Source organism: Lysinibacillus louembei (assembly GCF_033880585.1).
GTDB classification, from domain to species: Bacteria; Bacillota; Bacilli; order Bacillales_A; family Planococcaceae; genus Metasolibacillus; species Metasolibacillus louembei.
Window position 1 is genome coordinate 747,138 of record NZ_CP137624.1, and the last position, 102,863, is coordinate 850,000.

Here is a 102,863-nt window from a genome sequence, read left to right on the forward strand (position 1 = left end):
CAAGAGTTTCTGCATCTTTTTTATCTAGTGTTAGCAGCGTCATATCATTGACTAATGTTTGGACGCGCAAGTTTGGATAACGTACTTGGAATGCTGCCTTCATATCCTCTGACATGTTTTTCACACGTACCGTTGTCATAGCAGTTCCACTAAAGCCATTAACAACTTCATCGACATCAATTAGCTGACCATCCTTAAATAAAAAGATACGGTCTGCATATTTTTCTAAGTTATCGAGTAAATGTGAGGCAATGACGATAAGCTTACCTTCAGCCTTCTTCTCCATTAACACACCTGAAATAATTTCTACGTTAATCGGGTCAAGTCCGTTCATCACTTCATCCATTAACATAATTTCTGTGTTGGCAACAATTTGCATTGCAAAGCATAAACGTTGGCGCATCCCTAATGAGTATGTACCAGCTTTTTTATTGACATAATGCCCCATGTTCAAGGCTTCAATCGTTGTGTCAATGAGCTTTGGATCTGAATTCCACATTGTACAATAAATTTTTAAATGGTCACGACCGCTTAAATGATTGTACAAATCACTTTGATCAGGCATCATTGAAATCAATTGATGGATTTTCACTTCATTCGCTTTGCTTGAATAAGTTAAATTATTTTTAAAGACTACTTTCCCACTATTTGGTGTTGCATAATTCATCATCACATTCATCAATGTAGATTTTCCTGTTCCATTAGGTGCAACAAGACCAATTACTTCCCCTTGCTGAAAGGTATTGCTAATGTTATCTAATACCTTTTTCTCGCCAAAGCTTAGCTTAATATTTTGTAGTTCAATCAATTCCATTCCCCTCCTACTTCACCAATTTAAAACGTTTATTAAGTGAGATACATAGCGTAATGACTAGCATAACTACTATATAAATCGCTAACAGCCTCATTCCTAGCTGTGCTGACATTATTTCTGTGTCGTAATAGTAATTGCGTAATTTAGATACAATTTGTCCAATTTGCATATACGATGTTGGGTAATTTTCAATATGCCATAAGAAGCCAACACCTCGACTAAAGTAGAAATATTCCGCGAAAATAATCACAAGGCCAATTCCTAAATTAATTACTTCATTGCGCAGTACAACACTGAATAATAATACAAGCGTAATAATCGCCATAAACCATAGCAATAACAGCTGAATACATTGTCCTAAAAAGACTGCTAAAGATATTACTGTAAAGATGCCTTGTTGCTGTTGTTCTTTATAGTTAACAATGTATTGTGGCACCGGAATGTCGAGATAACCGAAGCCGAATTGCATACCTACAATTAAAAATCCAATAGCGAGTGGCACGAATAAAACAAGACTACCAACAAAGGCTACCAATCCTTTAATCAACAGCCTTTTCCAATCAGCAATTGGAAAGCCCTTTAACAGCGTTGGATGCAAGCGATCCTTTGTTACAATATCTACTGCTAACAGCAATGCACAAACAATCAAAACGATTGGTAGTACACCTTTCATTAAGCGTTCTACTGTTTGCCATGCTGTTCTTTGCTCAAATAAATTAATTGATAGCTCATACTCTGCTTGTGCAAACTCCTCGTAACGTTTAGCAGCTTCCAAATAAGCATAATAAGCATCGGCATCGGCATACTGGCTACCATATGTGTAGTAACGCGGATTATAGTAAAGATTGCCACTATGTTGTGTGTAGGCATTTGTAATATAATACCAGCTACTTGTTGCAGTAGCATATTTTTGTAAATCGCCACTTTCCAAGCTCTCTAAACGATCGGCATCCAATGGATTAATATCATTGAACATTTGTAATGCCTCTCTCACAGCTGGATGCACAAATCGCAAGTCCTTCCCAGCCATATGATTAATAAACGTCTCTCTCGTTAAATAGCGTGCCTCAATTTCATCAACATCTACCTGCTCAATGGGATCATAGGCAGGTGCGATTTTAATTGCATAAAATAAAGCAGCGAATAATAACAATACGTAGATTGCGATATTTTTCTTATTCGTAAAAAACTGCACAAGCTCGAATTTAAAATATGCCCACATGATAACCCCTCCTATACTCTCGCTATTTTCCCTGTTGAAAAGAATGTTTTAATAACAAACATCATCAATGCAATGCAAACAAGCAAGATGATCAAACCTATTGTCATCGTCACATCTACAGGCTTTGCAAGCTCTAAAGGGTAACCACTCAAAATCTTGTTAAAATTCAAAAAATTAAACGGATTATACGGCATAAAGCTAATCATCGATGGGAATACTTCTGGTAAAAAGAATAAAATACTTTGTACGAACAGTGTTAAATACATATTTTTCAAGACAACATTTAAAATAATAGATAAGAGCATTGCAAAAATAGCCACTACAATCATGTAGCCAATGCTAATAATCACATAATGAATTATTGAATAAATCGCAGGTTCACCTACATAAACCGCAATTGGATAGCTTGCGTCTCCCGCTCCATTTATAAATAGTAACGGCGTTGCACAAGCAATAATGACCACAATAAATGCTAATATGTATAAGAAATAAGTTACACATTTTGTAAATATGTATTGGTCAAAGCGAATTGGATAGCCTTTAATCATACTTGAATGCTCGAAATCATCTAACAAAATAGAGCTTGTATAAAAGCTAATGAAAATATACCAGCCAGCTCCCACAATACTAAAGAAAAACAGTAAAAACGGGAAAAATTGTAGCGGATTTTGCACTACAGACTGCTCCGATTTTAGCAAATGTGTAAAATACATATGATTTAATGTATTTTTTATACGTGATGGCATGAGTGAAGCTACTTTATCATATTCCTCATAGTCATATGCCTTGGCACGCAATTCAGCGATTTCGATTGAAGTTTCATAATACATTTTGCTCTTCTGCATTTTTAACGCAGCAATTTGTAAGGCGACAGCAATTTTTTGCTTGTTTAAATTTTTATATAAATCGCTTCCATCCCCATCCTCTGAGGCATCTACTACTTGAAACTTCGTCAATGCTGCCTGTGCAGAATAAAAATCCCCTGTTTTTTCTACGATTTGGTTACCAGCTGATTGCGACTTAATATAAAACATCATCCCTACTGTAATAAGCGCAACAATAAGCAATAAAAACAAATTTTTTCGATTAGTTAACTCAATTTTGAGCCCCACTTTTAATGCACGAATCATTTTATCCCTCCCGCGAACTATTATACAGTAAAATTGGATGCATATGGGATGTATTTTCAACGTAAAAAGGCTGCACCTTTACAATAGGTACAGCCTTCATTTTTAAAATGGGAAAAGCAATGGAATAGCAATCATCATGACAATAAACATAATAATTTGTAACGGTACACCTACTCGCACGAAGTCCATAAACTTGTAGCCACCCGCCGTTAACACAAGCGAGTTTGTTGGTGACGCAATAGGTGTAGCAAATGCCATCCCCGCTGCTGCCGCTACAGCAATCATAAATGTATACGGGTTTGCCTCCATCGTCATCGCCGCCGTCATCGCAATCGGCGCAAATAATACAGCCGTTGCCGTATTGCTGACAAATTGACCAAAAACAACCGTCAATAAATAAATACCGATTAAGACACCATATGGTCCATATTCTCCGAGCACACGAATGATTGCATCAGAAATGATAACCATCCCACCCGTTTTTTGTAGCGCCGTCGCCATTGGCAGCATTGCGGCTACAAGTACAATGCTCTCAAAATTCATTTTGCCATACGCATCATCCATATTACGCAAGCAGCCTGTAATAATCATTAAAATCGCACCGATTAAAACCGAAATAACAGCATCGAACACTTCAAACACCATCAAACCGACCATTAATGCCATAATTGCCCCAGCAATCGGTGCTTTCCCTGTAGCAGCTGCTACACCCGCATGCTCACGCGGCTGCCCAATCACGACAACATCCTGTGTTTCACGCGATAATAAATCGATTTCCTCCCATGTTCCTTGTACTAAAATGGCATCCCCAAAGCGTAGCTTTTGCTCTGCCATATCCTGCAATATATAATCCCCTTTACGGTTGATACCGATAATATTTAAATTATATTTTTTACGAAAGCCCATTTTGCTGACTGTTTCACCAATTAAACTTGATTGTGGTGTTAATAACACTTCTGCAACGCCAATCTTTTTTGAGATTAGCTCCTCAACATGCTCATCTGTCGTATAGTCAATCGTTAATCCATAATCAGCTGCGAAACGCTCTACATCCTCCTGCGCCCCTTGCACATAAAGGGCGTCATTTGGACGAATAACACTTGTCGGTCCTGCCATTTCTTGATATGTCACTGGCAGCAAATTAATCCCTTCTGTTGCACGACGTTGAATTTTCATAATGAAAATATGATAGCTTGCAGGTAGCTTCAACTCCGCCAGTCCCTGTCCAACAATGGAAGAAGCCTCGGGCACATTTACACAAAATAGCTTATCGTGCAAATCATATTCCTGCACGATTTTTTTTGGTGATAGCTTATAGCCTGCATTCGTTTGTAATCGCTTTTTATCATTTGGCAGCAGCTTATTGCGAATCAATACTAAATAAATAATTGCCGTAATCGTTGCAATAATACCGATTGGTGTAATCGTAAAGAAGCCTAGCTTGGCAAAGCCATTTTCAACTAAAATTTGCGAAACAATTAAATTTGGTGGTGAAGCAATCAATGTCATAAGCCCTGACATACTCGCTATATAAGACAACGGCATTAAAAACTTCGAGGGGCTCGCTTGTATACTCATGGCAATGCTGACAACAATCGGTAGCATTAATGCGACTGTGCCCGTATTGCTCATAAATGCACCAACTGTTGCCACAATGACTAAAAGCAATATAAATAATTTGCGCTCGCTATTTCCCGACCATTTTAATAGTAAATTTCCTGCCATTCCTGCAAGCCCTGTGCGCAAAATTCCTGCACCTACGACAAACAATCCCGCAATCATAATAACAACCGAATTCGAAAAGCCTGCAAGTGCCTCAGAGGGTGTTAAAATGCCACAGACAACAAAAGTAAGCAATGCTAGCATGGCAACTAAATCCGCTCGAAAGCGATTCGTAACAAATAAAACAATTGTCGTAATTAAAATAATAAAGGTTAATGTTAATTGCATACACTGCGACTCCTTCGCGCTATAATTACCTTCTATTCTATAAGAAACCGATGAAAAGGTCGCCTATAGTTGTAATATGCCTTTAAAATGTCATATATTTTTTCAATTAGTATAAATCATTTTCAATCATATCGCTTTCTCTACATATTTAAGATGTGGATATATAGGATTTTGTATCCATTACGTCTTGGTATAATTGCGTCGGGATTCAGTTAATGTTTGGACACCTACTGTAATGAAGGGCAATCTAAGTATTCATCCCCCCTTATAGAGGGGACGTTTTATAGTGAATCATGATAAAACGCCTTAAATAATAGAATTTTCTGAACGTACGATAAATTACTTAAATAGAATCATTATAATTTAGTAGCAATTATGATGTAGTTTTGGTATAGTTATAGACGAAAGGTTTTTAAAATATATTTAGGAGGTCTATTCACTATGACAATGGATAAACAACGCCGATTTACAACAGCTGGTGGTGCACCAGTAGTAAGCAACCATGACTCAATGTCTGCTGGGACACGTGGTCCACTATTATTACAAGACGTTTGGTTAATCGAAAAACTAGCAAACTTTAATCGTGAATTAATTCCTGAGCGCCGCATGCATGCAAAAGGCTCTGGTGCATTCGGAACATTTACTGTAACTCACGATATTACTAAATATACAAAAGCAAAAATCTTCTCTGAGATTGGAAAGAAAACAGAAATGTTCGCACGTTTCTCAACAGTAGCTGGTGAGCGTGGAGCAGCAGACGCTGAGCGCGATATTCGCGGCTTCGCTTTAAAATTTTATACAGAGGAAGGAAACTGGGATTTAGTTGGTAACAATACACCTGTATTCTTCTTCCGTGATCCGTTACACTTTACAGATTTAAATCATGTTGTAAAACGTGACCCACGTACAAATATGCACAATGCAAATTCAAACTGGGATTTCTGGACTTCATTACCTGAAGCATTACATCAAGTGACAATTGTTATGTCTGATCGCGGTATTCCTAAAGGCTACCGCCATATGCACGGCTTCGGCTCTCACACATATGCAATGATTAATGCAGATAATGAGCGCGTATGGGTAAAATTCCACTTCCGCACAGAGCAAGGCATTGAAAACTTAACAGGTGCACAAGCCTCTGAAATTATTGGTAATGACCGCGAATCTTCACAACGTGACCTATACGAGGCAATCGAGCGTGGAGAGTTCCCTAAATGGAAAATGTACATTCAAGTAATGACAGAAAAAGAAGCACGTAAATTACCATACAACCCATTCGATTTAACAAAGGTTTGGTATAAAGGTGACTTCCCATTAATCCCTGTTGGTGAATTCGAATTAAACCGCAACCCTGACAACTACTTTGCAGAAGTAGAGCAAGCGGCATTCGCACCATCAAACATTGTTCCAGGTCTAAGCTTCTCACCAGACAGAATGCTACAAGCGCGTATTTTTGCATATGCAGATGCACAGCGCTACCGTCTAGGTGTAAACCATTATCAGCTACCTGTTAACGCACCAAAATGCCCATTCCGCACATTCCATCGTGATGGCGCAATGCGCTTTGATGGCAATTTAGGCTCAACATTAAGCTACGAGCCTAACAGCTACGGTGAGTGGGAGCACAATACAGAGCTAGCAGAGCCACATTTAGCGCTTGAAGGTGGTGCAGGAATTCACGACTTCCGTGAAGATGACAACCTTTACTTCGAGCAACCTGGTAAGCTATTCCGCCTAATGTCGGCTGAACAGCAACAGCGTTTATTTGAAACAACGGCTGCTGAAATGGCACCTGTTGAAGAATTCATTAAACGTCGCCATATTTTACACTGCTACTTAGCTGACCCAGCATATGGTGAAGGTGTAGCAAAAGCGATGGGCTTAACGTTAGATGGCATGGACTTAACAAATCCATATACAAAAAAATAGTCACAATGAAAAGCTGCCGAAAAGAGTAAACAAGCCTCTTTTCTGGCAGCTTTTGCTGTAATTACTTTTTTATTAATTATTGGCGGTGTTGTTTTGTTCAACTTCTCGAACAAGCCTAAAAGCCATCATGAAGCTTCATGATGGCCTTTTCATTATCCAAATAATATTTGCGACATATAGATGACAACTGTCACTGTTAAACAGCTAACAATAGTTGAAAATAACACCGTCTGCGCCGCTGTATCTGACTCCACATCATATTCGAGTGCCAAGCTTGAGCTATTGCGTGATGTCGGGAAAGCACTTGCAATTAAGAGCGACTGTGCTACAACACCATCCAACCCTAAAGCAAATATAACGAGCAATGCAAGGGCAGGACCTACAATTAAACGAGTAAAGCAGCTAATAAAAATAACTTTGTTAAACATTGCACGCATTTCGATTTGGGAAATTTGCGCACCTAGTGTAATTAAGGCAACTGCAACAAAGCCCTCCGCCACATAGTTTAATGGGATATACAACGGTTGCGGAATTGGTATATGCAGCATATTTAATAAAATCCCTAAAATTAATGCATAAATAATCGGCATTTTAAAGAAGTCCTTCAAAATTTCCTTGCCTGATTTCGCTGTTGAAATTAAATTATACAAGCCATATGTATAGGTCGTAACATTTTGGAAAATAACCATAATCACTTGAATTGCTACGCCGATTGGCTGTGTTGCAAAAATCATTTGTGCTACAGGTATACCATAGTTACCAGAGTTAATGAGGACAACGCTATTTTTAAAAACAGCTGCCTCCTGCTTAGGTAAACGTAGCAGTTTCGCAATCAGATGGCTTAGCAGCATTTGCGAGCCAATAAAAAACAGTATGAACAGTGCGACTTGCCCAATTAAACTAAGTTGAACAGCCGTTTCATACAAATTTAGCAGCACTGCTGCTGGCATAAAGCAATATGTAATAAGCTGTGACATCGCCTTTAAATTAAAGGAAAACTTCTTTTGCAGTATTCCCCCAATGAACAGCAAGACTAAAATAGGTGTAACAATATTGAAAAAAATCATTGATAAATAGTGCATCCATCTCTCTCCTTCTTCTCCATTACACCTCGGTATAATTTTTTCAAGCATAGCTGAAAAAAAGGCGTTGAAAAGGATTTCCCTTTCCCAACACCTCCCTTTCTAAAGTAGCCCAGCTAGCTCCATCGTGATATATAATATTCTCGCCATTTCAGAGCGTGTTAAAGTGGCATTTGGACGAAATTCGCCATTTACGCTCGGTGTAAAAATATCCAATGTATCCATTAATGCGATGCTCTTTTGCTCTACCTCTGTTAGCATATAGACATCTTTATAATGCAAATTCCCTGCTTTAGATATTTGGTATACATCTACCCCTAAATAATCTAAATAGCGATCTAAAATAACTGCTGCTTGTTGGCGCGTCATTTGTCCATTCGCATTATAATAAACTCTCCCCGAGCCTGGCATAATACCTTTTTCATGTAATGCCTGTACTTCTTTTACATAGGCTTTGCCACGTACATCATTAAATGGTGTTGGGCTTGAAGAGGATAAATTAGCTGCTCTCGCTAGCATTACTGCAAAATCTGCACGTGTTACAGATTTCGTTGGTAAATAGCTGCTGCCAGAAGCTCCTGTTAAAATGCCTCTTTTCCCTAGCTCATTAATATAAAAGGCATTTGGATCACTAGCAATATCAGAATAATTTGCCTCAGAGTCAATTGCTGAAGCAACAAAATCTCCAGGCGTTTTCGTTTTCACAACAAAGGCATCATTTTTAATTGTTAGCGGTACACGAGTTCGCTTTAATTTACCCTCTGTTTGATAAATAATTGCATTTGTAGATGCCTTTAACTCCTTTTTCGGAATCGTGATTTCTAAATAATCTCTAAAGGTAATATCATTCCCACGCGATTTTACGGACAGATGGAATTTATCATTTTCAATTGTCAGCGCCACAGCTACTGTGCCACTATATCCCTTTAAATCAGTAATAGGTAATTTAACATTCACACCGTTCGATGCTGTAATCGTAATTGGCTCCTGCTGATAATAAATAATATCAGATGGAATATAGGCAAATAATTCATCACCACTTCGCACAAATTGCAAATCCGTACTACCAGGTACTATCGTTCCAAATTCATTATCTGGAATATATTTTAACGACACTGGGTCACTTGTACCCTGCGAGTCGACAATCCCTGTTAAATCCTCCTGCTTTGTATTCGGATGTGTAGGCTGCTTCGGTGGACCTGATGGGTTTTTGCCATACGCCTGTTCTAGTCTTTCTAGCTTCGATAATGTCGTCACATACTGCTTCGCCTCGTAAGAAAGGCGATTATAATAGGAACGGGCATTTGCTAACACTGTACCAGAGGACTGTCGCGTTACATTTGCCATATATCGGTCAAAGGCTGCAGCACTCGCCTTTGCCGCTGCGATAGCAGCCTCCTCCTTTGCAATTTCCTGTAATAGCTTTATTAAATAATTATAGCTTGAATTCGATACGCGATTTTTCGCTGCAACAGATAAGTTATCATAGGCACTTTTGGCTGCAAACACTTCCTCTTTTGAAGAGCTATATGTTAAGCGATTAATCATTGCCTCAACAGCCCAAGCATCTTCCTTCGCCTTTTTCTCCGCTTGCTCCTGCTCCCTTTGTATGCGCGCTTCTGCCGCTATTAATATATTAAACACTGCTGGTGTAATAAGTTTCTGCGCTTCTGCTGACAGTGCATTGTAAGCTTGACGTACCTCTCTTACTTGCTGCTCTGTAGAGCTACTTGTTAATGCTTTTATTTTTGTCTCTACTGCGGCAGCTGCTTGTTTTTCTGCATCCGACGCATCAGCAGCATAGCTAACAGGAGCTGCAACTAAAGATACCGAGGCAGATAATAGCAATGCTTGTGCAAACCGATTGTTTTTCATTTTTTCCCCTCCGAGCTACAATATATCTTAATTACAATTATAAACAAAAATACTAAAAAGACATAGGACAAATTCCATCTTGAAATTTTTCACAATATCCGTCTACACTATAAGTAAGAATTTTTTGGAAGGAGGAATTTTCTTGCTTCGATCTATTTTTAACATTTTTGTCGTTATCTCATGCTTTTTTATGTTAACGACTTTACATGCAGAGGCGGCAGGCTTTAAAGATGTATCAAAAGACCATTTCGCTTATAAAGCGGTGCTTTGGGCACAAAAATACGAGATTATTAATGGCTATAGTGATGGCACATTTAAGCCAAACGAAGTCATTACAGAGCAGCAATTCGCTAAACTGTTAACGAACTATTTTGAGCTAGATGTCGCAGAGGACGAGCTAAAAAAGCAAACAGCTCAAGAAAACTGGTCTGATGTATTTTACGACTCATTAGCAAGCTATGGTGTGCCATTAAATGGCTATTTGCATAATGGGGTTCGTTCTCAGCCTGTTAAGCGCGGTGTCGTCGCACAAGCAATTGCCCACTTAGCAGATGGCAAGCATAACTTAAATGGCTCCATTGAATTTTTGCTTGAGCATGCAATCTCAACAGGACAAAATCCAAAATACGAAAACAGCGATTTACAAAAATTTTTCGGTACAAAGAATAATATGACACGTGCTCAAGTAGTTACACTACTTTATCGTATGGATTCGATGGATTTCTACTATATCTCTGATGATGCAGAGACGATTCACGAAAATGCCAATAATCTTTCATTGAATGAACGAGCAGTACAAGCAAAAAAACAGCTAGATAGCTCCCTTCAGCAAGGACCTTCAAGCAATAATATTTGGCAAGGCAACTATAGTTATATTTATCAATGGGGCAAAGGGGCATATGAGCGTAACGCACGCTATGTAACTATTTCCAATGCAACAAGTAAGGACTTTTATGTCAAGCTTTCCGCCTACGATGGCAAATATGAAGGAACAACAGAGGGCTATGCCGTTATCACCTCTGCTAAAAAAGCAATTATGCAGGAATCTGTTAAAGGAAACCGCTGTATTATCGAGTTTGAGCATTTAAACAATGCGATAAAAGTGACAGAAATCGATTGTGGTGCAGAACGCACAAATGGCACAAATTTCTCTGGCACATTGCGGAAGCAATAATTTAAGTGCATGGAATCAAGCTTTCGACTTGATTTCATGTGCTTTATATTTTTTATAGGAATTCCTCCTCCTTGCATACTTCTCGCTCTTTAATTCAATATATAATTAACACATTTTGAAATGAGGTACAGCATTTGATTAGCACTTATACAGGCCCTATTTTTGTCGCAGCCTTAGCTTTCGTTATGCTAGCTTTTGTCATTTGGATTCCTTGGCTTATTTACACATATCGAAAATATGGCTTTTTATCAATTTCCAAAACGATTATTGTCTTTAGCTTTATATTTTACTTTTTAGCAGCGCTTTTTTTAGTATTACTACCATTGCCTGAAACAACAAATACATGTGCAATGCAAAAGCCAGACACACAATTTTTCAACTTGCGCCCATTTCAATTTGTTCAGGATATTGTATATGAAACCGATATTGCTTTGAAAAGCCCTTCAACATGGGTAGCAATTATTAAGCAGCCTCCCTTTTATCAAGCATTTTTTAACTTTTTGCTGCTAATGCCCTTCGGCGTTTATTTACGTTATTTCTTCAAGGAGCGCAAATATTGGAAGCGTGCCTTTTTATTAGGACTTGGCCTAACGTTATTTTATGAAATCACACAAGTAACAGGTATTTATGGAATATACAACTGCCCATACCGCATTTTCGATGTCGATGACTTGCTGCTTAATAGCACAGGCTCATTGCTCGGCTTTTTCATCGCCCCTGTCATTTGGGCGTTATTCCCGAGGCATACAGATGTAGTAAAGCATGGACAAGAGATGCTTGCACAAAATGCTATAACACCGCTACAAATACTTTTAGCCGTCATCGTTGACTTAGCACTTATTTCAATAAGCAATATGGCGCTAAGCTTTATAGCAATTCCACAATTTTTTATCCAAACAGCGCTTTATGTAATAATCTTTGCAATTATTCCTTTGTTATTACGCGGGGAAACATTGGGCATGAAGCTGTTAAAAATTCGATTAGTCGATGAAAGGAAAGAAGGTTTTTCTGCTATCGGCATTATGCGCCGATTCGCTGCAATTTACAGTACTTATTTAGTGTTCAAAGGCTTAAGCATTGTTAGTCATATTGAGCTAAATATGGACTCACCGTTTTATATTTATCAAGTATTCATCTCACTCGGCTCCTTCGTAGTATCAGTTATACTTGTGCTGATTTTAGGCATCCATGTACTTCGCTTCTTCCTAGCTAGAGGGAAAAGTCGATTGTACTTTGATATAGTAGGAAAATGTGTTGTGAAAAGGAAGTAATAAACATATGAGGCATGTCTAAAAAGTAATTTTTTTCAGACACGCCTCTGCTTTTAATTTGATTATCTTGTCATTATTCAAAAGGGATTTCTTGTACTTCACCTTTATAAGTTAAGCAATTTTTTCATCCTCAAATACACAGGTGTATCTATCATAATGTTTTTGTAGGATATCGTTTTATAATTATTTTGCTCATAAACTTCTACAATTTCTTTCGCTAGCTTTAGTTCCTCTTCTGACAATGAAAAAGCATTTGCGATAATTTCTAATTGCTTCGGATGGATGGCTAGCTTGCCATAATAGCCAATTTTTTTAGCAAACTCGCTTTCTTGCTGTAAGACATCTAATTTATCAATAAAAATGCATGGTGCATCTAAAGGTGGCTGTTTATTGAAGCGCCTTGATAATAACGCCATTTGAATACGCATGTCATTTAACAATGGATTATTTATTAAATTTTCTCCTGATATATTGAATTCATTCGCCATATCTATTGCCCCAAAGGCAATTCGTTCAACCGAGGTTTCCTGCAATATTTCTTGTAAATGATAGTAGCCCTGAACGGTTTCAATTAACGGAATAATATTTGGAGCTACGGATTGCTTTACTAATAAATTTTCAATTATTTTTACTTGCTTTGCGTCCTCACATTTTGAGAGAATAATCCCTTTAAATAACTCGATGCTTATTTTATTTAAATCATCCTCATATAAAAGACTATCAATTGAATTGATTCTTAAATAAATATCTTTTGAGGTAGGATGATTCGTCATAAAATCTTGCACGTTTTTCCTCGTTTCAGATTTTTCAGCAAGAGGTACAGCATCTTCTAAATCAATAATAAAATAGTCAGCCTGTAGCTGCGCATCAATTTTTTTTAATGCCCTCGCATTGTTTCCAGGGATAAATAACCAACTAGTGATTATCATACACCTCCGTTCGATAACGCTCTTTAATTTCTGCTGTGTGCTGCCCCAAGCTCGGAATATCACCCCATGCTGTGACAATATTATTAAAGTTCATTGGCGATTTTAACATTTGAATTGCCCCTACCTCTGAAGGAACAGGTGCCCATCTATTATAAAATGCAAGCTGCGGATGATTAATTAAACCTTTTACGCTATTAAAGTTAGCATTCGCTATGCGGTAGTCCTCAAGTAATTTTTCTAAGTCTGCCTTTTGATAATCGCGTGTAATTTCTTCAATAATTCCCTTTAATTCCTCTTTATTCATTACACGATCTGAATTTGTTGCGAACTTTGAATGATTAATTAAGCTCTTATCCTTTAAAATTTCTTCACAAAAGATTTTCCACTCATCATTGTTTTGAATTGCAATAAACAGCTTTTCTTTATTCTGTACTGTGAAAGGACCGTATGGATAAATTGTGGCATGGTCAACGCCGCTTCGCTTCGGCTCTTCCCCACTATACGTATAATAGATTGGGAAGCTCATCCATTCTGCAATTGCTTCTAGCATTGAAATTTCTATAATCGTGCCCTGCCCTGTGTTACCACGATTAATAATTGCTGCTAAAATGGAAGTAAAAGCGTACATACCACTAGCAATATCAACAATGGCAATGCCTGTTTTCGCTGGTGCATCAGGTGTGCCTGTTATATTTAACACACCTGCCTCTGATTGTACGAGAAGATCATACGCTTTTTTATGACTGTATGGACCATCCTTGCCATAGCCTGAAATGCTACAAATGATTAAATGAGGATATTTTTCATGCAAACTTTGCACATTTAATCCTAAGCGATCTAAAGCACCAGGACCTAAATTATTTAGTAACACATCGGAATCCTTTAAAATGGCATGTAACAATTGGATATTCTTTTTATCCTTTAAATCTAATTCAACTGATTTCTTTCCACGGTTGAGCCAAACAAAATTGCTGGACATACCGTTTGCAGCCTTGTCATAATGTCTAGCAAAATCACCTGTATTCGGCTTTTCAATTTTAATAATTTCTGCCCCAAGATCTGCTAATTGTCTGCTTGCAAATGGGGCTGCTACAGCATGCTCCAGTGATACAACTTTTATGTTTTGTAAAGGCATAATGAGCGAACCCTCCTTAATCTAAAATAACGAGTGGCTTAATCTCTTTAAATGCTTTCATATTTTTTAACGCTTCATTAATATCCTTCAATGGATATTCGTTTGTAATCAGCTTTTCAAATGGGACTTCATGCTGATACTTTTCAACAAAGCAAAGCGCCTGATAATAATGACTTATATCACCAGAATATGAGCCGATTAATGTTAAATTTTTTGCTGTAATCAATGAAGGCATAATTTCTACTTTACCAGACCCTAGCTGTCCAACAATTACGTACTTTCCATTTTTACGAATATACTGTAGCCCTTCCTCAACCGCTCCTGGGAATCCAGAGTATTCCATTACAATATCTGCACCTAGATGATTTGTTACTTCATTAATTTTAGCTTGACGCTCTTCAGTTGTTCGCACTTCAGCAATGTCAATAATATAGTCAGCACCCATATCTTTCGCTAGCTCTAAGCGCTCTTTAGGCCCTCCGATAGCAATGACATTTTTAGCCCCTGCTTTTTTAGCAACACAAATTGCTAGCAAGCCTAAAGGGCCTGTCCCTTGAATCACGATATTGTCCTCTGAGCTTATTTTCCCTAATTGGTTGAAGCTGTTCATAACAGAGCGAAATGCACAGCTACACAAGCTAGCTAACTTTGAGCTCACAGTTGCCGGAACCTTCACACGCCCAGAATTCGGTAAAATATAACCATACTCACTAAAGCCACCCATTAAATACGGGTATTTTTCCATTGTTTCATACATATATTGGCGGCGATGTGTACAAAGCGTTGGCTTTTTTTCAACCGTACAATAATAACAGGTACCACAATCTCCATGCGCCCAAATTACTCGATCTCCAACCTTCAGTTCATTGCCGAGAGAGTCTACCTCAACTCCAGCACCTAATTTAATAATTTCGCCAACCATTTCATGACCAAGAATGACAGGTAGATCTACCTTTAAATTCAATTCACCTTGCCATAAATGAACATCTGTACCACAGATTGATGAAATTTTATTTTTTACTAGTATTGCGTTTTCTTCAATTTTTTCTGGAATTGGTACATCCTCAATTTGAAGGTCTTCTCCAAATTTTCTTAATACCGCCGCCTTTGAATATTTAGGAATCATTTTCTACACCATCCTACTCTGCTATATCTACCATTATTGTTTTTATTTCAATATACTCATGAATTGCTTCTGTGCCATTTTCGCGTCCAATTCCACTCATCTTATAGCCACCATAAGGTACACTCCAATGAATCTTTCTATAATTATTAATCCATACTGTGCCGCTTTGTAGCTGGTCTGCCACACGATGGGCCCTCGAAATGTTTGTAGACCATAGACCAGCCGTTAAGCCATACTTTGTTTCGTTTGCCATCTCTACCACTTGTTCTTCTGTTTCAAATGGTAAAACGGCTAAGATGGGCCCAAACACTTCTTCTTGACATAAATACGAATCATTTTGCACATTTGTGACAATCGTTGGTGAGAAGTAATAGCCATCCTCATTCCCATCAATCGTTAATCGTTGTCCACCAAATTCAATTTTTCCGCCATCCTGCTTTGTTTTCTCAACAAAATCATGTAATTTTTCCAGCTGCAGCTTATTCGCAATTGGGCCCATTTTAGCATTTTCATCAAACGGATTTGCTACTGTTAGCTGCTTGGTTTTTTCGATAATTTTCTTAAGGCATTCCTCATAAATTGAAGCTTCAATAAACACTCTGGAGCCCGCTGCACATGTTTGACCTGCATTAATAAAAATCCCTCTCACAGCTGCGTTAGTTGCCTTTTCAATATCAGCATCCGCAAAAATAATATGCGGTGCTTTTCCACCTAATTCAAAAGTGACCTTTTTCAATGTATCGCTCGCCTGCTTCGAAATATGGATTGCAGTATTTGTCGAGCCAGTAAAGGCAACTTTATCAATCTCTTGATGTGAGGAAAGTGTTTTTGCTACCTCAATATCTCCCGTTACGATATTGACAACACCAGGTGGGAATCCCGCTTCTACAATTAAATGAGCAAATAATAATGCAGAGGCTGATGTGTCAATTGCTGGCTTTAAAACAACCGTATTGCGTGCAGCTAATGCTGGTCCAATTTTCCAAGCTAACATGAGCAAAGGAGAATTCCATGGCACAATCGCACCGATTACCCCAATTGGCTCTTTCTTGATATAACTAAAGACGTTTTTACTCACTTCCACATACTCGCCACGCAGTTGCCCTGCAATTCCTGCGTAATAGTACAGCCATTCAGCTACCATCGGTATTTCATTATTCACTAGCTCGCTATATAGCTTGCCGTTACCCATGCATTCAATTTTAGATAGCTCTTCCTTATTTTCTAGAACAAGATCTCCTAGCTTTCTTAGTAGTCGACTTACCTCTACTAATTCGGTATTTTTCCATTGAGGAAAGGCTGTACGTGCAGCTTTAATCGCACGCTCTGTTTCTTGCTCTGAAGCATACGGAATTTCTGCCCATTCCTCACCGTTCATTGGACTAATAATTTTTTTATAATTTGCTGTTACTACAAACTCATTATTAACAAATATACCTGCGTATTTTTTCATATTAATCCTCCTAACTTAGTCAAATGCCATTTCAAAAACAGTTAACAAATCTTTCTCATCCATCTGTCTAGGGTTAATATTCATCAGCCTTGTAATGCCCATTGTCTCCTTTGCCATTGCAGGTAAATCTTCTCGTACTATACCTAGCTGCTGTAATTTTGTTGGTAGATTGATTTGCTCTAACAACTCGATAAAATAATCGAATATTTCGCTATTTTTATCTAAACCTTTAGATTCTTTAACACAAATTCTGTGTAGTTCCATAAATTTACTCAGATTTGAGGAAAAATTATATTTAATTGCATATGGCAGCATCAAACCAGTTATTTCTCCATGTGGTGAGGGGGCACGACCTGCAATTGCATAAGCAGCAGCATGTGCCATCGATGTTCCTGCATTTGAAAAGGCTAGACCAGCTAATAAACTCCCTAAAAGCATTTGATGACGTGCTTCATAATTTTGCCCATTAGTCACAGCCTCAACTAAATTCTCTGTAATTAATCGGATTGCTTTCTCTGCAAACATATTTGACATCATTGTAGCTCCTCTAAAGTCCGCTACATAATCCTCAGGGAAGCTTGAAAAATCTTTAGCAGTGAATGCTTCAACTGCGTGAACTAATGCGTCAATACCAGAGCAAGCTGTTACTCTTGGTGGCATTCCCATCGTTAATAATGGATCTAAAATAGCAAATTGCGGCTTAATCTTTTCACTCGATATACCCACCTTAAGATGCTTATCAATATCATTTACCACTGCCACACCAGTAACCTCAGATCCTGTTCCAGATGTCGTTGGAATCGCAATAATTGGTGTAACCTCAAAATCAATTGGATTGTTATAAAAATAAGCTAGAGGCTGCTTTGTTTTCAGCATAAACGAAACCATCTTTGCTAAATCAATACAGCTACCTCCACCTAAGCCAATAACTACATAAACCTCTTTATCAAGATATTGCGCCAATACCTCCTCGACATCTGAATTCGTTGGCTCTGGCTTCGCTTCATCATAGACTTCATAAGGTATCGCATAGCGTGTAAGCTTTTCTTCCAGCTTTTGAAGGATACCTGAGGCTTTAATACCTTGATCCGTTATAATAAGCGTCTTCTTTTGCTCATATTTTTGATAAATACGCTCTAATTCATTCAATGACTCCTTGCCGAAGAAAATATTCCCCGGAAACTTATATTGCCAATAAGCTTTCATTTATGCACCTTCTCTATTTATTTTATAAGAACCATGTTGTTAAAAATGGCACATATGCCACGATGAATAAAACGACTACTGAAATCAATAAAAATTTCCATGTGTTTGGAATCATTTCCATGACAGAGCAGTTATTTACTTTTGCTGAAACAAAGACGTTTGCTGCTAATGGTGGTGTTAACAAGCCAATTTCAATTGTCGTAACTAAAATAATGCCAAAGTGAATTGGATTAATATCAAATGTGATGGCTGCCGGCGCTAGTAGCACAGCCATTAATAAGACAGCTGCATTCGTTTCCATAAACATACCTACAACAAATAAAATAATAATCATAATGAATATAAACACATATTTATTGTCTGTAATATTAATTGCAACCTCTGTAATCATTTGTGGGATTTGCTCTAACGTAATCATATAATTGAACAAATTACTAAAAGCGATAATACCCAAAATGGCCGCTGAAGAAATTGCTGCTAATTTAAACGGCTGGAAGATTTTTTTGATTGCTAGCTTTTTCGTCACAATCGCTAAAACTAATCCGTATAAGCAGGCCACTGCCGCTGCCTCTGTTGGTGTAAAAATACCGCTGTAAATACCGCCTAATACGATAAACGGCATAAATAATGCAGGAATTGATTTCACGAATGTTTTTCCTAAAGATTCTGTATTTTCCATTTTTGCAGCATCCGAGGATACAATACTATTGTTCGGGTTATATACTTGTTTCAATAAGATTTTATGAAGTATTAAATATGCGATAACAAAGCAAACCCCTGGTACAATTGAAGCGATAAATAAATCAGCAATTGACACCCCTACTGTAGCGCCGTATAAAATTAATGGTATTGAAGGCGGAATAAAAACACCTAATAGACCAGCAGCTGCAATAAGCGAAGCTGTATAACCTTTGTCATAGCCTCTTTCCACCATCTTTTGCCCAATAGAGCTACCAATTGCCGAGACAGTCGCAACGGAAGAGCCAGTAATTGCTCCTAAAAAGGCACTTGCTAAAACAGTTACATAGCCTAAGCTTCCATATACCTTTTTCAACAGCTTTTCCGATAAGTCGATTAATTGTGAAATGATGCTACCCTGTGACATAATTTGACCAGCTAAAATAAATAGTGGTATCGCTAATAAAGCAAAGGAAGAAACTGCTTGATTTGATAACGATGCAAAGGAGGCAGATGGTATGTTAAATATTTCTCCACCTACAAGCGCACTCAAGGCAAAAGTCAGCCCAATCGGCACACCTATCATCAGTAAAAATAACAATACTAGTACAATTAACGCCATTAAGCTTCCCTCCCTTTATTCAACGCTCTCAGCTGCACAATATCTTTAATAACATTGCTCACACTGTGAATTAGCATCAACAATATACCTAGAACAATCAATCCATATGGAATAGATAACGGTATTTCTACCTCTAACGTCTTTTCTCCACTCGCTACTACAAATTGCAAGAATGTCCATGAAATATTAATGAATAAAACTGCGAAAACAATAATAATTACATCAACAATTAAATGGAAGATTAATTGTACTTTTCGACTTTTAATCATCTGATTTAACTCAATTGCAATATAGTCTCTCGTATAAGTAATCGCACTTGCCCCAATAAATGTAATCACTGTCATACCGATTGCCGCATACTCAGGCATCCCTAATGAATGCCAACCTGCAAGCCTTCCCACAATCTGCAAAATAACAGCTAGCATGATAATAAGAAGGGCAATTGCAATGAATGCTTCTTGAATTTTATAAATGCGTTTTTCAATTTTAGCCCACATTTTGTACCTCCTCTAATAGCATTTTAAAACTGACGGTATGGACAGAAGCTAACCTGCTTTACCGTCAGCTCTTATTATTTATTGAATGCTTTGTACTTCATCCTTCAATTGTTGGATGCGCTCCGCTCCATAGATTGAAGCATAGTTATCCCATTGCTCAAGTCCAAACTCTTGGAACGCTTTAATTTGGTCAGTCGTTAATTCCGTCACCTCTACGCCTGCTTCTTCTAGCATCTTCACATATTCCTGTGATGCCTTACGATTATTTTCAATTTGCCATTCTTGTACTTCTTGTCCTACCTTTTCAAAAATTGCTTTTTGTTCATCTGTTAAGCCATCAAACTTGCTTGAATTAATGACAATAGAGCCTGAAGCATATACATGGTTTAATAATGTGTAGTATTGATTTACCTCTTGGAATTTGCTGTCTCCTGTTAGCAATAAGCCGTTATCTTGTCCGTCAACCGTTCCTTGCTGCAATGCTAAATATAATTCATTAAATGGCATAACCAATGCCTGTACATTAGCCTCCTCAAAGAATCCTTTAATGGCCTTTGAGCCAGGTACGCGTAATTTTAACCCTTTTAAATCTTCTATTTTTTCAACTTTATGAACTGAGTTTGAAACACCTCGGAACTCATTTTCAAAGAAACCTAAAGTTTTCATATTATGCTTTGCTAAAGTTTCCTTCATTAATGTTGGTATAATACCGTCACCATAATACAATTGATCTGCCTGTTCATTGCTTGTCACGATATAAGGTAGATAGTGAAAATCTAGTAGTGGATCTAGGCCTGAAAGAGAGCCTTGATTAATAAATGACATATCAAGTGTGCCTCGTGAAATATCCTGTGCCATTACTTCATCCCCGCCTAGCTGAGCAGCAGGAAACACTTTAATTTCAATTGCACCATTTGTTTCTTCTTTAATTTTATCTGCAAACATTTTAGCTGCCTGATCCTTCACACTATCAATAGGAAAAATATGACCTAAGCGTAATTGAGTTGTCTCTCCATTACTTGCATTTTCTCCTGTGCCTTTCGAATTACCACATGCCCCTAGAATTAAAGCGCTTACTACAAATAAAATAGATATAAATTTCCATTTTCTCAACATTCCATTACCCCTTTTCATTAATAATCTAAAACTACTAATTTTTCTTCTGACATCTCTTGTATTGCGTAGGCAGGTCCCTCTTTGCCAACACCGCTATTTTTTACTCCCCCATACGGCATTAAATCCTCCCTATAAGTAGAAACATTGTTGATTATTACACCTCCAAACTGTAATTTCTTCATTGAATACAAAATATTCCGAATATTCGAGGTAAACACACCTACTTGGAGACCCATCGTTGTATCATTAGCTCTTTCAATTACTTCATGGAATGAACTATATTTTTGAATAGTAATAACTGGTCCAAATATTTCTTCACATACAACCTTCATGGAATGATCGACATCTATTAATAGCGTTGGCTCCACAAAGCTTCCAGCTCGTTTTCCACCTGCCGCTACTTTCGCTCCTTGAGATTTTGCTTCCTCAATCCAGCTTTCTATTCGAATCGCTTCTCTTTCACTAATTACCGGCCCTATATCACCATCGGTATTGTCAATAGAGCAAAGCTGTAATTTTTGAATTTGCTGAACTGCCATTTCAACAAATTGCTCATAAATATTTTCATGTACATAAATTCTTTGCACGGAAATACATGCTTGTCCAGCGTTCGAAAAACCTCTTGTTACACATAAATTGACGGCCTTCTCCATATCCGCAACATCCTCATGTACAATATTTGGAGAATTATTGCCTAGCTCAAGCGTCACTTTTCGGATACCTGATTTACTTTTTATATACTGACCAACCTTTGGACTACCTGTAAACGTATACATTCCTACGTTTGGGTTTTCTAGTAAATGATCACCAATAACGGAGCCTCGCCCATTCACTAAATTAAACAACCCATCTGGCAAACCAGCCTCTTTAAAGATTTCCACTAGCTTACATGCAATAATCGGTGTCAATTCCGCTGGCTTTAATACAACCGCATTGCCTGCAGCAATTGCGGGTCCTATTTTATGAATAGTTAAATTAAAGGGAAAGTTAAATGGCGTAATCGCTACAATAACCCCTACTGGAACCCTCACTGTAAAAGCAATTTTCTCAGAGTCGTTAGGCAGTGCTACACCATGTCCCGCTAATTTTTTAGCTTCCTCTGCTGAGGCAATCAATGTTTGAATGCCTCGCTCAATTTCCATAAGTGCGTCCTTGCTAGATTTCCCAGCTTCACTAACTAATATATTCGCTAATTCTTTTTTTCTTTGCCCAATAATTTGAGCTGCATTATAAATAATTTCATAACGCTCAGTTGCTGTAAGCTCTATTTTTTCAAACGTTTGCTTTGCTACATCAATTACTTGCGTAACAGTCTGCTTGTCTGCCTCATGAATCATCGCATAGTTTTCATTTGTATATTTATTGATAACTGGAACTAATTCACCTGCGAGTAGCCACTGCCCATTAATAAAATGACCAAATGTCTCCATCTTATCTCTCCTCTCTCTTCTGCAAGAGCCTTAAATAACCTTGAGAAATATGACCTTTTATACAATCCAACGCCATTTCCATATCTCTAGTTTTTAAGCTTTCAATGAGTCCATCATGCTCAGAGGTTGCTTCCTTTTGATCAACCGAGCCTCTTTGATAATAAAACCTAGCAATATGCAAATGACAATATAGCCTTTCATAGCTCTCAATTAAAAATGGATTTTCCGAAGCATACATGATTTCAAGGTGAAACTGATTATCATAATTATTAAAGGCTAAAATGTTTGAATAATTATTGTTTAAATCAATTGATTTTGCGGATTCATTTAATTTCTCCAGCTTATCAATAAAGCTTAAATTATTATTTCTTATTACAATTTTTAATGCTTCCAATTCTAGCATTAATCTAAATTCAGCCATTTTTTTCATTGATATTTCATCGATAATATTACTCACTTGGTAGCCCTTATTTGGCACTAATAGCACTAATTTAGAATCCTGCAATCTTGAAAGCGCTTCCCTAACAGGGATTGTACTAACATTCATTTGCTTTGCCATTTGACTTAAATTTAACTTTTGTCCAGGCTCTAACTCCCAGCTAAAAATTTGCTCTTTAATAAGATTGTAAATTTGTTCAGATGTTTCACCATGCTCTTTTTCAAAAGCCATACTATCACCCCTCATAATAATATATTATTTTATGTTTTAGATTTGATTTGAATTAATAATAATATACAATTAATTCTTTTACAAGTCTAAATTTTCTGTTTTTTAACGTATTTTTCTGTTAATACGTCTTAATTACATATATTATCCTCTATTTATAAATAGAAAATAATATATTATTTAAGCTTATACGATTTGGAATAGGGATATTTTGTATATTTTTTACGAGGACTATCTGAAGGAAAAGCAAAATTAAGGCTGCCAGGAAAGCTTCCTGACAGCCTTATGAATGTACAAATATTAATATTTAAACTGCCCCATATACTCGCGTAATGCATCAGCCGTATTTTGTAAAACTTTCGCTGCTGCTGCTATTTCATGCATGGACGCTAAAGTTTGCTCTGTAGATGCTGCAACTTCCTCCGATGCTGCAGCATTCGACTTCGCATGATCAGATAGCTCAAGTGCTGTCGCTGACACTTCTTCAACTACCGCTGTAATTTCCTCAGAAGCTGCTGAAACACTTTCAATTTTTGGCGCAATATTTTGTAAGCTTTCTACAATGTTAATAAATTTCTCTTTTGTTTGCTCCGTTAATTGCAAGCCTTGCTCTACATCTGTTGTTGCTTTTTCCATCGCTTGGACAGATTGCGCCGTATCCTGCTGGATAGCTACAATTAGCTCTGAAATTTGGTTTGTTGATTGCAATGATTGCTCAGCTAGCTTACGCACTTCATCCGCAACAACTGCAAAGCCTTTACCATGCTCGCCCGCTCTTGCTGCTTCAATAGCTGCATTTAATGCTAATAAATTCGTTTGATCTGAAATCGCTGTAATGATTTCCAAAATCGAGCCGATTTCCTTTGTGCGCTCATATAATGAATTAATCGTTTTATCCGATTGCGCAACAGAGGTATGAATTGATTGCATCTGAATAGATGTATGCTGCACAGCTTGTCCACCTTCATCCGCTAGTTGCATCGCATAGCCGGATAAATCTGATACTTGCATTGTACTATCTGTTACTTCTACAATTCCTTTTGCTACTTCTTCAATCGAAATTGCATTTTGCTCAATGCCTTCTGTTTGCTTTTCTGTACTACTCGCTACTTCCTGCATCGCATCTGATACTTGCTCAGAGGCAGCAATGTTTTCACTTGTACTTATCGTTAAATTTTGTGCATACACTTGTACTTGCTCTGTGCTTTGCTCTACATGCTTTAATAGACGCTTTAAGCTAAGCTTCATCGATACGAAGGCTTCGGCAAGCTGCCCAATTTCATCCTTTGTATGAATATCGATAAATGTCGTTAAATCACCTTCACTAATTTTCACAGCATTCGCTTGTAGCTCTTTAATCGGACGAACGATAGAACGAATCATTAGTAGTACAAATGCACCACCTACAACAATAGCAATTGCCACAATAATGATAATGACCGTTAATGTTTTACCAGCTGATTGTGTCGCCTCTGCTGTAAACATTGTACCGAGCATTTTCCAGCCAGTTAATTCATTCGTTCCAAACAAAATATGGCGATCCTTTTCTTTAATAATGCCCGTATTTTGTGCATAAACATCTTCTATATAATTTCCCTCTGCCTGTGTACCACTTTCTTGATCTTGCTCAACAATGTATAGCTGCTGGCTATCCAATAAAGAAGCAAAGCCTGTTTCGCCAATTTTTATACTATTGGCAATATCCCCTAGCACCGCAATATTTAAATCTAATGCCATGACACCCGAGTTATCTGTCATTGCCTTCGACAGCGTAACGACAACATTTCCGCTTGATGCTGAAATATATGGCGGTGAAATTGCTACTTCATTCTTGTTATTCATTGCTGCCTCATACCAATCTCTCGTACGTGGATCATAGCCACTCGGCACTTCCTCAATCGGTGTAGCAATCATTTGCCCGTCCTCCGTACCAACATAAAGCAGCTCCGCCTCTGGATGCACATTCACATATTCATCCAACAGTGCTCTTAGCTCCTCGCGCTTCTCCTGTTGAAAGGAAGCCGCCTTCAACTTGTTCGCAAAATACTCAACATCATATATTTTTGGTGCAATCATATTCGTAATATTTGTATCCAGCATGCGCACACTTTCTTCAGCACTCGATTGCTGCTCTACTAAAATTTGCTGCTTCGCACTTTGATACGCCACCGCTCCAATAACAAATGATGGGATTAAAAGAATTAATAAAAATGAAAAAATTAGCTTTTTTCTAATGCTTACTCGCTTTAACATCGTAGCCTCTCCTTAAATTACACCCCATCGTATTAATGAAATCCCTCCCTGTACCTCCTAATTTTAGCATAATATATTTTCGAAAATAAGCATGGAATGAACGGGAAACATTAATGGGTGATTAACTGTATTACTTATTGTAGGGATTGGAATCAACAATCCTTTAAATAATTTACAAGATACTACTAATTATATGGTGATCAAAAAGAGGTATGTGCACTATATATTGCACAGATGATTGAGAGCCAGCTAATATACCAACGATGAAGAACTTTATATAAAGTAACAGGCACGATAACCTTATTTTGAGAGATTCTGAATCATTCCCATAGAAGTTACATGTGCGCTCCATATAAAGGGAACCCTAAAAAATTGTTCAAAAACTTTGCTATTTCATTCTCAACCAAAAAAATCGAATGCTGAAGAAGTTTTCTCTTCATAACGTTCAGTTTTTTGATTAGCTAAACTTCTTCTATCCTGAAAGTAGATTGCATAAGTAATCATCATTAATAAATAAAAATATGAATAAAATACACAAGTAGAAATGACAAAATAATCTCTCACTGTATAGGGCTTAGTTGAATGTCGAATGCACTTTTTATGTTAATTAAAACCAAGTGACTTTGAGATAATCACTTGGTTTCTTGTTTACTACTTATATTTATTGAGTTCGCTTACTTGGATCATATACTGTACCATAGATCTTATTCAAATTCCCATATTTATCCTCTAAAACAATCGTTATCCAATCCCCGTGCATACGAGGTCCAGGTGGTGGTGCATCCAAATCTTGCCCAAAGAATTTGTATGGGTGGGTTAGATTTATAGTTATACGCGCTGCTCCACTTTCTCCACTCGTTTCAACAACTCCTGTTCCTTTTGCCAATGAACTATCTGTGCCATTCACAACTGACTCAACCACTTGTGCTGCTGTTCTATCTATAATAGTTGTCTCATCTGTTCCCCATGCATCGGATAGATAGTAATATTTCAGTACTTCACCATTGTCATAGGATTGCTGAGCAGATGACAATAGAACGAATGTTGCTTCTACTTTTTTGTCATCTCCTAGAGTGTTCAAGTAACTAAGCTTCACTTCCTCTAGCATCGCATCCAACTTTCGGTAAGCATATTTACCTGTATTAACAAATTTATGCCCCTCATAACCTGAAATAATAAAGTCTCGTGAGCCATTTACTAGTTCATCTTTCATTGTTACAGTGATTGTTTTATTTACATCAGCAGGTAGTTTCGCCTTAATAACCAGTTGACTACTTTTAGTAGTATCTGAGCCCACTGTATATCTTACAGCTTCATATTTATTTGTTACATCTGCACCTGTACTATCTGTGATTGTTAGAATTTCTGGTAAATCTATAATGACTGTATCTCCTGTACTTACAAGATTCGATTTACCTTCCACATTTCGTCTAATCGCTTCACTAAATGTAATTGTAAACGTATCATCATGGTTACGGTAAATCAGACCTGAATAATATGTTGGCTTGAGTATCGGTTCTCCTGGCTTCGATTTCGAATCTTTTCCTACCGGTGAAGTCATACCTATCTCTGGTGCTTTGCCATCTGAGTAGAAATCTTGCCACATAAAGCCTGAGCTTGTACGGTCGTGGTCAGTATAATTACTATTTGCCTTATAAATTGTGAAATTCCCATACGTATCCTCTGCACCTACATATACGATATATTCTGTATGTGGTTTTAAGGTAATGTTTGCTTTCAATGCTCCGGAAAGTCCATTTCCTGTCTTCTCAACACTAGGTCTACGTTTCAATTCTGTTTCCAAACGTCTTTCATCTGCTGGAGCTGTTAATTTAGCATCTGGATTTTCAATTATATTCCCGTCTGTATCTTCAATTCTTTTTTCCACAAACCAGTAATGTAGTTTTACTGTTTCATTCGTTTCAAAGCTAAAGATTGCCTTGTTATCGACATTTTCCTCTGGCTTAATCTCTAAGTTACGGATTAAAGGTGCTTTAACATCTCCGAAAATTTCGCTAGGTCCCGCAATTTTAGAAAGCTCGCCACCACGGTCTCTTAATACCATATAAATAGAATAACTATTGAATGGGTTTAATTTATTTTGTTCAATAGAAATTGGTGGTAATTTTTGTGTTTTTGCTTCTAAATTCGCTGGGCCTGTACCTGTTAGAACATAAATATTCTCTCCACCTATTTGGAACTTACCAGAGCGATCTGTGCTACTACTTGCCCATTCATTGATAAAATCTCGCTCTGTAATATTATTATCTGTTAAATATTGTTGTAGTGTAACTATATCTCCACTAGTTGTCTTTACTGTATTTGGTAATATCATATAATAGTAAGAACCTGCTTTATTTGGCTTGAATTCCACCTCTGCTCGGCGGAAGCCATCAGATTCATCTGCTTTATTGATAACATTTTCTATAGTAATCGTCGGAGAAACCTTATCTTCATGCACATATTCTGCATAGTTACGAACAGTACTTCCTGGAGGTACGGTGTTATTATTTTCAAACGGCTTCCCTGCTAAATCTTTAACACCTGGTAGTACTGTTACACGTAGTGTATCGTTATTAACAAATCCCGTATCTGATGGAATTGTTAATAAAACCTTTGTACTACCTTCTTTATATACTACCTCAGAAGGTATAATCCCTTTATCATTCGGACCATTGACAATAACTGTACCTGTTAATAAATAGTTATTTTTATTATTTGCACTTTCAAAATCTAATTTTTCATTTACAGTTAATTCAAATTGCGTACTACTTATTCTTTCTAATCTCCCGTTAACAACAAATGGATTCTCATAATCAAGATCAGATGTCTCAACAGGATTTTTAGTCTTCTCTGCTGGATCCTCTGAAATATTACCTGATTTATCTTTCATTACAACATAAATATCATATGGTGTATTTGGTTCTAAATCTCCAACAATCACTTTAACTTTGTCTTTTGTATTAGCTTTGCCTGTGCCGCTAGGATTTGCCATAATATCTGCTGTTGTTGGATCAGGAGCTGTTGTAGCTCGGCGAATATAATAGTAGTAGTCCCCTGGCTCAGATGGTGTGAATTCAAATTCGATTCGCTGACCACCGTGCAAATCTTTTGCTGTTAGATCGCGCACTATTGGCGGCGTGCCATCCTTCGTCGTAAACTCATATTCTTCCTTCTCCGAAGCATTCCCTGCATTATCGACAACAACTAAATATAAAACATACTCTGTTTCTTCATCTAGGCCTGTAATTGTGAAAGATGTTGGTGTATTTGCTTTGACTGTACCGCGCTTTTCTGCATTTTGCTGTAAAATTTCACGTATCGTCGGTGCCTTCTTAGTTGCTTCTAATGCAACCCAATAATACGTTCCATCCTCATTCGACGTAAACGTAGCAGTTGCCGTAACACCCGCTGTATCTACCGAGGTGATTGTTGCAACTGGACGCGTTTCATCTGGGATCTCCTTGTCCTCTTCTTCACGGTCAATAGGCTTGCCATCAGGGTCTGTAATATTGCCCATTTTATCGTCATCGTTTTCGAAGTCATCGAAAATTTGGTTTGGCTTTTTGTCCTTTGGTAAAACAACGCGATCAATATAAACATGCTCACCTAAATCAATCCAGCCTGAGCTATTATCTACATATAAGAAGTCGATAAAGCTATCTGTATTAAGGTAGACGCTTTTCTCATTGTTTTTATAGATTGTTTCAATATTGTGCACACCGTAAAGGACTAAGTTGCGAGCTGTTTCGATATACATTGTTGTCATATCCGCATATATTTCTACTTGCTCTGTATCACGTGCAATCGTTACACGACTTAACGTATCGTCAGCTGATACAAATGTATAGTTACGTTCAATGAATAGATTTGATACATATGCATCCTCAAAGTCTACGTAACCGTCTGCTTTGCTCATACGTGCTGAGTAACGTGTATTTGGCTTAGCGTTTTTATCTGGTACAGGCTTTAATACTTCATTATCTTTTGGATTTAAATAGCCATCGTCATCTGGTACATTCGGCTGTGACCAATCGATAAAGCCTACACCTGAAATGCTTGCAACATTTAGGCTTTCGATGCGCTGTGTGTAATCAGCCAACGTTTTACGTGGCACCTCAGCAATCGTTGTGCGACCATTTAGCTTCATATTTTTCACACGTAAATAAGTACCGTTAATTGTTAAATTGCCATTAAAGTTTGCACCACCGCCATCTAATGCGATTAGACGGTTTGCTGTACCAGAGGCATTTAACGTTAGCTCACGAATGCCTGTTAATGTTTTTCCACTAAACGTTCCATCAATAACAGCACCCTTTAATGCGGCTGCATTTCCTTCATTAACAAAAGCCTTTAGTGACGAGCCAATTGTGTACTGGACACCGTTAATGTAAATGACATCCCCACGAATATCGCCCACTTTATAAGATGGATTACCTTTGTCTGCCTTTTCTGCGCGCCAAATAAATGTCGCTAGCTGTGCTCGCGTCACTGTGCCAAATGGCTCAAAAGTATTCGCAGTTGTACCCTTTGCGATATTTAAATTATATAAGGTTTGAATATATGCTTCATTTGCATTTTGACTTGTTACATCTTTAAAGTTGTGATTAATCTTTGATGCCACTTCGAGCTGGAAGCCAAGTGTAAGGGCTTTTGCAATTTGACCACGTGTAATTAATTCATTCGGCTTGAATGATTTATCATTAAAGCCATCAATTACGCCTTCATTGGCAATCGCTGCAATGTATGCATAGTACGGGTGCGATTGTGGTACATCCTTAAAGCCTGGATTTTGTTGACGTGCGACATTTAACCCCATTGCAATTGCAAGAATTTTTGCTGCCTCACCTCTAGTCACAGCCTCGCTTGGTCTGAACGTGCCATCGCTATAGCCGCTTATCACACCACGGTTCACTAAATCTAATACTGGTTTATAATAATCCGCATTGGGATTTAAATCTTTAAATACATATGCATTGGCTGCTGGTGGCAACGCAACAAGAATACCGCTAGATGCTAAAACTGTCGCAACTGCTGCTTTGCTTAATTTTTTATATTTATTTTTCATATGCCCCTCCTTATAATATAGAAAAAGAAATCTATAATATTATTATCGGCTATAAAAGTTATACATTCATAGAAGAACATAAAAAATGCAGCTGACTTTACATAATCACAAATCATTTGAATATTTTGTCGATAAATGATAGAATTTCTCTAAAAATAAAGTCCTTTCTACTCACATTTCCTTTTACTTTATCAATTACATATCTCAAATATAAAACTATCTTCTTATTGCATAAATAATCGGCACTTATATTCACACCTTTTCCACTATAGTAGAGACAAGCTTTTCATAGTAGTATTGTTGTTAAATAATGTGCTTTATGATGTGAATGTATTGTTTTACCCCTCTATCAATTTCTATAATTACCAGGAAATTTTTAAACAAGCAACTTTGTCAAATACACTTTCATTTTAAACTAGCATATTAATGATATTCACTCATTTGTAAGTTATTTAAAGAAAGGGGTTACTATACTATGTTTAAAAAATGGTTAGTCGCAATCGTTGTCGCTTGCTCTATCTTTACTATATCTTCCACAACTACCCATGTAGATGCTAGTACATCTACTTCACAGGTTACGAAAACAAAGGTGACCGCTGCTCAGCAAAAGGTATATAAAAAGTTCCACTCAGAATACGATATGATGTGGGAAATGGAGAAAAAGGATTACAAAAACTTTTATTTAGTTGGACGCAAAAATAATGAGGTCGTTGGTGGCTATGATACACGTAAAGGACAAAGCTTATTTGGCATTAAAATTGGCGATTCAAGCAGCACAGTCACAAAAAAATATGGCAAGCCCGTTGACAGCATTCTAAAAAACAACACAGCATACAAACAAAGTTATGTAGATGGCAATGGCAAAGTAACTTCTGGCACATATTTCATCGACGGTAAATATGTAACATTTTTCTATGATTTACATGCTAAAAACACAGTGCGCTCTATTTTATGGGTGACAGAGAAAACTGAGCTAACAAAGAAAGGCTTCTTTAGCGCTTCTTCCAATGATTTGCGCAACAGCTTCGAAGAATTAGCATTTCATTTAATGAATCAAGCGCGTGTAGCAAATGGCGTACCAGCGTTATTGTATGAATCACAATATAATTTTGTCGGTCGTCAGCATAGCCGAGATATGATTTACTATAATTTCTTTGACCATAAAGGCAAGGATGGTAAACAACCTTGGGATCGCATGAAGGCTGGCGGCATCAAATTTACAGCAAGTGGTGAAAACTTAGCTTATGGTCAATACAGTGCAATTCATGTACATGAAGCATTAATGAATTCCATCGGTCACCGTGAAAATATTTTACAAGCAAAATTCGCACATTCATTTATCGGTGTACAATTCTCAAACACAAATATTCCGTACTTTACAATCGGGTTTTATAAATAACAAAAAAAGTCCAAGCTACAGAATCACTTCAATTCTATAGCTTGGGCTTTTAAATATCTCTATTTAATGAGAGACGGTAGCCATGTAGATAGGGCTGGTACGAATGTAATAATTAAAATATCAACAATTAAAATCAAAATAAGTGGTATCGCAAAGCGTGCAATTCGCATAATTCCAACATTGGTCAGCTTCGCTACAACGAATAAGTCGATACCTACTGGCGGTGTTACTAATCCAATCGCTAAGTTACATACCATAATCATACCGAAATGGATTGGGTCAATTCCTAAATTGATAGCTGGTCCTAATAATAATGGAACGAAAATTAAAATTGCAGCTCCACCTTCTAAGAACATACCAATTAGAAGTAATAGAATGTTTACCATAATTAAGAATAGATATTTATTCGTTATAAACCCTGACATTGCGTCATAAATCATATCAGGTACACCGTTAATGCCAATAAAGAAGCCAAATGCGCCTGCTAAGCCAATTACTAGCATAATTACTGAGCTGTTAACAGCACTCTTTTTGAATACTTGTCCTAATTCAGCTATTGATAAATCTCGATAAATAAACATACTAACAACAAGCGAATAAACAACCGCTATTACAGATGCCTCAGTTGGTGTAAAGTAACCTGAGTAAATACCACCAAGTACAATTAAAGGCATTAAAATCGCTAAAATTGCTTCTTTAAATGCTTTCGCTATAGTTGGGAAATCTGCCTTATCATCACCAACATAGCCATTCTTTCGCGCAATAAATAAAGCGCTTACTAATAAGGAGAAAGTAATTAATAAACCAGGGAAAACACCTGCAATGAATAAATCACCAATTGATACTTCTGCGGCAACACCATATAAAATCATGGCGATACTTGGTGGCAAGATAATACCTAAAGCACCCGCCACAGCTTGATTGGCAGCAGCGTATTCGATTTTATAGCCTTTTGCAATCATCGCTGGAATTAAAATCGAACCAATCGCTGCTGTTGTTGCAGCTCCAGAACCTGAAATGGAAGCGAAGAACATTGTCGCTAAAATGGAAACCATCGCCAAACCGCCAGTAAAGTGACCTACCAATGATGTTGCAACGTTAACAAGTCGCTTTGACATACTTCCTGCACTCATAATATTACCCGCTAAAATAAAGAACGGAATTGCCATTAACGGGAATGAGTTTAACGCAACGAAAATTCTTTGTGGAATAATTTCCAGCGGTAATGTTGCATGCATCATAACACCAATTATCGTTGATAGACCAAGAGAGATGGCAATTGGTACACTTAAAAACATAAAGACAAATAATGAAACGAAAAATGCTATTAACATTTACTTCTCTCCCTTCCCAATCATTTCTTCAACAATACATGCCATAGAGTTAATTAATAGCAACACCCCACCTAAAGGCAATGATAAATAAATAACTTGCATAGAGACGCCTAATGATGGCGCTTTTTGATTGCTAAAGCTGTCTGCCATTGCGTAGCCATATTTAATTAAAATAACAAAAAATACAATAGAAACGAGATGAATCAAGATATACAATACCTTTTTTGGTTTACCAACTAAGCGCTCTAACAGCATCTCAACAGCAATTAGTTCATTGCTTCGAAGCGCTATAGAAGCACCAATAAAAATCATGAAAATCATTAAAAAGCGTGACAATTCTTCAGACCAAGCTAGTGAAGAGCCTGCAACGAAACGAGAAAATACATTCCAAAAGATAATAAATGTCATCGTCCCTAGCATCACCATTAGTACATAGCCCATCACTTTATTAATCATATCTACAATACGTACATATCCACGTAATACAGCTTTCAATATTATTTCACCTCTCATGATTGAATTAACTAAGTTACTGAATTAAGCTAAAACAGCACTTTGTACGGTATACATTCCTTACAAAGTGCTGTTTTCGCAATTAGAATGCAACTAGCAATACTTAATATGATGTATTTTGAATTTTTTCAATTAATTCTTCGCCAAGCTTAGGAGCCCATTTCTCATATACAGAAGTTACAGTTGCTTTAAATGATTCCTTGTCTGGCTCAGTAATTTGATTGCCATTTTCTAATAAAAATTCACGTGCTTCATTAATTTTGTCTTGGTTTGCTTGACGACCAAATTCAGCGGCTACTTTACCTGCTTCTATTACTGCCTCTTGCTGTTCAGGTGTTAGGCTATTAAATGTTTTTGTACTAATAGAAACTGTTGCAGCACTGAAACGATCTCCTAACTCTGCCACATAATCTTGTACTTCAAAAATCTTTGAAGATTGGATTGTTGCTAAAGAGTTTGAATGTCCGTCAATAACACCTTGCTGTAAGCCTGTAAATACTTCCGTCCAAGCCATTGGCGTTGGCTCTGCACCAAATGCCTTCCATGTGTCGATTTGAATTTCATTTTCTTGAACACGGATTTTCATTTTCTTTACATCTTCAACACTGTTAATTGCGTTGTTCGATGTTGTAGCAACAAAGCCATTTTCTAACCAGCCTAATGTTTTCACATTGCCTTCCGTTTCAAATTTGCTGCTCAAATCCTCACCAATCTCACCATCCAGCACGCTATATGCATGTTCACGGCTTTCAAAAATAAACGGTAAATCTAATACGTTAAATTCTTTTACCCAGTTCCCTACTGGTCCTACTGATTGGATTGCCATATCAGCTGAGCCCATACCCATTAACTCAAATACTTCGCGCTCTCCACCTAAAGAGTTGTTAGAGTGAATTTTTACTGTTACTTGATTGTCCGTTAATTTTTCAATTTCCTCTTTGAACTTTTTCGCTGTTAAACCAAATTTCGCATCTTCTGGTTCAGGAATACTTAAATCGAGCACAACCTGCTTGCCTGCACCATCTGCACCTTCCTTTTTATCAGAACCACAAGCAGCTAAAATTACTATTAATAGAGCCGACATCATAACCATTATTAGTTTTTTCATACGATAACCCCTTACCCTTTATTTTTTAGAATGAAATTAAGATTGTTTTAAATATGCAATTAAAGCATCTGTTACTTCTGTTGTTGTTGCAGAGCCTTTTAAATCTTTCGTTTTAATATTTGATTTCAATGTGTATTCAATAGCTGAGAGAAGCTTTTCACCTAATTGTTCATGCCCAAGGAAATCTAGCATTAATTTACCTGTCCAAATTTGCCCTAATGGGTTAGCTACACCTAAGCCAGCAATATCGGGTGCTGAGCCATGTACAGGCTCAAACATAGATGGGTATTCTCTTTCTACATTTAAGTTGGCAGCAGGTGCAATACCGATACTCCCCATAATCGCACCACCAATATCCGTTAAAATATCACCGAACAAATTGGATGCTACGACTACATCATATTCTGCAGGCTTCATAATCATATAAGCAGCCATTGCATCGATATGTGCGCTACTTTGCTGCAACTCATCGTATTTAGAGACTACGTCATGGAAAACATCATCCCAGAATGGCATGCTATGCGATAAGCCATTCGATTTTGTGACACTCGTTATTTTCTTTGAGCGCTTTGATGCTAATTCGCAAGCATAGGCGATAGCACGCTCAGTACCTTTGCGAGTAAATACCGCATTTTGAATCGCAATTTCATCACTTCCTGAATGCATGCGTCCACCGCTATCTGAATACTCGCCTTCCGAGTTTTCGCGAACAACAACAATATCGAAATTGCCAGGGTTTTTTAATGGTGATTCTAAGCCTTGTAATAATTTCGCAGGACGCACATTAATTTGTTGCTTCAGCCCTCTACGAATTTTTATTAATAAGCCCCATAATGAAATATGGTCTGGTACTAATTCTGGCAATCCTACAGCACCTAAGAAAATTTGGTCGTATTTTTTTAATATTTCTAGCCCATCCTCAGGCATCATTTCACCATGCTCTAAATAATAATCGCAGCCCCAAGGTAAAATATCCCACTCAAATTGGAAGCCCCCATCTAGCTGTGCTAATGCATCTAGTACACGCATCGCTTCTGGCACAACTTCTTTTCCAATACCATCACCTGGGATTGTTGCAATTCGATAAGTTTTCATTCAGTTATAGCCCCCTCTATTTATTTGGATAAACAATGACTTTAATCGAATCCAAATGCGTTTCCGTCGCCTTCTCATTGCCTCACTAATATCTTTTAACTCAAAAGTAGATGTAATGACTGTACCAATAACTTCTTTTAACTCTTTTAATATAGTAATTGCTAACGGGAATGTGTTCGCATAGCGGTACACGGTAATTAAATCTAATTCTCGTTGTAGCATTAATGTTAAATCGATTGGTACTTCCGCATCCTTAGGGAAGCCGATACTTACGAGTTTGCCACCCTTTTTTAATGCTTGAATACCGCTTTGAATTGCAGGTTTTGCACCAGACGTTTCAATAACAATATCGAAATAATCCTTTGGAATTTCCTCTGCAGGAATATGGACAGTATTTGTTGCACCTAATCCAACAGCGACTTGTAATTTATGTTCAACCATATCCGTAACAAAGATTTCACTCGCATTATAGAAGCGTGCTGCACAGGCGCACATTAACCCTACTGGTCCCATTCCAGTGATTAAAACACGCATCCCTGGGCGTAGATTTGCCCGTCTTAATGCATGGATTGCGACAGATAATGGCTCCGCCAATGTTGCTTCCTCAAATGTTAGTTCGTCTGGAATCGGGAATACGAAATCCTCAGGATGGCTAACATATTGACGTAATGCGCCTTTATGTGGTGGTGTTGATAAAAAGACAACTTTATCGCACAGATTATATTTGCCATTTCTACATTTTTCGCACTTACGGCATGGAACTCCTGGTTCAACTGTCACTCGATCACCAACAGCAAAATTTGTTACTTCTTCACCGATTTCAACAACTGTACCAGCAAATTCATGTCCTTGAATATGGGGATATTGTACGGTTCTTGCACCGATATGTCCGTGTTGATAATAGTGTATATCAGAGCCACAAATGCCTACAGCTTCTACTTTTACTAACACTTCGTTTGGCAGCACCTCAGGTATTGTGTCGTAATCTACTTCTACTTGTGAAAGCCCAATTAAACTTGCAACTTGCATTTTTTGATTTCGATCTACTGTCCTCACAATTTATCACTCCAAATTTGTTGATTCATCATATTGAATAAGCACCTTGCCACATTGCTTTTCCTCGCATAATTGGAATGCTTTTTGCCAATCATTTAAGTTCATCACATGTGTAATAATAGGCTTTAGATTGATTTGATTTTGATCATAAATTTTCATCACTCTTTCCCAAGTTGTTATAGAGTGTGCTAATGACCCATATACTTGCAATTGCTTGTATAAAATCGTATCGAAATCTAGGGTAAACGCTTTCCCAACAATCCCTACTTGAATATGCTGCCCTCGCTTTTTCACTTGCTCTAAACAGCTACTAATCGCCATAGGGGCTCCCGTACAATCAATCGTAATATCAACACCTTGATTGTTCGTCTCCTCAGCTACAATATTTGCTAAATTTTCCTGCTGCACATTAATTACCCGTGCAGCACCAAGCTCCTTAGCAATTTCTAAGCGTTGTGCATCAACATCTGTACCACTTACTAACACTTTACAACCTTTGATAGCTAATAACGACATGCAAATTAAACCAATTGGACCCGGACCAGACAATAAGACAATATCGCCACTTTTAATATCTGTTAGCTCCTCAATTGCTTGTACAGCACAAGCTAAAGGCTCTGCTAAAGCACCTTCTTGCAAGGATACGTGCTTAGGTAGTTTATAAACTGCATCTTCCTTAATAGAAAGATATTTTGTAAAACTACCATCTACTCCATGTCCCATTCCTCGGCGTGTCTCACAAAACATGTAATAGCCTGTTTTACAATGAATACATTTACCACAAGTACGCTCTGTTGAGCCAAGCACTGTGACACGATCTCCTATTTTTAAGTTTTGAACATCTTTTCCTGTTTCGACGATGACACCTGAGCATTCATGCCCAAGTATAACAGGTGGGTAGTTTTTAAATGTATCATGATAAATATGCAAATCTGTTCCGCAAATACCTGTATAAGCAATTTCGACTTTTACTTCATGTTCATGACAAGTCGGTTCTTCTACTGTTCCAACCTCGATATTGCCTACGCCGCCTTTCGTTTTTAACAGTGCTTGCATTTATAAATCCCCCTTATTCAATGCCTACAGAAATATATTTAACTTCTAAAAACTCCTCGATGCCCCATAATCCGCCTTCTCTACCTAGGCCGCTTTCTTTAAAACCACCAAATGGCGCTTGTGCTACAGATGGCAATCCATCATTTAAGCCGACAATGCCATATTCCAAGCCTTCGGAAATACGTACTGCCTCGGAAATTTTTTCAGAGAATACATAAGCAGCTAAACCAAATGGTGTATTATTTGCTCGTTGCAGTACTTCCTCTACCGTTTCAAATGTTGTAATCGGTGCTAGTGGACCAAATGTTTCCTCATACATGCATTCCATTTCGTCAGAAACATTGGAAATAACTGTTGGCTCTAGGAAATAGCCTGGACTATCTGTTAATTCTTTGCCCCCTGTCAAAATAACCGCACCTTTATCAACCGCATCCTGTAATTGCGCTTTTACTTTATTAACCGCATTTCCATCAATTAATGGTCCAATGACAACGCCCTCTTCAAGACCGTTTCCAATTTTTAATTTCCTTACTTCTTCTACGAAAATATTTGCGAACTCTTCCTCTACATCCTTATGCACATAAATGCGATTGGCACATACGCATGTTTGTCCTGCATTACGGAATTTCGATTTAATTAAATTTTCAGCCGCTAATTGTAAATTAGCATGTTTTGTAATAATGAATGGTGCATGTCCGCCAAGCTCTAATGAAATTTTCTTCACTGTTTGTGCAGCCTGTTCCATTAACTGCTTGCCGATTTCTGTAGAACCAGTAAACGTTACTTTGCGAATACGGCTATCATTCATCCATTCTTTGACGATAGCACCTGCGTTTCCTGTCACAATATTTAGTACACCTTTCGGAATGCCCGCTTCATGTGCTAGTTCAATTAATTTAATCGCAGTAAATGGCGTTTGCGATGCTGGTTTAATTACTGCTGTACAGCCTGCCGCAAGTGCTGGACCTACTTTACGTGTAATCATTGCAGCTGGGAAGTTCCAAGGCGTAATAGCTGCAATCACACCTACAGGCTGTTTAATAACGAGTAAGCGCTTAACCACACTTGACGAAGGAACAGTATGCCCATAAATTCGCTTGCCTTCCTCTGCATACCAAGAAATAAAGCTATTTGCATAATTTACTTCACCAATTGCCTCTGCTAACGGCTTACCTTGCTCTTCCGTCATAATTTTCCCGATTACCTCTTTATTGTCATCAATCAATTGATACCATTTTTGCAGTAGGTTTGAGCGTTCTTCAGCAGTTAATTTTGACCAAGCATCAAGCGCATTATACGCTGCATCAGCCGCTAATTTTGCTTCCTCACTACCGCCCTTTGGTACCGTGCCAATCACATTATTTGTTGCTGGATTTATTACTTCAATTTGCTCTTTTGTGTCAATTTGCTCGCCGTTAATAATCAAAAATTCTTTTTTGCCCAATGATTTCCACTCCTTTAAAATTCGATGTAAAGGTTTACATACGATTATATGGAGTGCTTATAAAAAAAGTCAATATTAAATTTAATCTAAAATAAAGTAATTTTCCCCTTTTTCCAAAAATTCAGAACTATTATCCTTAATATATGTATCTCGAAATCCTTTTATAAAATCTATTGCTAAAGAAAAAAATCATGGTATTCTAACTCAAAAGATATACTTTAATTTATTAGGCTCTTATCCATAATTTGGGTTTAAGATAATGATAATACGTCTTATTTTTACAAGGCTTAGCGCTAAAAATAACCGTGATTACTATATAGAAATGAGGTTTTACAGTATGAAAGTAAATATTTACGATGTCGCAAAGGCAGCAAATGTTTCCATCGCTACAGTATCAAAAGTCATTAATAATACTGGACGAATTGGTGATAAAACACGTAAAAAGGTTAATGATGTTATTAAAGAGCTAGACTATAAACCTAACTTGATGGCATCTGCCTTGATGGGCAAAAAAACATGTACAATTGGCTTTATTTTACCAGATTTAGCGAATCCATTCTTTTCTGAGCTAGCAAGATATGTTGAAGACATGGCTAGTAGCTTTAACTATAATGTTGTTATTTGCAGTACAGACTATATTACAGAGAAAGAGGAAATGTATGTATCTTTATTACTACAAAAAAATGTTGATGGTTTTATTTTAGCATCTGGCTTTGAAAGCTTTGAAGCGATAGAAAAAATACAGGCAATGAATATCCCTATTGTACTTGTTGCTAGAAATGCACCTGGTAAACAACTAAATCTTGTATCAATTAATGACTATGACGCCGGATTCCGTGCTACCTCTTACTTGATTGAACGAGGACACCAGCAAATAGCAATTATTGCACGTAATATTTGGAGTAACCGTGAACGCTATCGAGGCTATGCAGATGCAATGCGCAAAAATGGGCTTGTGCCTATGGATGAGTATTATTATGCAAAAGAATCAACAATTCAAGATGGCTTTAAAAGCCTACAGCAAATTATGAAGGTTTCCTCTATAAAGCCAACTGCATTTTTTGCATGCAATGATTTAATGGCAACAGGTGCTATTAAAGCTTGTAAAAAACTTAATCTAAATGTACCAGAGGATATTTCCATCATCGGCTTTGATAATAGTATTTTTGCACAAATTGTTGAGCCTGCTTTAACAACAGTTGAACAGCCACAGCGAGAAATTGCGACAGAGGCAGTTCAATTGCTTATGAATGCAATTAACGGCGATAACGCACATCAAACTATTACGTTGAAAACTAAAATTATTGAAAGGGAAACAGTAAAAAATCTAATTTTGTAGTTGAAAATTCTAAAAATTCATTTTATAATAACGTAAAATTAGGTTAAGCGCTTAACTTATCTTGAAGGAGGCGATTATTATTCGCGGAACTGCTATGGTTGTTCAATCAGGTGGCCCAACAGCCGTTATTAACAGCTCATTAGCTGGACTTGTTACCGCTATACGTAAAAAAGCTGATATTCCTGTTTATGGAGCAAAAGGCGGTCTTCAAGGCTTATTGCAAAACACCTTTGTTCGCCTTGATGCCCTTTCAGAGCAACAGCTTCATAACATTAAGTACACGCCAGGTGCAGTGCTTGGAACATGCCGATTAAAAGTAGACGAGCAACATTTAAAACAAATTATCAATGTATTTAAAGCTTTAAATGTCCGTTACTTTTTTTATATCGGTGGCAATGGCTCCATGCATGTTGCACATCAAATTAGCATATATGCTCGCAACAATAATTATGATTTGTATACGATTGGCATTCCGAAATCAATTGATAACGATTTACACTTGATTGATCATTCACCGGGTTATGCGAGTGCAGCGAAGTTTTTGATTTCTTGTACACGTGATATCACATTTGATATTGCTAGCTATGAGCTTCCTAAAAAAGTAACTATTTTAGAAACAATGGGACGCAACACAGGCTGGTTAGCTGCCGCTTGCTCATTGGCAGCAAACCCTCAGTCCAATTGCCAGCAGCTCATTTATATACCAGAAGTTCCGTTTAATATGGAGCAGTGCTTGGAAAATATCGAGAAAAATAAAAACAATGGTGCCCATACACTTCTTATTGTTTCTGAAGGTATTCGTGATAAAAACGAGAGATTAATCGGCTCAGATAATATCCTTTTTGATACGCTGAATAGACCGAAATTAGGTGGTGTATCTTACACGCTTAAACAACAAATTCATCAAAATCTCGGCATTTCAACTCGCTATATCGATACGAGCATTTGGCAAAGATGCTGCACGAGCTGTCTATCTATTGTCGATGTGGAAGAAGCGTATACTCTCGGTATGAACGCCTGGGAAGCTGTGCAGAATGGTAATAACAATGTCATGGTGACATTAATTCGCCAAGAAGGTACTAGTTATGCCCCTGTTTACGGCACAGTTTTCTTAAAAAATGTTGTAGATGTTGAAAAGCATTTCCCAATAGAATGGTACAACAGCACAATGAATACGATTCAAGGTGCATTTTCAAACTATTTAACTCCTCTTTTAGAGGAAGATGTCTCACCTGCTCAAGATTATTTCTTCGACAAGCTGGTGAATATATAATTTCCGACAATGGTTAAGCGCTTACTCATTTTGAATTTAAGGAGGAATTTTATGTCAGTCATTAACTTACTACAAGAAAAGGCTACAAATGCACGAAAAGATTTATTAAAGGTTGTACATCATGCAGGAGCTGGGCATATTGGAGGCCCGCTATCTGCCATCGATATATTAACAACGCTCTATTTCAACGAGATGAATGTTGACCCAAGCAATCCAAAGGATGCTGAGCGGGACCGCTTCATCCTATCAAAGGGACACTCTGCCATTGGTTTATATGCGGTTCTTGCTGAACGAGGATACTTACCAAACGAGGAACTGTTTACTTTTGATTCTTTAAACTCTCGATTACAAGGACACCCTGATATGAAGGCCCTCCCAGGCATTGAAATGTCTACAGGCTCTTTAGGTCAAGGGATTTCAGCAGCAGTTGGTATGGCTTTAGGAGCGAAATTACAAAATCAGGGCTTCCGCACATATTGCATGATTGGTGATGGGGAATCACAGGAAGGTCAAGTATGGGAAGCTGCTTTCATTGCACCAAAGTACAACCTTGATAACCTTGTTGTTATTGTAGATTACAATAAATTACAGCAATACGGCTGGCCTGGAACAGATACAGAGCGCTCTGCACCGAACGACCTTTTCGAGGAAAAATGGCTTGCCTTTGGCTGGCATGTTATTCGTATTGATGGGCATTCTTATGCTGATATTTTACAAGCATTTGAGGAAGCAAAATCAACGAAGGAGAAGCCTACAGTAATTATTGCAGATACGGTCAAAGGAAAAGGGATTAGCTTCATGGAGGGCAACTATTTATGGCACTCTAAAGTTCCATCGGATGAAGAACTAGCAAATGCACTAGCGGAATTAAATGCTGTAGGAGGATTATAAATGAAAATTTCTGAACTTAAAAAGGTGTCAATGCGCGATACATTTAGTACGGCTCTATTAGAAATCTCACAATCTGATGAAAAGGTATATGTATTAGATGGTGACTTAGCGACATCAACAAAAATCGATACGGTGGCAACAAAATTGCCAGAGAAGTTTTTGCAAATGGGCATCGCCGAGCAAAATATGTTAAGCGTTGCGGCTGGATTAGCCACAACTGGACTACAGCCATGGGTGGCTACATTTGCTGCCTTTATGTCAAAACGTGCCCTTGATCAAATTCAAGTTCAAATTGCACAACCAAATTTAGATGTGAAAATGATTGGTGCATATAGCGGCTTACTAACAGGGCTAACGGGGAAATCCCATCAAGCCTTAGAGGATATTGCTATTTTCAGAACGCTAGCGAATATGACTGTACTCGCTCCTGCTGATGCAGTAGAAACAGCAGCGATGATTAAATGGGCAAATGAATATAACGGACCTGTCTATATTCGTTTAGCACGTGACAACTACCCAGTTATTTTTGATGAGCAACATCAATTCGAAGTAGGCAAAGGCGTTCAATTACGTGAAGGTACAGATTTAACAATTATAGCAACAGGAACGCAAACAAGCCGTGCATTAGAAGCAGCAGAAATTTTAGCAGAACAAAATATTTCAGCGGCTGTCTTGCATTTACCTTCAATTAAGCCAATTGATCAAGAGGCTATTATTCAAGCTGCTGTACGTACTGGCGCAATCGTCACGGCAGAGGAGCATAGCATTTACGGTGGTTTAGGCAGCGCTGTAGCTGAAATTTTAGCAGCCAACGAACCTACTCCAATCGAATTTGTTGGTGTCAAAGACCGTAATTCTGAATCAGCAGATAATGATGAGCTATTAAATAAACATGAATTATTACCTATACATGTAGCTGAAGCTGCGAAGCGTGTGTTAGCACGCAAACGTTAATGAAAGGGGCTGTAGGACAAGGTTGGTATTACCTTGCCCTACAGCCCTATCCTATATAAAGAAGGAATTTCTTTAAATCTCAACTACATTATTAATAACTTGCAATATGCCCATCTGTGCGCGATTCTGTACCGCCCATCAGCACACCGTCTTCGTTACGCCAAATAATTTGCCCACGACCGAAGCCACCAGATTCGCTTATTTGGATATTGTGGCCTTTACGACGTAGCTCCTCAATTAAATATTGTGGGAAATGAGGCTCCACTAATATTGTCTTCTCACCTGTCCATTGCCATCTCGGCATATCGAGCGTTGCCTGTGGGTTTAAGTCGAAGTCCACTGTATGTGATACGACTTGCATATGCCCTTGTGGCTGCATATAACCACCCATTACTCCAAACGGTCCAACAGCGTTGCCATCCTTTGTTAAAAACCCTGGAATAATTGTATGATATGAGCGTTTACCACCTTTTAAGGCATTCGGTGCTTGTGCATCTAAAGAAAAATCATAGCCGCGATTTTGCAATGCGATGCCTGTATCAGGTACAACAACGCCAGAGCCAAAGCCCATATAATTACTTTGAATATACGATACCATATTGCCATCTTCATCCGCTGTCGCTAAATACACTGTTCCGCCTGATGGAATTTTCGTCGGCTGTGGATTCGCTGCATATGCTGTAATCTCTGATGCCTTGAATTTTGCATATTCCTCAGACAGTAAATAATCAACTGTCACAGGCATATCTGCTTGCTCTGTAATATATGCCTTGCCATCTGTAAATGCTGCCTTCATCGCCTCGATTTGTGCATGCAATGTATCAGCATCATGCCATTTCGGCTGTTCTAGCTGCTGATAAATATTAAGTGCCATCGTTGCAACAATCCCGTGACCATTCGGCGGAATTTCCCACACATCATAGCCTCTATAGTTAACAGAAACTGGCTCCACCCATTCTGGCTCGTAGCTTTCTAAATCTTCCTTCGTTAAAAAACCATTATGCTTCTTCATGAGAGCATCCATTTTATCAGCTAGCTCGCCCTCATAAAAGCTGCGTGCATCTGTTTCCCCAATTGAGCGTAGCGTGTCTGCATGCCCTTGCGATGACCAAATTTCACCGACCTTTGGCGCTCGTCCTTTTGGTGCAAATGTTGCAAACCATGCTTCAAATTCTTCAGACGTGCAAGATTCCTTAAACTTTGCATAAGCCCTTTCCCAATATTGACCTAAAATTGGTGATAACGGGAATCCTTTTTCTGCATATTCTATTGCTGGTGTTAATGTTTCAAGCAGCGATAGCTTGCCAAATTTTTTGGATAATGCTGCCCAAGATGCTGGTACTCCTGGAACTGTAACAGGTAGCAAGCCGTAAACAGGCATTTTTTCAAGGCCTCGCTCGCGAACAGCATCAATTGAAATAGACTTTGGAGCTGGTCCTGATCCGTTTAAGCCATGTATTTCTCCATTCATCCAAACAATCGCAAAGGCATCGCCTCCGATGCCGTTAGACGTTGGTTCAACAACCGTTAAAGCTGCTGCTGTTGCGATTGCTGCATCTACTGCATTCCCGCCCTTCTTTAAAATTTCTAAGCCAGCTTGTGCTGCAAGTGGCTGTGATGTTGCTACCATCCCTTTACGCGCAAAATGCGTATAGCGTTGTGAATGAAACGGCTGTTTTAAAAAATCCATATTTTCCACCCCAAATTTTTATGTATTTATACGTAAATTGTAGCATATAATCTACTTTCATCTTAGTCAAAGTCTCTCAGCCTCAAGACCTAGTCAAAGATACATAGATAGGTCATTACTGAAAATGCGAAATTTCTTTACTATTAATATATAAATAAAAAGCTTCGTTACTGCTAGAAAGATTTTTTCAAGCCTTGAAATAAAAGGTATTCTCTATTATGATGCTTAAAGTATTTAAAATTTTTACTGTTAAACAAACTACATTAACACAATCACTATTTCTATTAAAAAATATTCTTTCGTATGATGAATCTTTTTTGCATTTTAAACGTACTAAATATTAAGACTTTTTTAATTATTAATGATACTATTTCTTCATTTTTGTTTGCTATTGTGATATTGAGGTGATTTTCATGGGTAAAGTAATTTATATTGTATTAACGGAAACCGGCTCCATTCTTTCTCGCGCCATACAACTCTATACACAAGAAAATTTCAATCATGTCTCTATTGCATTTGATCGCAATTTAACCGAGATGTATAGCTTTGGTCGAAAATTCGAAAACAATCCTTTTATTGGAGGCTTTGTGCAAGAAAATATTCATTCTAAATTGTTGCGTTCCGCCAATTGCGCAATTTACGAATGTAATGTAACGGACGAGCAGTACGAATTATTACAACAAAAAATTCAATTTTTCAAGCAGCATATGGACAAATTCCGCTACAATTTCATTGGTTTAATTGGCGTAGCATGTCGCATTAAGCTAGAACGTGAATGGGCATTCTTTTGCTCACAATTCATAGCCACTTTACTGAAGGATGCTGGCTTCAACTTGGATGGCTTATGCCCATATTTTATGAAGCCAACTGATTTAGGCAAGCTTCCTTATATGCATCTTTGTTATAAAGGAGAGCTCAGTCGCTATGTGTTTATCCCACGCTCTAAGCCGATGCACAATATTCCAATTGCGTCCATATCAAAAGTCATTTGACCGAACTGTTGCGGCAACAAATGCACGGAGCTGTTGAAAATGAGCTGGTACGAATAAATACTTCCGATAAATTTCTATTAGCCGCTCAAACAACTCAAGCTGCTCTGTTGCCCATAATGACTTTAAAATATGACATACATGCTTTGAAGTCATTACAACAATTTCGGCATAGGGCCCTCTTTTCATCAAGTAGGATTCTTGCCATTTCACTAAAGATTGCCTCACATGCTGTGTGGAGCCATCGACAATACATGCAATCCCCCTTTGCACGCTAGCCTCAATTTTATGTAATAAATCCTCATCCTGCACCTTATTTATGTATTGATAAATCTCTGTACATGATGCGATTTCATAATCCTTTAATAAGCTGATTACACGGTCAAACTGCTGTGTTTTAACAAGTGCCTCAATAACATAATAAAAAATGAATTCCCCACAATTTTTATTATACGCCTTCACAATCGTTTCAGGCTGTGGCGGAATAATTTTCAGTACTTCGTTATATTCCACCATCAATTCAACAATATGATTATTTAAACGATCCTCCTCGATTAAAAATAGCCCGTGCACTAATATTTGCTCAGCATCCTTACGTGAGACTGCCTCCTCAAATAATATATAGGCAAGCAATGTCCGCTCCTTTTCCGTTAACGCCCACTCACCTTCAAGCCACATTGTCTCAAGCTTAGCGATGCGCTTTCTTAGCTTTTGAAAATGTTTGGAGCCACTTGTAAAGTGGATAATGACATCGCTTAAATGCAGCATTTTTAATTCATAGGATAGCTCATTGCTCTTTGTAATATTATCGATGATTTGATGGATTATTGTTGCAATACGGTTTTTGGACATCGAGATGCTTGCTAGCGCTTTTTGTAATTGTAAAATAAGCAATGCTGGGCTTTGTATATAGGCAATATCAACTTGCATAAATAAACTATATAGCTTTTTAGCATGTAGCTGACACCAAAAATCGCTGTCCTGTCTCCAAATTGGGTGAATTAGCCATTGGTTTGCAATTTTATAAACTGCTAAATATTGAATTTCCTGTTCAGGTAATGTTATTTCCATTCCAGTTAAAAATCTGAGCAGATTTTGTACTTCAATAGATTGGTGGAGTGCCATATATTGCAATAGCTGAGCATCATAATTGTGCTGCAATAAATCTTGTAGCACCTTTTTCACGCCTTGCTCAACATTTGAAAAAGCTGCAATATCTTCAATACAGTAGCTTTTCACTAAAGCTAATGCCAGTTCATCGCTCACTAAAATTTGTTTTATTGGAAGAAGCTCACCCCAAATGCTAGACGTTTCATTCGAAACTGTGGCAATTGCACGCATAAAGGGCTCCCCTATTTGCCCATGCGCTATGCTGTACAACTGCTCGTCTATTTGTAGCATATGCTTTCCTCCTTTAATCACATCATTCTATTTCTACTATATCAAACAGATGGTAAGGTTGCTGTAGTTTTTTGTGCGAATTTGGGCTATCTAGTTAAAGCAATAGTGACTGTTTGGAAGATAGCATATTACTCTACCTTCCAAACAGTCACTGCTAATCATATTGCTGTTTTACTGGTTTAAATATTTTTGCCTGCTTTAAAAGTGATTTTGGCACTTGGCAGGTAGCCGTCACAACGCCTGGTAAACGACCAACCTCAACTCCACCCGTTAACGTAATGCGGTTTTTCATTTCCTCAACAGATAAATCGAATAAAGCTGCCGCACGTTGGACTGCATTTTCTGTCGCGATATTTAAATCAGCTCCAGTGCCAACAACGGAAATCGGAAACGCTTCTTCTAGTTGCTTTAAGCCATATTCCTCAGCTAGCTCCCGTGCTAAGCGCTTTTCTTCTTTTGTAAATGGCTTCGCTGTATATGGCAAGTCATCCTCGTTCGGCAAAATGATAGGTCCATCAATCGCTACTTTCTTTAACACGCTTACTTGTAGCTGAACAATGCCTGACACATCTGTCGTATGCCCTGCAATTTCACCATCGCCCTGCATTGCATGCATATCGCCAACATAAACGCCACCCCCATCTACCTTTACTGGGCAAATTATAGTAGCTCCTTGACGTACCCGATTAATATCCATATGCCCATCTGTTTTATGCTCTGCTAACTCCTCTGCCGTTACAATAAATTCATGCGGTGCACCAATTAACGCTACACCAAAGTCTCCTGCATTATGTGAATCTGGCATTGCCTTTGAAGGTACTGTACCTAGCTGCCCTAAAAACGGGCGCATTCTCGCTAGCACACCAACTAAATCAGCAGGAGCAAGGCTAACAACAGGGTTTTGCTTTGAATTTTCAGGTATGCGCATATAGCTGTTCGCTTCAAGGGCAATTTTACGTGCCCCCTCCTTACCAACCGTCACACCTAGTTTCTCATTATGATGAAATGCCATCGTATAACCGTTTGTAATGGCAAAAGGAGCGGTTTCTGTATCACAAATAGCACAGCGAATTGCCTGCTTTCCAATCCCTTGCACCTTTGTTTGTGGATGCAATTTACCACAGCCTGGGCATTTTACTTTGATAAACGGGTCACCGATAAAACGATCGGACAATGCTTCATCTGTACCTGATGCAGTCGCAATGGATGTTACTTGAATTGATTTAATTTTAATGACAAGTGCATCCCCAACTTCAGCACCCTCTATGTATACTGGTTTTGTTACTTCATGTCCGCCTCGTATTTCAGGTGTTAGCATTGGTCCCCAGCAGCCTGGCGCTGTGTTTGCAATGATTGTACCGCCATCTCGTAACGGACCAAGCATCGGCTTATTTGGATCTAATACACCATTCGTAAACTCATTCACAAAAATCGTTTCTACCGCTTTAATTGCTTCGCCTTGCTCTTGTTCGAGTGGTTGTTCATTCGTCATTAAAGCCACCATCCCTTTCTATACTTTATATTACTAGTTTAACGAGTGGAAAATTATAGTACAAGCATTTATGCATTTTTCAAAGAATATTCTGTCAATTGTAGTAGTAATGACACTAAAAATTCACATCCCTTTCACTATCCCCTATACTAAAAAGGAATAGTAATGATGAGAGAGGTGCTTGTATGGAACAGCCATGCATTTTAATTATAGATGATGAGGCAGACTTACGAAATTTACTAATAACTACTCTACAAAAGGAGGGCTTTTCAAACATTGTCAGCGCAGGCTCTGTTGCAGAAGGCTGGGACATGTTTCAGCAGCATGCTCCAAATATCGCATTAGTCGACATCATGCTACCTGATGGAGAGGGCTATGATTTATGTAAAAAAGTACGCGAAGTATCTCATATACCCATTTTATTTTTATCAGCAAAATCAGATGAAATTGATAAATTGCTCGGGCTTGCTATTGGTGGCGATGATTATATTACAAAGCCATTTAGTCCAAAGGAGGTTGCTTATCGCGTAAAAGCGCAGCTACGTCGCGCTGGCTATCACACACAGCCTGAAGCACTCACTACACAGGTTGGTCCGTTTTCGATTAATGAGGATGCAACAGAGGTATATAAGGCGGGCACAGCACTCGATTTAACAGCAAAGGAAGTTGGCTTAATGGCGTGCTTTTTGCGCAATCCAAATCGCATTTTAAGCAAGGAAACATTGTTTCAGCAAGTATGGGGAGAGGATTTTTTCGGTGCAGATAATACATTGATGGTGCATATTCGTCGTCTACGTGAAAAGGTTGAGGACAATCCTTCTAACCCTATTTATATTACAACAGTTAAAGGCTTAGGCTATCGCTTCGTAGCGAAATAAGGAGGGAGGCATGATGAGATGGAAGCTAACAGGCCGCTTTTTAATGGCCATACTTTGCACAGTGTTTTGTGTTATTTTAGTAAATGCCATCATTGCACTTGTGTTCTATGCGTACTATAGCTCTGGTGAGGAGCATCCTGCCTCTGCAACTGATTTCACGCGCACACTTGCACGTTATATTACAGAGGTAGATGGAGAGCCCGTTATTTCAGATAAAGGGATTGCTGCATTGGAAGAACGCAATGCATGGCTACAATTTTTAGATGACAATGGTAATGTTATTGGCAATGCACTTGCACCCGCCACCGCGCCTGTGCATTACACACCAGTGGAATTAGTCCATGCTTATAAATACCGCGATGAAAATCAGGTTTCTACATTTGTGGCAGAACACAATGACATCATGTATTTAGTCGGTATTCAAGACCGCAATCTATCGAAAATTGTTATCACTTCCAACACAAGCTCAATCACGCAATTTACTGCACAGCTTGCGCTTATTATGATTATCGTCGATTTACTTATTGCCATCATTATCGGCTTTATTTTCAGCTCCTTTTTAACGAAGCCGATTTACCGAATGATAGAGCGCATTCGCATGCTGAAAAACCGCAACTTTGCAGTTGACTCAAAGCATAGCAGAGGGCTTTATCGTTCCATTTTCCACAATTTAGATGACGTCGCTGAAAGCTTAAAATTGCAGGAGGAGGAGCGACGCAAGCTGGAGCAAATGCGCAACGAATGGGTTAGCAATGTTTCTCATGATATGAAAACACCACTTGCTGCCATTCAAGGCTATGCGGAGCTACTGCAAAGCAATATTTCTACATCAGAACAGACAGAATATGCGGAAATTATTGAGAAAAAGTCCGTTTATATGCGAGAATTGCTCGATGATTTCACATTAACAATGCGTCTGCGCCAACAGGAAATGCCTTTACAGCTTGTTGACACAAATATTGTTTCATTTGTACGTGAGCTTGTTATCGATGTGCTAAATGATGCGACATTTGGCGAGCGCAACATTACATTCAATGCATCAATCGACAAGCTAACAAAATGTATTGATACGCATTTAATGAAACGGGCATTGCTCAATTTTATTTATAACGCACTCGTGCATAATGAAGAAGAGGTTATTCTGAAGGTTTCTGTGGAGGAAGTAGGCGGAACCGCCGTTATTCACATTCGGGATAATGGTAAAGGTATTACAAAGGCAGACTTACCGCAAGTATTCGAACGCTATTATCGAGGAACGAACACAGAAAATATTAAAGGGACTGGACTTGGTATGGCGATTGCCCGTGATGTCATTCAAGCACACGGTGGTGAGGTAGAATTAATGAGCGAGCTTGGCATTGGAACAAGCGTTATCATTCAGCTGTAACAAATAAAGAGGCTGGGACATAAATAGTTCTAGTCCATACAAAAAATCGAAATCGCATCAGGTGATTTCGATTTTTTGATGTGTGAAAGGAAGAACTGGAAGAAGATTTCCTCTTCCACCTATACTTTCGTAGATTCACGGCCATCAAAGCGAAGCCGATTTCGTTTTCCACCTTCGATTGACCACGAACCGAAAAGCGAGTAAAACCTAAATTAGCCTTCAGACAGCCAAAAACTGGTTCTACATCTACTTTTCGTTGACGGTAGAGAGTTCCTGCTTTGGCTTCTGAAAGCTTTGTACGTACATATGCTTTTTGTTGTTCCCAGTTTTCATTTACCTTGATTTTCCGTGACTTGCCTTCTTGGGCTTTCGTACATTTCTCTCGAAATGGACAACCGGTACAGTCTTCGCATTCATAGATACGAAACGTTCGTTGGAATCCTTCTTTGTCTTCTTGTGTTGACTCATAGCGGAACGTTACTTTTTGCTGGTATGGACAGATATAGGTATCCAACTCTTCATCATACATCCAGTTACTTGTTCGGAAGGGGTCTTGTTGGTATTTTTTGCTTTGCTCTTTTCGATAATGCGTATAGGGAATCACAGGTTCACACTTTCGGTTGTTTCGTACATCTTCATAGTTTGGCTCACTACCATAGCCGGCATCGGCTACGATATGTTGTGGCAATTGAAAATAGCGTCTCTCGATTTCATCCAAGAAGGGAATCAACGTTTTCGTATCCGTTGGATTCGCATAAATGCCATAAGCCAATGTGTACTGTCCCTCTGTCGCAATTTGTAAATTGTAGCCCGCTTTTAATTGGCCATTTTGCATGTAGTCATCCTTCATGCGCATAAAAGTTGCATCAGGGTCTGTTTTGGCATAGCTATTCCGTTTGCCGAAAATCGCAAAATCTCGTTCATATTTCTGTTTGCGGGTGATCCACTCGTTTACTTGCTTCCATTGTTGTTTCGGTGTTTTTCGTTCACTTCGTAGCTGCTTTCGCTCTTGTGCCTTTTCGGATTGCTCGATTCTTTCTGTATAGTCGGCTACGACTTCTTCTAATTTTTCTGCCACCTGCTTTAATTCAGTGATGGACAGCTGCGTTTCCACTTCTTGTTCGATGGCTGGTATAATTTGTTGTTGCAGTAATTCCTCATACAGCTGGTTTGATTTTTCCACCAAACTCGCTTCATATTTTTCAATCGAACGTTTCCACACAAAGGTGAATTTGTTCGCAGTTGCTTCGATTTTCGTGCCGTCAATAAAAATGGCTTCTTGCGCAATCAGGTCCTCCTTCACCAGTTGACAACGGAATTGCACGAAACATTGACGAAGCAATTCCTTTGTCAATGGGTGAACACGGAAACGATTGATGGTACGGTAACTTGGTTGATAGCCTTGCGCAAGCCACATCATACGAAGGCTATCTTTCGTCAGGTCTTCAATTCGGCGACCAGAGAACGCTGATTGGGTATAGCCACATAAAATGAGCTTGAGCATCATACGTGGGTGATAGGCTGGACAGCCGGTTTGTTGCAGAAAAGGAGCGAAAGCTTCTGTGGGGATACTTTCCACTAATTGATGAATAGAGAAGGCGATATCGTGTTCTTGTAATTTTATTTCAACATCCAGCGGTAAAACTAATTGATTCATGTTATAATCTTTAAACATAAGGATCCTTCTTTCTGTATAATTTGGTTATGGTGACTTAATTTTATCAGAAGTGATCCTTATTTTTTATGAAAAAATTGAAAGCCGGTGAAATTTTACTGATGGTAAAATTTCACCGGCTTTTTAATTTAGAGGTGGGTTTTGTCCCAGCCTCTTTTCATATTTCTAGGAGAAGCATTAGTTTTGAGCTACTAACTGCTCCTTCACCTTGTCAGGCAATTCCTCATACGACACTTCATCGTATGATGTCACTTCATTACCTTTCTTCACATAAAGCTTCAAATACGCATCATGGCGCAAATTTTTACCTGCCGAAAACTGTACATCAACTGCCTCACCATTTTCCTTATAAGCAGGCTGCTTATACCAATACATCGCCATTACTTCACCATTTGATGTCGTGAATTTTTCTATCTCCCCATCCTCTGTAATTTGTACATATACAGAGTCTTTTCCTAAACGATTAAAATCGACTGTTGCTACAATAACAAGTGCCGCAATAACTAAAACAACTAGCGCTGTTAGTCCAATAAATACTTTTTTCATTTTCTATGCCCCCATTGTAAATTGTGTGAGAATTGTGTGTGTGCCAGGCACCCAATCACTGAATAAATCCCTACATAAACCGCCATCCATATGATGACAGGCACTGTAATGTTTGCACTCATCAAGCCCGAAAACGCACTAAGTGCAAAGGCACTATGCATAATGCCCATGATTAACGGTGCTGTAAAAATAAAGCCAATTTGTACACGTACCGTTTTTTTCATTTCTTTATGACCTACACCAATTTTATGCAAAATTTCATATTTGCCACGGTCCTCTTCAGCTTCCGTCATAATTTTGAAGTAAATAATACTACCCGTTGCTACTAAGAAAACTAAGCCTAAAAAGCTACCAACAAATAATAACGAGCCTAAGCTTTCAATTGATGCTTTATAGGTTGCTGGAAAGCTTGATAAATACGTCTCATCCCCTAGCTGCTGTTGTAGCTTGTTAGAGGCTGCAATTTGCTTTTTTTCATTGTCCATCGCAACTACCTGGTAAGCATTTGCTTCAATGTCTAATGCCTGATAATCTTCTGTTGAAACAACGACGACTTGCGCAATGACATTGGCATTCAAAACGCTTTCTACTCGAAAATCTTTCACCTTTATCGTTACGCCTCCAACAGTGAATTGTTGTCCAGTGTAATCCGTTGAAAAGCGTTCATCATAATAGGGATCTAGCATTATTGCCTCACCGCTTTGCACAGCTAACTGCTCACGTTGTTGTAACTTTGCAAGCATGTTATACGTGTCATTATCAATAAATGTGTAATTGTAAATGCGCTCATCACTGTTTAGCTCCGTTTGCTTTGCATAAATCGTTTCATTGTACAAAATATCCTGTGATGGAATGTCAGCTACCTCACCTTTCCACATAAATGTGTTTGGCAAATAATGATGCGTTTGTGTTCCTGCATTATAATACATCCCATATACTGCCCCACCAGCAGTAATTGTCGTCGCACTTAACACAGCGATTGTTGTCAATGTTTTTGAATTGGCACGAATGCGGTATAAAATTTGTGAAACGCTTAATAAATTGAGCCCACGCCATGCCCAGCGCTCATTGTTTTTTAGCTTTGTTAGTACAAATACTAAGGCGCTATGAAATAATAAATAAGTACCTGTAACAGTTGATAAAACAATAATAATTGGTGTTGATATACCGAGCATCGCCCACATTTTTGATGTCATTAAATCTTGAAGTGCTAACCAGTAACCGAATACTAGGAAGACAATCCCTGCAACTGTTGCCGCCCATTTCGCTCTAGGTAAGTTTTCCCCTTTTTTCTCCGCATGGAACAATTCAATCAGTTTAAATTGATAAATTACACGGTAGCCTTGCAATGATGTAAATAAGAAGACAACCATAAAAACAATTGTCGTATTGAGCACGGCTGCACCTGATAGTGTGAAGCTCGCTACTGCATCAAGCCCCATCAAACGTACCAATATTGTCAACAAGCCCTTTGATAATAGAAAGCCAAGCACAATTCCGATAACAAGTGATAAAATACCAAGCACGATATTTTCGAAAAATAATAAAAAGCCAATTTGCTTTTTACGTACACCTAGAAGCGAATACAGCCCGACTTCCTTTTTACGCTTTTTAATAAAAAATGAATTGGCATAAATAATAAACAGTGCTACGAAAATTAATAGCACGACAGAGGAAGCACTCATAATGCCCTGCACCTTCATTGAAGAATCTGCTAATGCGCTAATATCATCGCTATATTTCAATGTCACGAACGTGAAATAAATGACGATGCTAAACAGCACAGCACCGAAATACAGCGCATAGTTCTTCATATTACGACGCATATTTTTCAATGCTAAATCAAATAACGTCATTTACGTCACCGCCCATCACCGTAAGCTCCTGTAAAATCATTTGGAAAAATTGCTTACGCGTCTGTTCGCCTCGGAAAATTTCCTTCGATAACTGTCCATCCTGAATAAATAAAATGCGCTGACAGAAGCTCGCCGCATAGGCATCATGTGTTACCATTAAAATTGTTGATTGCTGCTTGGCGTTCAAATCACTCAAGCTTTCTAATAAATCCGTCGCTGACTTCGAATCCAATGCCCCTGTTGGCTCATCTGCAAACAATAGCTTTGGCTCTGTAACAAGCGCTCTTGATGAAGCTGTGCGCTGCTTTTGTCCTCCTGAAATTTGGTACGGATATTTATTAAGCAAATCTTCTATACTAAAAAGCTTTGCGATTTTTTGAACTCGCTCATTAATTTCTGCCGCAGGTCTTTTGGCAATTGCCAGTGGTAGTACAATATTTTCACGCACTGTTAACGAATCAAGCAAATTATAATCTTGAAAAATAAAACCTAAATGATCGCGTCTAAAGTCTGCGAGCTGTTCATCTTTCATCGTTGCAATATTCGCATCATCAATAACAACCGAGCCTGTCGTTACACTATCAATCGTTGCGATTACATTAAGTAATGTCGACTTTCCTGCACCTGAAGGGCCCATCACACCAACAAATTCACCGTGATGCACCTCAAAGCTTACCCCGTTTAATGCTTTATATAAATTGTTCCCTTTACCATATGCCTTTGTAATATTGTCAACTTGTAAAACTGGTTTCATCCTTCGCACCTCCGTTTTGATACTTTTACTTTAACAGTCATGTCTTACATGAAAATTGTGCGAAGCTTACAGCAACCTTAATTTTTGTAACAATACTACAGAAACGTTACATTTCATTTAAGGTTTGATGAAAAACCACTATTTTGCATAAAAATGCGCTATGCTATACCTGTTCCAATCATCCGCATTGTATTTACATTCCGCAAAATAGCACGCCTCGCTATTTATAAATACAATGACAATCAACCATTTGGACATGAGAAAACACCTCACATTGATAGAAACAGAAAAACAGGGTTATTCGAAAGCCCCAATAAAAATAGATGTAGAAAACGACATGTTCTCTACATCTATTTTTATTAGCTCTCTCGTTAAAGCAAGATAGCTTTTTCCGATTCCCAAGATTCATACGATATCAATACTTTTTGATACTAAATAACCTCTTATAATCAAAAACATATCTTTTTCATTGACTTTACATTAAGTAAAGAATGTAAAATAATTTTATTTCCACAGAGTTTACTATAATTAATGAAAATATAATTATTTAAAAAATTATGTTATACCGACATGATTTTGTCGGATACCGACTCCAACTTGTCGGTTGTAATGTCGGACTATCCAGTGCTAGACTTGGATTAACTCGAGTAGATAATCACTATAGCTATAGTTAAATAGATTGACATGTTATATAAATAAATTTATAGAGGTGTTAAATAATGTTGAAAAAACTGGGCGTAACGTCACTACTATGTGGTTCTCTGTTATTATCTAATGTACCTTTTACAAGTGCTGAAAGTGAGAATGTTTCTATATTAAAAAAGGATTTTAACGAAGCGATTGTAGAATATAATGGGGAAATAATAAATTTAAATTTTGCTGATTCAGATGTTTATAGCAAAATTACAGATAACATTATTAAAGATATATTAAATGAGTCAAATGGTGATGGAGATATTACTATTTATGAAATTGGTGATGAAGAGAGTAATAGTCTAACTCCTAATATATTAAATCAAGACTTTACTAATTCTGTTGGAATAAATGAATTAGCTCCCTATTCATTGTTGCATAATTACCAACTTACAAAGAAACAAGATACGATTTATAATACACCTATGCCTGCAATACAAGTTGAATCTGTAGCTTATGGGGAAACAGTGGTTTTAAGTGAATCAAGAACTTACACTAACAGCTTTTCCTTAAATGGTGAGTTTGACTCTGAAGCAGGTGCTAAATTAGGAGCAGCAATGAATGCAAGTGTAAGCTATACGTATAATAAACAAAGGACTTTAAACGGACCACCTCAAGGTTACACTACTAGAATTTATTATCATACAAAATACGTTGACTATGGAAATTGGGAAGTGGCCAAAATAAACAAAATCTCTGGTCATACAGTCTATCAGTCAGGTTCTTATAGAGAACCAACTGATGCAACTACAAAGTATATAAATTGGGCCCAAAATTACAAATAAGTACAGGAATTACTAATAAGCAAAGACCTTTAGAAACAAAAGGTCTTTGTTTCATTGTTATTTTTTAAATAAAGGAGATAATAATTATGACTTCATCTAATACGGAGGAAACATTCATTAAAAATGTTTTCTATATACTTATAATTGGTATGATCATAGGAACTGGTTTAGGTATTCTTTTTGTATCTTTCAACCATGAAGAATATTTAAGTGATGGCACACTTCTTACTACAAAAATAAGCTGCCTAGAATATATAGTGAAAATATTAAAAGTTACTTTCGTATCTAGCTTTACTTTTGCAATAGCGTATTTAATTTATAAATTTTTTCGATAAAATCTAAACTTCCCCATAAACATTAGACACACATCTAACATTTATGGGGTCTCCTTCATAAAAAATGTAAACATCAAAACAGCTTTTTCACTAAACCTCTAACTATAACGCTTGGCAATCTGAAGCAATGGATCCCATACACCATTAAACGGTGGCGAATAGGATAAATCAATATCTAATAAATCGGGCAAGGTCATCTCTGCCGCTAGTGCCGTCGCAAAAACATCGATGCGCTTATCAACACCTGCGCCAACCGCCTGTAAGCCAAGTAATTTTTGCGTATCTTTTTGTACAACCATGCGCAAATAAATCGGCTGTGCATCAGGATAATAGCCTGCAATATGATTCGCTTTATGTGTATAAACATCGTACGCAAGCCCAAGCTTGTCTGCATCCTTTGATGTAACACCCGTCATGCCAATCCCTATGTCGAAAAACTTCAAAATCGCAGTGCCTGCCACTCCTTTAAAGCTTGTTGCCTTGCCAGCCATATTAAGCCCTGCTACACGTCCTTGTTTATTCGCAGTTGTGCCTAGCGCAACATAGTCATATTCGCCTTTTACATAATGGAAATGCGCTACGCAATCCCCTGCTGCATAAACATTTGGTAGCGATGTTTGCATATGCTCATCGACAATAATGGCACCATTATCCCATTGTTTTAGCTGGTCTGCAAAAGCCGTATTTGGTTTAATTCCTGTTGCGACAATGACAAGGTCTGTTGGATAGCTACCTTGCTCCGTTACAACAGCCTCCACCTGCTTTATTCCTGTAAAACCTGTCACCTGTTCATTCAATAACACTTCCACACCTTGCTTCTGTGCCTCAGCTAACACATGCTCAGCTAGCTGTTCATCAAGCAGTGACATAAGCTGTTTACCACGATGAATTAGACGCACTGCCAAATTGCGTTCTCTCATCGCCTCTACCACTTCAAGCGCAATATAGCCTGCCCCTAATACCGTAACATGATGTACATTTTGCAGGCTTTCTAGCAATTCATGCATTTGTGGAATCGTTTTTACCGTATGGATATTTTCCAAATGTGTGCCATCCCAATCAGGCATCGTCGGACTGGCACCTGTAGCGATTAATAATTTATCATATGGCACAGTAAAGGGCTCATCTTGATATTGCCCTTTCACAACCTGTGCCTCAAAGTCAATCTCCTGCACCTCATGTCGAATACGTGCATCAATACCTCTTTTGCGAAACTCTAGCGCAGAACGTGCAATTAAATTTTCCGGAGAGGAAATGCGCCCATCAATTACATACGGTAGCCCACATTGCCCATATGAGTAAATCTCCCCACGTTCAAGTGCTGTAATTTCTGCCTCCTCTACATTGCGTAAAATTTCCATTGCCGCACTCATACCAGCAGCATCTCCACCAATAATGACATACTTCATCGCAATCACTCCCTTTATTTCATGATACATGAATTGCGATGAAATTGTGCCTAAATTGTTTGTGTGCCTGGCACTTTTTGTTTTGGTTTCCCTGTCATCCAACGCCACAATTTCTCCAACGGCCCAATATTAAAGAACTTAAAATAAATTACGCTAAATACAATCTGAATAGCAAAGACCATTGGCGCAATCACTACGACATCCTTTGAATTCACTACTTCAATTCCCATTACCGACATAATTGCTAAAGCAATAAAGCTTTGTGCAATATAGTTTGTTAATGCCATGCGCCCAACCTTTGCAACAGGCTGAAATAGCTTGATTGCTGTTGGGTGAGAGAAAATCCAAAATGCCAAAATTAAATAGCAATACGTAATGGGTAATGTACCTAGCGTTATGATGTCCATTAATTGTTTGTTATTGCCCATTGATGCAAACCAAATCCATAGCATACTCCCTACTGCAAATGGTAACAGCACAATAAATAACGTTTTTAATTGCTTTACTTCTTTTACACTTTGAATCCACCCTGCCTTGGACACATAAAAGCCAGATAAAAACATAATAAATACAAGCATTGAATCATTGCTAAAAAGGCTTGTAACAAATGAATCAGTTGCAGGAACAAACAGCGGTAATGCCGTTGCGACCAAGTGAACAGCGATAATTCCTATTAACCAATTGCGAATCGTCTTCAAGCTTGCTTTATAAAATGGCAGCAATAAAAAGCCTATCACTGCATAAAAGACTAAAATTGAGCCCCAGAAAATAACAACATGCACAGCGCCAATTAAAAACAGTGCCAATAAACGTCTAGCAAAACGCCATCTTGGCTTATCTCCACGGGCCTCAGCACGTGATGCAAAAATATAAAAGCCTACCCCAAATAAAAACGAGAAAATTGAAAAGAATTTTTTTTCTATAAAAACATTTATGATTGAATCAATCGTTTTATTGATACCTGTAAAATCAGGCACCGGCCCACCTTCAACTAATACTTGGTAGCCTGCAATATTAATAAATAAAATACCAAACAAAGCAAAACCTCGAATAATATCGAGGGATTGAATTCTTTCTTTCGGTGTAACAGATGAACTCATCTATCAGCAACTCCCTTTTCATATATTGTTACACCTACTATAAATGCTGTATCTTACATATGCTTAATGCTAACCTTACGACAACCTTAAATAAAAATAAGGCAGAGGAAAATTATGCCCCCTGCCTTATTTTTACTCTTCTGTTGTCAATTGCTCCTTGCAAAACGCTACAATCATCGCTTCCTCTTCATCCTCTAAAGCAAAATCTAAGTATTCATTTTCCGCCTTATCAATAATGAAGTAATTCAGCACGCGTACCTCATCATTATGATAACCAATTAATACGCGCACCTCGATGCCTGCTTCCGAATATAGCTCATCCTCCTCGTCAATTTCTACATCTAATAAAAATTCATAGCGCTTGCCTTCGATAATATTTGTTGGGTCTTTAATTTCTTCAATTGAAAATTGTGTAATATTCAAGTTGCTCGCTCCCTTTGCGAAAGATATGTGTCTTTCTTAATGATAACGTAAAATTACTATGCGTCAACTAGATGACAGCCTCCTTGTCATATGCCAAAATAGAAAGCAAAGGAGATGAAAAGATGGAAAATTTACTTTATTATGTCGATTCCACAATACAACAATTTTCGGCACAAATTTTACATAGTGGCAATGACGGGCGTAACTATGTGGTGCTTTCAAATACAGCATTTTACCCAACAGGTGGTGGACAACCGCACGATACAGGCTGGCTCAATGATGTGGAGGTAGTTGACGTAGAAAAAGTTGATGGAGAAATTCGTCACTATATTAACGGAAAGCTCACTTTAGATGAAGTAACAGGCAAACTCAATTGGCAGCGTCGTTTTGATCATATGCAGCAGCATACGGGACAGCATATTTTAACAGCGGCTTTTGTCGAATTATTCGGCTTTGCTACAACAAGCTTCCATTTAGGCACAGGTTTTGTGTCAATTGATTTGGATACAGCGACAATCACAGAGGAACAGCTGCAACAAGCTGAAGCACGTGCTAATGAAATTATTTTAGAAAATCGCCCAATTGAAACGAAATGGGTAACGAAGGATGAGCTTGCTGCTTATAATTTGCGCAAAGAGGTAGCAGTTGATGAGGATATTCGTCTCGTTATTATTCCTGACTATGATTACAACGGCTGTGGCGGCACACATCCAACATCAACAGGACAAGTTAGCCTACTAAAAATTATGACAACAGAGAAAATGAAAAAGCAAATTCGTGTTCATTTCGTCTGCGGACAGCGTGTATTACATGAATTAGCAATGCGTAAAACAGTGCTGACGGATGTAGCAAGACAGCTAAGCGTGCCAGAGGAGCAAGCAGCAACAGCATTACAAAAAGTAATGGAGACAGCAAAAGCTACTGATAAAACCTTAGCTGAGGCACAAGAAACATTGCTACAATATGAGGCACAGGAATTGTTGGCAAATGCACAGCAACATATTATAACGGCACATTTTGAAAATCGGCCAATTCAAACATTGCAAAAGCTGACACGCTTTATTACAGAGCAGGACACTACAGCAATTGCCCTACTTACTGCAAATAATGCTAATAAGCTGCAATTCGTGGCAGCACGCGGACAAAACGTGACAGTTAGCATGAAAAATGTAGCGAATTCCGTTTTACCTATTTTAAATGGTAAAGGTGGCGGTAACGATGCACTTGCTCAAGGCGGCGGTGAGCAAACGCTAGCAGGAGCAGAGTTGCTAGCACATATGGTAAATGCCTTAAAACAATGACCTATCTTCAATTGTTTGGCATTTCGATTCCTACACTTTGGATTGCTTTGTTAATAACAGCTCTATTGCTATCCATTCAACTTGATGATTGGTTTAGTAATGCCATTTTTATTTATATTATAGTTTGGAAACTAAGCTATATTTTCCATTGGGAAAGCATGTGGGGCTTGCTCTACTTTAATGGTGGCAAATTAGGACATTGGCTTGGGCTAATTAGCGTTATGCTTTATATTGCTTTATTTGCACAGAAAAAATACCCTTCACTCAAAGCACAGGCTAGCATTACGGCATTGCTGTTCATCTATATATTTGAAGTGATTTCCAATTTATTGCATATTGATTCTTTATTCGCTGCCATCCAAGGAGCAATCTGCTGCCTTATTTTATTGCTACGTAAAAGGCTCAATTGGCAATGGATTTTACTATTTTTCGCAATGGAACTACTAACTTTGTCGTTGCAGCATACGTTAACATTAACGAAGCTTTTTACATTTAGTATGCTGATTTTCATAACTTTGATTATAAAGGAGAAAAAAAATGGCTAAAAAAATATTATCAATTGCTATTATTGCCGCTGCCGTTGTTGTCATCGTTTTTAGCATTGCCAACGCAATGAACAAAAAGGAAAAGCGTGAAAATGCGGAGCAAGCAGCTGATTTCACATTGGAAATGCTGGATGGTAAGACGGCCTCTTTATCAGACTATAGAGGGCAAAAGGTCGTGTTAAATTTCTGGGCGACATGGTGTCCACCTTGCAAGGCAGAGGTTCCACACTTACAAAACTTCTATGAGGAAAACGAAAATAGCGATGTACAATTACTTGCTGTTAATTTAACAGCCTCTGATTCGATGAGCGATGTTGAAAATTTTGTTGATGGCTATGGAATTACCTTCCCTGTTTTGCTTGATATAGATGGTGAGGTTGGTCAGCAATATGAGGTCATTACGATTCCGACCACATACTTCCTCGATGAGGAAGGGAATATTGTTGAAAAATACATCGGTGCTTTAGATGAAGAAACGATGGAAAACATTTTAGACTCTTATTAAAACTGTACAAACCTGCTGAGAAATTGGCAGGTTTTACTTAATAATGGGCATTTACTTTGTACGAGAAATCTTCCTTGTTGACATACCCCTCACAGGTATGATAAATTGAATGTAACGATTGGAGGCGAGCATAATGGAGCATACTGTTGATGAAACGATCGCTTGTCGAAAAAGCCATCACCCTGAGTCAGTAAAAAAGGATTTATCAACACGTTTGAATCGCATTGAAGGTCAAATACGTGGCATAAAAGGCATGATTGAGAAGGATGTATATTGCGATGATGTCATTACACAGCTAGCAGCAACACAATCTGCCCTCAACAGTGTCGCTAAAATTTTACTTGAAGGACATTTAAAGGGCTGTGTCGTAGACCGTTTATCAGAGGGCGATGATGCAGTAATAGATGAATTAGTTGTCACAATCCATAAATTAATGAAAAAATAAGGAGCGAATAATTTATGCAAAATGTAACATTAAATGTACAAGGTATGTCATGTGGTCATTGTGTGAAGGCGGTAGAAGGAAGCGTTGGCGAGCTTGTAGGTGTTGAGCAAGTAACAGTAAACTTAGAAGCTGCAACAGTTGCAGTCGCTTTTGATGAAGCGCAAGTAACAGTTGAGCAAATTAAAGAAACAATCGACGATCAAGGCTATGATGTCGAGTAACATTAAGTAGGGTGCTTCTGAAAAGCACTCTCTTCTTTACAAAAATATATACCCCCATACAGTATAAGAGGTGAGCAAAATGGCAACAAAAGAAACAACCTTACAAATTACAGGTATGACCTGTGCTGCCTGTGCAACACGCATTGAAAAAGGCTTAAATAAAATGGATGGTGTAGAGGAAGCAACCGTCAATTTAACTCTTGAAAAATCTGCCATTAAATATGATGCAGAGAAAATTAGCACTGCAGATTTAGAAAAGAAAATTGAAGCTTTAGGCTATGGTACAGTAAAGGAAAAAGCTGAGCTTAACATTACAGGCATGACTTGTGCCGCCTGTGCGACACGTATTGAGAAAGGCTTAAATAAATTGCAAGGTGTGACAACAGCGAACGTCAACTTAGCTTTAGAAAGAGCAACAATCGAGTTTAATCCTAGTGAAATTTCCGTTACTGATATGATTGCTCGTGTTGAAAAGCTTGGCTATGGTGCCGCACAGCCTATGGCACAGGAAACAAATGATCACCGTCAGCAGGCTATCCAAAAGCAAACACGTAAATTTATCGCAGCCGCAATCTTCGCACTGCCATTACTTTGGACGATGGTTGGGCATTTCTCTTTTACATCATTTTTATATGTACCCGACTTCTTAATGAATCCTTGGGTGCAAATGGCGCTCGCAACACCCGTTCAATTTATTATCGGCTGGCAATTTTACGTAAGTGCTTATAAAGCATTGCGCAACGGTAGTGCAAATATGGATGTCCTTGTAGCAATGGGCACATCTGCCGCCTATTTTTATAGTGTCTATCAAGCAATTGCACACGGCAACTCACATCATGCGCAGCTTTACTTTGAAACAAGCGCTGTTTTAATTACACTCATTTTATTAGGAAAATTATTCGAGGCAAAAGCAAAAGGTCGCTCGTCTGAGGCGATTAAAAAATTAATGGGATTACAAGCAAAAACGGCTTTAGTCGTGCGTGATGGTATTGAAAAGGAAATTCCGTTAGAGGAAGTAGTCATTGGCGATATACTTTTAGTCAAACCAGGTGAAAAGATCCCTGTCGATGGCGAAGTAGTAGAAGGCAGCACAGCAGTAGATGAATCCATGTTAACAGGCGAAAGCTTACCTGTTGATAAAAAAGTTGGCGATTTATTATTCGGTGCAACAGTCAATAACAATGGCTTTATCCGTATGAAAGCAACGAAGGTTGGACGTGACACAGCACTTGCACAAATTATTAAAGTGGTTGAAGATGCACAAGGCTCTAAAGCGCCAATCCAACGACTTGCTGATAAAATTTCAGGTGTTTTCGTACCTATTGTTGTCGGTATCGCTGTGTTAGCATTTATCGTTTGGATTACGCTCATCACGCCTGGCGAATTCACACCAGCACTTGAAGTTTTCATTACGATTCTTGTCATCGCCTGCCCTTGTGCGCTAGGTCTTGCAACACCAACATCTATTATGGCTGGCTCAGGGCGCGCTGCTGAATTTGGCATTTTATTTAAAGGCGGCGAGCATTTAGAGCAAACTGGTCATATTGATACAGTAGTTGTTGATAAAACAGGCACTGTCACATACGGTAAACCTGTTTTAACAGATGTATTGTTAGCTGATGCTATAGATGAAACGACTGTTTTATCATTAGTCGGTGCAGCAGAAAAGCAATCTGAGCATCCATTAGCACAAGCGATTGTGCAAGGAATTGAAGAGCGTAACATCTCATTAGGCGATGTACAATATTTCGAAGCAATTCCTGGCTATGGCGTACAGGCAACTGTTTCAGGGCAAGCTGTTATTGTCGGTACGCGTAAATTAATGGCACAGTACGGTATCGACATTCACAATGTTTTATCGACAATGGAGGCACTAGAGAAAAACGGAAAAACGGCGATGCTTATAGCAATTAATGGGCAATATGCTGGCCTTGTTGCTGTTGCTGATACCGTGAAGGAAACATCGAAGGATGCAGTTGAACGCCTACAGGCTATGGGTATCGAAGTCATTATGATGACAGGCGATAACGAGCGCACAGCCCAAGCAATTGGTGCAGAGGTCGGCGTTAATCAAGTGATTGCAGAGGTACTTCCAGAAGGTAAAGCAGAAGAAGTGAAAAAGCTACAAGCAATGGGTAAAAAAGTTGCGATGGTTGGCGATGGTATTAATGACGCCCCTGCCCTCGTTACAGCAGATATCGGTATGGCAATCGGAACAGGTACAGATATTGCGATGGAGGCAGCAGATATTACATTAATACGTGGCGATTTAAACGGCATTGCTGACGCCATTTTAATGAGTCGCAAAACGATGCGCAACATTAAACAAAATCTGTTTTGGGCATTTGCCTACAACACATTAGGTATTCCAATTGCCGCAATCGGCTTGCTAGCACCTTGGGTTGCTGGTGCTGCAATGGCATTTAGCTCCGTTTCCGTTGTATTGAACGCCTTGCGCTTACAACGAGTAAAATTACATTAAAAAAAATCGCATGAAATCCTTTAATACTGGATTTCATGCGATTTTGTCATAAATTCTTCAATTTGTACTATACCCCCCTATGCTATAATTTTATTAAAATAAGGAGGCGGATATTTTATGAAAAAGCTAAGATTTAGTTTGATAGCTATCGTTTTACTATTAGCTGCATGTAGCTCAAAGGAAGAATCCCACGATGGACATGAGCATGTAAATGGTGATATTCAAGAGGAAACAGCAAGTGCTGAAATACTACCAGCTTTTTTAAATGAACAGCCTGAAAATATTCGTTTAACATATCAAATTGCAGGGCAAGCAACAGATTTATTAGAATGGATCCCTTGCTATTGCGGCTGTGGTGAATCAGCAGGACATCGGAGCAATTTAAATTGCTTTATAAAGGAAGTGAAGGAAGATGGTGCTGTTGTTTGGGATGATCATGGCACACGCTGTCTTGCCTGCCTAGAGATTGCCTTACAATCAGCGAAAATGTACAAAGAAGGTGCAGATTTGAAGGAAATCCGCCAAACGATTGATGAATTGTATAAGGAAGGCTATGCACAGCCAACAGATACTCCATTCCCAGCATAAAAACAGCTGTCACAAAGTATATGATTTCACTTTGCGACAGCCTTTTTACATACATAATTGCTAGGTATTTCGAATGATTTCCATAGCTCAATATTCCTGATTTGCCAATAAAAATATCAGAATTTTCCGCCATTGTAGTATACTATTGTAAATAACATTGAACAGTGAGGTGTGCAAAATGATGTATATTATTATTGCCATTGTTGCAATATCTGTTGTCACTGCAATCATAAATATTATGTTCGTGAGTAAAAAAATCAAAACCCATCGACAAAGTAATAAAATGCGAAAAAACATTTTAGCGGAAGGACAGTCTGCAAAAGCAATCATTAATGCAATTCAAGCAACAAATGCCTCCTTAGGTGGCCAGCACCCAAAGGTCATTCTTGATTTGGCGGTTACCATGCCAAATGGCGAAACGCTTCAAACAGCTGTCGAAACCTACATCCATATTGTTCATGTGCCATCATTCCAGCCTGGAAAAGAAATAGATGTGAAATATCTTATCATTGATGGTATACCAAAATTTGAAGTTGTGGGTGCTGTTGTCCTATAAAAAGGCCGTGCGCAAAGATAGCACGACCTTAACAAATGTGGCTATTTTGGCAAATGCCGCAAAAAATTTTGCCCTGCAAAGCCACGTACCTCGTCTTCTGTATAATATTTCAATAGTTCATTTAATAAATTAGGATGCTGGCTCGCATTTTCCAGCTGCGGCACCTTTATATCTATCCCATCAAAATCAGAGCCCAAGCCAATTAAATGTTTACCACCAAGTGCACAAATATGGTCAACATGCTTGATTAAATCAGCAATTGTCGCATTGCCTTGCGCTTCAATAAATAGCGGATAATACACAAGATGAATTGGTGCATTTTTCGCCACCATTGCCTTTATTTGTTCATCGCTTAAATTTCTGCGATGCGCGCATAATGCCTTCGCATTGGAATGTGAGGCAATTACATAATCTGCAAGCTCCAATGTATCCCAAAAGCTTTTTTCACTTAAATGAGAAACATCTGTGAATATTTTATGTGTATTATTTTGTTGAATAATTTCCTGTCCAAACGCTGTTACCCCGCGTCCTAAATCTTCATCTGCGCCGTCCGCAGCCTCATTCGCATTATTCCATGTTAAACCGATGCTTAACACACCGAGCTCACGGAATAAATGCCACATTTTGATATCTCCCTCGAAGAAATCAACACCTTCAATCGTCAAAAATGCACCAATTTCATCGCTCTGTAAGCGTTCAATATCTGACCAATTTTTAATATGTACTACTTTATTTTCTGGTCGTATAACATGTGTTTGAAAATAATAGATTTGACGCAGCGCAGATTTTATTTTTTCCGATTTCGGTGTAGTTGGCTGAATAAAGATAGCAAATGCTTGCACCTTCACATTACCCTGTCTTAAATGTTGCAAATTCACATCAAATGGAGCAGTGGAAAAATCATATTCCTTTTTCTCATATTTATAGAGTACGTCACAATGTAAATCAATAATTGGTAATCGCATGTAAAAATCCCCCTTTCGATACATTATGCTGCATCGAAAGAGGGATTGCTATTATTACATATCAAGCCAGATTTTAATCGCTGTTGCTAAAATCAACAAGGCTAAAATGATTTGCAAAGCTTTTGTGTTTAATGTTTTACCAACCTTTGCCCCTAAAGGAGCCGCAATGATGCTAGCAACAATCATAATAGCCGCTGCTGCATAATCGACCTGTCCTGTTACAAGCTTGCCAACGCTACCTCCAATAGATGAAATAAAGGTAATTGCAAGACTTGTAGCAATCGTCATTCGTGTTGGTATTTTTAAGACCACAAGCAAAATTGGAACAAGTAGAAATCCTCCTGCCGCCCCAACAATGCCTGAGCCTACCCCGACAATAAACGCAAGCACTGCAGCAAGTGGCTTATGATAGGTTACTTGTGCTAACGGTTGGTCATCTAGCTGCTTCTTCGGTACAAACATCATGATCGCTGCAATGGTTGCCAACACCCCATAAACGATATTCACACTTGCTTCTGATAAACTAGTTGAACCGAAGCTCCCAACAAAACTTCCCACCAAAATCGCACTTCCCATCGTTGCGATTAGCGATTTATTTAAATACCCACCTTTACGGTATGCCCATACGCCTGCAATAGAGGCAAAAAGTACTTGCACTGCGCTAATACCAGACACTTCATGTGCGGTAAAGGTTGCCACACCAAATAATGGCGGGATATATAGAAGCATTGGGTATTTAATAATGGAACCGCCAACGCCAAGCATGCCTGAAATAAATGAGCCGATAAAACCAATCGCAAACAATACGATGATAAACATAAAAGTTCTCCTACGCCTTTTTTATACGGAATATTAGCGCATCAGCTTGCTCTGTTTGCTCAATAATTTCATGCCCTCCTGCACTTGCCCATGCAGGAATATCTGCTAATGCCCCCTTATCCGTTACATGCACCTCTAAAATATCGCCTGTTGTTAATGCATCCATCGCTTTCTTTGTACGTACAATTGGCATCGGACACGCTAAGCCCTTTGCATCTAAAATCATTGTTTTTTCCATCATCATTTCCTCCTCTGTTTTATTGGGCGAATCGCTACTTTAAACTAAAAATTTATCTCACTGCACAGCGATTCGGTCCAATTTCCATTTCTGTCTGCTCATCGTAGTTCGGTTTTAATTTTCCCATATTGACATAACGAATTTGCTTATAGGCATTTGGCTGCGGTGGTAAATGATCCGTTACCGTTTTGCGGAATTCCTCTGCATCTTCAATATTCAATCCATGATTTTCTGCAAATAAATCTCCTAAACGCTTCGCTACTGAGCCGTCTGCATTCAGCTCCTCCACAATCATAAAATGTGCTGGCAAGACAATCAGCTCATCAATTAGTTCTCGATAACGGTCATACAATGTTGTACGCAAGTCATCTACCCAATCCTCTGCTAATCCTGCTAAATCAGGACGACCAATGGAGTCAATAAATAAAATATCCCCCGTTAATAAATAGCGACTATCAATAACAAATGACGTTGAGCCGATTGTATGCCCTGGGGAGTACAATGCCTCGATATTTACCGAGCCGATTTGTACCTTTAGCCCATCTAATACATCATGAAAATCAAACACGACTTCCTCTGCATCCTTTGGTGGTAAATAATACGTAGCACCTGTTATTTCAGCAATTTTGCGTCCACCTGAAATATGATCAGCATGTAAATGCGTATCGAAAACATGTGTAATTGTGACGTTTTTCTCTTTAGCAAAATCGATAAATACATCTGTAAAGCGCACCGCATCAATCACAGCTGCCTCCCCATTTGCCATAACCATATAGGATAAGCAGCCTTTACCTAAGCGTACAAATTGATACAGCTCTCCCCCATCTGTTAAATCATCTATTTTGATTGGTTCAATATATGTGCTCCAAGATTTCATACCACCTGCTAAATAAGCGGCTTCGCGTCCTTCTGCCTCTAGCATTTGAGCAATCATTACTGATGAGCCCTCTTTGGCACATACTACTAGCAGCTCACGATCTGTTGGAATTTGCGGCAATATTTCCTCCACACCATCCAACAGCTCGAAATACGGGATATTTAAATATTCGAATTGCTTACCTTCAATTTTCCAATCCTCAAACGCCTCTTTGTTACGTACATCCAAAATAAATAATTGCTCATTATCGATTACTTTGCGTGCTACTTGAGCCGCTGTCCATGCTTTTGCCATCTCCAATTACCCCCATAGGTATTATTTTATTTAAAAAATTTTTTCTAATGCACCTTGCCATTCAACCATTCCTGGCACCACATTATAAACATTGTCGAAGCCTGCGCTCGCTAATTTTTTCGCTGCTAAATCGCTGCGCTTAGCTGTGCGACAAATAACATAAATCGGCTGCTCCTTTGCTAGCTCATGCATACGGGCATCTAGCTCACCTAACGGAATTGATTTTGCACCTGCAATATGTCCAAATGCATATTCCACTGCCTCGCGTACATCTAAAATGATACCGTCTGTTAAGCTAAGCAATTGCTCATTTGACACAGTTTGTGGAAAAGGTGTTTCCACAATACCCTCATTTGAGCATTTGCGTACATAATGATAAAGAACATCCCCCTGTACCGTTGTACCAATATATTGATGTCCGACTGACTGTGCCCATGCTGCTAAATCTGCTGTTGAGCCTTTATCTGTTGCCTGTACCTCTAAAACTTGCCCATCAATTAAATCTGTCATCGCCTTTTTCGTGCGCACAATCGGCATTGGACATGCTAAACCTTTTGCATCAATTTGTCTATCTGCCTTTATTGTCATTGTACTTCCTCCTGTTCCATAGCATCTTGCCACGCTAGCATTCCTCCTACCATATTAGTAACGTCATAGCCTTGCTCCTGTAAAAATGCTGTTGCTCGACCACTGCGCGCACCTGAGCGACAGACGATAATATATGGCGTATTTTTATCTAGCTCATGCATGCGAAATTCCAGCAGCCCTAATGGGATATGAAGAATGCCTGGAATATGCCCTTGCTGTACTTCATCCACTTCTCGTACATCAAGCAAATGCACTGTTTCACCTACCAGTATACGTTGCTGTACTTGTTCCACTAAAATTTCCTTCACTTTTATCATCCTCTCCATGCATTCATACCACCGCGTATATTTGTAATATTGTTATAGCCTAATTTCTTTAACTGCTTACATGCTTGTGCACTGCGCATACCACTTTGGCAAATAACGAAAATTTCTTGATTCTTTGGCAAGTGTGAAAAATCTGTGCCAAGTGGCATATTTTTAGCTTGTGGAATATGTCGTCCTTTATATTCAGCAGGTGTACGCACATCAATAAATAACTTGTTACGATCGTTAATAATACTTGCCAGCTCCTCAGTAGAAATTGTTTTTACACCTTTTGCTGGCATCATTCGCCATACAATTAAAGCTACGATAGCAGCAGCTATAATAAAACCAGTCACTTAAATACCCCCCATCCTATATAAATAGATTGACATGCCCTTGCTCAGCATCTGCTAAATAGGCAGCTACACCCGCATAATGGACACCATCTAAAAGCTCCTCTTTTTGAAGTCCCAATAAATCCATTGTCATCGTACATGATACGAGCTTAATATCTTGCTCCTGTGCCATCTCAATAAGCTGTGTGAGTGTTAATGCATTATGCTTTTTCATGACATGCTTAATCATTTTTGGCCCCATGCCAAGCATCTGCATTTTTGACAAACCAAGCTGTTCCGCACCGCGTGGCATCATGCGCCCGAACATTTTCTCTAAAAATCCCTTTTGCACTTCGGCAGGCTGCTGCCTGCGCAATGCATTAATACCCCAGAACGTATGAAAAATCGTTACGTCATGGTCATAAGCTGCTGCACCATTAGCAATGATATATGCTGCCATCGCCTTGTCATAATCTCCACTAAACAATACAATCGTCGTTCTTTTCTTTTCCATTGTCCGCCTCCATATACCCCTATAGGTATTTATTTTCACAAAATAGAAAGCCGCACTAATTTAACGGCTTTTTACTAATAAACTAACGGCCTCTTGAATTGAAGCATTGATTTCCTCGGTATTCTCGCCAGCCTTCTGCACACATTCAACAAGATTTTCGCTAACAATTACACCGATAGCTCTATCTACGCCTGAACGCACCGCCGACAATTGGGTAATGACATCTCGGCAATCCTGACCTTCTTCCATCATACGCAAAATGCCGCGTAATTGTCCCTCCATGCGTTTTACACGATTCATTACTTTATTATCATATGTCACTATACAGCACCTCCAGACATCGATTGATAACACTATATTATACCCCTACAGGTATTTAGTCAAGCTGTATTACTCAGTAATAATAATCTCGTTCACAGGTGCACCAGATTTGCGTACGTATTTTACGATTTTATTAGCAATTGGTTCGTCCACTAATCCCCCTACTGGAAGCGTTATTGTAGACTGATCATGAAATGTAAACCGCATTTCATCATCATGCACTCGATTAATAGTTTTTTTCGTGTAATCAAGCTGAACAATGTCTCCCCACTCATAATGCTTTTTCCCCTTTAACCAATGGGCGCTTTCAATGCCACTTGTATCAATATAAACATAATGTCTTGTTCCACCGATAAATAAAAAGAAAAATGCAATAATCGCAAAAACCCCTAAGCCAATTTTAAAAATTCGTTTTTTCAAAAAGTACATCCCAATCAAGCTTGCCACAGCTGCTACAAATGCAAAGGTATACACAATTAAGCTTGATGGTAGTGGTACGAAAACAATTTTATCTGCATAATCATAAAATGTCACCGCAATAATATACGGTGTAAATAACACAATGATTGGTGCAATTATCGCAATTGCTATTGCAAACACCGCATAAATCGTTTTCTTCTCTCTATCCAACATTGCAATCACTCTCTTCCTAATTTATTGTATAATTAATATACGGATGGAAATTACGGAAGTTTCAGAAAATTTGAATATAGGGAGAGAAATCATGGTTCAGCAAAAAATACTAAATATTCTATGCCACCCAAAAATGAAAAGCAGTAAGGAATTGCACTTCCCTACTGCTTCTTTAGCTCTACTACCACAATCTCTGGCAAATTAAAAATGCGATATGGCACAATGCTATTGCCTAACCCTCGACTCACAACCATTGTTGTCTCTCCACTTTTATACGTGCCTGCTGTATATTTAGGGAAATAGCCTTGCCCTGGAGCCACTAGCCCTCCGATAAATGGCAGGCGTATTTGACCACCGTGTGCATGTCCTGTGAAAACAATATCAATTGCATTATCCACATATGTGTCAAAGCGCTCTGGACGATGTGATAAGAGCAATGTCAGCGTATCATCTGGCATATCTCTCAAAGCCTCATCTAGCATCTCCTGCGTTGTATAGCCCATTAACGGGTCTTCAATCCCCGCAATAATGATTTGTTCTCCATCCTGCTCTAACATCGTTGCACTGTTTGGCATTACATGTACACCTAGCTCAGTTAATGCTGTATAAATCTCTGTCATTTTTCTCGTTGCTACTTCATGATTACCTAACACATAATACACATCTGCCATTTCGACAAAGCCTTTTACAGCATCTAAGCTGTTATCTAAATCATAACGATTGCTGTCGATCAAATCTCCTGTAATGAAAATAGCATCTGGATTGGTAGCCCGTACTTTTTCAATCAATCGCTCCTGCCCTTCACCGAAAATAGCATCATGTAAATCAGTGACTTGTGTAATACGATAGCCATCAAAGCTTGCTGGAACACGCTCTGATTCATACACATGCTCCGTCACAACAAGCCATTTATTATTCACCTGTAAAAAAATATAAAGAGCCACAACGAAGATTATTAATTTTACTAACTTTTTCAACCTACACCGCTCGATTCGTTATTAATGTATATTGTAAATCATACCACTTTTATCAACAATATTTATATGTTTTGGCACATTTAAATATAATATTTGTGAGCTGTCTTCCCAACCATGGTCTTCATAGTGCTCCTGCAATAGCCATAAATCTGGTATGACACGATTATAGGTTACTCTATTTTCTATTTCAACAATTGATAATACATCATTGGCAAAGCTAAGCTGTGGCGTGATGAAATAATTTGTCATATCCATTCCTGCATACGCATATGGCAGTTGATAGTAACTTGCATAAATCTCATTAGATGCTGCATCATCTCTCCATTCTATAATAAGACGCATCATTGAAAAGCCTTGCTCATTATTATTATCAAGAACAACCTCATTTTGCGTTGCTGTAAATGTCCACTGCTCCTGCAAATAAGCTGTGGCCTCTTCTACACGTTTTTCATTTAACTGCTCTAGGATATATCGTTTTTCTTCTAGTTTTTCCTCTACTTCTCGGTCAGACAGTGCTATATGCTGGGCATTCGGTAAATAAGGAAAAATACAAATCGCCATGAAGCCTACTGCAATATACACCGCTATTAGCTGATAAAATCGCCTTGCAGACAAAGCTTTAAAGCGTATAGGAAATAATAATCTCACTATCAAAAAGGCAACAATGAAAAGTATTATGATTGGCAATAGTGTAATCATCCTCTACGCACCTCCTGCCTGTTATTAATAAACAATGTAGCAGCATACAGCATCATTGAAATGAGCAATGCTTTTAACATATACAGGTTAATAGAACTGCTAAAGAACCATGCATTTACAGGTATTCCCATTAGAAAAATAGCAAGACCAACAACCACAAGTATACTAACTGTTAGCACTCTAGACATGCTCCAGAGGGTACCAATAAAATAGCCAATTGCTGCCGCAAAAAGCAATGTCAAATAAAGCATAAAAAATGTTGTACCACTAGGAAGAAGCGTTGCACTTATAACATCCAAATCATATACAAGCACTTGGACAAATTGTGTACTAGCATACGATGCAATCGCTGTCAGTGTCGCAATAAACATCATGACACAAATAAATAAAATCGTTGAAATATTTGCTGTTAATCTCGTTGTAGGAATTGATAAATTCTCCATTTGTAATCGTTTAGAGGGCATGGCAAGACAAGTTGAAAATGCTGTTACTATCGACAGTGCTAAAACGCCATCCAAGCTATAAAAATACTGCTCAATCACCAGATTGTTGAAACCTCTTGAACTCATACCTGTTTGACTGCCAATAATCGAAATAAATAGTTGAACAACAATAAAGCTTATTAGCATACCTCTATAAATATCCAGCTTCCACTTTACCTGCTCTACAATATTTCTCATCACCGACACATTATTCGAATACATCATCAATCCCCCCTGTTGTGTTAGCTGTCACATATTTACAAGCCTCGCTCGCAGAAATATGCTCCCATTGAATCGTCGATGATTCCTCAAAATATTTCTTTTCTATAATGAGCTCGCGATTTCCCTCAAATAAAGCGTGTGCACGATAGGGTGCAAGCTGCTCCGGTTGCCCAACTATGCGCACTGCATATTGCTGCATTTCTTCAACAGCTTGATGCACTACTACCTGTCCATAATGAATTAATAAAATCTCCTCAATTAAATGCTCAATTTCCTGTAGATGATGACTTGATATGATAATCGTTCTCGGATATGCGATATACTCTTTCAAAATTGCCCTATACATATCTGAACGTATCGCCTCATCCATGCCATTCATTGGCTCATCTAACAATGTAATTGCACAGCGCGCTGCCAAGCCATAAATTAAATGAAAAGAGGAGCGCTGCCCTTTTGATAAACTACTAGGAAAGCTTTTGTCACTAATTCCTACATAGTGCAACAGCTTTTCTGCCAGTTCCTGTTGCCAATTCGGATAAAAGCGGGACGCCGTTTTAAAAATTTGCTCAATATTGCTATTTGCAGCAAACGTCATACCTTCTTCAATAAAAATTGTATTCGTTGCTGCCGCTAAGCTCAGCGGACTATCTTGATAAATACTTACTTGGCCTGCGGTTGGTCTACTATGGCCCGCTAAAATATTTAGCAGCGTGGATTTACCCGCACCATTTCGCCCAATTAGACCAACAATTTTATGTTCCTCAATTTGGAAGGAAACATCTTTTAATATTTCTTTGCCTCTATATTTTTTCAGGATATTTTTACATTGAATCAAAGTTATTCTCCTCTCTGTATCTTGTGAATGAGTGTTAACAACTCCTCATCTGCTACTGCAAGTCGTCGTGCCTCTAACACAAGCTCTTGCGCAAGCTTTTGCAATGTCTCATTGCGCCGTTTCTCCAAGATCATCTCTTTCGCCTGTGTCGTCACAAACATACCCAGCCCCCTTTTTTTATATAAAATTTCTTCCTCTAACAACAGTGTTAGCCCTTTTCCTGCAGTTGCTGGATTAATATTAAATAGCTCCGCTAGCTGATATTGTGAATACACCTTGCCGTCAGCTATAAGGCGGTCTGCTAATATCTCATTTTGCAGCCATTCCGCAACCTGCACATAAATGGGCGTCGTGCCATCCATATTCAATTTCAAATTATAGCACCCCCAAGTCGGTACATTAGTGTTGTAATGCACTATATATAAATTCCATAATTTTGTCAAGTCGTGCTATAGAATTTTTCTATTTGATCACTTCTAGCTCTTATTTGATCACTTTTTACTGCTATTTGATCACTTTTCCTGTTTATTCGATCACTCTTGTCACCAAGGCCATTTATAAATCGTGCTACGACCACCTCCTGATTCAATTAGTCCAGCTGATTGTAGCAAACGCTTTGTTCTATGTCGGTCTTTCACTTGAAGAAACTCACATGCTTCTCTATTGGAGATGGTTTCTTTTACAAATATGAACCACTCCTTCAATGTTGCGATATGTGCTTGTTTATCACGATGCCCACAGTTTGAGCAGTGCCAGCCAGTTCTTTTATACTGCATTGCTAAAGAGTCACAAACACAGCGCACGCCTGACTTTATTGCATGCACTTTCACTTGCCATCTTGGAAATAACGGGTAACGCACAAATTTATAGCGTTCATTTTCCGCTTGAAGCGACGCTATAAGCCCATCACAATCATCTTGCGTTAAAGTTTTAGGAAAACGCGCCTGTTGTTGCGCATAAAATGTAGGAATCATCGATAAAAATAATAGAGGTTGACGTTTTGGGGACTTTATAATTAAAGGATAGCTTGATGTCGTCCAGACAATCGCACCGATTACAGGTATTTTGATGTCATGTTGTATGAGCCATTGCTGGAGTAAATGCATATTGCGTTCAAGCTGTACTTCAGGGCTTTCAAAGGTAGTGGCAATACCTTCGCACACCCTTACTAGACGTGTAGGATTTTCTTCGAAGGATAATTCACCTGTAATGTTTTTGCTTTCAAGCACTAATAAAAAGCGTTCTGTCACAACGAGACAATCTATTTGAAATTTACCCACTGCATGCAGAGAAATATCGAATAGTACATTTTTAGCTATGCAATAATTGTCGAATAGTCGCCGAAGTCGCATTTCTCCTGCATCTCCAGCTAGAATAGCCTTCCATTTCATTTCGACGAACTCTAAGTTATCCACAGTGAAGCGATTTAACAAATTTTCTCCTCCTCTTTTCCACAAAGTTATCCTCAAATTAAAAGGTTATTCACAGAAGAAATAGTTGAATTATCCACAATTAAAATTTTACGACAAAATACTACAAAAAAACACCTACTTCCCGAAAGAAGTAGGCGCGAATTGTGGATAACTATTCTTTTAGCTCCCGTTCAACTGGTATTTCCTCACTATGCTCTGGCACAGTAGCTTCATCTCCAAATAGCACAGGCTTCAATAAGTCTTCACCGGACCCTTCAGCAAGTGGTACACGTGAACGATATGCTGCACGACAAACGAGATGTCCTGCAACTGGTGCTGTAATAAATACGAAAATGATACCTAAAATTAAACGAATACTAAAGTAGCCATCGTGGCTCCAAAAATAAATAAAGGCTCCGAAAAGACAGGCTAATACGGATAGGGTAGCACTTTTCGTTGCGGCATGGGAGCGTGTATACACATCGGGTAAACGAATCATACCGAAGGCGCTAACAACACTAACGATAGAGCCAAACAAAATTAATAGAACTCCTATCCACTCAACGATTTGATTTACGTTCAACGATAACTCCCCTTTCAATATATTTCGAAAAGGCGATTGTGCCAATAAATGCTAAAATCCCTAAAATTAAAATAGCCTCTAAAAAAGCCTTTGTCTTTAATAAAATCGAAACAATCGCAATCGAGGAAATCAGATTAACGCCTATCGTATCAAGCCCAATAGCACGATCTGGCTTAGAAGGCCCTACAATTACACGATAAAGGAGAAGTGCGATTGCAACCATAAATAAAACGAGTGAAGCAAGTAAAATTTTCTCAATCATTAACGTGACACCTCCATAATTGCCTTCTCAAATTTACCAATGGAACGAAGCAATGTTTCCTTGGATTCCTCGATATCCATTGCATGAATATAAAACATATCGCCCTCCTCAGAAACTTCCATGACTACAGAGCCTGGTGTTAGTGTCAGTAGCAATGCTAATGCTGTAAGCTCCCAATCTCCTCGAAGCTCTGTACGATATGTAATAATGCCAGGTGTAATTTTTAACTTTGGCGTCAACACCTGATGAATAACAGAAAAGCTGGATAAAAGCAGCTCACGAATAAATAGTGAAATCAACTTGAACACCTTAAAGACACGACGCAAATAAAATTGAGTTCCGAAAAATCGATGCATTGCATATAAAATAAAGATACCAACTAGAAAGCCTGCTACAAACGTAGGAAAGCCTGCTGTAGGGTCATCCTTCAGTAAAAACCATAGCGTAGCGATAAATAAATTTAAAATAAACTGACCGAACATAATGCGCCTCCTTCTACTTAGCTCCTAAAATTGCTTCAATATAAATAGCTGGGTTCGCTAAAGTACGCGCTGCATCCTCTACATACACGGCAATTCCCTCTGCACCTAAGCCAAGTGCTACAAGACAAAGCGCAAGCATCACAAACGATGCCATCGCTGCTTTTGGAATAGGCTTTTTATCTTCATCACTAACGGATGTTTCCCCGAAAAATGCTGCTAGGAAAATACGAAGTAAAGAATATAATACGATAACGCTTGAGCCAAATCCGATTGCTAGTAAAACGTAAAAGCCACCCTCTATCGCCTGCTGACCAATTAACACTTTGCCAATAAAGCCACTCAATGGCGGAATGCCTGCCAACGCACACATCACAATAAAGTAAATCCAGCCGAATAAAGGATAATGACGAATCAAGCCATTCATATTTTTGACGATAATCTCACCTGTTAAATACACCATCGTCCCTACAATTAAAAACAATAACGCTTTTGCCAGCATATCGTGCATTAAATAATAAATTGCTCCCGCAAAAGCCTGCTCTGTCCCAACAGCTAGACCTATCATAATAAAGCCAACGCCGATTATGACATTGTAAGCTGCAATTGTCCGCACATCGCGACCTGATAATGCGCCTAAGCAGCCAAGCACAATTGTAATCCCTGCCATAACGCCAATTAACACATGCGTTACGCCTGTATTTAGCGTAAACATCAGCGTGAATGTACGGAATAATGCGTAAATCCCCACTTTCGTCAATAAAGCTGCAAACAAAGCTTGAACTACTGTCGGTGGTACACTGTACGAGCCTGGTAGCCAGAAAAATAATAACAAACCAGCTTTTAAGCTAAAGACGATTAAAAATAAAATCGCTACTGTCGTTAAAATAGGGTCTTGTCCTACTTCTGCCACACGTACCGCAATATGTGCCATGTTTAATGTTTTTAACGTGCCATATAAATAAGCGAGCGCTACTAAAAACATCCATGAAGCGACTACATTAATCAATACATATTTCAACGATTCTCGCAGCTGAAACTTTTCGCCTCCCAGCGCTACTAATGCATAAGAAGCTAGTAGCATTACTTCAAAGCAAACGAATAAATTAAAAATATCACCTGTTAAAAAGGAGCCATTTACTCCTGCAATTAGGAACAACACAAACGGATAGAAAAACATTTGCTCATGGCGCTCACCAATTGTTGAAAAGGCATAAATTAAGCAAATCGCTGTAATAATATTTGCTGTTAAAACGAGCAGCATTGAAAATGAATCTGCTACGAATAAAATACCAAATGGTGGTAACCATCCGCTAAAATCAATTTTCATAATGCCATTTGCCTGTACTTCAAGAAGCAAAATCAATGCAATGATACTAACTGCAACAACTGTCACTAAGCTCACAATTCGCTGCACACGAATATTTTGGCGTAAAAACACCAGTACAATTGCTGTTACAATAGGAATAATAAGTGGTAATACAATAATATTATTCATCCGGTGATCCCCCTAGCTTGCTGAAATCATCTGTTCCATTTGTACTGTACATACGATAAGCCAAAACCAATACAAATGCTGTAACAGCAAAGCTAATAACAATCGCCGTCAAGATCAATGCCTGTGGAAGTGCATCTGTATACGGACCATCTGACTGGCCTAATAGCGGCACATCCCCTTTTTTCAAGCCACCTACGGATAAAATAAGTAAATGAACCGCATGTGATAAAACAGCTGTGCCTAAAATAACGCGAATCACTGTACGTGAGAGGATTAAATAGGTCGCTACTGCAACTAGAATTCCTACTAATATAACAATTAAAGACTCCATACTACTCATCCTCACTTATACTCAAAATAATCGTTACAAGCGTACCAATAACCGTTAATGCTACACCTGCTTCAAAAATCATCACTGTTGATAAATGTGTTTCGCCTAATAGCGGAAGATCAAAATAACGATCAGCCTGTGTTAAAAATGGTACATTGAAGAAAATTGAAGCAATAGCGGTGCCTGTTGCTAAAAGTACACCCAAGGCTGCTACTTTTTTAAAATCAAAGGGCATGCCGTTATGCACCGTTTCAATATCATACGTTAAATACAGTAACACAATAGCTGAGCCAAGCACTAAGCCGCCAATAAAGCCGCCACCTGGCGCATTATGTCCAGCAAAGAAAAGATACACACCGAGCGTTAAAATAATAAACACTACCATTTTGACAACGGTGCGCAAAATGACATCATTAATTTTCAACGTCAGTCTCTCCTTTCTTTGCCTTTAATTTAATCAATGTATAAATTCCTAAGCCAGCGATAAATAACACGACAACTTCAAGCATCGTATCAAATGCACGGAAATCCCCTAAAATCGTATTAACGATATTTTTCCCACCAGCTAAATTATAGGAATCCTCAAAATAAGCCGAAATTGGCTCAAACTTTTCATAATGTAAAACACTTAATCCAACAAGTGTTACGGTCGCCCCTACGAAAATAGAAATAGTTGCCTTCGAAAACTTCACTGCTCTTGATACTTTTTCCTTCGTTAAATCTGGTAAGAACTTAAAGCATAGTAAGAACAATGCTGTCGTTACTGATTCAACAACGAGCTGTGTCAATGCTAAATCTGGTGCACGAAACACAACGAAGAAAAAGGCAACCGAATAGCCAAGTACACCATTCAGTAAAACTGTCGTAATACGCCCCTTAGCAAATAACAATGCCACGGCAGCAAACACCATAATTAGTAATAAAATCATCTCATAATACTCAACAGGTGAATCCTGCGATGGACTCCAAGTAAATGCATCACTTAATACAAAATAGCCTGCAACAATCGTCACAAATATGATGTAAATATAAGCAAAGTAATACGTTAAATTGCCATTCATATATATGCGAGTAAACCAGCCCGACTTCGACTCAGCGAAGCCAATAATACGCTCATAGTATGCATTCAATGTATACTTTTGTGAGAACAATTGGTAAATTGCACGCCACTTTGGCAGCGAGCGGTATAAAAGGATACCGATAATAATCACACCAATTGTCATAAACAATTCCGTACCGATATGGAAGTGTTCAATTGGCACTGTTAGCTCCTCCGCTGGGAAGCTTGGATAAATACTTTGCATCGCAGGTGCTAAAATATTACGTCTTAAAATATTTGGGAAGAAGAAAATACCAATAACAAATGCTACTAACACAAACGGTGAAATTAGCATACCAATAGGTGCTTCATGCGGTGGCTTTTCTAAACGATCTGGTTGCAGCTTGCCGAAAAATGTTCGACCGATAATAATCACGCAATAAACAAATGTGAAGACACTTGCTGTCCATGCAACAACAGGGAAAATAAAGCCAAAGCTTTCAACAGAGAAAATATTTAATTGTAAAATATCTACCGTTGCTTTAAAAAACATTTCTTTACTTAAAAAACCATTGAATGGTGGCAAGCCTGCCATCGACATACTGCCAATCACCGCAATTGTAAATGTAAACGGCATTAATGCCATCAAGCCGCCCAGTCGACGAATATCACGCGTCCCTACCTCATGGTCAACAATGCCGACCATCATAAAGAGCGCACCTTTAAATGTGGAATGATTAATTAAATGGAATAACGCAGCAAATGTTGCTTGCGTATAAATTAATGATTCGGAACTGTAGCCTAATGCATGTGCAGCAGAGCCAAGCCCAAACAATGACATAATCAGCCCAAGCTGACTAACTGTGGAATAAGCTAATAATGCTTTTAAATCGAATTGGCGCACCGCGTTAAACGAGCCCCAGAACAGCGTAACAATACCGACACCAGCGACTGTCCAAAACCATACTTCATGTCCACCAAAAACAGGTGACATACGCGCAACTAAATAAATGCCTGCTTTTACCATAGTTGCAGAGTGTAAATATGCACTAACAGGTGTTGGTGCCTCCATTGCGTCTGGCAACCAAATATGGAATGGGAATTGCGCTGATTTTGTGAAAGCACCTAAAAGCACTAATAGCATTGCTGGAATAAATAGTGCGTGCTCTTGAATTATGCTGACATTTGCAATTAATTCACGTATGCTAAACGTACCCGCAATTGTATATAAAGTTAAAAAGCCTGCTAGCATTGCGACGCCACCTGTTACCGTAATCGTCATTGCTTTACGTGCACCAGCACGAGACGCTTTACGATGATGCCAAAATGCAATCAGCAAAAATGACGATACGCTTGTCAGCTCCCAAAATGCATAAAGCACCATTAAGTGATCTGAAAAAACGACGCCTAGCATGGCCCCCATAAAGAGCAATAGATAGCAATAAAAATGATGAAGTGATTCTTTTGTTGATAAATAAAAAATTGAGTACAAAATGACTAAGCTACCAACCCCAGTAATTAGCAAGCTAAAAATCATGCTTAGCCCGTCTAAATAGGTTGTAAAGCTTATGTTAAAAGAGGGGATCCACTCATAAGTTTTTGTAAATGTTTCACCATTCGCTATACGAGGGATATATGTAGTTAATATACTAAATAAAATGACCGGCACAGCTAAGACAAGCCAGCCGATATGTACTTTATTAAATCGCCTATATATGAACGGAATAGCAGCCGCCATTATAAACGGTAAAAGTATTGCAAGTTCAACAATCATATGCCAAAACCTCCTAGATTAAAAATGATGCATGACCATAATGTTTAATATCAGTTTTACTAAAAAATATATTTTCTATCCATTAATATTTTGACTATTATTACTTACAGCAATTTGTTACCAATTCACTTGACTAACGTTACAACTCATAGCATAATAGTGTGTCATAAAGAGCAAGTCAAAATAAAAAAATTTTTTAGTGTGCAGTGCCCTTTGCAAGCCAAAAATACATCATATAAGAAAAGTATACACTAGAATATGACGGAATGCACTGCAATGGCTTCGATATTCGCTCATTTACACTAGGTTTTTCAAAATTGATAACTGGAGTGTCGTGTTTACAAATATAATAAAGAGGTGCAAAACTATCATGAAGCATGTTAAAAGCAGAATGGACGAAAGTATTTTAGTTTGTGTGTACTACGGACTTAATGGCGAACGTCTAATCCGTCGAGGGCATAAGCTCGCAACATTACTTGACTGTCCTCTATATGTTTTAACAGTAGATGCTAAGCCTATCGACGCATTTGATGCAGAAAAATCGGGCTACATCGAACAATGGAAGCAGCTAACAAGTGAATTAGAGGTTGAAGAGTTTATTATTCGCGATAACGAGAAACTACCTATCCATAAAGTAATTACAGAAGTAGCAATGCAACATAATATTACACAAATCATTGTAGGTCAAAGCGCACAAAGCCGTTGGGAGGAAATCACAAAGGGTTCATTCTTAAATGTCTTATTGCGTGAAATTCCTTTTGTTGACTTCCACATCGTGGCTGTCAAACGCCCGACAGAGGATGAGTCGTTCGATATTTATGAAAAAGGCGTTCGTGCTTATTTAATTTGTGACAATGGCGAGTACAAAGTTGCCTTTACTTGTCCAAAATTTGCCTCAATCGAGGGGATTTTCTTTAAAGAAATCGGCACAGATTTCGATAATGGCATTTTCAAATTCAATTTTGAAGGAAAAATGCATGAGCTAGATATCGTAGAGGGTGCTGTAACAAATCCTCAGGTGATTCCAGTGAAATGCAAGCCATCGCTAGCTCGTTAAGCCTAAAAGCTGTAGGGGAAAATTCCCCCTACAGCTTTTTTTTGTTATATTTCATAGCTCTTTTATCTTCCCCTTAAGCATTCGCCGCCTTATCCTTCGGCAACCAAAACGCAACAAACAATAATAATGGCAGGCATGAAATGGCAATAATTGTTGCGACAATGCCATATTCATCAATTAACATCCCCGTTGCAACAGCTCCGATTGCCCCCATGCCAAATGATAAACCGACCGTCAAGCCAGCCATTGTGCCAATTTTAGTTGGTACAAGCTCCTGCGCATAAACAACTGTTACAGAGAAGCTAATCATAATTAACGTACCGATAATCACTAGAAGCAATGGAACGAGCCATAACGGCATATAGGGCAATGCTAAACAAAATGGCGTTGGGGCAACAACCGATACCACAATCACATTTTTACGCCCAATTCGATCTGACAAAGGACCACCGAGAAATGTTCCTACAACACCACAAGCCATAAAAATAAAAATGAAAATCTGTCCAACTGGAATTGTTAAGCTATACTCCTCCACTAAATAAAATACATAAAAACTCGTAATATTTGTCGTATAGAAGGAGCGTGCAAAAATAATAATAAACAGCAAGGCTAATGCCATTGTTACTTGCTTTTTTGTCAACGGTGGCAACGATGAAATCAGTCGACGCTTCACTTTCGATAGCTTCTCTTCCTCTAGCTGTGCCTTATACCATAGCGAAATTTTGGTAAGAATCACGATGCCGATAGCTGACAATGCTAAAACAACAGAGGCTCCCTTCATACCAAATGGTAGCAAAATAAAGGCACTAATCAGCGGGGCTAATGCTTGTCCAGAATTGCCTCCTACTTGATAAATCGACTGTGCTAAGCCACGCTTCGTCCCGGCAGCCATATAAGACACACGCGAGCCTTCAGGATGGAAAATAGCTGAACCAAGTCCTAAAAAGAGTACTGCAACGAGGATTACCCAATAGCTATGCGCTAAAATCAGCATCGCTACGCCAATGAAGGAGCTGACCATGCCAATAGGTAACGCATATGGCATTGGTTTTTTATCTGTAATAAAGCCAACGACAGGCTGTAAAACAGAGGCAAACATATTTAACACAAAGGAAATCAAGCCTAGCTGTGTAAAGGTTAATCCTAAACTATCCACTAAAAGTGGAAACATCGCAGGTACAACAGACTGCATCGTATCATTAATTAAATGACAAATGCCGATTGCAACCATCATCGCATAAATTGGTTGATTATATTTTTCAGTTGTATTCATAATTTTATTCACGCTTTCTATGCTGTATAGCATATATACTTTTCGCTCATGCTATGTGATAAGGAGTGATATACATGGACATAGGCGAAATTAATTTTTGGGAAATGATGTTCCGCACAACGGTTACGTTTATTGCCCTGCTCATTTTAGCTCGAATTATTGGCAAAAAACAATTGAGTCAATTAACGTTCTTCCACTACACGACAGGCATTACCTTTGGTTCCATTGCAGGCGAAATATCGTCTCAAAAGGAAACCCCTTTTTGGGATGGGATGATTTCACTCATTTGGTGGTCCATTTTAACAATTTTACTCAGTGCCATCGCTTTAAAATCAACAAAGATGCGCGTGCTTGTTGATGATAAGCCAACAATTCTTATTCATAATGGTGTTATTTCTGAAGCAAACTTAAAGAAAGCAAGGCTCCATTTAGATGAATTGACGATGCTGTTGCGTGAGCAAAGCATTTTTTCAGTAAACGAGGTTGCCTATGCTGTTTTTGAAACAAATGGAGAGCTAAGCGTTATGAAAAAGCCTCCCTTTGCAGAAGCAACGAAAAAGGATACACAGGCCAATTTAACCCCACCTCTATGTATGCCAACAGAAGTGATTTCCAATGGGCGAATCATCTCTGAAAATTTGCAACAGCTTGATTTAACAGAAGAATGGCTGTTGAAAAAGCTCCGTAATAAAAAGGTTGATGATGTGGAGCAGGTTCTTTTTGCACAAGTGTTGGAAGACCATTCACTTTATGTTAGTACGAAAACTAATCAATCTCCATAATATCAATCGGTGTCACCATGCCAATAAGCTTTTGGTGCGGGCGACCATGCTCTGTAATCAACAGTGCTTCATAACGTTGCCCGCGCTCCACCCCTTGCTTAAAAATCTCCTCTGCCTCATACACCGTCATCGCCTTGCTAATAAATTTATAATTTTTAAGCTTTCTCTCATGAAATAAAATATCCTGCAATGTTACATGCTTCGCCCAATTCCCTTTACCCATTGATGTTGCAAGCCAATTCGTTATACCGACTGTCGTAATTAACCCTTGAAATTGTTGCCCTGTATATATAGGAAATTGTGTATATTTACGCTTACGAATAACCTTCAGCATATATGTAAGTGAATCCGTTGTCTGAAAAGCCGTGACATGCTTGCGAAACAGCTGTCCTACAAGCTTTGGCTTTGCTAATGCAGCATCAATCGCCTCAATTTCCTCCACAACCTGTATATGTGGCTCTGCGATGACAAAATCAATCGACGTTCGATGATGCACAATAGCATTGCGCAAATCAGCATAAGCACGTAAATCATCCTCATATTTTTGCACAAGTGGATTTTTCCTGCGTGCCCTATCAAGCAAGCGATAAAATGGCATATACTCTTTGACATCAGCTATCTCGCGCAATGTATGGTCAATCCGATTAAAAGCAGTGATAAAGCGATCAGAGTTTGTAGACATTTAGCCCCTCCTTACCTTGCATAATTATGATATATTATAGTCCTAATTTTCGAATTTTGAAATATTATTGCAAAAAAGCGAACGTCCGAAAAATCATTTTGGGACGCTCCCTTTGCGACGAGGATGGTGACAATTTGCTCCTGCGGTTACTCGTCGCAGTTAAAACCATTTGCTCCTGCGATTACTCGTCGCAGAAAAGCTCTATTGTAACCACCGCAGGAGCACAATTTTAATCAAAAGTTGACTATGTAAAAAAGCGGAGCCGCCCAGAAAGTTCACTTTCTGGACGGCCCCTCTACATTATTTATATAATTTTTCCAATGCCTCATGCATATTTGAACGAATATTTGCTAACGGGCGAGCTTCCTTTACAAGCTGCTCAGCGCTTTGCACATCATTTGCTATTCCTAGCTCTAGCAATACAGCTGTTGCCATAACACTTGCTCTGCCATTCCCGCTACCACAATGGATATAAATATTTTTCCCAGCCTCATATGCTTCTTTAATCCCCATAGCACCCGCCTGAATGCTTCCAGCCAAATCCTGTTCAACAATTGGGGAACACATAATCGAACATGTTGGCATTTCTCCATCCTGTACAGCATTCGCACGAACATCATAGACAATCTCAATATTTTCCACTTCTACAGCATCCTTAGCATCTGCTGCACCACCAAAGAAAATACGTCCCTTTACTAATTCATCGTAGCTCATCATTGACCTCCATTATAGTAAATTTTTAATTTCCTCATAGCGTGGTAATGCTGTTAAGGCACCTGGCTTCGTCGCTGCTAATGCACCTAGCTTGTTACCAAAAGCAACACATGCAGTTACTTCCTCGACTGTCGTTGGCAAACCATTATAATGCACATAGCGTAATACCCCTGCCATAAATGCATCACCTGCACCTGTTGTATCGACTGCTGTTACCTTTTCAGCAGGTACGTGAATTGTTTCACCATTTAAAATTGCATAAGAGCCTTCTGCCCCTACTGTAATTAAAACGATTGGTACAAGCAATGCATCAAGTGCCGCAATGCCTTCTTCAATTGTTGCTGTTTGCGTTAAGAAAAATAGCTCCTCATCTGTTAGCTTTAAAATATCTGCATCCTCAAAAAAGCGTGTAATCGTCTCACGACAAATTTCCTCGCTATGCCAACGTAATGGACGAATATTCGCGTCTATTGCAATAATTGCGCCATGCTCCTTTGCTAGCTCCACTGCTGCCACTGTCGTTGCAAGTGCGGTTGGATGAAACATCGTTCCTGAGCACACATTAAAAATAGAAGCACGTTTAAACGCTTCTAGCTGTAACTGCACATCTTCTACTTGTAAATCAGGCGTTTCATCTATATAATCTCTAAAAATGCGTTCACCATCTGCTGTTAAATCGACATAAACACCACTCACGCGCTTTTCTGGTACGTAAACAGCATAATCTAAATTAACGCCTTCATTCGTTATCTCATTGCGAACAAATTCAGATGTCTCATCATCACCTGTAATTGTAATTAAAGCGGACGGAGCACCAATGCGGCTAATTCCTGCTGCTACATTAATTGTTGCGCCACCTAAATATTTTGTAAATGTTGTATTGCTTATATCATCTGCAATATAATCAACAAATGCATCTCCATAAATAAGAATAAAATCTTTATTTGCCAACCTTCTAACCTCCGACATTTTGCTTACTATAGATTACCACGAAAACAGAGCGTCTTTAAAGTATTAAAGTATTTCGATAACTAGAAATCGCACATAATTTTGTTATACTTCTATGTAGGTAAGAAAGGAAGTGAATACAATGGAAATTACAATTCAACAAGCACAACCAATGGATGCTACACAAATCGCACCATTAATTTATGAAGCAATCGGCGATATCGCACATCGTCTAACTGGTGAAACAGAGGAGCAATCTGTACTCACAGCATTAACAGCACTTATCGAACGTACAGATAATCGCCATAGCTATTTATACACATATATTGCTAAACAAGGGGATGCGCTACTTGGCATCGCTGTGCTATATGATGGATTTACAGCCAAAGCATTGGATGCTAATTTAGCAGCATGGTTATCATCAAAAAACGCCCCTACAAGCATTGATGTAGAAGCACACGATGATGAATTTTATATTGATACAGTGTGTGTCACACCAGAGGCACGTGGCTTAGGTATTGGCACAAAGCTGTTACAATTTGCGGAGGAGCAAGCTGTCACAAAAGGCTATAAAAAGCTTGCCTTAAATGTAGAGCTAGAAAAAGAGAAGGCACGTGCTTTATATGAGCGCCTTGGCTTTACAATTACAGAGCCGTGGACAATTATTAACGAGCCATTCCACCATATGGTCAAGGAGCTGTAAATGAAAAATCTCATTTTTCCCTTATTAATTGTCATTGCATCAAGTAGCTACGGTATTTTATCGACGATTGTTAAGGTTGCTATGCAGCATGGATTTACTTCCGCAGAAGCTGTTACAGCTCAATATATGGTTGGTTTTTTCCTTGCTCTTGTGCTATTTATCGTCACACAGCGTTCATTGCCAAGGCTGAATAAATCTGGCGTTATCATTTTAACGCTTGCTGGTATATTAACTGCTGCAACAGGCACTATTTACGGACAATCGTTAAATTATTTGCCCGCCTCACTTGCAGTCGTTATGCTCTTCCAATTTACATGGATTGGACTGTTTATAGACTGCGCCTTGCATAAACGTTTACCGAGTCGAGCTGAAACGATTTCGTTAATCTTTTTAATCGTGGGCACTATTTTTGCAGCTGGTGTTGTTGATGTCGATTTGTCTGCTATTGCTTGGCAAGGCTGGGCACTTGGCTTGCTATCTGCCTTAACGTTTGCGTTATTTATTCAAATCAATTCCCGCCAAGTAGAAGGTATCACAACGATTTCACGTACGTTCTTTGTATCGTTAGTGGCAGTGATTGTTATTAGCATTATACTGACGCCTGAAATTTTATGGAATGGTCAACTATTCGGTGCTGGACTTTGGAAATTCGGCTTAGCGCTTGGATTATTCGGCATCATTTTACCGATTTTATTATTTTCTATCGCTGTACCGAAAGTAGGAGGCAGCCTCGCATCTATTTTAAGTGCGATGGAGCTACCAGTGGCTATTTTAGCCTCAATGCTTGTATTGAAAGAAGCGTTATCTACATTGCAATTTTTCGGTATCGCTCTCGTTCTAATTGGAATGGTTTTACCTTCTTATATATCGATGAGAAGAGCGGAAAAGATATCGCAAGGTTAAATAGTTAAAGCTGTCCGAAAAAGTATCATCTTTTCGGACAGCCCCCCTATTCAATCATCAAAATATCTTTAATTTCTCGCTCGCTTAACATCGTTAAATTTTCATTATCTGATTCGATAACTGCTTGAATCAGATTTTTCTTTTTTTCCTGTAGCTCATTGATTTTCTCTTCAATCGTTCCTTTCGCAATAAGCTTCATTACTTGCACATTATTTTTTTGCCCCATTCGATAAGCTCGATCCGAAGCCTGCTGCTCAACCGCGGGATTCCACCAAAGATCGTAATGTATAACAGTATCTGCTCCAGTAAGATTTAACCCTGTACCACCAGCCTTTAATGAAATAAGGAACACCTCTCTTTCTCCAGTATTAAATCGCTCACAAAGAGCTACTCTCTCAGCTGCAGCCGTACTACCATCTAAATAGAAATGGACTATCCCTTGACGATTTAACTCCCGCCCAATTAAAGTTAACATCGACGTAAATTGAGAAAAAATTAGTATACGTCTTTTCGCGCTATAGCATTCCTGAACAATGTTTATAACATGCTCAAATTTAGCGGAGCTTCCTGTATAGCCTTCTACAAACAAAGCAGGGTGACAGCAAATTTGACGTAAACGTGTAATGCCTGCAAGAATTTTCAGCTTGTTTTGTTGGAATGTCTCCTTGTTTAAATGCTCCAGCGTCTCAACTTTAAGCTTCGCTAAATAAGCCGCATATAACTTTTTTTGCTCTGGCAATAAATCCGACGTCAGCACTAACTCCATTTTTTCTGGTAATTCAAGTAATACCTCTTCCTTTAATCTTCGGAGAATAAAAGGGTTAACTAGCTTTTTGATTGTTTGGTGAGCAAGAGATTTAAACATTTTTCGCTCAGGTAACAATGTTGGAAAAACAACATTCAAAATTGACCAAAGGTTATCAACAGAATTTTCTATAGGTGTTCCTGTTAGGGCAAATCGATTGTCTGCTCTCAGCGCTTTGACAGCTTTCGCCGTTTTCGAAGCAGGATTTTTAAAAGCCTGTGCCTCATCAAATATAATCGTATGAAAAGATTTTGATTGATAGCTATTCATATCCATGCGTAGTAAAGAATATGAGACAATGACAACATCGACCTCGGAAATATCCTTTAACAACGCCGCTCTTTGCCCTTTATCTCCCTCTATCAGCTTCACAAGCACCTGTGGAGAAAACTTAGCTAATTCATTTAGCCAGTTATAAACTAAAGAAGATGGGCACACAACTAGCACTGGTTTATGATGCTGGCGAATTTCAGGTAAAACAGAAACGATAAACATAATGCTTTGCAACGTTTTCCCTAAGCCCATATCATCTGCTAATATCCCACCAAATTTATAATGTGCTAATGCTTTTAACCATTTAAATCCATGTATTTGATACTCTCTAAACGATGCATTGATACTATCAGGTACCGTAAATTCAAGCTTTTCAGGGTGCAGTAAATCGTCCATAATAGCTTGAAGCGATTTTCCTCTCACTAAAACATTTTCATTAAGGGTGCCCAATTTATAAAAATTTGAAATAAAAGGAACCCGTATTTCCTCTGCCTCTATTTGCTCTAAGGTGATACCCATATTGTAAAGAAAACGTTGCATTTCTTGAAACGCCTTCGTTTCTAAAGATAACAATGCGCCATTTGTTAAACGATAATATTTTCTTTTTTCTGTAAGAGCTAATAATATGCTGCGAATTTCATTTTCTGGAATACCATGCATATCAAACTCAAAAATAAGCCAATCTGTTCGTTCATCAACTTCTATTCGAATATTTGGAGGGCTGGAATGTTTCACAATTCTCTCTTTCACAGCTGTTGTTGCGTAAACATTAACAAATTTACTTAATTTCGGGACCATATAATGTAAAAAGTCATACTCAGCCTCTTCATTATGCATAAAATAGCCGCTCTCGGTTCTAGTGAAAAGCCCCGCCTCCATCAAACTCATAACTTCTAGCTCAAGGGCGTGGTCGCGATTTAACACACTTTGCCCATCTTCTAAAGGGTTAATGGTGACATTACCATATTCAAATTCAAGTGCAGCAAGTAATTTATTGTTCACCCTATCTAAAAATAATTTAGCCTTTGGAGGTATTTGAGGAAAAGCGTTCTTCACATTACTAGCGATTTCAACACTACCTAATTCCATTAAATGAGGAACTACCTTATCCAGAAAATATGGCAGCTGTTCCTTTTCGATTTGAAGCTGGTTTTCCTCGCTTTTCGCTAATGCATACTTTAATTCACTAAGTCGAACACTGTCTTCCTTTGATAGTTTATAAAAATTATTTTTATACAGCACATAGCTATAAGTATCCATTACAATGATGTGCTCTAAATTTTTTATAGTGAAGCGATAATATTGGTCTAAGTGAAATATTAATGGTAACGTTTGCTTTGATAATATATTTACCCCCTCATAAACAGCCCTATGATGCTCTAACTGGACATGTGGAGCTAGATGAAGCAAATAAAGTAGACTTTCAAATTCTGTAGGTGGGATTAACAGCCAACTCTCATCTATTATCTCTAGCTGCTCGTTTCTCGTTGCCTCAAAATTTTGCAATATATACAATAACCTTTTCAACACATTGACGTCTTCCTGTGTAAAGCTATGAACCTTTGGATTATATGAAAATACATTTGAAAACGCATAACCCTCACCTTTATCAAGAGCTATTAAAAATCTCTTGAAATTGGTTACTTTATAGGATTGTATATTTGCTGCTATCCCCATTAAATATTGACCATTTTGAAGCATCATGATTTCACAAGTAAATTGTACAAAGAGCATTGCTCGATTCTCCATATGATATTGGCTACGAATAGGGCGCACAAATGAATTCTCAAATATCCCGAAAACTTCATTCACTAACTCTGTATTTGACGTAGAAAGAGAAGCTGCTTCCTTTCCTCCGTTTACTTGAATATCATGTAAAAGCACAAGAACCGCCGCTACATGTTGGCATTTTTTATGAAAGGATTCTAATTGTGGGCATGTACATTCTGCATGTATAAACCCATTTTGCCCCTTCTTTATGACGACATGAAATAAGCCATTTCCTTTCACACTTGCATTGACTATAGCATCACTCGGATGAAAATTTTTTAGCACAACTTTATTATCTTGGAAATATTTTTTCCCTTTTTTATAAGAGATTTCTCCACACATATCTTTTATTTTTTTCGTATTCAAAAAATAATTCATCAGCAACCCTTTCTGTAATAGTTTCTTCTTTGCTCTCTAATCATACCAAAACTGCCCGAAAAGATAATATCTTTCCGGGCAGCCTCTTTCTATAGCTCTTCCTCATAGTCATATTTCTCACCAAATGTCTTTTTCAAAAATTGATGTGCCTCTATTTTTGTATCATCTGTAATGGAAGAATAAACTTTTGTTAATGCGGCAGTAATCACAAAGACATCATCAGTTAAGCCGACAAATGGTAAAAGATCTGCTACTACATCTAGTGGTAAAATAAAATAGCCAAGCGCTCCTAAAATAATCAATTTATTTGCCTTTGACATATTCGGACTTTTTAGTGCAAAAAATAATGTGCTTGTGGAATGTAATGCAGACATCCCTAGCTTCAAGCCTGTCGATTTTACCTTCGTCAAAAATTTATCATTCGAAAAATGCTTGTCCTTACCAGCAATCATGTCTTCAAATTCAGCCATATCCGTTCCTCCTTCTATTTCTACTTGCCTATATTTACGAATTTTTCTTAAAAAAGTTTCAACACTATTATGCATTTCACCCGATAAAAAACATAAGAAGGAGTGATGAGCGTGTACAAACCTGAAGAGCTTTCGTCTATTTTAAGTGCTATCCCTAGCACACATCAGCCCCTCATACTAGCATTGCAACAAGCAGCTACAAATGTAAATGATTACCCCTCACGCTCTTTACAGCATTCTAGTGAAGTCTTGACTATTATTGCAAAAGATATGTATGAGAAAAAAATGTCACAGCCTGTCGTACATGTCGCACTACGTACTTTATTAAAAAATAAACTATTCATATCTAAAATACAGCCAAGTCGCATTTATTTATTAATGAACCTTGTTCAACAAATGACAACTACACAAACAAGCTCAAAAATCGATGCGAAGGCAGCTCAAATTGTTCTCGATTATATTATAGATATTTGCGAATGGTATTTAAAGGAATTAAAAGATGGTGAGAGATTATCTACGTCAGCCTTACATCTTAAACAAAATCATGAGGATACAAGCGATAATTTTGAAGCGATGAGACAGTGGTTTTTAGTGGCAGCGACTGCTGGCGATGCTAGCGCTCAATATAATTTAGGCGTTCTTTACAATCACGGCAAAGGTGTCACTCAAAACTATGAAGAAGCTGTGAAATGGTACTCTTTAGCTGCGGCACAACATGAAGCAGATGCACAATATGCATTAGGTGTACTTTACGAATTAGGGCTTGGCATTGAGCAAGATGCCCAAAAAGCAGCTGAACTTTATCAGCTAGCTGCACAAAGCGGTCATGCAGATGCGCAATATAATTTAGGCTCCCTATATAATCAAGGAAGGGGCGTACCTCAAAACTACGTGGAGGCTGCTAAATGGTACGAGCTCGCTGCAAGTCAAGGTAACACGAGTGCGCTCAATAATTTAGGCTTCTTATATCATAATGGCACAGGTGTTGAGCAAAACTTCCAACAAGCCATCGAGCTATTTTCAAAAGCTGCTGTCGCCGGCGATGCAAGTGCTCAATACAATTTAGGCTATATGTATAGCAAAGGGCGAGGTGTAACAACTAACTATGCCGAGGCTGCCAAATGGTTTTTAAGTGCTGCATTGCAAAATCATACGAATGCGCAATTTCAGCTTGCTTTATTATATCGTACAGGAGACGGTGTCGAAAAAAACATTGATGAGGCACTTAAATGGCTTCTCCTTGCAGCCAATGCAAACCATACAAATGCTCAATATACGTTAGGTCTTATGTATAAGCTGCAAAATAATGAAAAGCAAGCAATGGACTGGCTATCAAAAGCCGCTGCGAACGAACATATTAGTGCCTGTTACGACTTAGCAATGCTTTATAAAAAAGTCAATAGCGAAAGCCCTCTTATGATGAAATGGCTAAAGCGCGCTGCCATACGTGGTCATGCAGATGCCCAGTTTGAGCTAGGTATGCATTATTTACATGAGCTTACCTATACAGAAGCTGCTAAATGGCTTCAATCAGCTGTTGAGCAGCACCATCTCCAGGCAGAATACGAGCTGGGCTTACTTTATGAGCAAGGGCTTGGTGTCGAAAAAAATTATGATGAAGCCCGTCATTGTTATCGCCTTGCCGCTGACCAAGGTCATATGCTCGCACAGTATAAACTAGGCAATATTTTCGATAAAGGGCTTGGCGTTGCTGTTGATTACACTGAGGCCGCTAAATGGATCAGCCTTTCCGCCTTTAAAGGGTACCCAAAAGCACAATTCCAGCTCGCACAAATGTATGCGAACGGAGAAGGCGTTTCACACGATTACTCCGAAGCAGCCAAATGGTATCGTCGAGCTGCTATAAACGGTCATATTAAAGCACAATTTCAACTAGGTATGTTATACAAAAAAGGACTTGGCGTTGCGCAAGATTATGCCGAAGCAACATACTGGCTAAAAAAATCTATCCAATAAAAAAATAGGCTGTGCGAAATCACACAGCCTATTTTCATCTATTTAGAAGCCTCTACTTTCAAATCACATGCTTCCAACGGCAAAAGCTTGGTTTTATATTTAATTTTATAGCCAATCCAAAGCAGTAAAAATAATGGAATACCGATATACGAAACAAGAATACCGTACCAGTCAATTTTATCTCCCATAAATGCTGTATAGTTTTGTCCAAGCACAACAATTAAGCAAACTGTTAAAGCAAACAATGGGCCAAACGGATACCATCTCGCTTTATAAGGTAATAAGGATAAATCCATACCTTGTGCAACAAATGCTCTTCGAAATCGATAATGACTATAAGCAATACCAAGCCAAGCAATAAAGCCTGACATTCCTGAAGCATTCAATAACCAAATATATACTACCCCATCCCCAAAGAAAGAAGCTAAAAATGCTAAGCTCCCCACTGCTAATGTTGCAAGCAGTGCATAAATTGGAATACCGCGATGACTTAGCTTCATCAAAAATCTTGGAGCTTTACCTTCTACAGCTAACTGCCAAAGCATACGTGATGCTGCATAAAGCCCTGAATTTCCCGCTGATAGCATCGCTGTCAAAATGATGGCATTCATAAAAGATGCAGCCACAGCGATACCAAGGCGATCAAACACTAATGTAAATGGAGATACAGCAATATCCTCTGATAATAAACGCTCATCCGTAAAAGGAATTAATAAACCAATTGCGGCAATAGCTAAAATATAAAACAATAAAATTCTCCAAAACACAGATTTAACAGCCTTCGGAATATTTTTCTCTGGATTATCTGTCTCACCAGCTGTTACCCCTAGCAATTCTGTACCTTGAAACGAAAATCCCGCTGCAAGAAAAATCCCAAAGGTAGCAAAAAAGCCCCCATGAAACGGTCCATCATGAATAAAGAAATTTGTAAATCCGACAGGTGCTTGCCCACCTAAAATTCCAAAAATCATTAAGAAGCTGATAATAATAAACACAATAACTGTTGCGACTTTAATCATCGCAAACCAATATTCACTTTCCCCATAACTTTTAACAGACAAAAGATTAAAAGTTAACACTACTATGATAAACAATACTGTCCAAATAACCGATGAGCTATTTGGAAACCAATATTTCATAATCAGGGATACGGCTGCAATTTCGGCCGCAATCGTAATCGCCCAGTTATACCAATAATTCCATCCCAGCGCAAACCCTAGCGCTGGATCAACAAATTTACTCGCATACGTACTAAAAGATCCCGATGATGGCATATAAGCAGCCATCTCCCCTAAGCTGGTCATTAAGAAGTACACCATAATTCCAATCAGTCCATAGGCTAACAATGCGCCTCCAGGACCAGCTTGGGCAATAGCACCTCCACTCGCTAAAAACAACCCTGTTCCGATTGTTCCTCCTAAGGAAATCATTGTAATATGGCGACTTTTTAATGCTTTTTGCAGCTTCGGTGGTTTATGACCAAGCTGATTAATTTTAATATCACTCACTGTATAGCTTCCTTCCTAATTTCAAGACAAAAAAATACCATCACAAGACACTGTGATGGCTACATTCATCCTTAGTTTTTTGATAGCTCAACACGTTGTCTCAACAAACGTGACAGTTCTGCTCCTTTCGAACGCAGCCCCAGCATGAAGGTTACAAGCTCCCTCACACTTCGGCAATATTTCCTTTCCACTAATTTCATCAATGCTTGCCATTTCCATTAGCGTACTTTTAAATATTGCGACCTCTACCCCAATCAAACTTGAGGTTTATTATTAAATTTATAACGCATATTATTTTAACATAATAAATGCTCACTTGCAATGAAAAATGAGGCAACATACTAAATCAGGAAGTCTATCACTTTTTTAAACAGTTCTAAAGACTTCATTCACTCGATTGTGTCAGGAGGAGGATTTTTCGCAATATGGAACGCTTGAGCATTTAGTATTTATAACAAAATTTATAAGTAAGTTTGGTACTATTATAAGAGGCTACCAATAATAACTCGCCCATTTTAGGAAGAAATCCGCCCGATTATGCATTGAACTCGCCCGTAAAACAACTTATTTGGCCCAATTTTATTAGCGAGGGAATTTTATATGCACAACAAAATCACTGAATGCTCAGTAGTCTTGTTGTTGCGAAGCGATGTCCTACTCTCACAGGAGACAGCCCCAACTACCATCAGCACTCTCAACGCAGTGCAGCAACGGATTTCTTCATTGCCCGCAGCGCTTACGGTGCTCATGTACCATGTACATTCCGCTCCACACGCCTTGGCGCCTTGAACTCCACCGCTTCACTGCACTGCTTCATATCAGGTTCGTATAAAGGAAAGTGCAATTGTTTGCTACCGATACCGCGCCAACCTGACCTTTTGATAGTTGGGGATTTCCTACTCTATACACAAAAAAACCACTGAATATTCAGTGGTCTCATTGTTGCGAAGCGACGTCCTACTCTCACAGGGGGAAACCCCCAACTACCATCGGCGCTAAAGAGCTTAACTTCCGTGTTCGGTATGGGAACGGGTGTGACCTCTTTGCCATCATCACTTCACCGTATTAAATTGGAAAGAAATTATTCTTTCAAAACTGGATAAACGGTCATTGAAACAAGTTTAGAATGTGGTTAAGTCCTCGATCGATTAGTATTCGTCAGCTCCATGTGTCGCCACACTTCCACCTCGAACCTATCTACCTCATCGTCTTTGAGGGATCTTACTTACTTGCGTAATGGGAAATCTCATCTTGAGGGGGGCTTCATGCTTAGATGCTTTCAGCACTTATCCCGTCCATACATAGCTACCCAGCGATGCCGTTGGCACGACAACTGGTACACCAGCGGTATGTCCATCCCGGTCCTCTCGTACTAAGGACAGCTCCTCTCAAATTTCCTACGCCCACGACGGATAGGGACCGAACTGTCTCACGACGTTCTGAACCCAGCTCGCGTACCGCTTTAATGGGCGAACAGCCCAACCCTTGGGACCGACTACAGCCCCAGGATGCGATGAGCCGACATCGAGGTGCCAAACCTCCCCGTCGATGTGGACTCTTGGGGGAGATAAGCCTGTTATCCCCGGGGTAGCTTTTATCCGTTGAGCGATGGCCCTTCCATGCGGAACCACCGGATCACTAAGCCCGTCTTTCGACCCTGCTCGACTTGTAGGTCTCGCAGTCAAGCTCCCTTGTGCCTTTACACTCTACGAATGATTTCCAACCATTCTGAGGGAACCTTTGGGCGCCTCCGTTACCTTTTAGGAGGCGACCGCCCCAGTCAAACTGTCCGCCTGACACTGTCTCCTGCCCCGCTAAGGGGCATGGGTTAGAATTTCAATACAACCAGGGTAGTATCCCACCGACGCCTCCTTCGAAGCTGGCGCTCCGAGATCTCTGGCTCCTACCTATCCTGTACAAGTTGTACCAAAATTCAATATCAAGCTACAGTAAAGCTCCACGGGGTCTTTCCGTCCTGTCGCGGGTAACCTGCATCTTCACAGGTACTATAATTTCACCGAGTCTCTCGTTGAGACAGTGCCCAGATCGTTACGCCTTTCGTGCGGGTCGGAACTTACCCGACAAGGAATTTCGCTACCTTAGGACCGTTATAGTTACGGCCGCCGTTTACTGGGGCTTCAATTCATAGCTTCGCTTGCGCTAACCACTCCTCTTAACCTTCCAGCACCGGGCAGGCGTCAGCCCCTATACGTCACCTTACGGTTTTGCAGAGACCTGTGTTTTTGCTAAACAGTCGCCTGGGCCTATTCACTGCGGCTCTCATGCGCTTGCACGCTCAAGAGCACCCCTTCTCCCGAAGTTACGGGGTCATTTTGCCGAGTTCCTTAACGAGAGTTCTCTCGCACACCTTAGGATTCTCTCCTCGACTACCTGTGTCGGTTTGCGGTACGGGTACCTCCCACCTCGTTAGAGGCTTTTCTTGGCAGTGTGAGATCAGGAACTTCGTCCATACGGACTCGTCATCACAGCTCAACGTATCAGTGTGCGGATTTGCCTACACACACGCCTTACTGCTTGAACAGAGACAACCAACGCTCTGCTTACCCTACCCTCCTGCGTCCCCCCATTACTCAAACGGTGGGGAGGTAGTACAGGAATATCAACCTGTTGTCCATCGCCTACGCCTGTCGGCCTCGGCTTAGGTCCCGACTAACCCTGAGCGGACGAGCCTTCCTCAGGAAACCTTAGTCATACGGTGGACGGGATTCTCACCCGTCTTTCGCTACTCATACCGGCATTCTCACTTCTAAGCGCTCCACCAGTCCTTCCGGTCTGACTTCAACGCACTTAGAACGCTCTCCTACCACTGACATCGTAGATGTCAATCCACAGCTTCGGTGAATCGTTTAGCCCCGATACATTTTCGGCGCAGTGTCACTCGACCAGTGAGCTATTACGCACTCTTTAAATGATGGCTGCTTCTAAGCCAACATCCTGGTTGTCTAAGCAACGCCACATCCTTTTCCACTTAACGATTACTTTGGGACCTTAGCTGGTGGTCTGGGCTGTTTCCCTCTTGACTACGGATCTTATCACTCGCAGTCTGACTCCCGTGCATAAATATCCGGCATTCGGAGTTTGTCTGAATTCGGTAAAGCGAGATGCCCCCCTAGTCCAAACAGTGCTCTACCTCCGGTATTCTCTATCACGAGGCTAGCCCTAAAGCTATTTCGGAGAGAACCAGCTATCTCCAGGTTCGATTGGAATTTCTCCGCTACCCACAGCTCATCCCCGCACTTTTCAACGTGCGTGGGTTCGGGCCTCCAGTAAGTGTTACCTTACCTTCACCCTGGCCATGGGTAGATCACCTGGTTTCGGGTCTACGACAACGTACTCACTCGCCCTATTCAGACTCGCTTTCGCTGCGGCTCCGCTTTCTCAGCTTAACCTTGCACGTTATCGTAACTCGCCGGTTCATTCTACAAAAGGCACGCTATCACCCATTAACGGGCTCTAACTACTTGTAGGCACACGGTTTCAGGATCTCTTTCACTCCCCTTCCGGGGTGCTTTTCACCTTTCCCTCACGGTACTGGTTCACTATCGGTCACTAGGGAGTATTTAGCCTTGGGAGATGGTCCTCCCGGATTCCGACGGAATTTCACGTGTTCCGCCGTACTCAGGATCCACTCTGGAGGGAATGAACTTTCGATTACAGGGCTTTTACCTGCTCTGGCGGACCTTTCCAAGTCGCTTCATCTACTTCATTCCTTTGTAACTCCGTATAGAGTGTCCTACAACCCCAAAGAGCAAGCTCTTTGGTTTGGGCTTTTCCCGTTTCGCTCGCCGCTACTCAGGGAATCGAATTTTCTTTCTCTTCCTGCAGGTACTTAGATGTTTCAGTTCCCTGCGTCTGTCTTCCATACGCTATGAATTCACGTAAGGATACTATGCCATTAAACATAGTGGGTTTCCCCATTCGGAAATCCCCGGATCAAAGCTTACTTACAGCTCCCCGAGGCATATCGGTGTT

Annotated in this window: 91 protein-coding genes, 2 rRNA genes and 1 riboswitch (2 of these 94 cut by a window edge); of the genes, 26 read left to right on the forward strand and 67 right to left on the reverse strand. The window is 38.9% G+C overall.

Annotation, left to right across the window (positions count from 1 at the left end):
• The 4 genes from R6U77_RS03610 to R6U77_RS03625 all read right to left on the reverse strand — a co-directional run.
• A protein-coding gene (locus R6U77_RS03610; RefSeq protein WP_319837480.1) for an ABC transporter ATP-binding protein crosses the window boundary here: on the reverse strand, positions 1-808 show its 5' portion. The gene continues 95 nt to the left of window position 1, outside the view; the window shows 808 of its 903 coding nt (coding positions 1-808); it begins with the start codon at positions 806-808; its stop codon lies beyond the left edge, outside the window.
• Positions 809-821: 13 nt separating this feature from the next.
• On the reverse strand, positions 822-2,036 hold the full coding sequence (locus R6U77_RS03615; protein ID WP_319837481.1) for an ABC transporter permease: 1,215 nt from the start codon (positions 2,034-2,036) through the stop codon (positions 822-824).
• An 11-nt stretch (positions 2,037-2,047) separates the two neighbouring features.
• Positions 2,048-3,166: an ABC transporter gene (locus tag R6U77_RS03620; RefSeq protein WP_319837482.1), complete on the reverse strand. Its 1,119-nt coding sequence runs from the start codon at positions 3,164-3,166 to the stop codon at positions 2,048-2,050.
• Between the two features lie 102 nt (positions 3,167-3,268).
• Complete coding sequence (locus R6U77_RS03625; RefSeq protein ID WP_319837483.1) at positions 3,269-5,116, reverse strand: SLC13 family permease; 1,848 nt, start codon at positions 5,114-5,116, stop codon at positions 3,269-3,271.
• Between the two features lie 441 nt (positions 5,117-5,557).
• Here R6U77_RS03625 and R6U77_RS03630 point away from each other — a divergent pair, with 441 nt between their 5' ends.
• Entirely contained in the window at positions 5,558-7,045 is a 1,488-nt protein-coding gene (locus R6U77_RS03630) for a catalase (protein ID WP_406601075.1), read from the forward strand.
• Between the two features lie 152 nt (positions 7,046-7,197).
• Here the strand turns inward: R6U77_RS03630 and R6U77_RS03635 are convergent, their stop codons facing one another.
• Together R6U77_RS03635 and R6U77_RS03640 are read right to left on the reverse strand one after the other, a co-directional pair.
• The gene (locus R6U77_RS03635; RefSeq protein ID WP_319837484.1) at positions 7,198-8,127 is read right to left on the reverse strand and encodes an AEC family transporter; all 930 of its coding nucleotides are present in this window, start codon (positions 8,125-8,127) and stop codon (positions 7,198-7,200) included.
• 102 nt (positions 8,128-8,229) lie between these two features.
• Positions 8,230-10,002, reverse strand: coding sequence for an S-layer homology domain-containing protein (locus tag R6U77_RS03640; protein ID WP_319837485.1), 1,773 nt, complete (start codon positions 10,000-10,002; stop codon positions 8,230-8,232).
• Between the two features lie 142 nt (positions 10,003-10,144).
• Between R6U77_RS03640 and R6U77_RS03645 the strand changes: the two genes are divergently transcribed.
• A complete protein-coding gene (locus R6U77_RS03645; protein WP_319837486.1) occupies positions 10,145-11,176 on the forward strand; it encodes an S-layer homology domain-containing protein in 1,032 nt (343 codons plus the stop codon).
• Between the two features lie 134 nt (positions 11,177-11,310).
• Positions 11,311-12,447, forward strand: coding sequence for a VanZ family protein (locus R6U77_RS03650; RefSeq protein WP_319837487.1), 1,137 nt, complete (start codon positions 11,311-11,313; stop codon positions 12,445-12,447).
• Between the two features lie 104 nt (positions 12,448-12,551).
• Here R6U77_RS03650 and R6U77_RS03655 read toward each other — a convergent pair whose 3' ends face one another.
• From R6U77_RS03655 to R6U77_RS03710, 12 genes are all read right to left on the reverse strand, one after another.
• Complete coding sequence (locus R6U77_RS03655; protein ID WP_319837488.1) at positions 12,552-13,376, reverse strand: HpcH/HpaI aldolase/citrate lyase family protein; 825 nt, start codon at positions 13,374-13,376, stop codon at positions 12,552-12,554.
• Positions 13,363-14,511 carry a CaiB/BaiF CoA transferase family protein gene (locus tag R6U77_RS03660; RefSeq protein WP_319837489.1) on the reverse strand — a complete coding sequence of 383 codons (1,149 nt, stop codon included), beginning with the start codon at positions 14,509-14,511 and terminating at the stop codon, positions 13,363-13,365. Before R6U77_RS03660 ends, R6U77_RS03655 begins: the two co-directional genes overlap by 14 nt.
• Positions 14,512-14,527: 16 nt before the next feature.
• Positions 14,528-15,637 (reverse strand): zinc-binding dehydrogenase, encoded by a 1,110-nt coding sequence (locus R6U77_RS03665; RefSeq protein WP_319837490.1) that lies wholly within the window; start codon positions 15,635-15,637, stop codon positions 14,528-14,530.
• A gap of 13 nt (positions 15,638-15,650) precedes the next feature.
• Positions 15,651-17,090, reverse strand: coding sequence for an aldehyde dehydrogenase (locus R6U77_RS03670; protein ID WP_319837491.1), 1,440 nt, complete (start codon positions 17,088-17,090; stop codon positions 15,651-15,653).
• A 15-nt stretch (positions 17,091-17,105) separates the two neighbouring features.
• Positions 17,106-18,296 carry an iron-containing alcohol dehydrogenase gene (locus R6U77_RS03675; RefSeq protein WP_319837492.1) on the reverse strand — a complete coding sequence of 397 codons (1,191 nt, stop codon included), beginning with the start codon at positions 18,294-18,296 and terminating at the stop codon, positions 17,106-17,108.
• A 22-nt stretch (positions 18,297-18,318) separates the two neighbouring features.
• A complete protein-coding gene (locus R6U77_RS03680; protein ID WP_319837493.1) occupies positions 18,319-19,596 on the reverse strand; it encodes a TRAP transporter large permease in 1,278 nt (425 codons plus the stop codon).
• Positions 19,596-20,093, reverse strand: a complete 498-nt coding sequence (locus tag R6U77_RS03685) for a TRAP transporter small permease (protein WP_319837494.1) — start codon at positions 20,091-20,093, stop codon at positions 19,596-19,598. The genes R6U77_RS03680 and R6U77_RS03685 overlap by 1 nt, the downstream gene beginning before the upstream one ends.
• A gap of 78 nt (positions 20,094-20,171) precedes the next feature.
• Entirely contained in the window at positions 20,172-21,209 is a 1,038-nt protein-coding gene (locus R6U77_RS03690) for a TRAP transporter substrate-binding protein (RefSeq protein WP_319837495.1), read from the reverse strand.
• A 17-nt stretch (positions 21,210-21,226) separates the two neighbouring features.
• On the reverse strand, positions 21,227-22,639 hold the full coding sequence (locus R6U77_RS03695; protein ID WP_319837496.1) for an aldehyde dehydrogenase family protein: 1,413 nt from the start codon (positions 22,637-22,639) through the stop codon (positions 21,227-21,229).
• A gap of 1 nt (position 22,640) precedes the next feature.
• Positions 22,641-23,309: a GntR family transcriptional regulator gene (locus R6U77_RS03700; protein WP_319837497.1), complete on the reverse strand. Its 669-nt coding sequence runs from the start codon at positions 23,307-23,309 to the stop codon at positions 22,641-22,643.
• A gap of 297 nt (positions 23,310-23,606) precedes the next feature.
• Positions 23,607-25,559: a methyl-accepting chemotaxis protein gene (locus R6U77_RS03705; RefSeq protein ID WP_319837498.1), complete on the reverse strand. Its 1,953-nt coding sequence runs from the start codon at positions 25,557-25,559 to the stop codon at positions 23,607-23,609.
• Positions 25,560-26,220: 661 nt separating this feature from the next.
• Positions 26,221-30,627: an S-layer homology domain-containing protein gene (locus R6U77_RS03710; protein WP_319837499.1), complete on the reverse strand. Its 4,407-nt coding sequence runs from the start codon at positions 30,625-30,627 to the stop codon at positions 26,221-26,223.
• 475 nt (positions 30,628-31,102) lie between these two features.
• Here R6U77_RS03710 and R6U77_RS03715 point away from each other — a divergent pair, with 475 nt between their 5' ends.
• Positions 31,103-32,026, forward strand: a complete 924-nt coding sequence (locus tag R6U77_RS03715) for a CAP domain-containing protein (RefSeq protein ID WP_319837500.1) — start codon at positions 31,103-31,105, stop codon at positions 32,024-32,026.
• A 59-nt stretch (positions 32,027-32,085) separates the two neighbouring features.
• Here R6U77_RS03715 and R6U77_RS03720 read toward each other — a convergent pair whose 3' ends face one another.
• The 7 genes from R6U77_RS03720 to R6U77_RS03750 form a co-directional block, all read right to left on the reverse strand.
• Positions 32,086-33,360, reverse strand: a complete 1,275-nt coding sequence (locus R6U77_RS03720; protein ID WP_319837501.1) for a TRAP transporter large permease — start codon at positions 33,358-33,360, stop codon at positions 32,086-32,088.
• The gene (locus R6U77_RS03725; protein ID WP_319837502.1) at positions 33,361-33,855 is read right to left on the reverse strand and encodes a TRAP transporter small permease; all 495 of its coding nucleotides are present in this window, start codon (positions 33,853-33,855) and stop codon (positions 33,361-33,363) included.
• Positions 33,856-33,976: 121 nt separating this feature from the next.
• Positions 33,977-34,981 carry a TRAP transporter substrate-binding protein DctP gene (gene dctP, locus R6U77_RS03730; protein ID WP_319837503.1) on the reverse strand — a complete coding sequence of 335 codons (1,005 nt, stop codon included), beginning with the start codon at positions 34,979-34,981 and terminating at the stop codon, positions 33,977-33,979.
• A 36-nt stretch (positions 34,982-35,017) separates the two neighbouring features.
• Positions 35,018-36,076, reverse strand: coding sequence for a tartrate dehydrogenase (locus R6U77_RS03735; protein WP_319837504.1), 1,059 nt, complete (start codon positions 36,074-36,076; stop codon positions 35,018-35,020).
• The gene (locus tag R6U77_RS03740) at positions 36,077-37,132 is read right to left on the reverse strand and encodes an NAD(P)-dependent alcohol dehydrogenase (protein ID WP_319837505.1); all 1,056 of its coding nucleotides are present in this window, start codon (positions 37,130-37,132) and stop codon (positions 36,077-36,079) included.
• Positions 37,133-37,138: 6 nt separating this feature from the next.
• Entirely contained in the window at positions 37,139-38,188 is a 1,050-nt protein-coding gene (locus tag R6U77_RS03745; protein ID WP_319837506.1) for a zinc-dependent alcohol dehydrogenase, read from the reverse strand.
• Positions 38,189-38,201: 13 nt separating this feature from the next.
• Entirely contained in the window at positions 38,202-39,614 is a 1,413-nt protein-coding gene (locus R6U77_RS03750; protein ID WP_319838338.1) for an NAD-dependent succinate-semialdehyde dehydrogenase, read from the reverse strand.
• A gap of 355 nt (positions 39,615-39,969) precedes the next feature.
• Here R6U77_RS03750 and R6U77_RS03755 point away from each other — a divergent pair, with 355 nt between their 5' ends.
• The 4 genes from R6U77_RS03755 (at position 39,970) to R6U77_RS03770 (ending at position 44,089) form a co-directional block, all read left to right on the forward strand.
• The gene (locus R6U77_RS03755) at positions 39,970-40,971 is read left to right on the forward strand and encodes a LacI family DNA-binding transcriptional regulator (protein ID WP_319837507.1); all 1,002 of its coding nucleotides are present in this window, start codon (positions 39,970-39,972) and stop codon (positions 40,969-40,971) included.
• A 61-nt stretch (positions 40,972-41,032) separates the two neighbouring features.
• Positions 41,033-42,244, forward strand: coding sequence for a diphosphate--fructose-6-phosphate 1-phosphotransferase (locus R6U77_RS03760; protein WP_319837508.1), 1,212 nt, complete (start codon positions 41,033-41,035; stop codon positions 42,242-42,244).
• Between the two features lie 51 nt (positions 42,245-42,295).
• Entirely contained in the window at positions 42,296-43,135 is an 840-nt protein-coding gene (locus tag R6U77_RS03765; protein ID WP_319837509.1) for a transketolase, read from the forward strand.
• The gene (locus R6U77_RS03770) at positions 43,136-44,089 is read left to right on the forward strand and encodes a transketolase family protein (protein WP_293926061.1); all 954 of its coding nucleotides are present in this window, start codon (positions 43,136-43,138) and stop codon (positions 44,087-44,089) included.
• Between the two features lie 91 nt (positions 44,090-44,180).
• Here R6U77_RS03770 and R6U77_RS03775 read toward each other — a convergent pair whose 3' ends face one another.
• The gene (locus R6U77_RS03775) at positions 44,181-45,779 is read right to left on the reverse strand and encodes a gamma-glutamyltransferase family protein (RefSeq protein ID WP_319837510.1); all 1,599 of its coding nucleotides are present in this window, start codon (positions 45,777-45,779) and stop codon (positions 44,181-44,183) included.
• 413 nt (positions 45,780-46,192) lie between these two features.
• Here R6U77_RS03775 and R6U77_RS03780 point away from each other — a divergent pair, with 413 nt between their 5' ends.
• A complete protein-coding gene (locus R6U77_RS03780; protein ID WP_293926063.1) occupies positions 46,193-46,771 on the forward strand; it encodes a hypothetical protein in 579 nt (192 codons plus the stop codon).
• Here R6U77_RS03780 and R6U77_RS03785 read toward each other — a convergent pair.
• Together R6U77_RS03785 and R6U77_RS03790 are read right to left on the reverse strand one after the other, a co-directional pair.
• The gene (locus R6U77_RS03785; protein WP_319837511.1) at positions 46,757-48,169 is read right to left on the reverse strand and encodes a hypothetical protein; all 1,413 of its coding nucleotides are present in this window, start codon (positions 48,167-48,169) and stop codon (positions 46,757-46,759) included. The genes R6U77_RS03780 and R6U77_RS03785 overlap by 15 nt on opposite strands.
• A gap of 154 nt (positions 48,170-48,323) precedes the next feature.
• Complete coding sequence (locus tag R6U77_RS03790) at positions 48,324-49,661, reverse strand: acetamidase/formamidase family protein (RefSeq protein WP_319837512.1); 1,338 nt, start codon at positions 49,659-49,661, stop codon at positions 48,324-48,326.
• Positions 49,662-49,846: 185 nt separating this feature from the next.
• On the opposite strand from R6U77_RS03790, the gene R6U77_RS03795 reads away from it, so the two are divergent.
• A complete protein-coding gene (locus tag R6U77_RS03795; protein ID WP_319837513.1) occupies positions 49,847-50,539 on the forward strand; it encodes a response regulator transcription factor in 693 nt (230 codons plus the stop codon).
• A gap of 13 nt (positions 50,540-50,552) precedes the next feature.
• Positions 50,553-51,926: a sensor histidine kinase gene (locus tag R6U77_RS03800; protein ID WP_319837514.1), complete on the forward strand. Its 1,374-nt coding sequence runs from the start codon at positions 50,553-50,555 to the stop codon at positions 51,924-51,926.
• Here R6U77_RS03800 and R6U77_RS03805 read toward each other — a convergent pair.
• The 4 genes from R6U77_RS03805 to R6U77_RS03820 form a co-directional block, all read right to left on the reverse strand.
• Positions 51,913-53,601: an IS1182 family transposase gene (locus R6U77_RS03805; RefSeq protein ID WP_319837515.1), complete on the reverse strand. Its 1,689-nt coding sequence runs from the start codon at positions 53,599-53,601 to the stop codon at positions 51,913-51,915. The two genes, R6U77_RS03800 and R6U77_RS03805, sit on opposite strands and share 14 nt — an antisense overlap.
• Positions 53,602-53,778: 177 nt before the next feature.
• The gene (locus R6U77_RS03810; protein WP_319837516.1) at positions 53,779-54,147 is read right to left on the reverse strand and encodes a YxeA family protein; all 369 of its coding nucleotides are present in this window, start codon (positions 54,145-54,147) and stop codon (positions 53,779-53,781) included.
• Positions 54,144-56,003 carry an ABC transporter permease gene (locus tag R6U77_RS03815; RefSeq protein WP_319837517.1) on the reverse strand — a complete coding sequence of 620 codons (1,860 nt, stop codon included), beginning with the start codon at positions 56,001-56,003 and terminating at the stop codon, positions 54,144-54,146. The genes R6U77_RS03810 and R6U77_RS03815 overlap by 4 nt, the downstream gene beginning before the upstream one ends.
• Positions 55,990-56,757, reverse strand: coding sequence for an ABC transporter ATP-binding protein (locus R6U77_RS03820; protein WP_319837518.1), 768 nt, complete (start codon positions 56,755-56,757; stop codon positions 55,990-55,992). The genes R6U77_RS03815 and R6U77_RS03820 overlap by 14 nt, the downstream gene beginning before the upstream one ends.
• A 719-nt stretch (positions 56,758-57,476) precedes the next feature.
• On the opposite strand from R6U77_RS03820, the gene R6U77_RS03825 reads away from it, so the two are divergent.
• Complete coding sequence (locus R6U77_RS03825; RefSeq protein WP_319837519.1) at positions 57,477-58,235, forward strand: hypothetical protein; 759 nt, start codon at positions 57,477-57,479, stop codon at positions 58,233-58,235.
• An 86-nt stretch (positions 58,236-58,321) separates the two neighbouring features.
• Positions 58,322-58,570: a hypothetical protein gene (locus R6U77_RS03830; RefSeq protein ID WP_319837520.1), complete on the forward strand. Its 249-nt coding sequence runs from the start codon at positions 58,322-58,324 to the stop codon at positions 58,568-58,570.
• Between the two features lie 98 nt (positions 58,571-58,668).
• Here R6U77_RS03830 and R6U77_RS03835 read toward each other — a convergent pair whose 3' ends face one another.
• From R6U77_RS03835 to R6U77_RS03845, 3 genes are all read right to left on the reverse strand, one after another.
• Positions 58,669-59,979, reverse strand: a complete 1,311-nt coding sequence (locus R6U77_RS03835) for an FAD-dependent oxidoreductase (RefSeq protein ID WP_319837521.1) — start codon at positions 59,977-59,979, stop codon at positions 58,669-58,671.
• 50 nt (positions 59,980-60,029) lie between these two features.
• Positions 60,030-61,079, reverse strand: a complete 1,050-nt coding sequence (locus tag R6U77_RS03840; protein WP_319837522.1) for a DUF418 domain-containing protein — start codon at positions 61,077-61,079, stop codon at positions 60,030-60,032.
• Positions 61,080-61,211: 132 nt separating this feature from the next.
• Positions 61,212-61,502: a DUF6509 family protein gene (locus R6U77_RS03845; RefSeq protein ID WP_293928992.1), complete on the reverse strand. Its 291-nt coding sequence runs from the start codon at positions 61,500-61,502 to the stop codon at positions 61,212-61,214.
• 122 nt (positions 61,503-61,624) lie between these two features.
• Here R6U77_RS03845 and R6U77_RS03850 point away from each other — a divergent pair, with 122 nt between their 5' ends.
• The 8 genes from R6U77_RS03850 to R6U77_RS03885 all read left to right on the forward strand — a co-directional run bounded on the left by R6U77_RS03850 (position 61,625) and on the right by R6U77_RS03885 (position 68,145).
• Positions 61,625-62,803 carry an alanyl-tRNA editing protein gene (locus tag R6U77_RS03850; protein ID WP_319837523.1) on the forward strand — a complete coding sequence of 393 codons (1,179 nt, stop codon included), beginning with the start codon at positions 61,625-61,627 and terminating at the stop codon, positions 62,801-62,803.
• Positions 62,800-63,348 (forward strand): hypothetical protein, encoded by a 549-nt coding sequence (locus R6U77_RS03855; protein WP_319837524.1) that lies wholly within the window; start codon positions 62,800-62,802, stop codon positions 63,346-63,348. Before R6U77_RS03850 ends, R6U77_RS03855 begins: the two co-directional genes overlap by 4 nt.
• Positions 63,341-63,853 (forward strand): TlpA disulfide reductase family protein, encoded by a 513-nt coding sequence (locus R6U77_RS03860; RefSeq protein ID WP_319837525.1) that lies wholly within the window; start codon positions 63,341-63,343, stop codon positions 63,851-63,853. The genes R6U77_RS03855 and R6U77_RS03860 overlap by 8 nt, the downstream gene beginning before the upstream one ends.
• Positions 63,854-63,986: 133 nt before the next feature.
• A complete protein-coding gene (locus R6U77_RS03865) occupies positions 63,987-64,298 on the forward strand; it encodes a metal-sensitive transcriptional regulator (protein WP_293928986.1) in 312 nt (103 codons plus the stop codon).
• 14 nt (positions 64,299-64,312) lie between these two features.
• The gene (gene copZ, locus R6U77_RS03870; RefSeq protein ID WP_319837526.1) at positions 64,313-64,519 is read left to right on the forward strand and encodes a copper chaperone CopZ; all 207 of its coding nucleotides are present in this window, start codon (positions 64,313-64,315) and stop codon (positions 64,517-64,519) included.
• Positions 64,520-64,598: 79 nt separating this feature from the next.
• Positions 64,599-67,001, forward strand: a complete 2,403-nt coding sequence (locus tag R6U77_RS03875; RefSeq protein ID WP_319837527.1) for a heavy metal translocating P-type ATPase — start codon at positions 64,599-64,601, stop codon at positions 66,999-67,001.
• 117 nt (positions 67,002-67,118) lie between these two features.
• Positions 67,119-67,589, forward strand: coding sequence for a PCYCGC motif-containing (lipo)protein (locus R6U77_RS03880; RefSeq protein ID WP_319837528.1), 471 nt, complete (start codon positions 67,119-67,121; stop codon positions 67,587-67,589).
• Between the two features lie 181 nt (positions 67,590-67,770).
• Complete coding sequence (locus tag R6U77_RS03885; protein ID WP_319837529.1) at positions 67,771-68,145, forward strand: hypothetical protein; 375 nt, start codon at positions 67,771-67,773, stop codon at positions 68,143-68,145.
• A 41-nt stretch (positions 68,146-68,186) separates the two neighbouring features.
• Here R6U77_RS03885 and R6U77_RS03890 read toward each other — a convergent pair whose 3' ends face one another.
• The 23 genes from R6U77_RS03890 to R6U77_RS04000 all read right to left on the reverse strand — a co-directional run bounded on the left by R6U77_RS03890 (position 68,187) and on the right by R6U77_RS04000 (position 84,627).
• Positions 68,187-69,110, reverse strand: coding sequence for a dipeptidase (locus tag R6U77_RS03890; RefSeq protein ID WP_319837530.1), 924 nt, complete (start codon positions 69,108-69,110; stop codon positions 68,187-68,189).
• A gap of 54 nt (positions 69,111-69,164) precedes the next feature.
• Positions 69,165-69,929: a sulfite exporter TauE/SafE family protein gene (locus R6U77_RS03895; RefSeq protein WP_293928976.1), complete on the reverse strand. Its 765-nt coding sequence runs from the start codon at positions 69,927-69,929 to the stop codon at positions 69,165-69,167.
• A 10-nt stretch (positions 69,930-69,939) separates the two neighbouring features.
• Positions 69,940-70,170: a sulfurtransferase TusA family protein gene (locus R6U77_RS03900; RefSeq protein ID WP_406601076.1), complete on the reverse strand. Its 231-nt coding sequence runs from the start codon at positions 70,168-70,170 to the stop codon at positions 69,940-69,942.
• Positions 70,171-70,219: 49 nt separating this feature from the next.
• The gene (locus tag R6U77_RS03905; RefSeq protein WP_319837532.1) at positions 70,220-71,338 is read right to left on the reverse strand and encodes an MBL fold metallo-hydrolase; all 1,119 of its coding nucleotides are present in this window, start codon (positions 71,336-71,338) and stop codon (positions 70,220-70,222) included.
• Positions 71,339-71,368: 30 nt separating this feature from the next.
• Positions 71,369-71,926 carry a sulfurtransferase TusA family protein gene (locus R6U77_RS03910; protein WP_319837533.1) on the reverse strand — a complete coding sequence of 186 codons (558 nt, stop codon included), beginning with the start codon at positions 71,924-71,926 and terminating at the stop codon, positions 71,369-71,371.
• A complete protein-coding gene (locus R6U77_RS03915) occupies positions 71,923-72,234 on the reverse strand; it encodes a rhodanese-like domain-containing protein (RefSeq protein WP_293928998.1) in 312 nt (103 codons plus the stop codon). Before R6U77_RS03915 ends, R6U77_RS03910 begins: the two co-directional genes overlap by 4 nt.
• Before the next feature lie 5 nt (positions 72,235-72,239).
• Entirely contained in the window at positions 72,240-72,533 is a 294-nt protein-coding gene (locus R6U77_RS03920) for a rhodanese-like domain-containing protein (protein WP_406601094.1), read from the reverse strand.
• Between the two features lie 70 nt (positions 72,534-72,603).
• Entirely contained in the window at positions 72,604-73,080 is a 477-nt protein-coding gene (locus R6U77_RS03925) for a DsrE/DsrF/DrsH-like family protein (RefSeq protein ID WP_293928967.1), read from the reverse strand.
• A gap of 60 nt (positions 73,081-73,140) precedes the next feature.
• Entirely contained in the window at positions 73,141-73,401 is a 261-nt protein-coding gene (locus tag R6U77_RS03930) for a metal-sensitive transcriptional regulator (RefSeq protein WP_293928965.1), read from the reverse strand.
• Between the two features lie 69 nt (positions 73,402-73,470).
• Complete coding sequence (locus R6U77_RS03935) at positions 73,471-74,034, reverse strand: hypothetical protein (RefSeq protein WP_293928963.1); 564 nt, start codon at positions 74,032-74,034, stop codon at positions 73,471-73,473.
• 161 nt (positions 74,035-74,195) lie between these two features.
• Positions 74,196-75,011, reverse strand: a complete 816-nt coding sequence (locus R6U77_RS03940; RefSeq protein WP_319837534.1) for a metallophosphoesterase — start codon at positions 75,009-75,011, stop codon at positions 74,196-74,198.
• Positions 75,012-75,032: 21 nt separating this feature from the next.
• Positions 75,033-75,710 (reverse strand): hypothetical protein, encoded by a 678-nt coding sequence (locus R6U77_RS03945; protein ID WP_319837535.1) that lies wholly within the window; start codon positions 75,708-75,710, stop codon positions 75,033-75,035.
• Positions 75,707-76,414 (reverse strand): hypothetical protein, encoded by a 708-nt coding sequence (locus R6U77_RS03950; RefSeq protein ID WP_319837536.1) that lies wholly within the window; start codon positions 76,412-76,414, stop codon positions 75,707-75,709. The genes R6U77_RS03945 and R6U77_RS03950 overlap by 4 nt, the downstream gene beginning before the upstream one ends.
• A complete protein-coding gene (locus tag R6U77_RS03955; RefSeq protein ID WP_319837537.1) occupies positions 76,401-77,249 on the reverse strand; it encodes an ABC transporter ATP-binding protein in 849 nt (282 codons plus the stop codon). Before R6U77_RS03955 ends, R6U77_RS03950 begins: the two co-directional genes overlap by 14 nt.
• 2 nt (positions 77,250-77,251) lie before the next feature.
• Positions 77,252-77,623 carry a GntR family transcriptional regulator gene (locus tag R6U77_RS03960; protein WP_319837538.1) on the reverse strand — a complete coding sequence of 124 codons (372 nt, stop codon included), beginning with the start codon at positions 77,621-77,623 and terminating at the stop codon, positions 77,252-77,254.
• A 168-nt stretch (positions 77,624-77,791) separates the two neighbouring features.
• A complete protein-coding gene (locus tag R6U77_RS03965; protein ID WP_319837539.1) occupies positions 77,792-78,682 on the reverse strand; it encodes a nuclease-related domain-containing protein in 891 nt (296 codons plus the stop codon).
• 151 nt (positions 78,683-78,833) lie between these two features.
• Positions 78,834-79,244, reverse strand: a complete 411-nt coding sequence (locus R6U77_RS03970; RefSeq protein ID WP_319837540.1) for a Na+/H+ antiporter subunit G — start codon at positions 79,242-79,244, stop codon at positions 78,834-78,836.
• A complete protein-coding gene (locus tag R6U77_RS03975) occupies positions 79,222-79,506 on the reverse strand; it encodes a Na(+)/H(+) antiporter subunit F1 (protein WP_293928949.1) in 285 nt (94 codons plus the stop codon). The genes R6U77_RS03970 and R6U77_RS03975 overlap by 23 nt, the downstream gene beginning before the upstream one ends.
• Complete coding sequence (locus R6U77_RS03980; RefSeq protein ID WP_293928947.1) at positions 79,506-79,988, reverse strand: Na+/H+ antiporter subunit E; 483 nt, start codon at positions 79,986-79,988, stop codon at positions 79,506-79,508. Before R6U77_RS03980 ends, R6U77_RS03975 begins: the two co-directional genes overlap by 1 nt.
• 13 nt (positions 79,989-80,001) lie before the next feature.
• Positions 80,002-81,483 (reverse strand): Na+/H+ antiporter subunit D, encoded by a 1,482-nt coding sequence (locus tag R6U77_RS03985; RefSeq protein WP_319837541.1) that lies wholly within the window; start codon positions 81,481-81,483, stop codon positions 80,002-80,004.
• Positions 81,476-81,814, reverse strand: coding sequence for a Na(+)/H(+) antiporter subunit C (locus R6U77_RS03990; protein ID WP_293928944.1), 339 nt, complete (start codon positions 81,812-81,814; stop codon positions 81,476-81,478). Before R6U77_RS03990 ends, R6U77_RS03985 begins: the two co-directional genes overlap by 8 nt.
• A 1-nt stretch (position 81,815) precedes the next feature.
• Positions 81,816-82,238 (reverse strand): Na(+)/H(+) antiporter subunit B, encoded by a 423-nt coding sequence (locus R6U77_RS03995; protein ID WP_293928996.1) that lies wholly within the window; start codon positions 82,236-82,238, stop codon positions 81,816-81,818.
• Complete coding sequence (locus R6U77_RS04000) at positions 82,228-84,627, reverse strand: Na+/H+ antiporter subunit A (RefSeq protein ID WP_319837542.1); 2,400 nt, start codon at positions 84,625-84,627, stop codon at positions 82,228-82,230. The genes R6U77_RS03995 and R6U77_RS04000 overlap by 11 nt, the downstream gene beginning before the upstream one ends.
• Positions 84,628-84,997: 370 nt before the next feature.
• Here R6U77_RS04000 and R6U77_RS04005 point away from each other — a divergent pair, with 370 nt between their 5' ends.
• Positions 84,998-85,684 (forward strand): adenine nucleotide alpha hydrolase family protein, encoded by a 687-nt coding sequence (locus R6U77_RS04005; RefSeq protein WP_293928942.1) that lies wholly within the window; start codon positions 84,998-85,000, stop codon positions 85,682-85,684.
• Positions 85,685-85,757: 73 nt separating this feature from the next.
• On the opposite strand, the gene R6U77_RS04010 is transcribed toward R6U77_RS04005, so the two are convergent.
• Complete coding sequence (locus R6U77_RS04010) at positions 85,758-86,957, reverse strand: MFS transporter (protein WP_319837543.1); 1,200 nt, start codon at positions 86,955-86,957, stop codon at positions 85,758-85,760.
• Between the two features lie 74 nt (positions 86,958-87,031).
• Between R6U77_RS04010 and R6U77_RS04015 the strand changes: the two genes are divergently transcribed.
• A complete protein-coding gene (locus R6U77_RS04015; protein WP_319837544.1) occupies positions 87,032-87,739 on the forward strand; it encodes a DUF421 domain-containing protein in 708 nt (235 codons plus the stop codon).
• Here the strand turns inward: R6U77_RS04015 and R6U77_RS04020 are convergent.
• The 3 genes from R6U77_RS04020 to R6U77_RS04030 form a co-directional block, all read right to left on the reverse strand.
• Positions 87,723-88,421 (reverse strand): hypothetical protein, encoded by a 699-nt coding sequence (locus R6U77_RS04020; protein WP_319837545.1) that lies wholly within the window; start codon positions 88,419-88,421, stop codon positions 87,723-87,725. The two genes, R6U77_RS04015 and R6U77_RS04020, sit on opposite strands and share 17 nt — an antisense overlap.
• Before the next feature lie 300 nt (positions 88,422-88,721).
• A complete protein-coding gene (locus R6U77_RS04025; RefSeq protein WP_319837546.1) occupies positions 88,722-89,135 on the reverse strand; it encodes a protein-tyrosine phosphatase family protein in 414 nt (137 codons plus the stop codon).
• Between the two features lie 12 nt (positions 89,136-89,147).
• Positions 89,148-90,104: a carbohydrate kinase family protein gene (locus tag R6U77_RS04030; protein ID WP_319837547.1), complete on the reverse strand. Its 957-nt coding sequence runs from the start codon at positions 90,102-90,104 to the stop codon at positions 89,148-89,150.
• Positions 90,105-90,225: 121 nt separating this feature from the next.
• On the opposite strand from R6U77_RS04030, the gene R6U77_RS04035 reads away from it, so the two are divergent.
• Together R6U77_RS04035 and R6U77_RS04040 are read left to right on the forward strand one after the other, a co-directional pair.
• Positions 90,226-90,786: a GNAT family N-acetyltransferase gene (locus tag R6U77_RS04035; protein ID WP_319837548.1), complete on the forward strand. Its 561-nt coding sequence runs from the start codon at positions 90,226-90,228 to the stop codon at positions 90,784-90,786.
• Positions 90,787-91,689 carry an EamA family transporter gene (locus tag R6U77_RS04040; RefSeq protein ID WP_293928929.1) on the forward strand — a complete coding sequence of 301 codons (903 nt, stop codon included), beginning with the start codon at positions 90,787-90,789 and terminating at the stop codon, positions 91,687-91,689. It begins immediately after the preceding gene.
• A gap of 46 nt (positions 91,690-91,735) precedes the next feature.
• On the opposite strand, the gene R6U77_RS04045 is transcribed toward R6U77_RS04040, so the two are convergent.
• Together R6U77_RS04045 and R6U77_RS04050 are read right to left on the reverse strand one after the other, a co-directional pair.
• Positions 91,736-94,915, reverse strand: a complete 3,180-nt coding sequence (locus R6U77_RS04045) for a DEAD/DEAH box helicase (protein WP_319837549.1) — start codon at positions 94,913-94,915, stop codon at positions 91,736-91,738.
• A gap of 89 nt (positions 94,916-95,004) precedes the next feature.
• The gene (locus R6U77_RS04050) at positions 95,005-95,385 is read right to left on the reverse strand and encodes a YkvA family protein (protein WP_293928927.1); all 381 of its coding nucleotides are present in this window, start codon (positions 95,383-95,385) and stop codon (positions 95,005-95,007) included.
• 111 nt (positions 95,386-95,496) lie between these two features.
• Between R6U77_RS04050 and R6U77_RS04055 the strand changes: the two genes are divergently transcribed.
• Positions 95,497-97,362 (forward strand): SEL1-like repeat protein, encoded by a 1,866-nt coding sequence (locus tag R6U77_RS04055; RefSeq protein WP_319837550.1) that lies wholly within the window; start codon positions 95,497-95,499, stop codon positions 97,360-97,362.
• Positions 97,363-97,400: 38 nt separating this feature from the next.
• Here the strand turns inward: R6U77_RS04055 and R6U77_RS04060 are convergent, their stop codons facing one another.
• The 3 genes from R6U77_RS04060 to R6U77_RS04070 form a co-directional block, all read right to left on the reverse strand.
• Positions 97,401-98,870, reverse strand: a complete 1,470-nt coding sequence (locus R6U77_RS04060; protein ID WP_319837551.1) for an amino acid permease — start codon at positions 98,868-98,870, stop codon at positions 97,401-97,403.
• 75 nt (positions 98,871-98,945) lie between these two features.
• A riboswitch (Lysine riboswitch) is annotated at positions 98,946-99,126 on the reverse strand.
• 688 nt (positions 99,127-99,814) lie between these two features.
• A 5S ribosomal RNA gene (gene rrf / locus R6U77_RS04065) occupies positions 99,815-99,930 on the reverse strand.
• Between the two features lie 68 nt (positions 99,931-99,998).
• Positions 99,999-102,863, reverse strand: a 23S ribosomal RNA gene (locus tag R6U77_RS04070); it runs 63 nt beyond the window's last position.

Excerpts from the sequence above, each read along its gene's own strand:
- R6U77_RS03835 (WP_319837521.1), bottom strand. The coding sequence starts at position 59,979 with ATGAAGTATGTCATTATTGGTGGAGATGCTGCTGGTATGAGTGCGGCA.
- R6U77_RS03780 (WP_293926063.1), top strand. The coding sequence starts at position 46,193 with ATGGGTAAAGTAATTTATATTGTATTAACGGAAACCGGCTCCATTCTT.
- R6U77_RS04050 (WP_293928927.1), bottom strand. The coding sequence starts at position 95,385 with ATGGCTGAATTTGAAGACATGATTGCTGGTAAGGACAAGCATTTTTCG.
- R6U77_RS03920 (WP_406601094.1), bottom strand. The coding sequence starts at position 72,533 with ATGCCAGCAAAAGGTGTAAAAACAATTTCTACTGAGGAGCTGGCAAGT.
- R6U77_RS03800 (WP_319837514.1), top strand. The coding sequence starts at position 50,553 with ATGAGATGGAAGCTAACAGGCCGCTTTTTAATGGCCATACTTTGCACA.
- R6U77_RS03810 (WP_319837516.1), bottom strand. The coding sequence starts at position 54,147 with ATGAAAAAAGTATTTATTGGACTAACAGCGCTAGTTGTTTTAGTTATT.
- R6U77_RS03665 (WP_319837490.1), bottom strand. The coding sequence starts at position 15,637 with ATGATTCCTAAATATTCAAAGGCGGCGGTATTAAGAAAATTTGGAGAA.
- R6U77_RS03615 (WP_319837481.1), bottom strand. The coding sequence starts at position 2,036 with ATGTGGGCATATTTTAAATTCGAGCTTGTGCAGTTTTTTACGAATAAG.
- R6U77_RS03850 (WP_319837523.1), top strand. The coding sequence starts at position 61,625 with ATGGAAAATTTACTTTATTATGTCGATTCCACAATACAACAATTTTCG.
- R6U77_RS03745 (WP_319837506.1), bottom strand. The coding sequence starts at position 38,188 with ATGCAAGCACTGTTAAAAACGAAAGGCGGCGTAGGCAATATCGAGGTT.
- R6U77_RS04045 (WP_319837549.1), bottom strand. The coding sequence starts at position 94,915 with ATGAATTATTTTTTGAATACGAAAAAAATAAAAGATATGTGTGGAGAA.
- R6U77_RS03705 (WP_319837498.1), bottom strand. The coding sequence starts at position 25,559 with ATGTTAAAGCGAGTAAGCATTAGAAAAAAGCTAATTTTTTCATTTTTA.
- R6U77_RS03795 (WP_319837513.1), top strand. The coding sequence starts at position 49,847 with ATGGAACAGCCATGCATTTTAATTATAGATGATGAGGCAGACTTACGA.
- R6U77_RS03895 (WP_293928976.1), bottom strand. The coding sequence starts at position 69,929 with ATGTTTATCATCGTATTGTTTGCGATTGGTTTTATCGGCTCATTTATT.
- copZ (WP_319837526.1), top strand. The coding sequence starts at position 64,313 with ATGCAAAATGTAACATTAAATGTACAAGGTATGTCATGTGGTCATTGT.
- R6U77_RS03840 (WP_319837522.1), bottom strand. The coding sequence starts at position 61,079 with ATGAGTTCATCTGTTACACCGAAAGAAAGAATTCAATCCCTCGATATT.
- R6U77_RS03935 (WP_293928963.1), bottom strand. The coding sequence starts at position 74,034 with ATGTTGGATAGAGAGAAGAAAACGATTTATGCGGTGTTTGCAATAGCA.
- R6U77_RS03945 (WP_319837535.1), bottom strand. The coding sequence starts at position 75,710 with ATGATTACACTATTGCCAATCATAATACTTTTCATTGTTGCCTTTTTG.
- R6U77_RS03815 (WP_319837517.1), bottom strand. The coding sequence starts at position 56,003 with ATGACGTTATTTGATTTAGCATTGAAAAATATGCGTCGTAATATGAAG.
- R6U77_RS04010 (WP_319837543.1), bottom strand. The coding sequence starts at position 86,957 with ATGAATACAACTGAAAAATATAATCAACCAATTTATGCGATGATGGTT.
- R6U77_RS03635 (WP_319837484.1), bottom strand. The coding sequence starts at position 8,127 with ATGCACTATTTATCAATGATTTTTTTCAATATTGTTACACCTATTTTA.
- R6U77_RS03875 (WP_319837527.1), top strand. The coding sequence starts at position 64,599 with ATGGCAACAAAAGAAACAACCTTACAAATTACAGGTATGACCTGTGCT.
- R6U77_RS03980 (WP_293928947.1), bottom strand. The coding sequence starts at position 79,988 with ATGTTCGGTCAGTTTATTTTAAATTTATTTATCGCTACGCTATGGTTT.
- R6U77_RS03825 (WP_319837519.1), top strand. The coding sequence starts at position 57,477 with ATGTTGAAAAAACTGGGCGTAACGTCACTACTATGTGGTTCTCTGTTA.
- R6U77_RS03695 (WP_319837496.1), bottom strand. The coding sequence starts at position 22,639 with ATGGAGACATTTGGTCATTTTATTAATGGGCAGTGGCTACTCGCAGGT.
- R6U77_RS03855 (WP_319837524.1), top strand. The coding sequence starts at position 62,800 with ATGACCTATCTTCAATTGTTTGGCATTTCGATTCCTACACTTTGGATT.
- R6U77_RS03700 (WP_319837497.1), bottom strand. The coding sequence starts at position 23,309 with ATGGCTTTTGAAAAAGAGCATGGTGAAACATCTGAACAAATTTACAAT.
- R6U77_RS03670 (WP_319837491.1), bottom strand. The coding sequence starts at position 17,090 with ATGAAAAAATACGCAGGTATATTTGTTAATAATGAGTTTGTAGTAACA.
- R6U77_RS03885 (WP_319837529.1), top strand. The coding sequence starts at position 67,771 with ATGTATATTATTATTGCCATTGTTGCAATATCTGTTGTCACTGCAATC.
- R6U77_RS04015 (WP_319837544.1), top strand. The coding sequence starts at position 87,032 with ATGGACATAGGCGAAATTAATTTTTGGGAAATGATGTTCCGCACAACG.
- R6U77_RS03805 (WP_319837515.1), bottom strand. The coding sequence starts at position 53,601 with ATGTTTAAAGATTATAACATGAATCAATTAGTTTTACCGCTGGATGTT.
- R6U77_RS04005 (WP_293928942.1), top strand. The coding sequence starts at position 84,998 with ATGAAGCATGTTAAAAGCAGAATGGACGAAAGTATTTTAGTTTGTGTG.
- R6U77_RS03735 (WP_319837504.1), bottom strand. The coding sequence starts at position 36,076 with ATGAAAACTTATCGAATTGCAACAATCCCAGGTGATGGTATTGGAAAA.
- R6U77_RS04000 (WP_319837542.1), bottom strand. The coding sequence starts at position 84,627 with ATGATTGTTGAACTTGCAATACTTTTACCGTTTATAATGGCGGCTGCT.
- R6U77_RS03640 (WP_319837485.1), bottom strand. The coding sequence starts at position 10,002 with ATGAAAAACAATCGGTTTGCACAAGCATTGCTATTATCTGCCTCGGTA.
- R6U77_RS04035 (WP_319837548.1), top strand. The coding sequence starts at position 90,226 with ATGGAAATTACAATTCAACAAGCACAACCAATGGATGCTACACAAATC.
- R6U77_RS03865 (WP_293928986.1), top strand. The coding sequence starts at position 63,987 with ATGGAGCATACTGTTGATGAAACGATCGCTTGTCGAAAAAGCCATCAC.
- R6U77_RS03860 (WP_319837525.1), top strand. The coding sequence starts at position 63,341 with ATGGCTAAAAAAATATTATCAATTGCTATTATTGCCGCTGCCGTTGTT.
- R6U77_RS03790 (WP_319837512.1), bottom strand. The coding sequence starts at position 49,661 with ATGACGAATGAACAACCACTCGAACAAGAGCAAGGCGAAGCAATTAAA.
- R6U77_RS03630 (WP_406601075.1), top strand. The coding sequence starts at position 5,558 with ATGACAATGGATAAACAACGCCGATTTACAACAGCTGGTGGTGCACCA.
- R6U77_RS04030 (WP_319837547.1), bottom strand. The coding sequence starts at position 90,104 with ATGTCGGAGGTTAGAAGGTTGGCAAATAAAGATTTTATTCTTATTTAT.
- R6U77_RS03710 (WP_319837499.1), bottom strand. The coding sequence starts at position 30,627 with ATGAAAAATAAATATAAAAAATTAAGCAAAGCAGCAGTTGCGACAGTT.
- R6U77_RS04020 (WP_319837545.1), bottom strand. The coding sequence starts at position 88,421 with ATGTCTACAAACTCTGATCGCTTTATCACTGCTTTTAATCGGATTGAC.
- R6U77_RS03950 (WP_319837536.1), bottom strand. The coding sequence starts at position 76,414 with ATGTATTCGAATAATGTGTCGGTGATGAGAAATATTGTAGAGCAGGTA.
- R6U77_RS03765 (WP_319837509.1), top strand. The coding sequence starts at position 42,296 with ATGTCAGTCATTAACTTACTACAAGAAAAGGCTACAAATGCACGAAAA.
- R6U77_RS03625 (WP_319837483.1), bottom strand. The coding sequence starts at position 5,116 with ATGCAATTAACATTAACCTTTATTATTTTAATTACGACAATTGTTTTA.
- R6U77_RS03820 (WP_319837518.1), bottom strand. The coding sequence starts at position 56,757 with ATGAAACCAGTTTTACAAGTTGACAATATTACAAAGGCATATGGTAAA.
- R6U77_RS04025 (WP_319837546.1), bottom strand. The coding sequence starts at position 89,135 with ATGAGCTACGATGAATTAGTAAAGGGACGTATTTTCTTTGGTGGTGCA.
- dctP (WP_319837503.1), bottom strand. The coding sequence starts at position 34,981 with ATGAAAAAACTAATAATGGTTATGATGTCGGCTCTATTAATAGTAATT.
- R6U77_RS03770 (WP_293926061.1), top strand. The coding sequence starts at position 43,136 with ATGAAAATTTCTGAACTTAAAAAGGTGTCAATGCGCGATACATTTAGT.
- R6U77_RS03975 (WP_293928949.1), bottom strand. The coding sequence starts at position 79,506 with ATGATTGAGAAAATTTTACTTGCTTCACTCGTTTTATTTATGGTTGCA.
- R6U77_RS03830 (WP_319837520.1), top strand. The coding sequence starts at position 58,322 with ATGACTTCATCTAATACGGAGGAAACATTCATTAAAAATGTTTTCTAT.
- R6U77_RS03755 (WP_319837507.1), top strand. The coding sequence starts at position 39,970 with ATGAAAGTAAATATTTACGATGTCGCAAAGGCAGCAAATGTTTCCATC.
- R6U77_RS03685 (WP_319837494.1), bottom strand. The coding sequence starts at position 20,093 with ATGTGGGCTAAAATTGAAAAACGCATTTATAAAATTCAAGAAGCATTC.
- R6U77_RS03675 (WP_319837492.1), bottom strand. The coding sequence starts at position 18,296 with ATGAAAGCTTATTGGCAATATAAGTTTCCGGGGAATATTTTCTTCGGC.
- R6U77_RS03655 (WP_319837488.1), bottom strand. The coding sequence starts at position 13,376 with ATGATAATCACTAGTTGGTTATTTATCCCTGGAAACAATGCGAGGGCA.
- R6U77_RS04040 (WP_293928929.1), top strand. The coding sequence starts at position 90,787 with ATGAAAAATCTCATTTTTCCCTTATTAATTGTCATTGCATCAAGTAGC.
- R6U77_RS03690 (WP_319837495.1), bottom strand. The coding sequence starts at position 21,209 with ATGTTGAGAAAATGGAAATTTATATCTATTTTATTTGTAGTAAGCGCT.
- R6U77_RS03910 (WP_319837533.1), bottom strand. The coding sequence starts at position 71,926 with ATGACAATAAAGGCAGATAGACAAATTGATGCAAAAGGTTTAGCATGT.
- R6U77_RS03715 (WP_319837500.1), top strand. The coding sequence starts at position 31,103 with ATGTTTAAAAAATGGTTAGTCGCAATCGTTGTCGCTTGCTCTATCTTT.
- R6U77_RS03660 (WP_319837489.1), bottom strand. The coding sequence starts at position 14,511 with ATGCCTTTACAAAACATAAAAGTTGTATCACTGGAGCATGCTGTAGCA.
- R6U77_RS03990 (WP_293928944.1), bottom strand. The coding sequence starts at position 81,814 with ATGGAGTCTTTAATTGTTATATTAGTAGGAATTCTAGTTGCAGTAGCG.
- R6U77_RS03900 (WP_406601076.1), bottom strand. The coding sequence starts at position 70,170 with ATGATGGAAAAAACAATGATTTTAGATGCAAAGGGCTTAGCGTGTCCG.
- R6U77_RS03925 (WP_293928967.1), bottom strand. The coding sequence starts at position 73,080 with ATGGAAAAGAAAAGAACGACGATTGTATTGTTTAGTGGAGATTATGAC.
- R6U77_RS03985 (WP_319837541.1), bottom strand. The coding sequence starts at position 81,483 with ATGAATAATATTATTGTATTACCACTTATTATTCCTATTGTAACAGCA.
- R6U77_RS03880 (WP_319837528.1), top strand. The coding sequence starts at position 67,119 with ATGAAAAAGCTAAGATTTAGTTTGATAGCTATCGTTTTACTATTAGCT.
- R6U77_RS03785 (WP_319837511.1), bottom strand. The coding sequence starts at position 48,169 with ATGCTACAAATAGACGAGCAGTTGTACAGCATAGCGCATGGGCAAATA.
- R6U77_RS03620 (WP_319837482.1), bottom strand. The coding sequence starts at position 3,166 with ATGATTCGTGCATTAAAAGTGGGGCTCAAAATTGAGTTAACTAATCGA.
- R6U77_RS03720 (WP_319837501.1), bottom strand. The coding sequence starts at position 33,360 with ATGTTAATAGCATTTTTCGTTTCATTATTTGTCTTTATGTTTTTAAGT.
- R6U77_RS03890 (WP_319837530.1), bottom strand. The coding sequence starts at position 69,110 with ATGCGATTACCAATTATTGATTTACATTGTGACGTACTCTATAAATAT.
- R6U77_RS03905 (WP_319837532.1), bottom strand. The coding sequence starts at position 71,338 with ATGGCAAAAGCATGGACAGCGGCTCAAGTAGCACGCAAAGTAATCGAT.
- R6U77_RS03775 (WP_319837510.1), bottom strand. The coding sequence starts at position 45,779 with ATGGATTTTTTAAAACAGCCGTTTCATTCACAACGCTATACGCATTTT.
- R6U77_RS03680 (WP_319837493.1), bottom strand. The coding sequence starts at position 19,596 with ATGGCGTTAATTGTACTAGTATTGTTATTTTTACTGATGATAGGTGTG.